Genomic DNA, 109,712 nt, shown 5'->3' with positions numbered 1-109,712 from the left:
GAAGAAGCGCGGCCGATGCGGGTCGTGGTGCATGTAGCCGATCGAATAGGCGTGCACGAGCGTCGACACCGTGTTGACGACGACGAACATGACGGCCGTCAGCGTATCGACGCGGAAGGCCCACTCGGCATCGAAGCTGCCGGACTGGATCCAGCGCATCAGCGAGACCTTGATCATCTCCTCGTGGCCGAGCGCCACGTTGAAGAAGACCAGCCAGGACAGCGCGCAGGCGATGATCATGAAGCCGGTGGTGACGTATTCGGACGCCTTGGCGCCAATCGCGTTACCGCCGAGGCCGGCGATCAAAAAGCCGATGAGCGGCAGGAAGACGATTGCCTTGATGATGGTATCCATGGCCGCTCAACCCTTCATCACGTTGACGTCTTCCACGGCGATGGAGCCGCGGTTGCGGTAGAAGACGACGAGAATTGCAAGACCGATCGCGGCTTCCGCGGCTGCGACCGTCAGGATGAACAGCGCGAAGACCTGGCCGACGATGTCGTTCAGGAAGGCCGAGAAGGCGACCATGTTGATGTTGACGGCAAGCAGGATCAACTCAATCGACATCAGGATGATGATGACGTTCTTCCTGTTGATGAAGATGCCGAAGACGCCGAGCGTGAAGAGGATGGCGCTGACCGTGAGATAGTGGGAAATACCGATTTCCATGATGCAAATTCCTTAAGTCCAGCGCGCCTCAGAGACCCTGCCCGGGCTTGACCTTGATGACCTCGACCGCGGTCTCCGGCGTGCGGGCGACCTGCACGGAGATGTCCTGCCGCTTGATGTGCTCGCGATGGCGCAGCGTCAGCACGATCGCGCCGATCATGGCGACCAGGAGCACCAGGCCGGCGATCTGGAAGAAGTAGACGTAGTTCGTGTAGAGCACGTCGCCCAGCGCAGCCGTGTTGGTCCGCTCCGCGATCGGCGGGATCGGGTGGGCCGCCTGGCTTGCGATCTCCGGCGACAGCGTCGAGCCGCCGATGACCACGATCAGCTCCACCGCCAGCACCAGGCCGACCAGCGCGCCGACCGGCGCGTGCTCGATGATGCCCGAACGAAGCGCGGCAAAGTCGATGTCCAGCATCATCACGACGAAGAGGAAGAGCACCGCGACCGCGCCGACATAGACGACCAGCAGGATCATCGCCAGGAACTCGGCGCCGGTCAGGAGGAACAGGCCCGCCGCATTGAAGAACGTGACGATGAGGAACAGCACGGAATAGACCGGGTTCTTCGCCGCGATCACCATGAAGGCGGACGCCACTGCCACGAAGGCGAACAGATAGAAAAAGAGAGCCTGGAGACCCATGTTGGTGCCTTTTTTCTTCCCCGGGAGAGACCGGCGTCTCAGCCTGCCTCTTCCGTCGAAGCCCGGCGGCCGCGCCACCGGGCAGATATTGAGCGTTCGATGTCCGCAGCCCTCACGGGCGGCAGTCCCCTGCCCTACCAGCTTACCGGTAGGGCGAATCCATTGCGATGTTGCGGGCGATTTCCCGCTCCCAGCGGTCGCCGTTGTCGAGCAGCCGCTGCTTGTCGAAGTAGAGTTCCTCACGGGTTTCCGTGGCGAACTCGAAGTTCGGCCCCTCGACGATGGCGTCGACCGGGCAGGCTTCCTGGCAGAAGCCGCAATAGATGCACTTCACCATGTCGATGTCGTAGCGCACCGTGCGGCGCGTTCCGTCGTTGCGGCGCGGGCCGGCCTCGATGGTGATGGCCTGGGCCGGACAGATGGCCTCGCACAGCTTGCAGGCGATGCAGCGTTCCTCGCCGTTCGGATAGCGGCGCAGCGCATGCTCGCCCCGGAAGCGCGGCGACACCGGGCCCTTCTCGAAGGGGTAGTTCAACGTCGCCTTCGGCCGGAAGAAATAGCGCATCGACAGGAAGAAGGCGCCGACGAATTCCTTCAGGAACAGCGAATTGACGGCTTGCGACAGACTGGCCATTACTTAGCTCCAATGCTGCTGAAACGCGGGGCCACCATCAGGCGGTCCACCCGGTGAGCTTCAGCACGAATGCGACGATCACGACCATGGCGAGCGAAATCGGCAGGAAGACCTTCCAGCCCAGCCGCATCAGCTGGTCGTAGCGGTAGCGCGGCACGAAGGCCTTCACCATCGCGAACATGAAGAAGACGAAGCCGGCCTTCAGCACGAACCAGACGATGCCCGGGACCCAGTTGAGGAACCAGACGTCCACCGGAGGCAGCCAGCCGCCGAGGAACAGGATCGTCGTCAGCGCGCACATCAGGCAGATGGCGGCGTATTCGCCGAGCATGAACATCATGTACGGCGTCGAGCCATATTCCACCATGAAGCCGGCGACGAGCTCGGATTCGGCTTCCGGCAGGTCGAAGGGCGGGCGGTTCGTCTCGGCCAGCGCCGAGATGAAGAAGATCACGAACATCGGGAACAGCGCCAGCCAGTGCCAGTCGAGGAACGAACCCGGCAGGCCGATCATGGTGCCGATGCCGTCGCGCTGCGAATTGACGATGTCCGTCAGGTTCAGCGAGCCGACGCAGAGAAGGACGGTGACAATGACGAAGCCGATGGAAACTTCGTAGGACACCATCTGTGCGGCCGAGCGCAGCGCGCCGAGGAACGGGTACTTCGAGTTCGAAGCCCAGCCGCCCATGATGATGCCGTAGACCTCGAGCGAGGAGATGGCGAAGACGTAGAGGATGCCGACGTTGATGTTGGCGATCACCCAGTTCTCGTTCAGCGGGATCACCGCCCAGGTGGCGAGCGCCAGCGTCACCGAGACGAGCGGCGCCAGCAGGAAGATCGCCTTGTTGGCGGTGGCCGGGATGACCGGCTCCTTGAAGACGAACTTCAGGAGGTCGGCGAACGACTGGAACAGGCCCCAGGGGCCGACCACGTTCGGGCCGCGCCGCAGCTGGACGGCCGCCCAGATCTTGCGGTCGGCCAGCAGGATATAGGCGATGAAGAGAAGCAGCGCGACCAGCAGCAGCAGCGACTGACCGATCATGATGACCGCGGGCCAAACATAGCTCGAAATGAAAGCGTCCATAATGCCTATTCCCTCGCGCTCATTCCGCCGCGGCTTTGAAGTTGTTGCGGGCCAGTGCCGAGCATTCGGCCATGACCGCGGAGGCGCGCGCTATCGGGTTCGTCAAATAGAAGTCTTTGACGGGAGACGCAAACCCGGATTTGGTCATCTTCCCGCCTTTTTTCGAAAGCGCGGCGAGTTGGCCGCTGTCGCCTTCGGCAATCTCGTTGACGCCGGCGAAATGCGGATGCGCCGCATAGAGCCTGGCGCGCAGCTGCGCCAGCGAATCGAAGGGCAGCTTCTTGCCGAGCACGTCGGAGAGCGCGCGCAGGATCGCCCAGTCCTCGCGGGCCTCGCCCGGCGCGAAGCCGGCGCGGTTGCCCATCTGGACGCGGCCTTCGGTGTTGACCCAGGTGCCCGACTTCTCGGTATAGGCCGCACCCGGCAGGATCACGTCGGCGACATGCGCGGCGTTGTCGCCGTGCGAGCCGATATAGACCGTGAACGCGGTCTTCTTCGAGAAGTCCATCTCGTCGGCGCCGAGCAGGAACAGCACGTCGGTCTCAGTCAGCATCTCGGATGCCTTCCTGCCGCCCTCGCCCGGCACGAAGCCGAGGTCGAGGCCGCCGACGCGGGCGGCTGCGGTGTGCAGGATGCCGAGACCGTTCCAGTCGGCGGTGACCGCGCCGACGGCATCGGCCAACTTGAGGACATTGGCAAGCACCGCTAGGCCGTCGGTGCGCGACAGCGCGCCCTGGCCGACGATGATCATCGGGTTCTTGGCCTTTTTCAGCGTCTCGGCGAAGGCACCGTTGCCGGCGACCAGTTCGGACAGGGTCTCCGGGCCGGCGCCGAGATATTCATAGCCGTAGCGCAGTTCGGCCTGTTCGCCGATGACGGCGATCGGGAAGCCGTCCATGCGCCAGCGCTTGCGGATGCGGGCGTTCAGCACGGCCGCCTCGACGCGCGGATTGGCGCCGACGATGAGGAGCGCGTCGGCCTGCTCGATGCCCGATATCGTCGGGTTGAACAGGTAGCTGGCACGGCCGAAGGCCGGGTGCAGCGCCGTGCCGTCCTGGCGGCAATCGAGGTTGGCCGAACCGAGCGAGGCCATCAGCTCGCGCAGAGCGTACATCTCCTCGACCGAGGCGAGGTCGCCTGCGATCGCGCCGATCCGGTCGCCCGGCTTGCCGGCCACCGCCGCCTTGATCGCGTCGAAGGCCTCGGCCCAGCTTGCGGGCTGCAGGCGTCCGTCCTTGCGGACATAGGGTCGGTCGAGACGCTGGGTCTTCAGTCCGTCCCAGATGTAGCGGGTCTTGTCGGAGATCCACTCCTCATTGATGTCCTCGTTGACGCGGGGCAGCACGCGCATGACTTCGCGGCCGCGGGTGTCGACGCGGATCGCCGAGCCGACGGCGTCCATGACGTCGATCGATTCGGTCTTGTTCAGCTCCCACGGGCGGGCCGTGAAGGCGAAGGGCTTGGAGGTCAGCGCGCCGACCGGGCAGAGATCGACGACGTTGCCCTGCAGTTCGGACGTCATCGCCTGCTCGAGATAGGTGGTGATCTCGGCATCCTCGCCGCGACCGATGAGGCCGAGCTCGCTGATACCGGCGACTTCCGTGGTGAAGCGGACGCAGCGCGTGCAGTGGATGCAGCGGTTCATGATCGTCTTGACGAGCGGGCCGATATACTTGTCCTCGACGGCGCGCTTGTTTTCAGCATAGCGCGAACTGTCGATGCCGAAGGCCATCGCCTGGTCCTGCAGGTCGCATTCGCCGCCCTGGTCGCAGATCGGGCAGTCGAGCGGATGGTTGATCAGCAGGAATTCCATCACGCCTTCGCGGGCCTTCTTGACCATCGGCGTGGTGGTGAAGACTTCCGGGGCTTCGCCGTTCGGACCGGGACGCAGGTCGCGCACGCTCATGGCGCAGGAGGCAGCCGGCTTCGGCGGGCCGCCCTTGACCTCGACAAGGCACATGCGGCAGTTGCCGGCAACCGACAGCCGCTCGTGGAAACAGAAGCGCGGAACCTCGGCGCCGGCCTCCTCGCACGCCTGCAACAGCGTGAAATGATCCGGAACCTCGATCTCTTTTCCGTCGACTTTCAGAATTGCCATATCCGTCTTCCCGCTTCCGATGCACCGCTTTCGCCGTGCCAGCGCCATTTCCGTTGCAGGCGCCTGCGCCCATCGCGCCTGCCGCCCGCCTCAGTTTTCGCCTGCCGTCGCCTCCGGGCCTTCAGCCCTTCGCCTTCGCCAGCGTCTTTGCCTGCTCCACCCAGCCGTCGCGGGCGATCCGCCCGTCGAGGCCGAGTTCGGCTTCGATCTTCTCCACCTCCGAACCGGTCCAACGCGCGATATCGGCAAAGCGGAAAATCCCCTTGCCGTTCAGCGCCTGTTCCAGCTTCGGCCCGATCCCTGAAATCACCTTCAGGTCATCGGTCTTTCCGGCCCCGGATCCGGAACTCTTCCGGACCGATACCGGCCTCTTTACCTTCGTCACGGCCGGGCGGCCATCCCCCTCGGCCGCCTTCTTCGCTTCGGCCGCCGGCGCCCTGCGCGCGGTCGCCCTCCCGGCTTTCATTGCCGGCACCGGGGCCGCGCGTTTTGCAGCCTTCCCGTCGACCACGCTGCCGACACCGGCCCCGGCTGCGGCATCCTGCCGCCCCGCCCGAACCGGCTCGCCCGTCGCGCGGCCATCGGCCTTCGCGGCGTCGTCCAGCACCGCCTTCATCCGCTCGGCGCTTCCCTGCATCGCGCCGATGACGGCGCCCGCGATCTGGCTGGTCAGGCCGAAGCCGATCGCCGTCACGGCCGCCATCGCGGCCACCGGGTGCGCCATCAGCGGCGGGATCGCCACCTGCGGCATCTCCTTCAGCCATGGCGACAGTCCGAAAAGATCGTCGGCCGCAGCTGCCGCCGGCGGGACCCGGGTTGCCTGAGCTTCCTGTCCTGCCGGCTTCGTCATCGCCTTACTCCGCCGGTTCCAGCACGGCGCCGTGCGCCATGGCGTTGTGGGTGTACTGGTCGATCCGCTTCTCGATCTCGGGGCGGAAATTGCGGATCAGGCCCTGAACCGGCCAGGCCGCGGCATCGCCGAGCGCACAGATCGTGTGACCCTCGATCTGCTTGCTGACGTCGAACAGCATGTCGATCTCGCGCTTCTGCGCGTTGCCCCTGGCCATGCGCTCCAGCACGCGCCACATCCAGCCGGTGCCTTCGCGGCAGGGCGTGCACTGGCCGCAGCTCTCATGCTTGAAGAAGGCCGAGATGCGGGCAATCGCCTTGATGATGTCGGTCGAGCGGTCCATGACGATCGCGGCCGCCGTACCGAAGGACGACTTCACTTCGCGCAGGCCGTCGAAATCCATCGGGCAGTCGATGATGTCCTCGGCCTTGACGACCGGGCACGAGGCGCCGCCGGGAATGACCGCCAGAAGGTTGTCCCAGCCGCCGCGGATGCCGCCGGCATGGGTCTCGATCAGCTCACGGAAGGTGATGCCCATCGATTCCTCGACCGTGCAGGGACGGTTGACGTGGCCGGAGATCATGAACAGCTTGGTGCCGACGTTGTTCGGACGGCCGATCGCCGAGAACCAGGTGGCGCCACGCCGCAGGATGGTCGGTGCGACGGCGATCGATTCGACGTTGTTGACCGTCGTCGGGCAGCCGTAGAGGCCCATGTTGGCCGGGAACGGCGGCTTCAGGCGCGGCTGGCCCTTCTTGCCCTCGAGGCTTTCCAGCAGCGCAGTTTCCTCGCCGCAGATATAGGCGCCCGCGCCGTGGTGGACATAGATGTCCATGTCCCAGCCGTGGACGTTGTTCTTGCCGAGCAGACGGGCGTCATAGCACTCGTCGATCGCCGCCTGCAGCGCCTCGCGCTCGCGCATGTACTCGCCGCGGACGTAGATGTAGGCGGTGTGCGCGCCCATGGCGAAGCTCGCGATCAGGCAGCCCTCGATCAGCGTGTGCGGATCGTGGCGCATGATGTCGCGGTCCTTGCAGGTACCGGGCTCGGATTCGTCGGCGTTGACGACGAGATAGTGCGGGCGGCCGTCGCTTTCCTTCGGCATGAAGGACCACTTCAGCCCGGTCGGGAAGCCGGCGCCGCCGCGGCCGCGCAGGCCGGAAGCCTTCATCTCGTTGATGATCCAGTCACGGCCCTTTTCGAGGATCCCCTTGGTGCCGTCCCAGTGGCCGCGGCTCATCGCGCCCTTCAGGGACTTGTCCTTGAGGCCGTAGATATTGGTGAAGATGCGATCCTGATCCTTAAGCATGTTTCACCTTTCAACGCGGCTTCTTGCCGAAGACGCGGATGTATTCCGCTTCGCCGCCCTTGGCGAGCGCCTTGGCCTGCTTGACCCAGTCGTCCCGCTCGATGCGGCCCTTGAAGTTGAGGTATCCGTCGACCCATTCGCGCTCGGCCTTCTTCCAGCCCGCGACCTGCGCAAAGGTGAAGATGCCGAGTTCGTGCAGTATGCCCTCGATCTTCGGACCGACGCCGGAGATCAGCTTGAGGTCGTCGGGGGTTGCCGGGCGTTCGATGCCGGACGGACGGTTCTTGTCTTCCAGCGACGGCTTGCCACCTTCGGCGCGCGTCTCGCCCTTCACCTTGGCGTTTGCCGCGGCCTCCGCCTTGGCGGTCGCCGGCGTCTTCAGCACCGGATTGGTCTCTTCGGCCGCGGTCTTGGCCCGCGCAGCGTTCGAGGGCGGCGTGGAGGCAGCTTCGGCGGCAGGCTTGGCGGCCCGCTTCGCCGCGGGCTTTGCCGGTGCCGCGTCGGGCGTGGTCAGCGACGTCAGGCCACCGATCGGGGCGGAATAGATGCGGTCGATCTGCGGCCCGGGCTTGACGCCCGCGCCCTCGCCCGCCTCGAAGCGATCGATGATCTCCTCGAGTTGCGCCGGGGTCAGGTCCTCGAAACTGTCCTTGAAGATCATCACCATCGGCGCATTGACGCAGGCGCCCTGGCACTCGACCTCTTCCCACGACAGCGTGCCGTCGGCATTGCGCTCGAAGGGCTCGGCGTGGATCTTGCTCTTGCAGACCCGGATCAGGTCTTCCGCACCGCGCAGCATGCAGGGCGTGGTGCCACAGACCTGGACGTGAGCCCGCGTGCCGACCGGCTTCAGCTGGAACTGGGTGTAGAAGGTCGCCACCTCGAGAACGCGGATATAGGCCATGCCGAGCATCTCGGCGACCTTCTCGATCGCGGCCTTGGTGACCCAGCCATCCTGCTCCTGCGCCCGCATGAGAAGCGGGATCACCGCGGACTGCTCGCGGCCCTTCGGGTACTTGTTGATCGTTGCCTTCGCCCAGGCCGCATTCTCACTGGAAAATGCGAAGCTTGCGGGCTGCACGGCCTCATCGGCCAATCGACGAACGGACATTCTTTGGCGCCTTATTCAGTGATCAGCCCGCAGCGCGTCGTCGTCACGGTGACGAACTGACAGGCGTAGGCCGTCTTCTCTTTCTGCATGAACACGATGTAGCGGCTGCTGGCCTGGGCCGTGCCCTTGATCTCGTAGCCATCGGCAAGGAGCCTGGCCATCGTCGACTGCGTCGCGCCCGCTCCTGCGGTCACATCCGAGGTCTGGGCGTGGACGATCGCCGTCGATGCGGCGAGGGCTGCAAGGGCAAGGCTCAGTCGAAGCATCATCAGCGGTCCACCTCGCCGAAAACGATGTCGAGCGAACCGAGCACGGCGGAAACGTCGGCAAGCTGGTGGCCGCGACACAGGAAATCCATGGCCTGCAGGTGGGCATAGCCCGGGGCACGGATCTTGCAGCGGTAGGGCTTGTTGGAACCGTCGGCGACCAGATAGACGCCGAACTCGCCCTTCGGCGCCTCGACCGCGGCGTAAACCTCGCCGGCCGGCACGTGATAGCCCTCGGTATAGAGCTTGAAGTGATGGATCAGCGCTTCCATCGAGCGCTTCATCTGGCCGCGCTTCGGCGGCACGATCTTGCCGTCCAGCGAGGAGACCGGACCGACCCGGGCGTCGCCGAGAAGGCGGTCGACGCACTGGCGCATGATCTTCGCCGACTGGCGCATCTCGATCATGCGGATCAGGTAGCGGTCGTAGCAGTCGCCGTTCTTGCCGATCGGGATATCGAATTCGAGGTCGGAATAGCACTCGTAGGGCTGCGAACGACGCAGGTCCCAGGCGGCACCCGAACCGCGCACCATCACGCCCGAGAAGCCCCAGGCCCAGGCGTCTTCAAGGCTGACGACGCCGATGTCGACGTTACGCTGCTTGAAGATGCGGTTGCCGGTCAGAAGCTCGTCGATGTCGTCGACGGTCTTGAGGAACGGATCGATCCACTTGCCGATGTCCTCGACCAGCTGGTCGGGCAGGTCCTGGTGGACGCCGCCGGGACGGATATAGGCGGCGTGCATGCGCGAGCCGCAGGCCCGCTCGTAGAACACCATCAGCTTCTCGCGCTCCTCGAAGCCCCAGAGCGGAGGCGTCAGCGCGCCGACGTCCATGGCCTGCGTGGTGACGTTGAGAAGATGCGACAGGATGCGGCCGATCTCCGAATAGAGCACGCGGATCAGCTGACCGCGGATCGGCACCTCGGTTTCGAGCAGCTTCTCGACGGCCAGCGCATAGGCATGCTCCTGGTTCATCGGCGCCACGTAGTCGAGGCGGTCGAAATAGGGCACGGCCTGCAGGTAGGTCTTCGTCTCGATCAGCTTCTCGGTGCCGCGATGCAGCAGCCCGATATGCGGATCGACCCGCTCGACGATCTCGCCGTCCAACTCGAGCACGAGGCGCAAAACGCCATGTGCCGCCGGATGTTGCGGACCAAAGTTGATGTTAAAGTTGCGGACGTTATGTTCCGTCATGCCGCTTGCTCCAATGGGCGCCGCATCGAAAGGACGCGCGCCCGAAAATCAGTTCGTCTTCGCCTTCTCGTCGCCCGGCAGCACGTAGTCCGTGCCCTCCCAGGGGGAGAGGAAGTCGAAGTTGCGGAATTCCTGCCTCAGTTGCACCGGTTCATAGACGACGCGCTTGACCTCGTCGTCGTAGCGAACCTCGACGAAGCCGGTGGTCGGGAAGTCCTTGCGCAGCGGATGGCCCTCGAAGCCGTAGTCCGTCAGGATGCGGCGGAGGTCCGGATGGCCGGTGAACAGGATGCCGTACATGTCGTAGGCCTCGCGTTCGAACCAGTCGGCACCCGGGTAGACGCCGAAGGCGGACGGCACCGGCTCGAACTCGGAGGTTTCGACCTTGACCCGGACGCGGACGTTCTGCTGCGGCGACAGCAGGTGATAGACCACGTCGAAGCGCGCTTCGCGCGCCGGCCAGTCGACGCCGCAGACGTCGATCAGGTTGACGAAGCGGCACTGCACGTCGTCACGCAGGAAGGTCAAAAGCGCAATGACCTTGTCGGCCGTGGTCGAAAGCGTCAGTTCGCCATAGGCGAGCTTAGTCTCGGAAATCAGGTTTCCGCGCACCTCGCCGAGATAGGAGGCAAGCTCCTGGAGGGCCTCGCTCATGATGTCAGTCCCCTGCCCTTAGCGCTCGATCGTGCCGGTACGGCGGATCTTCTTCTGCAGCAGGAGCACGCCGTAGAGCAGCGCTTCTGCCGTGGGAGGACAGCCCGGCACATAGATGTCGACCGGCACCACGCGGTCGCAGCCGCGCACCACCGAATAGGAATAGTGATAGTAGCCGCCGCCATTGGCGCAGGAGCCCATCGAGATGACGTAGCGCGGCTCGGGCATCTGGTCGTAGACCTTGCGCAGCGCCGGCGCCATCTTGTTGGTGAGCGTGCCCGCGACGATCATCACGTCGGACTGGCGCGGAGAGGCGCGCGGCGCAAAGCCGAAGCGCTCGACGTCGTAGCGCGGCATGGAGAGCTGCATCATCTCGACCGCGCAGCAGGCGAGACCGAAGGTCATCCACATCAGCGAGCCGGTGCGCGCCCAGGTGATCAGTTCGTCGGTGGAGGTGACGAGAAAGCCCTTGTCGGCCAGTTCGTTGTTGATCTCGCCAAAGAAGGCGTCGTCGCTGCCGACCGGCTTGCCGGTGGCGGGATCGATGATCCCCTTGGCCCGGGGGGCCACGAGCGTGGTACCGGAGGTCAGTTCCATTCCAGCGCTCCCTTCTTCCATTCGTAGATGAAGCCGATGGTGAGCACGAACAGGAACACCATCATCGACCAGAAGCCGAACCAGCCCAGATCGTGGAACGACACCGCCCAGGGAAACAGGAAGGCCACTTCGAGGTCGAAGATGATGAAGAGGATCGACACCAGATAGAAGCGGATGTCGAACTTCATGCGCGCATCATCGAACGCGTTGAAGCCGCATTCATAGGCAGAGAGCTTTTCCGAGTCGGGCGCCTTGTAGGCGACGGCGAAGGGGGCGACCAGCAAGGCGATGCCGATCACGAGCGCGATGCCGATGAAGATGGCGATCGGAATATAGGATCCGAGAAGTTCAGTCATTTTCGTCCGTCCTGCCTGCATCGGGCGTCGGAGAAACGCCGCCGGGTCGAAAGACCTGCAAGCCGAGAAAGTATGTTGCAACGCCCACGTCGTTAGCGCAGTGAGCGCCCCTGTGCAAGGCTTAGGTCGGGCATTCGCCCAAAGAGTGCGCACATTTCCATGGCGCCGGCCGATGGTGACAAAAGGGGAACCTTCGGCGACACCTCGGCCGGCGGGCACCGCGCCATTCGAAAGGCCGGTGCCGCACCCGGCGAAACCCCGGTCGGCATCGCGCCCGCACGCCACCCGGCCCCCGCAGGCGTTCAGTATCCCGTCAGCTATACGCGCCAGACTGGCCGACGTTCGCGAATCGACGGGAACATCAACAGGAGGCGTCGACAGGCACCCCGATGGGAACGAAGAGATTGAACCTGGGCATCGTGCTCGTCGCCGGCCTTGTCGCCGCGGTCTGCGTCATTCCGCTCGTGCCGCACAGGATGCAGGCATCGATTTCGCCCCCGCTCCTGCAGTCCTGGAACGCTGACGGGAACTGAGGTGGGGTCGGGCGCGCCGCCGAGGCAAATTGCCGCGGCACCGGACAGGGGCGTTCTAAACGGAATCAGGATATGGAAGAGAGAAAGTGGCGCGAGTGACGGGGCTCGAACCCGCGACCTCCGGCGTGACAGGCCGGCACTCTAACCGACTGAGCTACACCCGCGCATTTGGTCTTCCGACCGCAACACCCGCAAGATCCGGACCCTGGAAATGGCGCGAGTGACGGGGCTCGAACCCGCGACCTCCGGCGTGACAGGCCGGCACTCTAACCGACTGAGCTACACCCGCATTCTGACCAAGTCCGGATGCCCGCAGGCATCCTTCGAAGCGGCCGGGGCCGTTCGATGAGCGGCTAACTAAGGGGTTCGCTTATGGGTGTCAAGCAGGATTGAAGACAAAACGGTGACGGCGCGCGAATTGTTGAAAACCGCCCCGCCAAACGTCCGTTTCCCCTCCCGATCCCCAGCTTTCCCCTCCCGATCCCCAGCTAGAGGGTGGACAGATTCGTCAGTGGGCGCCTGAGGGTCTCCCGAGCCGGGACGGTAGAAACCGGCCCCTCTCCCTTGGCGCACACCCCGGATTTTCCGCCAGTGTCGCAAACCAGGTCAGGCACGTCGTGCGGACCATGCCCTCACTCCCCGCCCCCACCACGCCTGCCCGCCTCGCCGGCCGTGCGCAAAATTTTGCGAAAAAGATCATCAGGGCTCTTGCGGTTTCATCCGGTTCCGCATAGATCACGGCCACCAACGCGGCGGGCGATTAGCTCAGTTGGTAGAGCGCCTCGTTTACACCGAGGATGTCGGGAGTTCGAGTCTCTCATCGCCCACCATTTTTCCTTCCCTGAAATACGTCATTCCAACCCCGCGGACACGGGATTCTGTGCGCCTTGGAAGAACGGATAGCTTTCATTCCCCGTTGTTGCGGTCAGCGGCCTCTCCCGATAGCACGCAGCGCGGTCGAATCGTCGACGATCAGGAGATCGAGAGTCCCGAAAGCTGTTCGCGGTCGAATTGCTCTGACGATGTCGAGCAATGTTACGTGTGCGGGATATCTGCGAGTTCCCGGCTGTATATCCGGACCACGTCATTGAGCAGTTCCTTCGTCAGGCGCTCATTGTCCTGAAGCCCGAACCCCGCCTCGTAGAGCGGGCGGCTGTTGAAGGCGACCATGCTGTAGACAGCCGGATCCATCTCACTCAACATCGATGCGCCCCACATGCCCATGCGGTGCTCCCAGTAGAACAGGTCCCAAGCCTTGTATCCGAACCGATCGATGCCGTCGTAGTTCGCCCTTCCCCAGAAACCTTCGAAAGCTTCATGACAGAAAGCCAGATAATCCTTGCCCTTCTCGGTCCCTCGCATGCTTGTGCTGTAGGTGTAGGTCATGGCGGTATGGCTGAAAACATTATTTCGCCTCTGGTAGATGGGAAATCCTCTCAGGATCTCGCCACCATATCCGCGGATGAATACGCCGTTGGCGTCGCCATACTCCTTTGCCATGGCCTCGACATAGGCGCGACGGCCACGCATTCCGCCACCCGCCTGCCCCGCCGCACTCGATATCTCGCCTAAACGGTGCTGGGCCGGATCGATCCAGACGTGCTTTACCTCGAGCTTCGACACGATCTCGGAGACGATCGGCCGTTCCTCGTCCTTCAGGGGGCGCACCCATGTCATCCCGAGAAAATCACCGGCGAACGGAGCAAAACCTGCCCTGCTGTCTATGCCGCCCGTGATGCCGAACACCGGCTTGTAGCGCGACCGGATGAAGGGATGGAACGCGTCAAAATATGCCTTTGAAGCAGAAAGGAAATCCTTCTTGCTGGTCGAAGCCATCGGTCCCCTTGGCCAGTAGCGGTGCGTCCCCCGCCCGTCCCAATAATTGTTTGGGACCAGCGCGAACACATTGCTGAAAATCGTCAGATCCCCGGGCAGGTAGCCCACGGTCCTGGATTTGTACTCCGCGGAGGCCATGAAGGCGGCAACCCGCTCCGATTTCTCGGTGCCCAGCGCAGCAGCCAAGAGCGCGGCATGCGAGGCGATGGCCGTCCGGTCAGGCGTGTAGAACACCATCCTCGATCCGAACGGGTCGTTTGCCACGCGGATGCTTGGCCCGGAGAGGAACAGGATCGCGAACCGCCCGCCGAGGTCATCGATACCTGGCCACGGATCGCTCCAATCAAGTCCCGCCAGTCGTGACTTCAGGTCCATGCCGGAATGACAATAGGCATCGCCGAGGACAACGATGTCACCTCCCGCATGGGCCACGACTTCGACACGGGCTTCAGGATGGAGCCAGATGACGAAATCCTGTACGTCCTGGCGAACGAACGAGTCCGATAATTCCGGCCATGTTCCAGCCATCGCCTCGGCCTTGTGATGGCAAAGGAACCCGTAGCGATACTGCAGCATGAGCGTCCCCAACAAAACTTCGGTCGGGGTTCTAGATGGAGGTTCACCTGACGGCAAGCAGCATCTGTCCTGGAGGAAAAGTGATATCTATCGCCCAGGTGATTCCGCGCCGATTCCCTTGACTTCCCAGGGTGCCGGCCCCCACCGTATAGCCGACATCGCCGCCAATGCGGTCAAGGCCAAACGCCTCGGTATCGAGACAGGTCGCGTCGCGGATAGGCGACACCGCACAGGTCGAATCCCTGCCTGCCCTACCGCGTCGCCTTGCGCCAGCCGGCGGCTTGGGCTTCGCTTTCGCTGCAGAACCAGCGTTCGCCGTATTCCGGGCTGATGCGGACCACCTCGTAATAATCCTGGCCGGGGACGCTGTAGATGCGTTCACCGGTCTGGGCGCTGATGTTGCCCTTGATGGCGCAGCCGCGGGCGCGGGCGGTGGCGGAGGCGATGAGGTCGCCGGCGCTGACATAGGTCAGGCCGACCGCGGTCACCGCGGCAAGCGCGATCTTCGCCGCCTCGCGGGAGCGCGGCCATCTGCCGGGGTCCGATTGGCATGGGTGAAACCGCATAGGAATTCCTCCTCCATGACCGTCCCAACGCGACAATGCGGGTATAATGGGGCAGTTGGAGAGAAACCCGGCACCGCTCCACACAGGGGCGGCGGTGGCCGTTGCATATTTGCGCCACCCGTTTCGGGCTGCCCGCGCCCCGATCCCTCGCCCTGCCCTCGGTGCATGAGCGCTCGGTCCGGACCGGCCGGGGCGATCTGCCTTACCGGCGCGGCCGTCTGCCATGCGCAAGAAAAAGGGCGCGGCCGGCGGCCACGCCCTTTTTTGATTCGCGCGCGCGCGAAGCGTCGTCAGCCGGCGATCTTGGCAGCCAGTTTCGCGACGTGTGCGCCCTGGAAGCGGGCAGCGTCGAGTTCGACCTTCGAGGGCTGGCGGGAGCCGTCGCCGTCGGTGATCGTGGAGGCGCCGTAGGGCGAGCCGCCCTTGATCTCGTCGACGCCCATCTGGCCCTGGAAGGCGTAGGGAAGGCCGACGACGGCCATGCCGTGGTGCAGCAGGGTGGGGATAAAGCCGAGGATGGTCGATTCCTGGCCGCCGTGCTGGGTGGCCGACGAGGTGAAGACCGAGCCGACCTTGCCGACGAGCTTGCCGTTGAACCAGAGACCGCCGGTCTGGTCCCAGAAGTTGCGCATCTGCGAGGCGACCGTGCCGAAGCGCGTGCCGGCGCCGACGATGATGGCGTCGTATTCCTCCAGTTCGTCGACGGTCGCGACCGGGGCTGCCTGGTCGAGCTTGAAGTGCGAGGCCGTGGCGACCTCCTCCGGAACGAGTTCCGGCACGCGCTTGACCACCACTTCGGCGCCGGCGGACTTCGCACCTTCCGCCACTGCATTCGCCATGGCCTCGATATGCCCGTAAGCCGAGTAGTAGAGGACCAGTACCCTTGCCATTCGCTTCTCCTGTCGTGTCTGAAACACAAGTCTTTCCGCTTGATTGCGGCTGGCACGAAGATGTAGCAGAGGACACGGTTGCGCCAGAACCCGGCCGGGCAACAGACTGTTCACCACAGATTGACAGTCCTGCCCGGGTGTGAACGATCGGCGCCGGATCAGGAGCGTTTCCATGGGTTCAAGCAAGATCATCACCGCCGGCATGCTCGCAATCGGCGACGAACTCCTCTCCGGACGCACCAAGGACAAGAATATCGGTCACCTCGCCGACATGCTCCACCTCGCCGGCATCGACCTGAAGGAGGTGCGCATCGTCGGCGACGAGGAGGAGATGATCGTCGAGGCGCTGGACGCGCTGCGGGGGCGCTACGACTACGTCTTCACCTCCGGCGGCATCGGCCCGACGCATGACGACATCACCGCGGACGCGGTGGCAAAGGCCTTCGGCGTCGCTTGCACCCACGATCCGGCCGCGATGGAACTGATGGCGGCGATGTATGCGCGGCGCGACATGGAATTCAACGAGGCGCGGCAGCGGATGGCGCGCATGCCGGTGGGCGCCAGCCACATTCCCAACAGCGTCTCCACCGCGCCGGGCTTCAGCATCGGCAACGTCCACGTGATGGCCGGCGTTCCGCAGGTCTTCGTCGCCATGCTCGAGGCGCTGCTGCCGACGCTCCGGACCGGTGCGCCCGTCCTGTCGCGCAGCGTCGTCTCGCCCTTCGGCGAAGGCGATATCGGCACCCAGCTTTCGGCCATCCAGAAGGCGCATCCCGACACCTCGATCGGCTCCTATCCGCGCTTCGACGGAAACCGGTTCTCGACCGAGATCGTCATCCGCAGCCGGGACGAGGCACCGGCGGAGGCGGCCGAAAAGGCGATCCTCGCCGTGATCGCCGAGATCGCCGCGGCCAAGGCTGCGGATTGACCGGCGTTAAGGACGGCGGCCCGGGGAAGCACCACAGTGACGTCGTCGCCGGCAATTCGCACGCATTTGCGGCCCCCATGCGATGAGAGGTCGCAACCCCCTTGAACTGCGGGCGATTTGGGGAAAGGATCAATCGGGATTTCAACGCGTTACCGCTCCGCGGCGTGAGTTGCTGCTGGCGGCGCAACGGCCCGAACACAACGGAGAGCGCCATGGCATACAGGACCATCACCGCCGTACTCAGCACCGCCGAGGACGCAGAAAAGGTCACCCGGCACGCGATAGCACTGGCCGAACGGCACGGCGCGCATCTCGTCGGCGTGCATGCGGAAACGCCGATCGTCGTCACCATCGCCGCCCCGATGGAGTTTCCCGACCCCAACGCCATCATGGAACAGCAGGCCCAGGCCCGCGAGGTGTCGCAAGCGATCGAGCGGACGTTCCGCACGCTGGCGCAGCGCTCGGGCGTGTCGCACGAGTGGCGCCTCTTCACCGGCAGCGCCGGCTACAGCGCCAGCGGCGTGATCGACAGCGCACGCGGCAGCGACCTCGTCGTCGCCGTCCAACTCGATCCCTACGGCGACGGCCCTTCGCGCGCCGATATCGAGGACCTGCTCTACGAGAGCGGCCGGCCGCTCTGCCTGATCTCGGATGCGGTGGCCGGGCCGGAGGTGCCGGACCGCGTCCTGATCGCCTGGAACGGCACACGCGAATCGGCACGCGCCGTCTTCGATGCGCTGCCGCTCCTGAAGGAGGCGAAGGAGATCGAGATCTTCTCGGTCAATCCGCCGGACGATGCCCTGCAGAGCGCGGGGCTTTCCGGCAGCGAGATCGCCGGCGCCCTGACGCGGCACGGGCTGAATGTAAGCCTCAACACGGCGAAATCCGGCGGCGACAGCGTGGCCCACGTGATCAACCGCCGCGTCACCGAGACCGGGGCGAACCTGCTCGTGATGGGCGCCTTCAGCCACTCCTGGCTGCGCCACCGCCTGTTCGGCGGCGTCACCAGCGCGATGATGAAAGAATTGCGGGTCCCGGCGATCATGTCGCGCTAGCGCCGGTCGGGCGTCCTGACTGGACGTTGGCTGGGCATCATGGCTGTGGATCGGGGCGGCGCCCCGCGGAGGCAGTGATTCCCTTTTTCGCCCTTCTGCTCTAGAAGGGCGAAACCAGCCGCAATCTGCCGGACGCCCGGCGAAAGGAGCCCGCCATGTCGCTTCCCGACAAAGCCTTTCCCGTTTCCTGGGACCAGTTTCATCGCGACGCCCGCGCGCTCGCCTGGCGACTCGCCGACGGCGACCGGGAATGGAAGGCGATCGTCTGCATCACCCGCGGCGGCCTCGTCCCGGCGGCGATCATCTCGCGCGAACTGAACATCCGCCTGATCGAGACCGTCTGCGTCGCCTCCTACCACGACTACCTGTCGCAAGGCGAAATGCACGTGCTCAAGGGGATTGCGCCGGAGCTGCAGCAGAACGGCGGCGAAAGCATCCTCATCGTCGACGACCTGACGGACACGGGAAAGACGGCCGCGCAGGTGCGCGCGATGCTGCCGAAGGCGCATTTCGCCGCGGTCTACGCCAAGCCCAAGGGGCGGCCGCAGGTCGATACCTTCGTCACCGAGGTCAGCCAGGACACCTGGATCTACTTCCCCTGGGACATGGGCTTCACCTACCAGGAGCCGATCGCCAAGGGCCCGCGCGGCTAGGACCGCCCCCTCACGCATCGCATGCTGCACAGGCGCGGAGCCGGGTCTCTCCGCGCCACGGCGCCGCATGGCCTTCGAACCATTGCCGGCCACGGCTCGGCCCGAGCGGGCTTCCCGGGCCCCTGCCCCACGCTTCGCCAGGCGAAAGAATCCGGCATCGGAGGGCGGCCTGCCGGGCCCTTTTCCCGGCCCATCCTTGTGCGTCCTGATTCGGTTTTCACATCCGTTGTGGCATGGCAATCGGCTGTCGCCAATATGCCGCAATCCACCCCGAATTTTGCCCTATTATTTATTGGGCTATCCACAGCCGGAGCGCGCCCCGCGCCGTGACCACGGCTGAACCGGCTGATTTTCCGGCATTTGCGCCATGTCCCCGCTTTCCACAGGCAACACACACAACATCTAGCGTCCACAAATCCGTCATAAACCACCCCTTGACGGAATCGGGTGCCTTGGCGTTAATGGTTTCCACGCTGCAACTGCGGCTGGGCCGACGAGTTTAAAGTCCGGTTCCGACAATCAAAAAATACAGAACGATGACCATGCGTCGAGGTGGATGAGCCGCCAGCCGCAGGGGAGGTTTTTGCGCACGATTTTGTCGCGGTGACGCCGCGAAAAGACTGGCATAAAGAAGTTGTTAACACTATATTTAGTGTTTGCAGCCACGCTCAGCACAAGATACAGGGTGCCGCGAAAACGGGTTTCCCGCATAGACATGACGATTGAGCTGGCTGCGCAAGGTCGCGGCCGGTCGGGGATAATTGCGCCTAGAGGCTGGCCACAGCGGGCGCGCGACAACCAAAGGACAAGGGACCATGCGCATAGAACGTCGCTTCACCAAGCAGGGCCAAACGGCCTATGCAGAGATCGAATTCCGCAAGGCCACATCCGAGATCAAGAACCCGGACGGCTCGATCGTTTTCCGGCTCGCCGACATCGACGTTCCCGCGCAGTTCAGCCAGGTCGCAGCCGACATCCTGGCGCAGAAGTATTTCCGCAAGGCCGGCGTGCCGGCGAAGCTGAAGAAGGTCGAGGAGAACGACGTCCCCTCCTTCCTGTGGCGCTCCGTTGCCGATACCGAGGCCCTGAAGGCGCTCCCCGAGGGTGAGCGCTACGGCTCGGAGACCGATGCCCGCCAGGTGTTCGACCGTCTCGCCGGCACCTGGACCTACTGGGGCTGGAAGGGCGGTTACTTCGCCTCGGAAGAAGATGCCTCCGCCTTCAAGGACGAGCTCGCCTACATGCTCGCCACCCAGCGCGTCGCCCCGAACTCGCCGCAGTGGTTCAACACCGGCCTGCACTGGGCCTACGGCATCGACGGTCCCGGCCAGGGCCACTTCTACGTCGATCCCTTCACCGGCAAGCTGACCAAGTCCAAGTCGGCCTACGAGCATCCGCAGCCGCATGCCTGCTTCATCCAATCGGTCGAGGACGATCTCGTCAACGAGAACGGCATCATGGACCTGTGGGTGCGCGAGGCGCGCCTGTTCAAGTACGGCTCCGGCACCGGCTCGAACTTCTCGCACCTGCGCGGCGAAGGCGAGCGGCTTTCCGGCGGCGGCCGTTCCTCCGGCCTGATGAGCTTCCTCAAGATCGGCGACCGCGCGGCGGGCGCGATCAAGTCGGGCGGCACGACGCGGCGCGCGGCCAAGATGGTCGTGGTCGACATCGACCATCCTGATATCGAGGCCTACATCAACTGGAAGGTCAAGGAAGAGCAGAAGGTGGCGGCCCTCGTCACCGGTTCCAAGATCGTCGCCTCCCACCTGAAGGCGATCATGAAGGCCTGCATCAACTGCGCGGCCGACAACGACGCCTGCTTCGACCCCAACGAGAACCCGGCCCTGAAGCGCGAGATCCGTGCGGCCAAGAAGAACCAGGTTCCGGAAAACTACATCAAGCGCGTCATCCAGTTCGCCAAGCAGGGCTACAAGGACATCGAGTTCAAGACCTACGACACGGACTGGGATTCGGAAGCCTATCTCACGGTATCGGGCCAGAACTCCAACAACTCCGTCTCGATCAAGGACGACTTCCTGCGGGCGGTGGAGAATGACGGCGACTGGAACCTGACCGCCCGCAAGGACGGCAAGGTGATGAAGACGCTGAAGGCGCGCGACCTGTGGGAATCGATCTCGTATGCCGCCTGGGCTTCGGCCGATCCGGGCCTGCACTTCAACACGACGATGAACGACTGGCACACCTGCCCGGCGGCCGGCCCGATCCGCGCCTCCAACCCGTGCTCGGAATACATGTTCCTCGACGACACGGCCTGCAACCTCGCCTCGCTGAACCTTTTGCAGTTCAAGGACGCGGCGACGAAGAACATCAACATCGCCGACTACGAGCATGCCGTCCGCCTGTGGACGATCGTGCTGGAAATTTCGGTGATGATGGCGCAGTTCCCGAGCCGGCAGATCGCCGAGCTCTCCTACGAGTACCGCACGCTCGGCCTCGGCTATGCCAATATCGGCGGCCTGCTGATGTCGTCGGGCATCCCCTATGATTCGACCGAGGGCCGCGCCATCGGCGGCGCGCTGACGGCGATCATGACCGGCATCGCCTATGCGACGTCGGCCGAAATGGCCGGCGAGCTCGGCACCTTCCCGGGCTTTGCGCCGAACCGCGACAACATGCTGCGCGTCATGCGCAACCACCGCCGCGCGGCCTACGGCGAGACGGTCGGCTACGAGAAGCTGTCGGTCGACCCGGTCGCCCTCGTCCACAGCGATTGCCCGGACCAGGACCTGATCGTCCACGCCAAGCTCGCCTGGGACAAGGCGGTGGAACTCGGCGAGAAGCACGGCTACCGCAACGCCCAGACGACCGTGATCGCGCCGACCGGCACGATCGGCCTCGTCATGGATTGCGACACGACCGGCATCGAGCCCGACTTCGCGCTGGTGAAGTTCAAGAAGCTTGCCGGCGGCGGCTACTTCAAGATCATCAACCGCGCCGTTCCGGAAGCCCTGCGCACTCTGGGCTATTCGGAGGCGCAGATCGCCGAGATCGAGGCCTATGCCGTCGGCCACGGCAACCTGAACCAGGCGCCCGGCGTCAACCCCGGCTCGCTGAAGGCCAAGGGCTTCACGGATGAGAAGATTGCCGCCGTCAACGGCGCGCTGAAGAGCGCCTTCGACATCAAGTTCGTGTTCAACCAGTGGACGCTCGGCGCCGACTTCCTGAAGGAAACGCTGAAGGTTTCCGACGAGCAGCTCGCCGACATGAGCTTCAACCTGCTCGAGCACATGGGCTTTGCGAAGAAGGACATCGAGGCCGCCAACATCCACGTTTGCGGCGCGATGACGCTGGAGGGCGCGCCGTTCCTGAAGCACGAGCATCTCGCCGTCTTCGATTGCGCCAACCCCTGCGGCAAGATCGGCAAGCGCTACCTCTCGGTCGAGAGCCACATCCGCATGATGGCGGCCGCCCAGCCGTTCATCTCCGGCGCCATCTCCAAGACGATCAACATGCCGAACGAGGCGACCGTCGAGGACTGCAAGAACGCCTACATGCTGTCCTGGAAGCTGGCGCTGAAGGCGAACGCCCTCTACCGCGACGGCTCGAAGCTGTCGCAGCCGTTGAATGCCGCGCTGATCGAGGACGAGGACGACGAGGATGCGGTCGAGGAACTGGTCGCAGCCCCCGCTGCCGCCCAGGCGGTCGCCGTCACCGAAAAGATCGTCGAGCGGATCATCGAACGCGTCACCCGCGAGCGCGAGAAGCTGCCGAACCGGCGCCAGGGCTATACCCAGAAGGCCGTCATCGGCGGGCACAAGGTGTATCTGCGCACCGGCGAGTTCGGCGACGGCCGCCTCGGCGAGATCTTCATCGACATGCACAAGGAAGGTGCGGCCTTCCGCGCGATGATGAACAACTTCGCCATCGCCATCTCGCTCGGCCTGCAATACGGCGTGCCGCTCGAGGAATATGTGGAGGCCTTCACCTTCACCAAGTTCGAGCCGGCCGGCATGGTCATCGGCAACGACGCGATCAAAAACGCCACCTCGATCCTCGACTACGTGTTCCGCGAACTGGCCGTCTCCTACCTCAGCCGTAACGACCTCGCCCATGTCGACACTTCCGACTTCGGCAACACGGCCCTCGGCAAGGGCATCCAGGAAGGCAAGACCAACCTGATCTCCACCGGCTGGACCCGCGGCTACAAGCCGACGCTGGTTTCCGGCACCGGCGGCGAGCGCCCGCTTTCCGAGCCGAAGGGGGCTGCGACGGCGGCACCGGCCAAGGCCGCCTCGTCCGGCAACATCACCGCCTTCGCCGGCGGTGCGGCGCGCAAGCTCGAGCCGACCGTCGCAATCTCGACCTCGGAGATCGTCGCCTTCAAGCGCGATTACGAGGAGCGGGCGGCGGAACTGGCCGAGGAGATCGCCGAGGAAGCCCCCGAGGAGGTCGCCACCGAAAGCCAGCAGGCCGTGACTGCCCTCTTCTCCGACAAGGCCGCCGCCGACGCGGCCGCCGCCAAGGCGGAGGCCAAGAAGGTGGAGAACGAACGCCGCATGCGCTCGATCGCGCAGGGGTATACAGGCAACATGTGCTCGGAGTGCCAGAACTTCACGATGGTGCGCAACGGGACGTGCGAGAAGTGCGACACGTGTGGTGCTACGAGCGGGTGCAGCTGAGCGGCCAATATCCGCGAAAGAAAGTAAGAAGCTAAGAACCAAAGGCGGATGATTTATATTGGCCCGGGCAATCAATGCCCGGGCGGCTGTATATATGCCTACGCCGATGCGCTCGTTGCCGAATCGGCACGCCAAAAACTTTGCTTCTGAGGCGATGTGAAGATGAATGATATGGCGCAAAGATTGTGGAAAACTACGTTCTCCACAAAATTCTAAAATTAATGCTTTGCAGGGATTTATCCACAAGATATAGTGCGAGACAGAATAGTCAGCACACAATGTAGATTACAAGCCCATTAATGTCGCGATTCTCTGATGGGGTCAAGCATGTATGTGGACAACGTGGATAACTTGGACGCTGGACATTCTAACGCAGGCATTGAAGCATAACAAAAAAGGCGACGTGACTCCTACATCACGTCGCCTTCGGAACAGTCAGGGAGGTCCTGCCGCCCTGTGTCCAGGTGCTTTGGATAAAGCTTGGGTATGCTGTTCCTCCGATCAACAGATGTCAAGTGCGCGCAAGCCTACTTGGCAACGCAATGATGCAGGAGAAAGGAAGAACAACATGGCAACCGGACGCACCGCCCGTACAGGCGAAACGTGCCCCGAGAGCGGTGTCTGGAAGGTAGTTGGTACGCCTTCGACAACGGCACCGATTGCGAAGGGCAACCGCATGCCGCCTTACGGCGGCAACGCGGTAACTTGGCAACTCATTCAACTTGCGTAGTTGCGAGCATCAGTAGAGGCCAGCCCATAGCTGGCCTCTATTTTCGTGCATTGCGATTTTCTTGTCGACATCTCATGCTGCCCATTACTACTGGAAATCCGTAGTCGCCCATGCTAGATTTCGAATGGGATGAACAGAAGGCTGCGGCCAACCTCGCCAAGCACGGCGTCAGCTTTTCTGATGCCTCCGCCATATTCAACGATCCCTTCGCCCTCGACATTGAGGAATGGTCGATGAACTACGGTGAAGTTCGGCGGCGCATCATCGGCCTTGGAAACGGTCGCCATCTGACAGTCATATACACGGAGCGTGGTGACACAATTCGTCTCATCTCGGCCCGAAAGGCGACACGTATAGAACGACGGGAGTACGAAGATGCCAAGTGGTAAAACGCAGCAATCCGACTGGCCCCGTCTCGACGCAATGACTAACGAGGAAGCGGAAGCCAATGCGCGTTCGGATCCGGATAACCCTCCGCTGACACAGGAACAACTGCGCTCCGCGCCCCGTATGCCGCAGGTCAAGGTCATCCGTCGTGCGCTTGGGCTGACGCAGGAAGAGTTCTCCGCCCGTTACCGCATCCCGCTCGGCACCTTGCGCGATTGGGAACAAGGGCGCACCGAGCCGGATCAGCCGGCGCGGGCCTATCTCAAGGTCATTGCGGTCGATCCGGAGGGCACGGCCAGCGCGCTGGCCATGGGTGCGGCTTAGGCAGACCCGTAGTCAAATCCTGGCAAGCCTCCCTGCCCCGCCCCATTTGTCGCAAAACCGAAACACGCCGTCTCTAAGGGCTAGAACGACTCTAAACCGGGAGTCCATTCGAACGCGGAGACAGCCTGATGACCGAACAATTCTCTCAAAAGATTTTTCCGACGACCCAGCTCGAAGATGCCGACGGCGACGGGCATAACCCGACCGCCAACCCGACCATGGGCGAGATCATCGGCAAGCGTTTCTCGCGCCGCGGCTTTCTGCAGGGTTCGCTCGCTGTCTCGGCGATCGCCGCAACCGTCTGTCCCGCCGCGCTTCTGAGCGCTCCCAATGCAGCCCGCGCGGCCGGCGGTTCGGCCTTTTCGTTTGCCGAGGTCGAGGCCGGCGTCGACGCCAACCACCATGTCGCCGAGGGCTATGACGCCGACGTGCTGCTGCGCTGGGGCGACGCGCTATTTGCCGATTCGCCCGCCTTCGACCCGACGAAGCAGACGGCGGCCGCGCAGGAGCGCCAGTTCGGCTACAACAACGACTATGTCGGCTTCATCCCGCTGGAAGGCTCCTCCGAGCATGGCCTGCTCATGGTCAATCACGAATATACCAACCCGCACCTGATGTTCCCCGGCCTTGTCAAGATCGTCGACGGCAAGGTCGAGCAGGGGCCGCTGTCGAAGGAGCAGGTGGACGTCGAGATCGCCGCCCATGGCGGCACGATCGTCGAGATCCGCAAGGTCGACGGCAAGTGGCAGGTGGTGCCGGACGGCAAGCTGAACCGCCGCGTCACCGCCAGCACCGAGATGCAGCTTTCCGGTCCCGTCGCCGGCCACGACCGCGTCAAGACCCATACGGACGCCAGCGGCACGAAGGTTCTGGGCACGCTCAACAACTGCGCCGGCGGGGTGACCCCGTGGGGCACCTACATCATGGCGGAAGAGAACTTCCACGGCTATTTCTCCGGCGAACTGCCGGCCGGCCATGCCGAAGCAGGCAACTACGAGCGCTACGGTGTGCCGGAGGGCGGCTATGAATGGGCCAACTTCTACGACCGCTTCGACCTTGCCAAGGAGCCGAACGAACCGAACCGCTTCGGCTGGATCGTCGAGGTCGACGTGATGGATCCGACCTCGGTGCCGAAGAAGCGCACCGCTCTCGGCCGCACCAAGCACGAGGGCGCCGAATCGATCGTGGCCCAAAACGGCAAGGTCGTCTTCTACCTCGGCGACGACGAGCGCTTCGACTATGTCTACAAGTTTGTCACCGACGGCACCTACAATCCGGACGACCGCGCCGCCAACATGGACCTGCTCGACTCGGGCACGCTCTACGTCGCGAAGTTCAACGAGGACGGCACCATGGCCTGGCTGCCGGTCGTGCACGGCGAAGGCCCGCTGACGGCCGAGAACGGCTTTGCCAGCCAGGCGGACGTGCTGATCGAGACCCGCCGCGCCGGCGACCTTCTCGGCGCCACCAAGATGGACCGTCCCGAGGACGTGCAGCCGAACGGCGTCAACGGCAAGGTCTACGTCATGCTGACCAACAACACAAAGCGCAAGGCCGACCAGGTCGATGCCGCCAACCCGCGCGCGGAGAACGCCTTCGGCCACATCATCGAGATCGAGGAAGATAGCGGCGACTTCACCGCGACCTCAGGCAAGTGGGAAGTGCTTCTGAAGTGCGGCGACCCGGCCGTCGCCGACGTCGGCGCCACCTTCTCGACCGAAACGACGAAGAACGGCTGGTTCGGCATGCCCGACAACTGCGCCGTCGACGCCGCCGGCCGCCTGTGGGTCTCGACCGACGGCAACTCCAACAAGGCCACCGGCCGCACCGACGGCCTCTGGGCGGTGGACACCGAGGGCGACGCCCGCGCCACCTCCAAGCTGTTCTTCCGCGTACCGGTCGGCGCGGAGATGTGCGGCCCGCTGTTCACGCCTGACGACGAGACGGCCTTCGTCGCCGTCCAGCATCCGGGCGACGGCGGCGAGGACTGGGACGGCCACGGCCGCCCGTCCTACTACGAGGACCTCTCCACCCGCTGGCCGGACTTCAAGGACGACATGCCGGTACGCCCGGCCGTGGTCGCGATCACCAAGGTCGGCGGCGGCAAGATCGCCGTCTGATCCTGACAGGCCCATGGCTGCGGTCACCGGTGACCGCAGCCTGCCCAACGCGACATCACAAGGTCGGTTTCGCAAGGTCGATTTGGCAGGGACGACCTCGCAACGTCGACAAAGCCGGCCGCAGGCATGCGGCCGGCGACCGCCCTTCGCCCTGTCCCTTCCAGACGGTGGAATGGAGATGCGGCGAAGAACTCCGAGGCCTACTGCCAGCCGCCGTTCGGCAGGCGGCCGTGGTAGGGCGTATCGCGGCAATGGCCCCACGGGCCGATCCAGTAGCCCGGAGGGCAAGGGTTGCCGACGACGGGCGGGTAATAGGGGCGAGGCTCGTAGTAGCGCGGTTCGGCCGCGGCGGCGCCCAGGACGGCGCCGGTCGCAAGCCCGACCCCGTACCAGCCGGCATTGTTCCAGCCGCGCCAGTGATCGACGAACAGCGCCGCCGGCCCGCTTGCGCCGGCAAGGCTGCCTTCGAGCACCGTGACGTCGAATGTCAGCGTCGTGCCCTCCAGCGTCGGCGCCTTGAGCGTCACCACGGCATCGCTGACATCAGCGCCGCCGCCGAGGACCGAAATCGTCGCATTGGGCGGATCGCTTTCGAAATTATCCGGCCCCTGCCCCCATTGCCTGACGATCTCGTCGGTCGAGACATGGCCGGCGGCCCGCACAGGGCGGTCGGCGAACACGATCGCGCTCGCAGCCACGCCGGTCAGGACGAGCTTTTCGCCCTCCAGCGTCGCCCCGTCGGAATTGATCACCAGGAGCGAGGCGAGCGGGCCCTTCTGGGTGACCTGGCCGACCGTCTTCTCGAGCGGAACATGCGGCTTCTTCGCATTGTCCTGGCTCCAGGCGCTGCCGCCGTTCAGAACCGTCATGCTGCCTGCCAGAAGGAGGCAGAACGCTTGCTTGCGTGTCATATGCGCATCTCCGGAATGGGTTGATGTCGATTTGTCGGAATCAATTTTCTGTCATCCGCGTCGTCGTGGCGCGGGAAAGGACCGGGTCGGCACGATGGGCGCCCATCCGGCCTCAAGCGCTGCAACCATAGGCTTTCGCGGGATTTCCGGCCAGCGAAATCGACGGCCGCGGCGCCGCACGAAAGCCATGTCCCGAATGCGATTCCTGCAGCACCGGCCGGTTGCGGGCGTATCAATTTCGCACCGTAAAGATTGGATTCAGTCTTTCTTGGTAATTCTCCGTTAGCCTTTCCTCCCTGTGGTTCCTGGCGGCTCCGTTCGGGCCGTCTTCCTTGGTCTTGCGTAACGGGTTCCCATGCACCTTTCGGCCGCCCCTGCCCTCATCCTCCTCGGTCTCGCGCTGGCGGGCTGCTCGTCCAGTTCCGGTCCGGAGGCGCTTCAGGCGGGGCTCACCTCCCGCGAGACGACGAGTTCCATCGTGCGGCCGGCGGCACCGGTGCCGGTCGCCGACGTCGGCGATGTGGCCGGCGGGGAGACGAGCGACGACAATCCGCCGCCGCACGAACTCGCCTGGGCCGGGCCGGTTCCCGACCAGCAGCAATTCGAGGCGGTGACGCGCGATGCCGGCATGGCGGTGCCCTCGCAGCGCCCGCTCCAGGCAATCGCTCCCGAACAGCCGGCCACGGGCCTAAAGAGCGGCAAGCGCTCGCGCATCTACAGCCAGCGCTTCGGCGACGCCAAGCCGATCAACTTCGGCAAGGTCAGCCCGCGCCACCACGCCGTCCACGGCGTCGACGTCTCGCGCTGGCAGGGCGAAATCGACTGGATGACGCTCAGGACGCAGGGCGCGAACTTCGCCTTCATCAAAGCCACCGACGGCGGCGACCATCTCGACCCGATGTTCCAGAAGAACTGGCGCCGGGCCAAGGAAGCCGGGATCAAGCGCGGCGCCTACCACTTCTTCTACTGGTGCCGCACCGCCGGCGAGCAGGCCGACTGGTTCATCCGCAACGTGCCGAAGGAAGCCGGCGCGCTGCCGCCGGTGATCGACGTCGAATACAATGCCGAATCGAGCTGCAAGCGCCGTCTGTCGCGCGCCGTCGTGCTGGAAAAGATGCAGGTCTTCATGGACAAGCTCGAGCGCCACTACGGCCAGCGCCCGATCATCTACACCGCACCGGACTTCTATGCCGACAACCTTTCCGGCGAGTTCCCGAACCATCCGTTCTGGCTGCGCTCGGTCGCAGCCCACCCGTCCAAGCGCTATCCCAACCGCAAATGGGTGTTCTGGCAGTATTCCGGCTCGGGCCTGTCCCAGGGCGTGAACGGCAAGATCGATCTCAACGTCTTCCGCGGCAGCGAACGCGACTGGCACAACTGGCTGGCCGGCCAGTCGAGCTGACCGGCCGTACGTCGGCGCAGATTGTGATGAAACGCGCCGGCGCACCATCAGGCACGCCGGCGCCGCCCCGGCTCACAGGATGAAGTCGGAAGCCTTCAGGTTGTAGGTGCCGTCCAGAAGGATTGCGAGATCGGCCTTTCCGTTGCCGTTGGTGTCGGCTGACACGAGCGTGTCGCCGTTCTTGTGCTGGTAGCGCAGTTCGCCGGCCTTCTTGTGGAAGGCGTCGTCGCCGATGAAGACGAAAGCATTGTTGCCGCCGACGCCGGTCTTCGCATCGATCGCGGACAGGCTGATCTTGTCGCCGCTGCCGTGGCTGAAGTCGTCGATCCTGTCCCGTCCGGAAGAAGCCACCGTGGAATGGCCGGCCAGCCGGAAGACGAAGGTGTCGGCGCCCGACCCGCCCTCCAGCCGGTCCGCACCGGCGCCGCCCTCGAGCGTATCCTTGCCGGTGTTGCCTTTCAGCGTGTCGTTGCTGCTGTCGCCATAGAGGCGGTCATTGCCCGAGCCGCCGTCCAACCGGTCCCTGCCGCTGCCGCCGTAGAGCCTGTCGTTTCCGGCCGCGCCCAGGAGCTTGTCGTGGCCGGCGCTACCTTCCAGCCTGTCGTGACCGTTGCCGCCATCGAGCGTGTCGTTGCCGCTGCCGCCGACGAGGGTGTCGCTGCCGCCATAGCCGAAGACGCGATCGTTGCCGGCAGCGCCGTAAAGACGGTCTGCATTGTCCGTGCCCCGGATCACCTCGTGAATGTCGTCGTCGTTCGCGATCGTCGCCACGCCGGCCGTGATCACGTTCTTCACGATGCCGCCCACCGGCGGGGTCAGGACCAGCGAGAAGGTCTCATCGCCCTCGAAGCGTTCGTCCGCGCGCAGATCGACCGCCACGGCTGCAACCGTCTGGCCGGCCAGGAAGGTCACCGAGCCGGTCTTTCCGACATAGTCGCTGCTGCTCGAGGCGGTTCCATTCTGTGTCTTGAACTTGAATGTGAGGTTTTGATCATAAACTTCTGAAAGATGTATCTGGAATACCGCCTGCCGCACCCCCGAATTGCCCTCAACCACCGTGGGGCTCGACACGAAGGCGGAGCGGTTGCTGCCGGTGCCGTCGTCGTCGTTGACGATGCCCAGGACGCGCTCGGTCTTCTGGTCTCCGGCAAAGCGCGCGTTCTGCGGGACGGAGAGTTCCAGCCACAGCGATTCGTCGACCTCGTCGAGGTAGTCCGGATTGGCGCGGACCTCGATGAAACCGACCCTGTCGCCGGCCTCGATCACCAGTGTCCCCGTCTGGGGAGCGTAGTCGCGGTTGTTGAGGGGCGCATCGGTCGCCGAGCCCAGGACCGTGCGGAAGTCGATGCGCACCTCGTCGTCGGTCGCCTTGGACAGGACGACGCGGAAGCGCATCCCGCCTCCCTCGGTCTGGCTGGCCCGTTCGGCGAAGATGATCGGGATCGCGCCGTTGCCCGTGTCGTCGTCGAGGATGGTGGCGATCCCGGCACTGCCCTCGTGACCGTTCCTGATCGCGTCCGGCGGGTCGAAGACGAGCGAGAAATACTCGTTGAGCTCGATCGAATTGTCCTCCACGAGATCGATTGCGACCGTCGCGGTGGTCTGCCCGGCCGAGATCGTCACGGAACCGGTCTTGGCGACGTAGTCCTTGCCGGCCAGCGCCGATCCGTCGGCCGTGCGGTAGTTCAGCGTCAGATCGCTGGCGAGCGCCTCGGAGAGGTGCACCTCGAACACCGCCCGCCGCGTGCCGCTGTCGCCCTCCACGACGATCGGGCTCGAGACGAACATGGCAAGGTCGGATCCGGTGCCGTCGTCGTCATGGACGACGCCCAGGACCCGGACGACCGCAGGATTGCCGACGAAGACGGCGCCCTTGGGGTTGAACAGTTCCAGCCAGAAGGATTCGTCGACCTCGTCGAGGTAGTCGGGCCGCGCACGAACCACGATCTCCGCCTCCGTCTGCCCGGCGGGGATGACGAGCGTAGCGACCCGGTTGACGCCGGTATAATCCTGCTGGTTCAGCGGCGCATCCTTGGCGGTGCCCTCAAAGCCGCGGTAGTCGATCCTGACCTCGTCCGTCGTCGGCGCGCTCAGGGTCACCTTGTAGCGAAGATAGCCACCCTCAAGAGCCTCTACACGCGTAATGCTGATGGTCGGAACCGCCATATCGCTCTCCCGTTGAAGACTGTCTCAAGCATTTCGAACCGCAGACACACGGGGTCGTGCCCCCGTCCGGCCGTGGAGACGGGAGTCCGGTGCCCAAATTTTGTATATTAGAAATTGCTTTATCACGAGATTGCGAGCCAGGGGATAGCTCATCCTATCTATTGTGAGCGCTTTTCCGCGCTCTCCCGGCCTCTCGCGACGATTTGTTTGCGAAAAACTCTCGATTTCGACTAGATTTCCAACGACGATAGGCACGGATCGCCATCAGCCCGGTACAGGGCCAGATATGAGGCAGGTCACGCATGCACGTCTCCGTCAGGTTTCTTCTGTCCTTCGTGTCCGCGCTCGTTGCGGCCGCGCCGGCGGCTGCGGACGAGAAGGCGTTCCTGCGGTCGCTCTCCGGCGACTGGACGGGCAACGGCACCGTGATCATGCGGATCGGCAGGCCGGCGGTCAGCGTCGATTGCAGGCTTCGCTCCGACGCCGGCGCCGCATCAATCTCGATGAAAGGAAACTGCAGCGCGCTCGCCTTCTTCCGCCGGGCGATCTCCGCCGAACTCAACGCCCGGGGCGCCCGCTACAGCGGCGTCTATATCGGCCCCTCCGGACAGCCCTCGGCGCTTTCCGGACGCCGGATGGGCGGGACCATCAACCTCGCGGTTCGCTGGAACAGGGTCGTCAACGGCGACCGCAAGGCGGAGATGACGATCCAGAAGCTCGGCGACAACGGCCTGCGGCTGCGCACGGTCGACCACAATCCGTCCAACGGCAAGGCGGTGGTGACGAGCGATATCCGCCTCGTCCGCAACTGACCGCCCCGTCATTTCCAGGGCCGCCCGCAGCCTGCGACAGAATTCGCCGGCGCCTCTCCCTGTTCATTTCGCCGGCCTGCCCTATGGTTGAGATAGGAGCGGAGGCGTGCGACGTTTCGCCAGCGCGAGCGTTCCGCCTCGCCTGGCCACGGTTCGAAGGAACAGAGAATGAGCGGCAGTCCCTACGAGGTCCTCGGTGTCAGCAAGAGCGCGACGCAGAAGGATATCCAGAGCGCCTATCGGAAGCTCGCCAAGAAGCTGCACCCCGACCTCAATCCCGGCGACAAGGCCGCCGAAGACCGGTTCAAGTCCGTGTCGGCGGCCTATGCGCTGCTCGGCGACGAGGAGAAGCGGGGAAAATACGACCGCGGCGAGATCGACGAGACCGGCGCCGAGACGCCGCCGCGGCAGTATTATCGCGACTATGCCTCGGCCGGCCAGACCGGCGGGCACTACCAGGGCAACCAGAGCTATTCCGATTTCGGCGACGTGGACGACATCTTCTCCGGCTTCTTCTCGCAGCGCGGACGCGGGCAGCAGGGCGGCAAGGGGCGCGATGCCTATTTCACCATGGAACTCGACTTCCTCGAGGCGGCGAACGGCACGAAGAAGCAGATCAGCCTGCCTGACGGCCCGCCGATCGACCTGACCGTCCCGCCCGGTACCCGCGACGGCCAGACGCTGAGGCTGCGCGGCAAGGGAGAGCCGGGCCACAACGGCGCGGCTGCGGGCGATGCCCGCATCGAGATCCGTGTGCGGCCGCATCCCTTCTACAGGCAGGACGGCGACGACGTCCGCTACGAGATCCCGATCTCGCTCACCGAGGCCGTGCTCGGCGGCAAGATCCGCGTGCCGACGCTCGACGGCGCCGTGAACGTGACGATCCCGCCGCATTCGAACACCGGCAAGACCCTGCGCCTGAAGGGCAAGGGCCTGCACAGGCAGGGCGGCGGCCATGGCGACGCCTATGTGACGCTGCAGGTCGTGCTGCCGCAGACGCCCGACCACGAACTCACCGCGTTTGCGGAGCGCTGGGAAGCCGGAAAGGCGCAGGCACCGCGCCGACACATGGGAGGCTGAGATGAAAGACACCGACCTCTGCCGCAACCTCGAGATCGAGATCACCCTTCTCGACAGCTGGATCGCGCATCGCTGGCTGGTGCCCGAGGAGCGCGACGGGATGCGCCTGTTCCACGACGCCGACCTCGCCCGCGCGCGCCTCATCCAGGACCTGATCGGCCCGATGGGGGTCAACGAGGACGGCGTCGACGTCGCCATGCAACTGCTCGACCAGATCCACGGCCTGCGTGGTAGACTGGGCCTGCTGATGCAGGCGATCCGCAGGCAGGACGAAGAGATCCAGCGGCGCATCCTCGCGCTCATCGACGAGGAATAGCGCGCCGCGCACGGGACCATCATCACGACGGGAGATTTCCATGCCCACCGACAAGTCCGAAAAGTCGAAGACCAGGAACACGCCCCCGAAGGACACGCCGCAGAAGGAAAAGGAGAAGCGCAAGAAGGAAGACGAATATCTGGACGAGGCGCTGGAAGAGACGTTTCCGGCAAGCGATCCGATCGCCCCTCCCAGGTTCGACGACGCCAAGAACTGACCAGCGCGTGCGCAAGGTCTCCCGATGGTCTTGCGCCTAGGAAGGCCGCTCGCGCCATGGCCGCGCATCCGCAGCGCGGCCTGCTGCCATCCGCAGAACCTTGGCTGCGGCTGCCGGCGGCGCCATAGGCCTTTATGAATTTCTTACGCCCGGCGTCGGCTTTCCCAATCGAAATCATACCCATGACCATCCTAGATTCCGGACATCGTCAACTGGATACGATGTCATGGCCTCCGATCATGCACCGACGCCGCTGAGCACGCGGACCGTTTTTGCCAAAGCCGTCATGGATGCTGCAGAAAAGGCGCGGCGGCGACGCGCCCGCCGATCCGTAGCGCATTCATTCCGGAATCCCGGCCGCGCCGGCACACGGTTGCGGCTCGGCATCGCCCTGGCGCTGATCGCCGCCGGCATCGGTTGGCTCATCCTGTTCGGCTAAGCGCGGGTCGCGACCATGCCCATGCACACTTCGACAGACGTTCCCTCTCATCCGACGCAGCCCCAGCCGCTCGACGACGCCGATCCGGTGCCGGCGCTGCGCCTTCGGATCGCGGCCGCCCGCGTCCTGCGCGAACATCTCGTCTGGGAGGCGCTGCGCGTGCTGCCGGCGCTAGCCAACGTCCGTGAGACGCACGATGCCTTCGCCCGCTTCCGTCAGTTGATGGAACAGGACGATCTCGACAGCGCCGTCCTGCTGCTGGCCGCATCGGCCGCCCCACCACGCGCACTGCTCGACCAGGCGCTCGTAGACGGAATCTGGACCTGCCGGCTCACAACGGAGACAGCCCCGCGGTGCCGGCGCATCCATGCCGCCCACCACCCGGACCGTCCCGCATCGTTGCTCGCGGCCCTTGTCGCCTCCGACGACATCAATGCCTGAGATACCCATGGAGATTCTCATGTCCCCCTTCCACGCCTTTCTCCCCCGCGGCGCGGTCTGCGACCTCGTCACACCCTTTCGCGGCGGCACGCTCGACAGGATCGGCCTTCTGACCCTCGTCGAATGGCAGATCAGGAGCGGTATTTCCGGACTGCTCGTCTGCGGCGAAGCCGGAGAGGCGCCGACGCTGACCATGGACGAGCGCTACAGCATCGTCCGGACCGCGGTGGAGGTCGCCGAACGCACCGTCCCCGTCCTGGTCGGCTGTGGTACCAACTGCACGGAATCCACCATTGCGCTGACCGCTCAGGCCAAGGCGCTCGGCGCCGATGCGGCGCTGCTGACGGTGCCCTACTACAGCAGGCCCTCGCAGGAGGGTATCTTCCGCCACTTCGAGACGGTCGCCGCGGCCGTCGATATCCCCCTCATCATCTACAACGCGCCCGCGCGCACTGCCGTCGACCTCTCCCCGCGCACCATCGAACGGCTGGCAACGATCGCATCCGTCGCAGCCCTCGTCGACTGCACGGGCGACGTCTCGCGTTTCGCGCAGACCGTACCTGATCTGCGGGCCCGACTGCTCCACTACTGCGGTCACGAGCCGGCAGCCTGCCCATTCAGCCTTTGCGGTGGTGGCGGCGCCTTCTCGATTGCGGCAAATGTCGCACCTCGCCTGACTTCGGCGCTTCACAATGCGCTGCGCACCGGCAACATCGACGTCGCCTACGCGCTGCAGGAACGCCTGATGCCGCTGCAGACGGCGCTGGAGGCGGAAAACACCGTCGCCTGCGCCAAGGATGCGCTATCGCTGGTGCTCGGACTTTCGGCAGAGGTCCGGCTGCCGCTGACACCGCCGTCGCTCGAAGTACAGAAGCTGCTGCGCAGCGCGATCGCCGGCCTGCCGGAACGCGCCGAACTCCTGAGCCGGACGGCATAACGCCATGAACCGCCACAAGATCAATCCGTCCGGCGGCCAGACGCCGCTCTCCCCTTCCCCTTCACCGGAGCGCGCGACCGATCGCCGGCCTGCCGATACGGCAAGCCCGGGTCCCGGCATGCTGGCGTTGCGCCACATCGGATTGCGGCTCGGCATCACAGTCCTGATCGCCGGCGCCATCCAGATGATCAGCAACTGGTCGGCCGGCTGACATCATCATCGTCAACAAAGGAAACCTGCATCATGCAACGTCGAACGCATCGCCTTTCCGTCGGTACCCGGCCCGCCCGTTTCACGGTCGGGCGTGACCATCACGGCTGGTGGGTCGTGCAGGACGGGCTCGGCAAGGTTGGTGGCCTTTTCGCCAGCGAAGACGCAGCGCTTCATTTCGCCAGAGAGGAGAGCGACCGCAATCCGGCCGCGGTCTGCCGGGCGCCCGAGGGCGTTGCGGTCGAACTCGATGCCCTACCCCGGCGCCTTCAGCGCCCTCGCCAGGGCAAAGTTCGCGGGCCAACTGCATGGAACCGCAAATCGAGCTGACCGGGATGGGTTCTCAAACGCACCACGCGCCACTGCCGATCATCCTTTGCGCCGTGGTTTTTCGCGGCTCCGGCGCCAACCGATCCTTAACCGCTGCCATGCATGGTGGCGGCGCACTAAGGCAGCAAGGACGGCAATGGCGCAGACCTCCCTCCCCTATACCCACTACGACCTGCAGGACATCCGCGAAGGCGTGGTGATCGAGATCACGTTGTCGGCCGTTGCCAATGTCCGGCTGATGACGCATGCCGATTTCGACCTGTTCAGGAACGCGCGCCAGCACAAGTTCCTGGGCGGCGTCGCCAGGCAGACGCCCATCCGGCTGACCATCCCCAAGAGCGCCCACTGGCATGTGGTCATCGACACCGAGGGGCACTCCGGCAAGGTCGAATCCTCGATCCGGGTCGTGCAGAAGCCGAAGGCGAAATCCGGCCCGCGCATTTCCCCGCCCTCGCGGCAATCCGCCCAGCGCTGACGACAGGCTGCTGTGCCGGTCAGCCGTTGCGCTCGCGCCTGAGCTTCGCCCACCAGTCGAGCCGCTTGCGGATATCGCGCTCGAAGCCGCGCTCCGGCGGGTCGTAGAAGGTCTGCCGGCCCATCCGTTCCGGGAAGTAGTCCTGCCCCGAAAACGCATCCGGCTCGTCGTGGTCGTAGCGATAGCCGTCGTTGTAGCCCTCGCTCTTCATCAGCTTCGTCGGTGCGTTCAGGATGTGCTTCGGCGGCAGCAGCGAGCCGTTTTCCTTCGCCGCGCGCGTCGCCGCCTTGAAGGCGGTATAGACCGCGTTCGATTTCGGCGCGGTGGCGAGATAGACGCAGGCTTGAGCGAGCGCCAGTTCGCCCTCCGGCGAGCCCAGGAAGTCATAGGCATCCTTGGCCGCGTTGCACACGACCAGCGCCTGCGGATCGGCGAGCCCGATGTCCTCGACCGCCATGCGCACCAGCCGGCGGCCGAGAAACAGGGGATCCTCGCCGGCATCGAGCATCCGGCAGAGATAATAGAGGGCCGCATCCGGATCGGAACCGCGGACGGACTTGTGCAGGGCGGAGATCAGGTTGTAGTGGCCGTCCTGGGCCTTGTCGTAGACCGGGGCGCGGCGCTGGACGATGCGGAACAGGTCTTCCTGCGCGAAGACCTCGCCGGGCCGCGCCGCCCGCCAGACTTCCTCCGCCAGCGTCAGCACTGCGCGGCCGTCGCCGTCGGCCATGCGCAGGAGTGCGGCGCGGGCGCCGTCGTCGAGCGGCAGCGGTTTGTCCTCGGTCGCCTCCGCCCGCTTGAGGAGCTCGCCGAGGCTGTCCTCGTCATGTGGCTTGAAGGTGAGCACCCGGGCGCGCGACAGGAGTGCGGCGTTGAGTTCGAAGGACGGGTTCTCGGTGGTGGCGCCGACGAGCACGATCGTGCCGTCCTCCATCACCGGCAGGAAGCTGTCCTGCTGGGCGCGGTTGAAGCGGTGGATCTCGTCGACGAAGAGCAGGGTCTGGCGTCCGCCCATGCGGCGCTGGCGGGCGGCGTCGAAGACCTTCTTCAGGTCGGCCACGCCGGAGAAGATCGCCGAGATCTGCTCGAAGGCCAGTTCCGCCTCGCCGGAGAGAAGCCGGGCGACGGTGGTCTTGCCGGTTCCGGGCGGCCCCCAGAAGATCATCGAGCCCAGCGAGCCGGACGCGATCATCCGCGTCAGCACGCCGTCCTCACCGGTCAGGTGCTCCTGTCCCGCCACCTCCTGAAGCGACTGCGGCCGCAGGCGATCGGCCAGCGGCCGTTTCGCCGCCATGCCTGCCGGTTCGGAGGTGGCGAAGAGGTCGCTCATCGGAAGAACTGCCGGATGCGCTGGCCGTCGCGCTCGATCTCGACGCGCCAGACGGAGGGGTCGTCGCCCACCAGTTCCTCCAGCACCTCGGTGGAGGCAACCTCGGTGCCGTTCAGTTCGACGATGATGTCGCGCGGCTTGAGCCCGATGCGGGCCGCGGGCGAGCCGCGGTTGACGTCGGTGACGACGACGCCCTCGGTGCCGGCCGGCATGCGCAGTTCGTCGGCGACGCGCGGCGAGAGATTGGCGACGACGGCACCCGAGAAGGGATTGCGCCCCTCGATCAGCCGTTCGTCGCGCGGGGTCGTCTCCGGCGGGCGGTCGAGCGCGATCGTCAGTTCCTCCTGCTTGCCGCCGTCGCTGACGCTGAGCTTCGCCGTGCCGCCGATGCCGACCGTCGCCAGCCGGTAGCCGAGCGCGTCGGGATGTTCCACCTCGATGCCGTTGACGGCGGTGACCACGTCGCCGGGCTTCAGGCCCGCCCGTTCCGCCGGGCTGCCGGGCAGGACCTTGGACACGAGCGCGCCGCGGGCCTTGGTCAGGCCGAGCGCCTCGGCGACGTCGGAGGTCACCGCATCGAAAGTCGCGCCGACGAAGGGCCGGTCGAAATTGGTGCTGCCGCCGACCGCGCTTGCGATGAACACCTTCACCAGATTGGCGGGGATGGCGAAGCCGACGCCGTTGGAGCCGCCGCCGCGCGAGAAGATGGCCGTGTTGATGCCAATCAGCTCGCCCTTCATGTTGATCAGCCCGCCGCCGGAATTGCCGGGATTGATCGAGGCGTCGGTCTGGATGAAGAAGCCGAAGTCGCCAGCCCTGACCTGGTTTCGCGCCAGCGCCGAGACGATGCCGCTCGTCACCGTCTGGCCGACGCCGAAGGGATTGCCGATCGCCAGCACGAGGTCGCCGACCTCGACGGCGTCGCTGTCGCCGAGCGGCAGCATGTCGAACGTCTCCTTCGCCTCGATCTTCAGCACCGCGAGATCGACGCGGTCATCCTTCAGCAATACCTTGCAGGGATACTCGCGGCCATCGGCAAGCGCGACCTTGATGTCGTCGGCGCCCTGGATGACGTGATTGTTCGTCACCACGATGCCGTCCTTGCCGACGATGACGCCGGACCCGAGCGAGGACTGCTTCTGCGTCCGGTTCGGCATGCGCTGGCCGAAGAATTCCTCGAAGAACGGATCGTTGAACACTGAGCGCTGCTCGACCATCCGCTCGGCATAGACGTTGACGGTCGCGTTCGCGGTCTTCTTGACCAGCGGCGCGAAGGACAGCTGCATCTCCGTCTGCGAGCCGGGAACAGCCTTTTCCTGCGCGATCGCCGGGGCGGAGACCGTGAGCAGGAGCAGGGTTGCGGTAGCGAGGCCGTGGCCGAATTTCATTTCAGATTCTCCCTTACGATGCCGCCACGTTCAGATAAGATCTGGCACGAAAAAAGGCAAACGCGCCAAGGCGATCTACGCCCGGGAACCGCGCCGGCCCGCGCACGAAATCGTGCGCGACGCGCCTCTATCGAAATGGCTGAAACTTTGCTGTCATGCCTGCCGTAAAGTCCTGCGAGAGGCCCCTTGTTCCGCAGAGGAAAACGATATGACTGCTTACCGTCCCCCCAGGATCGCGACAACGGAGATCACCCCGGAACCGATCTTCCTCAACAGGCGCAGCTTCATCGGCGCCACGGCGGGAGGGCTGCTTGCGGCCGGCGCGTCCGGTTCGCATGCGGCAGAGCTGAAGGCCGCCGCCTCCGCCTTCGGGACCGACGAGGCAACGACGCCCGAGAAGGACGTCACCAACTACAACAATTTCTACGAGTTCGGCATGGGCAAGGGCGATCCGGCCGCCAACAGCGCCGACTTCAAGCCGAACCCGTGGACGATCAAGGTCGGCGGCATGGTCGCCAAGCCGCGGGAATTCGGCCTGGAGGAACTCCTGGCGATGCCGCTGGAGGAGCGGACCTACCGCATGCGCTGCGTCGAGGCCTGGTCGATGGTCATCCCCTGGATCGGCTTTCCGCTGGCGGGCCTGCTCGACAAGGTCGAGCCGCTCGGGAGCGCCAAATACGTCGCCTTCGAGACGGTCGTACGACCGGAACAGATGCCGGGCCAGTCCGGCTATTTCCAGCCGCTGCCCTGGCCCTATGTCGAGGGGCTCAGGCTCGACGAGGCGCGCCATCCGCTGACGATCCTGTCGGTCGGCCTCTACGGCAAGACGCTGCCGAACCAGAACGGCGCCCCGGTCCGCCTCGTCGTGCCGTGGAAATACGGCTTCAAGGGCATCAAGTCGATCGTGAAAATCACGCTGACCGACCAGCAGCCGCCGACCACCTGGAACCTCTCCGCCCCGAGCGAGTACGGCTTCTACGCCAATGTGAACCCGGTCGTCGACCATCCGCGCTGGAGCCAGGCGACGGAAAACCGGATCGGCGAAGGCGGCTTCTTCGGCGGCAGCCGCCGCGACACGCTGGCCTTCAACGGCTATGGCGAGGAGGTCGCTGGCCTCTATGCCGGCATGGACCTGGCGGCAAACTACTGACCATGGCCTCGATCCCCGCCCTGCCCCGCAAATATCACGGCGCCTCGGTCTGGGCGCTCTATGCGCTCGGCTTCATCCCGGCCGTCTTCGGCTTCTATCTCGGCGCAACCGGACAGTTGCCGGGGAACGCGATCAAGGAGTTCGAGCACCTGCTCGGCATCTGGGCCCTGCGCTTCCTGATCGCCACGCTCTGCATCAGCCCGATCCGCGACCTGTTCGGCATCAACTGGATCCGCTACCGCCGCGCGCTCGGGCTTCTGGCGTTCTGGTACGTGGTCATGCATTTCTCGACCTACATGATCCTCGACAAGTACCTGGATTTCCCGCAGATCGTCGCTGACATCGCCAAGCGCCCCTTCATCACCATCGGCATGGCGGGTTTCGTCATGCTGATCCCGCTGGCGCTGACATCGAACAACTGGTCGATCCGCAGGCTCGGGCCGCGGTGGAACCGGCTGCACAGGCTCGTCTACGTCATCGCGGCCGCTGGTGCGCTGCATTTCGCGATGTCGGTGAAGGTCGTGGGGCCGGAGCAGATGATCTATATCGCGCTCGTCACGGCACTCCTCGTCTGGCGGCTGTTTCGCCCGCGCTTCAACCAGTGGCGGCGCGGAACGGCGGGACGGCCGGGCATGGGGCGGGCGTAGCGGCCCGCAATGCCTTAAACCGCCCCTCATCCGCCTGCCGGCACCTTCTCCCCGCGAGCGGGGAGAAGGACGGATGCCGCGGGGCGCCGCATCCCACAGGGCCTGTTTCTGACAAGGTCCGTGGCCTGCAGGTCATCTCTCGCCCGATGCACACTCGTCCCCTCTCCCCGCTTGCGGGGAGAGGGTTAGGGTGAGGGGCAGGTGCATGCCATGTTCTGCACACATCGAGGTGATCTGGAATCCACTAGACGCAAAAAGGCCGGGCGCTTTCGCACCCGGCCTTTTCATTTCATTCCGTTGCCTGAAATCAAGCGGCTTCGGCAGCAGCCTCGGCTTCAACGCGGGCCTTGTCGGCTGCGCCCTTGGCGGAGACGTCGCGATCGACGAACTCGATGACGGCGAGCGCTGCGTTGTCACCCGTACGGAAGCCGGCCTTCATGATGCGAAGGTAGCCGCCGTTGCGGGTGGCGTAACGGGTCGCAATCGCGTCGAACAGCTTCGAGACGGCGGCGGCGTCGCGGATCTGCGAGATCGCCTGACGGCGGGCATGCAGGTCGCCGCGCTTGCCGAGGGTCACGAGCTTTTCGACGATCGGACGGATTTCCTTCGCCTTCGGAAGGGTGGTCACGATCTGCTCATGGGTGATGAGCGAGGCAGCCATGTTTGCGAACATCGCCTTGCGGTGGCTGGCGGTACGGTTCAGCTTGCGGCCGGCTTTCTGGTGGCGCATTGCTATTCTCCTTTGATGCAGGTCTCCCGATATCGCATCGGTCCTGCCGTTTCCTGGCACATACAGGCGACTTGCCTGCTGTCTGACGGGGAAAGGCAGCGAAAAAACCTGCCTTCTATTTCACTTCAATCGGCGCGGCATGCGAGCGGCTGACCACCCGCATGCCGTTTTGTGCCGCTCAATACTGGTCTTCGTAGCGCTTGGCCAGATCTTCGATGTTCTCGGGCGGCCATGCCGGCACTTCCATGCCGAGGTGCAGGCCCATGGAAGCGAGAACTTCCTTGATCTCGTTCAGCGACTTGCGACCGAAGTTCGGCGTGCGCAGCATCTCTGCTTCGGTCTTCTGGATCAGGTCGCCGATGTAGACGATGTTGTCGTTCTTCAGGCAGTTCGCCGAGCGGACCGAAAGCTCCAGCTCGTCGACCTTCTTCAGAAGCGCCGGGTTGAACGCCAGTTCGGTGACCGATTCCTCTTCGGCTTCCTTCTGCGGCTCGTCGAAGTTGACGAACACGGCAAGCTGGTCCTGCAGGATACGGGCCGCGAACGCGATCGCATCTTCGCCGGTGACGGAGCCATCGGTCTCGATGGACATCGTCAGCTTGTCGTAGTCGAGAACCTGGCCCTCACGGGTGTTCTCGACCTTGTAGGAGACCTTCTTGACCGGCGAGTAGAGGCTGTCGACCGGGATGAGACCGATCGGAGCGTCTTCAGCGCGGTTGCGCTCGGCCGGAACGTAACCCTTGCCGTTGTTGACCGTGAACTCCATGCGGATCTCGGCGCCCTCGTCGAGGGTGCAGATCACGTGGTTCGGGTTGAGAATCTCGATGTCGCCAACCGTCTGGATGTCACCGGCGGTCACGACGCCCGGGCCCTGCTTGCGCACGACCATGCGCTTCGAGTCATCGCCATCCATCTTGATGGCGATTTCCTTGATGTTGAGCACGATGTCGGTCACGTCTTCCCGTACACCCGGGATCGACGAGAATTCGTGCAGCACGCCGTCGATCTGCACTGCGGTGACGGCAGCACCGCGCAGCGACGACAGAAGTACGCGGCGAAGCGCGTTGCCGAGGGTGAGACCGAAGCCGCGCTCGAGCGGTTCTGCCACGAGCGAGGCCTTGGTGCGGCCCGACGAGGAGAACTCCACCTTGTTCGGCTTGATCAGTTCCTGCCAGTTTTTCTGGATCATGTCTTTTGCCTTCCGTTCGCCACCACCATCCAATCGTGGCGGCCGAGCCTTGAAGAGCCGGCGGCGCGAGAGACGCGCCGGCCGGCATCACGAATGCGAATGATCAGACGCGGCGCTTCTTGCGCGGACGGCAGCCATTGTGCGGGATCGGCGTGACGTCGCGGATCGAGGTGATCATGAAGCCGGCAGCCTGCAGCGCGCGCAGTGCCGATTCACGGCCCGAACCCGGACCGCAGACTTCGACCTCGAGCGACTTCATGCCGTGCTCCTGGGCCTTCTTGGCGCAGTCTTCGGCGGCGATCTGGGCGGCAAACGGGGTCGACTTGCGCGAACCCTTGAAGCCCTTGGCCCCGGCGGACGACCAGGCAATGGCGTTGCCCTGTGCGTCGGTAATGGTGATCATCGTGTTGTTGAACGAAGAATTGACGTGAGCAACACCGGAGGTGATGTTCTTGCGTTCGCGACGGCGGACGCGTGCGGCTTCCTTGGCCATGGGTATTCCTTTCGTTGATCTCGACACCGCCGTAGTTCCAGCGGCTCCACCGGGTTAGGAGCACTTCCGCCCCTGCCCTGAATTGTCATGTGCACGTCGCCATGATCGGCTAGCGTGCGGCGATATCGTCACTGCCGTAGTGCCAGCAGCTCCACCGACCGGGACAACCTCAAAAGACGGTCGCCGCAAATTGCGGCCGAGGCCCCGCTCGAAACTCAAAAGAGGCCGGCGCAAACGCCAGCCTCCCCATTCCCCATTTCGGGAAATTACTTCTTCTTGCCTGCGATGGCCTTTGCCGGGCCCTTGCGGGTGCGGGCATTGGTGTGCGTGCGCTGGCCGCGGACCGGCAGGCCGCGACGGTGACGCAGGCCGCGGTAGCAGCCGAGGTCCATCAGGCGCTTGATGTTCATCGAGGTCTCGCGACGCAGGTCGCCTTCGACCTGGTAGTCGCGGTCGATCGCTTCGCGGATCGCCAGAACCTCGGCGTCGGTCAGCTGATGGACGCGACGGTCGGCGGGGATGCCGACCTTCTCGGTGATTTCCTGTGCAAACTTCGGACCGATCCCGTGAATGTAGGTCAGCGCGATGACAACGCGCTTTGCAGTCGGGATGTTGACGCCAGCGATACGAGCCACGCCTGTTCTCCTTGCTTCCAGTTGCCATCCGGCAAGTGGTTTTTTCTTCGTCATGCGACCGCGAGGCCGCGCGTTCAATTTCGAGCTTCGGGACATGTCAAAAGCGACCGCACCCGGATCTCGTTCTTTCGAGAAATCCGCGCCGATCGCTAGCTTGTCGCGAGTTGGCGCTCTCTTAAGAGGAATCGGCCGGGAAAGTCAACCCCGCCCGGCCCATTTGGCAGATCGATGGCCTAAGCCAGGATCCTGCCGATCTCTGCGGTCACCGCCTGGACGTCCGCCATGCCGTCGACCGTCTTCAGCTTGCCGGTGGAGGCGTAGTATTCCGACAGCGGCGCGGTCTTCTCGCGATATTCCGCCAGGCGACGCTCAAGAACTTCCGGCTTGTCGTCCTGCCGAACGGTTCCGCCCGCCGCGATGGTTTCCGCGACGCGGCTCTCCATCCGCTTGAGGAGCGCCTTCTCGTCCACCTTCAGTTCGATGACGGCGTCGAGCCCGAGGCCCTTGCCGGCCAGGATCTCGTCGAGCGCCTGCGCCTGCGGGACGGTGCGCGGGTAACCGTCGAGGATGAAGCCTTTCGAGCAGTCAGCCGAATCGATCCGGTCGGAAACGATCTCGTTGACGATCGCATCGGAGACGAGCTGACCGGCATCCATCACCGCCTTCGCCCGCTTGCCGACCTCCGTCTGCGCAGCAACGGCGGCGCGCAGCATGTCACCGGTGGAAAGCTGGGGAATGCCGTGCTTCTCCGTCAGGAGCTTCGCCTGCGTGCCCTTGCCGGCACCCGGCGGCCCCAAAAATATCAGTCTCATCGTCCCCTCTTTCCTCCACGCAGCTTTGACTTCTTGATCAGCCCTTCATATTGCTGGGCAATCAGGTGACCCTGAATCTGTGCTACAGTATCAAGGGTGACGCTGACAACAATCAAAAGCGACGTACCACCAAGGTAGAAGGGCACGCCGGTCTGCGCGATCAGGATTTCCGGAAGGATGCACACAAAGACCAGGTAGATGGCGCCGAGGACCGTGATGCGGGTCAGCACGTAATCGATATATTCCGCGGTCCGCTCGCCCGGGCGGATGCCCGGGATGAAGCCGCCGTGCTTCTTCAGATTGTCGGCCGTGTCCTTCGGATTGAAGACAATGGCCGTGTAGAAGAAGGCGAAGAAGGCGATCATGGCGGCGTAGAGCACCATGTAGAGCGGCTGGCCGTGGCCGAGGGCGGCGACGATCGTGGTCGCCCAGCCCGGCAGTTCGGCGGTGTTGCTGAAGCCCGCCAGCGTCGCCGGCAGGAGCAGCAGCGAGGAAGCGAAGATCGCCGGGATGACGCCCGCGGTGTTGAGCTTCAGCGGCAGGTGCGAGGTGTCGCCCTGGAACATGCGGTTGCCGACCTGTCGCTTTGGATACTGGATCAGCAGCCGGCGCTGGGCGCGCTCGACGAAGACGATCAGGGCGATGACGGCAACGGCCATGACGACGACCGCGGCAATGACGCCGAAGGAGAGCGCGCCGGTGCGGCCGAGTTCCAGCGTGCCGGCCATGGCGGTCGGCAGATGGGCGACGATGCCGGCGAAGATGATCAACGAGATACCGTTGCCGATGCCGCGCGAGGTGATCTGTTCGCCGAGCCACATCAGGAACATCGTGCCGCCGAGCAGCGAAATCACGGTGGAAATGCGGAAGAACCAGCCCGGATCAAGCACGAGCCCCTCCCCGCCCTCAAGGCCGACGGCGATGCCATAGGCCTGCAGCGTGCCGAGAAGCACGGTGCCGTAGCGGGTGTACTGGTTGATGATCTTGCGGCCCTGCTCGCCTTCCTTCTTCAGTTGCTCCAGCGAGGGAACGACCGAGGTCATCAGCTGAACGATGATCGAGGCGGAGATATAGGGCATGATGCCGAGCGCGAAGATCGCCATGCGCTCCACCGCGCCGCCCGAAAACATGTTGAACAGGCCAAGGATGCCGCCGGACTGCCCCTGGAAGGCACGGGCGAAGGCATCGGCGTTCAGGCCGGGCAGCGGAATATAGGTACCGAGGCGATAGACCAGCAGCGCGCCCAGGGTAAACCAGAGCCGCTTCTTGAGGTCCTCTGCCTTGGCAAAGGTGGAAAAGTTGAGATTGGAGGCGAGTTGTTCCGCTGCCGATGCCATGCGTTTCTCCGCGTCACCATGTCCGGGAGACGGCCTGGCAGGCCCGGCCCGGACAACGGCTGAACCGTTGCAGCGCGCGCTGTCCGGAAGGAATTCCCGGCCTGATGCGACACGCTCGAATTTCTGTCGCCAAGCCTCGCGATGACGCGAAGCAGGCGGCACGGAGGGTAAACCGGGCGGAGCGCGGATTGTCAAGCAATCCCGACCCTCCCCCTGGCCGATACTCCCTGGAAACAGGCGGAGCCATCCCGCCCGATCCTGCCAAATGCCTGAGATCGCCCTCGATATCAGGAATTGGGCAGCTCAACCGTCGTCGCTGCAGCGACGTCTTGTCCCCTGGCTCCTGGCTGCAAGCTGCGGCGCGAGGCCCTCATATGGGAACGCGAACGCCCGGAGTGAAGCACCCCGGGCGTTCAAATAATCGGCCGATTATTCAGCGGCAGCCGAGAGCAGCTTGATGCTGCCGCCAGCCTTCTCGATCTTCTCGATCGCGGCCTTGGAGGCGCCGGCGACTTCGATCGTCAGCTTTGCCTTCAGTTCGCCGTCGGAGAGGATGCGGACGCCGTCCTTGGCGCGACGGATAACGCCGGCAGCCTTCAGGGCATCGGCATCGACAGTCGCCTTCGGGTCGAGCTTCTTGGCATCGATCGCAGTCTGGAGGCGCGCCAGCGATACCGTGACGAACTCGGATGCGAAGATGTTGTTGAAGCCGCGCTTCGGCAGGCGACGATAGATCGGCATCTGGCCGCCTTCGAAGCCGTTGATGGCGACGCCCGAACGGGCCTTCTGACCCTTGACGCCGCGGCCGCCGGTCTTGCCGGAGCCCGAACCGATACCGCGACCGACGCGCTTGCGGCTCTGGGTTGCGCCTTCGTTGTCCTTGATTTCGTTCAGTTTCATGAGCTTATCTCCCTCACTTCTCGTCGACGACGCGAACGAGGTGCTGGACGGCACGGATCATGCCACGCACGGACGGCGTGTCTTCCAGCGTGCGAACCCGGTGCATCTTGTTGAGACCGAGGCCGATCAGCGTCTGGCGCTGAATGGCCGGGCGGCGGATCGGCGAGCCGATCTGTTCGACGGTGACCGTCTTTGCAGCTTCTTTCTTAGCCATGGGTCAAGCTCCCTTATTCTTCGGAAGCAACGCCGGCGGAAGCACGGCGGGCCTGCAGCGTTGCGTACTTGATGCCGCGCTGTGCCGCGATGTCCTTCGGGTGCATCTGGCTCTTGAGCGCGTCGAAGGTCGCACGGATCATGTTGTAGGGGTTCGACGAACCGGTCGACTTGGCGACGACGTCCTGCATGCCGAGCGTCTCGAAGACGGCGCGCATCGGACCACCGGCGATGATACCGGTACCGGCCTTGGCCGAACGCAGCAGCACCTTGCCGGCGCCATGGCGGCCGTGCACGTCGTGGTGCAGCGTGCGGCCCGAACGCAGCGGTACGAAAATCAGTTCGCGCTTGGCAGCTTCGGTCGCCTTGCGGATCGCTTCCGGAACTTCACGAGCCTTGCCGTGGCCGAAACCGACACGGCCCTTCTGGTCGCCGACGACGACGAGCGCTGCGAAACCGAAACGACGGCCGCCCTTGACGACCTTCGCGACGCGATTGATCGCGACGAGCTTGTCGACAAACTCGCTGTCGCGCTCTTCGCGGTTCTGGCGGTCTTCACGACCGCGTCTTTCCTGTGCCATTGTCCTTTTCCTTTTTCTTTTCCGGGTGCAATCGGCAGATTGACAAAGTCGCCTCCCCTCGTTCGGGCAGGCGACCGGTACCCACTGATCGTCACATGGCGGGCACGAGGCCCGCCAGGATCGATCAGAAGCTCAAGCCACCTTCACGGGCAGCTTCGGCGAGAGCCTTGATGCGACCGTGATAGATGAAGGCGCCGCGGTCGAAGACCACTTCCTTGACGCCGGCCTTGGTGGCGCGCTCGGCGATGAGCTTGCCGACGGCAGCGGCTGCTGCCGTGTCGGCGCCCGTCTTCAGAGACGAGCGCAGATCGGTGTCGAGCGTGGAGGCGGACGCAAGCGTCTTGCCGGCCACGTCATCGATGACCTGTACGTAGATGTTCTTCGACGAGCGATGAACCGACAGGCGCGGACGGCCGTTGGCGACCGCCTTGATTTGACGGCGCACGCGGTTGGCGCGACGTGCAAGTTGTTCTTTCCTGCTAGCCATTTCGCGTGTTCCTTACTTCTTCTTGCCTTCTTTGCGGACAATCCGCTCTTCGGCATACTTGACGCCCTTGCCCTTGTAGGGCTCGGGGCCACGGTATTCGCGGATCTCCGCGGCAACCTGGCCGACCTGCTGCTTGCTGATGCCGGACACGATGATTTCGGTCGGCTTCGGAACAGCGATCGTGATGCCTTCCGGGGCTTCATAGACAACGTCGTGGCTGAAGCCGAGTGCCAGCTGCAGGTTCTTGCCCTGCAGGGACGCGCGGTAGCCGACGCCGTTGATCTCGAGCTTGCGCTCGTAACCGTCCTTGACGCCCTTGAAGATGCCTTCGATCATCGTGCGGGACATGCCCCACTTCGACCGTGCATCCTTGGAATCGTTGACCGGCTGCACAACAACCGAGTTGTCTTCCAACTTCACCGTCACTTCGTCATTGGCGACGAAGAACAGCTCGCCCTTGGGGCCCTTTGCGGTGACCTTCTGACCATCGACGGTCGCAGTTACACCAGCGGGAACCGGAACGGGCCTTTTACCGATACGAGACATTTTTTCTACCTGTCTGTTCGCTATGGAGATTCCTTGCACGTCTTAGAAGACGGAGCAAAGAACCTCGCCACCAACGTTCTGTTCGCGTGCCTGGTGATCGGCCATCACGCCCTTCGGGGTCGAAAGGATGGTGATGCCGAGACCGTTCGCGACCTGCGGAATGGACTTGACCGAGACATAAACCCGGCGGCCCGGCTTGGAGACGCGGTCGATCTTGCGGATCACGGACGCGCCTTCGTAGTACTTGAGTTCGATGCTCAGTTCAGCCTTGCCGTTGTCGAATTCGACTTCGGAATAGCCGCGGATGTAGCCTTCGGCCTGCAGGACATCGAGAACGCGGGCGCGCAGCTTCGAAGCCGGCGTGGAAACGCTCGACTTGCGGCGTGCGGCGCCGTTGCGGATACGGGTGAGCATATCGCCCAGCGGATCAGTCATTGCCATGTACCCGTCTCCTTACCAGCTCGACTTGACGACGCCCGGCACCTTGCCGAGGTTGCCCAGTTCGCGCAGTGCGATACGCGACATCTTGAGTTTGCGATAGAATGCACGCGGGCGGCCCGTCACTTCGCAGCGGTTGCGGATGCGGGTCTTGGAGCCGTTGCGCGGCAGGGAGGCAAGCTTCAGGGTAGCCTTGAACCGATCTTCGATCGGAAGAGCCTGGTTCTGGATGATCGCCTTCAGAGCTGCACGCTTTGCAGCCTGGTTGGCAACCAGTTTGCGGCGGCGCTTGTTCTTTTCGACTGCGCTCGTTTTCGCCATAACAGTTATCCTTCTTTACGCTTGTCGTTACGGATTACTGGCGGAACGGGAAGTTGAACTCTTTCAGAAGAGCCCGGGCTTCGTCGTCGTTGGTAGCCGTCGTGCAAACGATGATGTCCATGCCCCACATCTGATCAACCTTGTCGTAGTTGATTTCAGGGAACACAATGTGCTCCTTGATACCCATGGCGAAGTTGCCACGGCCATCGAAGGACTTCGGGTTCAGACCACGGAAGTCGCGCACGCGGGGGAGCGCGATGTTCACGAGGCGATCCAGAAATTCGTACATGCGGGCGCCGCGAAGGGTGACCTTTGCGCCGATCGGCATGCCTTCGCGGAGCTTGAAGCCCGCGATGGAGTTGCGGGCACGGGTGATGACCGGCTTCTGACCGGCGATCGCAGCCAGGTCGGCTGCGGCAACCGTGGGCTTCTTGGAGTCGCCCGTCGATTCACCGACGCCCATGTTGATGACGATCTTCTCCAGGCGCGGGATCTGCATCTCGTTGGCGAACGAGAACTGTTCCTGCAGCGCCTTGCGGATCCGCTCGACATATTCCTTCTTGAGCCGCGGCTCGTACTTAGCTTCAGCCATCGATCGAAACTCCCGAACGCTTAGCCACACGGACCTTCTTGTCGCCGTCGATCTTGAAACCGACGCGGGTCGGCTTGCCGTCCTTGGGGTCGGCGATCGCGATGTTGGACAGGTGGATCGGGGCTTCCTTGCTGATGATGCCGGCTTCCTGCGACTGGGTCTGGCGCTGGTGGCGCTTGACCACGTTGACGCCACGCACGATCGCGCGATCTTCCTTCGGCATGACCTGAACGACCTCGCCGGTGCGGCCCTTGTCCTTACCGGTGAGTACGACGACCTTGTCGCCCTTGCGAATCTTCTGCATTGCCATCGCTCCTTAGAGTACTTCCGGAGCCAGCGAGATGATCTTCATGTGGTTCTTGGCGCGCAGCTCGCGCGGAACCGGTCCGAAGATACGGGTGCCGATGGGCTCTTTCTTGTTGTCGATCAGGACGGCGGCGTTGTTGTCAAAACGAATGACGCTACCGTCGGCGCGGCGGATGTCCTTGGCGGTGCGAACGACCACCGCCTTCATCACGTCGCCCTTCTTGACGCGGCCGCGCGGGATCGCTTCCTTGATCGAGACGACGATGATGTCGCCGACCGAAGCGTACTTGCGCTTGGAGCCGCCCAGCACCTTGATGCACATGACACGACGTGCGCCGGAATTATCCGCGACGTCGAGGTTAGTCTGCATCTGAATCATGTCAGGTCGCCTTCTTGTTGTAACCGGACCGGTTGGGCACGGATGCCCCCTGTTCCAGCTTATGAGAATCTATGTTTTTCGCGCGGGATGGGTCTTGCCAAGGTGGTTTCCTCGAGGAAATCGCCAGCGATTCCCGGGACCTTCCCTGCGCTCAAAGCAAAAGAACGCCCGATTCCGAGCGTCCTTGCGCTGCTTCATACAGGTTTTCGCGCAAAGGGCAACCCCTTGCGCGAAAAGTGATGAATTAAGCCTGGGCGGAAACGACCGTCCAGCGCTTGTCCTTCGAGATCGGTGCGCATTCCTCGATGGAAACCACATCACCAACCTTGTACTGGTTGCTCTCGTCATGCGCCTTGTACTTCTTCGAACGGCGGACCGTCTTCTGAAGCAGCGGATGCGCGAACCGGCGCTCTACCCGGACAACAACGGTCTTCTCGTTCTTGTCGGAAACGACGACGCCCTGCAGAATGCGTTTCGGCATATTATTCTTCCTTAGGCCTTGGCTTCTGCCGCCTTCTGGCGGGCAATGGTTTTCACGCGGGCGATGTCCTTGCGGACCTCGTTGATGCGCGAGGACTTCTCGAGCTGGCCGGTCGCCTTCTGGAAGCGCAGGTTGAACTGCTCCTTCTTCAGCTTTGCGAGCTCGTCATTAAGCTGGTCGGCGCTCAGTGCGCGAACGTCTGCGGCTTTCATGGCTCAATCCTTACTCTGCAATGCGCTGTACGAAGCGCGTCTTGACCGAGAGCTTGGCCGAACCCAGGCGAAGAGCTTCGCGAGCGATCTCTTCGCTGACGCCGTCGATCTCGAACATCATACGGCCGGGCTTGACCTTGCATGCCCAGTATTCGACCGAACCCTTGCCCTTACCCATGCGGACTTCGGTCGGCTTCGCGGTGACCGGAACGTCCGGGAACACGCGGATCCAGACACGGCCGGCACGCTTCATGTAACGGGTGATCGCGCGGCGGGCCGCCTCGATCTCGCGTGCGTTGACGCGGTTGGGTTCCTGAGCCTTCAAGCCGAACTCGCCGAAGGCGAGGTCCGAGCCGCCCTTGGCGACGCCCTTGATGCGGCCCTTGAACTGCTTGCGGTACTTAGTACGCTTTGGCTGCAACATTTTTCTATTCTCCGATCTGCTCGCCTAAAGCGAATTAAGCGTTTTCACGGCGGCGGCGTTCGCCCTGGCTTGCGCCCTGGGCATCGCCTTCGGTCGCGCGGCGCTCGGAGGCCATCGGATCGTGCTCAAGGATTTCGCCCTTGAAGATCCAGACCTTGATGCCGCAGATGCCGAAAGCGGTTTCCGCTTCTGCCGTACCATAGTCGATGTCCGCACGCAGCGTGTGCAGCGGAACGCGGCCTTCGCGGTACCATTCGGTACGTGCGATTTCCGCGCCACCCAGACGGCCGGCGCAGGTGATCTTGATGCCTTCGGCGCCAAGACGCATGGCCGACTGAACAGCGCGCTTCATCGCACGGCGGAAAGCCACGCGGCGCTCGAGCTGCTGGGCGATCGACTGGGCAACCAGCGTCGCGTCGGTTTCGGGCTTGCGCACTTCGACGATGTTGAGGTGCGTTTCCGAATTGGTCATCTCGGAAAGCTTCTTGCGGAGCTTCTCGATGTCCGCACCCTTCTTGCCAATGATCAGACCCGGGCGAGCCGAGTGGATCGTGACGCGGCACTTCTTGTGCGGACGCTCGATGACGACCTTCGAGATACCGGCCTGCTTCAGTTCGTCCATCAGATACTTGCGGATCTTCAGGTCTTCGTGAAGGAGCTGGCCGTATTCGGCGTTGTCGGCGAACCAGCGGCTATCCCAGGTACGGTTGATGCCGAGGCGGAAGCCGATCGGATTGATTTTCTGACCCATTATGCGGCCTCCCCTTTGGCTTCGACTTCACGGACGACGATCGTCAGGTGCGAGAAGGGCTTCTCGACGCGCGATGCACGGCCGCGACCGCGGGCGTGGAAGCGCTTCATGACGATCGACTTTCCGACGAAAGCCTCAGCGACGACGAGCGAGTCGACGTCGAGATCGTGGTTGTTTTCAGCGTTCGCGATCGCCGATTCCAGCGTCTTCTTGACGGTGCCGGCGATGCGCTTGCGAGAGAACTCGAGTTCGGCCAGAGCGCGGTCGACCTTCTTGCCGCGGATCATCGCGGCAACCAGGTTGAGCTTCTGGGGGCTGACGCGGATCGTGCGCGCAACTGCTTGCGCCTCGTTATCCTTCAGCCGACGTTCGGCTTTTGCCTTGCCCATCGTTACTTCCTCTTCGCCTTCTTGTCCGCACCGTGACCGTAATAGGTCCGGGTCGGAGAGAATTCACCGAACTTGTGGCCGACCATGTCTTCGTTGACGCTGACCGGGACGTGCTTGCTGCCGTTGTAGACACCGAAGGTGAGACCGACGAACTGCGGCAGGATCGTGGAGCGACGGCTCCAGATCTTGATCACTTCATTGCGGCCGCCCTCGCGCACCTTCTCAGCCTTCTTGAGAAGATAGCCGTCAACAAACGGGCCTTTCCATACTGAACGAGCCATTTCTGACTAACCTCTCTTACTTCTTCTTCAGGTGGCGCGAGCGCATGATGAACTTGTCGGTCGACTTGTTCGAACGGGTGCGCTTGCCCTTGGTCGGCTTGCCCCACGGGGATACCGGGTGACGACCACCGGACGTGCGGCCTTCACCACCACCGTGCGGGTGGTCGACCGGGTTCATGACGACACCGCGGTTATGCGGGGTCTTGCCGCGCCAACGCGTACGACCGGCCTTGCCGTCGTTGATGTTGCCGTGATCCGGGTTCGAAACCGCGCCGATCGAAGCAAGGCACGAGCCCGGTACGAGGCGCTGTTCGCCGGAGTTCAGGCGAAGGATAGCCATGCCCTGGTCACGGCCGACGAGCTGGACAAAGGTACCAGCCGAACGGGCGATCTGACCGCCCTTGCCTGGCTTCATCTCGACGTTGTGAACGATCGAACCGACCGGGATGTACTGCAGCGGCATGGTGTTGCCGGGCTTTACGTCGACGGCCTTGTCGGAAGCGATGACCTTGTCACCGGCAGCAAGACGCTGCGGAGCCAGGATATAGGCCTGCTCGCCATCAGCATAGGATACCAGAGCGATGAACGCCGTGCGGTTCGGGTCGTACTCCAGACGCTCGACCGTGCCTTCGACGTCGAACTTGCGACGCTTGAAGTCGATCAGGCGGTAGGTGCGCTTGTGACCGCCGCCGATGAAGCGGGCGGTGATGCGACCGTGGTTGTTACGGCCACCGCTCTTGGAGAGACCTTCGGTCAGAGCCTTGACCGGCTTGCCCTTGTACAGGCCCGAACGGTCGACAATGACGAGCTGACGCTGGCTCGGAGTGGTCGGATTGAAACTTTTCAATGCCATTTTCTTTTGTCCTCTTTAGCCGACTGCTCGATCAGAGCCCGGTGGAGACGTCGATGGACTGACCGTCAGCAAGCGTGACGATCGCCTTCTTGACATCTCCCTGCCGGCCGGAGAAGCCGCGGAAACGCTTTACCTTGCCCTTGCGGACGAGCGTGTTCACAGCCGTGACCTTGACACCGAAGAGCGCTTCGACGGCAGCCTTGATCTCAGGCTTGGAAGCGGTCTTGGCGACGTTGAATACGACCTGGTTCTGTTCGGAGACCAGCGTCGACTTTTCGGTGATCGAAGGAGATACGATCACATCGTAGTGGCGAAGATCCGTCATTTGAACCGCTCCTCGAGGGCTTCGACTGCAGCCTTGGAAAGCACGAGCTTGCCGCGGCGCAGGATGTCGTACACGTTGATGCCCTGGATCGGCAGAACGTCCACGTTCGGGATGTTCTGGGCTGCGAGCTTGAAGTTGCTGTCGAGCTCTGCGCCGCCGATGATGAGGGCGTTGGTCAGGCCGAGGCTGGCGAACGAGCCGGCCAGTGCCTTGGTCTTGGCTTCCTTGGCGACGAGGTCATCGACGATGATGACGTTCTCAGCCTTCAGCTTTGCCGAAAGGGCGTGACGCAGGCCGAGCGCGCGGACCTTCTTGGGAAGGTCGTGCTCGTGGCTGCGGACGACCGGGCCGTGGGCCTTGCCGCCGCCGCGGAACTGCGGAGCGCGTGCGGAATGGTGACGAGCGCGGCCCGTACCCTTCTGCTTGTACATCTTGGCGCCGGTGCGGGAAACTTCCGCGCGGCCCTTGGTCTTGTGCGTGCCCTGCTGCTTCTTGGCGAGCTGCCAGCGAACGACGCGGGCGATGATGTCCTCGCGCGGCTCGAGGCCGAAGATCGCGTCGGAGAGGGAAACCTTGCCGGCGTCCTTCCCGTCGAGGGTCGTGACTTTGAGATCCATAACCAGGCTCCCTTACTTAGCTGCGGCGCGGACAGCGGCCGGACGCGGAGCGTCGGCCGGGATGCCGGACTTGATGGCGTCGCGGACGACGATCCAGGCACCCTTGGAACCCGGGACGGCACCCTTGACCAGGATGAGACCACGGTCCTCGTCGGTCGAGACGACTTCGAGGTTCTGGGTGGTGACGCGCGTCTGGCCCATGTGACCAGCCATGCGCTTGCCCTTCCAGACGCGGCCCGGATCCTGGTTGGAGCCGGTCGAACCATGCGAACGGTGCGAGACGGAGACGCCGTGCGTGGCGCGCAGACCGCCGAAGTTGTGGCGCTTGATCGCGCCGGCGAAGCCCTTACCGATCGTCGTGCCGGTCACGTCGACCAGCTGGCCGGCGATGAAGTGGCTGGCGGAGAGCTCCGCACCGACCTCGATGAGGTTGTCGGCGGAAACGCGAAACTCGACGAGCTTGGCCTTCGGCTCGACGCTGGCTGCGGAAAACTGGCCGCGGAGCGCCTTCGACGTGTTCTTGACCTTGGAGCGGCCGGCACCGAGCTGGACTGCGGTGTAGCCGTTCTTGTCTTCCGTGCGATGGGCAACGACCTGGCAGCCGTCCAATCGCAAAACTGTTACAGGGACATGCTCTCCTGCGTCATTGTAGACGCGAGTCATTCCCACCTTCTGTGCAATCACACCTGAACGCATGGTTCATTCCTCTTAAAAGTCCTGTGGGGGCGAGGCCCCTACACGCCTTTTGTTTAAGGATTCCACGGAGGCCGTCCGACCTTCGGGTTTCCCGTTCCTAGAAGCCGTTGGCGTTACCGCCACGTACCTTCCTTGTTATTCGGCTTGCGCCGGACTTGCTCAAAGCCTGATCAGAGCTTGATCTCAACGTCGACGCCGGCGGCGAGGTCGAGCTTCATCAGGGCGTCGACCGTCTGAGGGGTCGGGTCGACGATGTCGAGAAGGCGCTTGTGGGTGCGCATCTCGAACTGTTCGCGGCTCTTCTTGTCGATGTGAGGCGACCGGTTGACCGTGAATTTCTCAATACGTGTCGGGAGCGGCACGGGACCGCGGACACTGGCACCGGTACGCTTGGCCGTCGACACGATTTCACGCGTGGAGGCATCGAGGATCCGGTGATCAAACGCCTTGAGGCGAATGCGGATGTTCTGGCCGTTCATACGACTTGTCCTTGTTCTTGTTTATCGCGGGAACCCCTTGGGGAACACGCATTGAACTTCGATAAATGTCCGGCCAGTCCGCTAGTTTTTCAAAGATCGGAGGGACAAGGTTTCCCCTGCCCCTTCCTATTTGAGCGGCCGTGGCCGGCCTTGTCCTTTGGCGATCGCACCATGACGAAGCAGGTGCAAATCACGCGTGCGCGCCATTTGCACTATTTTGCTCTCGTCGGCAAGCGGTGCGGCCGACTAAATCTATCGTGGCGGCTATGCCCGGGCCGCATAGCACTGCGGCCCGGGAATTCCGCCGTTGCCCGCCGACTGCTCGACGGACACTGCGTCGAGATTACTCGACGATGGAAGCGACGATGCCGGCGCCGACGGTGCGGCCGCCTTCGCGGATCGCGAAGCGCAGCTTTTCTTCCATCGCGATCGGAACGATCAGCTCGACGTCAACCGTGACGTTGTCGCCCGGCATCACCATTTCCGTGCCTTCCGGAAGCGTGACGATGCCCGTCACGTCGGTGGTGCGGAAGTAGAACTGCGGACGGTAGTTGGTGAAGAACGGCGTATGACGGCCGCCTTCTTCCTTCGTCAGGATGTAGGCTTCGGCCTTGAACTTCTTGTGCGGCTTGACCGAACCCGGCTTGCACAGGATCTGGCCACGCTCGACGCCGTTGCGGTCGACGCCGCGCAGCAGCGCGCCGATGTTGTCGCCGGCCTGGCCCTGGTCGAGCAGCTTGCGGAACATCTCGACGCCGGTGCAGGTCGTCTTCGTCGTCGGACGGATGCCGACGATCTCGATTTCCTCGCCGACCTTGACGATGCCGCGCTCGACGCGACCGGTCACGACCGTACCGCGGCCCGAGATCGAGAACACGTCTTCGATCGGCATCAGGAACGGCTGGTCGATCGGACGCTCAGGCGTCGGGATGTAGGCGTCGACGGCGGCCATCAGTTCGCGGATCGCGTCTTCGCCGATCTTCTTGTCCGAATCTTCCAGAGCGGCCAGAGCCGAGCCCTTGACGATCGGAATGTCGTCGCCCGGGAAGTCGTAGGACGACAGCAGCTCGCGAACTTCCAGCTCGACGAGCTCGAGCAGTTCGGCGTCGTCAACCTGGTCGACCTTGTTCAGGAACACCACGATCGCGGGAACGCCGACCTGGCGGGCCAGCAGGATGTGCTCGCGGGTCTGCGGCATCGGACCGTCGGCGGCCGAGCAGACGAGGATCGCGCCGTCCATCTGGGCAGCACCGGTGATCATGTTCTTGACGTAGTCGGCGTGGCCGGGGCAGTCGACGTGTGCGTAGTGACGGTTCGGCGTCTCGTATTCGACGTGCGCCGTCGAGATGGTGATGCCGCGCGCCTTTTCTTCCGGAGCAGCGTCGATCTGGTCGTACGCCTTGAACTCGCCGAAGTACTTCGTGATCGCCGCCGTCAGCGACGTCTTGCCATGGTCAACGTGGCCGATCGTGCCGATGTTTACGTGAGGCTTGTTGCGCTCAAACTTACCTTTTGCCATTTCCGGCTCTCCATTTTCTGTCCCCTAGACGGGGAATGGTTCAATTCGTTTCGGGTGGCGTATTCCGGTCACTTCTGACCGGAATACTTTGCCTGGATTTCCTGCGCCACGTTCGACGGAACCGGTGCGTAGTGATCGAACGTCATCGTGTACTGCGCGCGGCCCTGCGACATGGAGCGCAGGTTGTCGACGTACTTGAACATGTTCGCCAGCGGCACGTTCGCCGCGATCACGACGGCCACGCCGCGCGATTCCTGGCCCTGGATCTGGCCACGGCGGGAGTTCAGGTCACCGATCACGTCGCCGACATAGTCTTCCGGCGTCACGACCTCGACCTTCATCATCGGCTCGAGAAGCTGGGCACCAGCCTTCTTGGCCGCTTCACGGAAGCAGGCACGCGATGCGATTTCGAACGCCAGGACCGACGAGTCGACGTCGTGGAACGCACCGTCGATGAGCGTCGCCTTGACGCCGAGCATCGGGAAGCCAGCGAGCGGACCGGAGGACAGAACGCTCTCGATGCCCTTCTGGACACCGGGGATGTATTCCTTCGGAACGGCGCCGCCGACGATCTTGGACTCGAACTTGAAGTCTTCGCCTTCCGGGTTCGGTTCGAAGATGATCTTGACGCGCGCGAACTGGCCGGTACCACCGGTCTGCTTCTTGTGCGTGTAGTCTTCTTCGCAGAGCCTCGTGATCGTCTCGCGGTAGGCCACCTGCGGAGCACCGACGTTGGCTTCGACCTTGAACTCGCGACGCATGCGGTCGACGAGGATGTCGAGGTGAAGCTCGCCCATGCCGGCGATGATGGTCTGGCCGGATTCCTCATCGGTCTTGACGCGGAAGGACGGATCCTCGGCTGCCAGGCGGTTGAGCGCGAGGCCCATCTTTTCCTGGTCGCCCTTGGACTTCGGCTCGATCGCGATCTGGATGACCGGCTCGGGGAATTCCATGCGCTCGAGGATGACCGGCTTCAGCGGATCGCAGAGCGTGTCGCCCGTGGTCGTTTCCTTCAGGCCCGCCAGCGCAACGATGTCGCCTGCGAAGGCTTCTTCGATGTCTTCACGCGAGTTGGAGTGCATCTGCAGCATGCGGCCGACGCGCTCGCGCTTTTCCTTGACCGTGTTCATGACCGACGTGCCCTTCTCGAGCTTGCCGGAATAGATGCGGGCGAAGGTGAGCGAACCGACGAAGGGGTCGTTCATGATCTTGAAGGCCAGCATCGAAAGCGGCTCTTCGTCGGACGCATGACGCTCGATCTCGGCGTCCGTCTTGACGTCGATGCCCTTGATGGCCGGAATGTCGACCGGCGACGGCAGGTAGTCGACGACGGCGTCGAGCAGCGGCTGTACGCCCTTGTTCTTGAACGCGGTACCGCAGAACATCGGGTGGAACTTCACGTCGATCGTGCCGCGGCGAACGAGTTCGCGGATCTTGTCGTTGTCCGGGTAGTTACCTTCGAGGTAGGCTTCCATCGCGGCTTCGTCGATCTCGACGACGGTCTCGATCAGCTTCTCGCGATATTCCTCGGCCTGGGCCTTCATGTCTTCCGGGATCTCGACGACGTCCCACTGGGCGCCGAGCGATTCGTCGCGCCAGACGAGCGCATTCATCTCGACCAGGTCGATGACGCCCTTGAACTCGCTTTCAGCGCCGATCGGCAGCTGCATGACGACTGCGGTCGCACCGAGGCGCGACTTGATCATGGACACCGAGCGGTAGAAATCCGCACCGGTCTTGTCCATCTTGTTGCAGAAGATCATCCGCGGAACGTTGTACTTCTCGGCCTGGCGCCAGACGGTTTCCGTCTGCGGCTCGACGCCGGCATTGGCATCGAGCAGCGCGATGGCGCCGTCGAGAACGCGCAGCGAACGCTCGACTTCGATGGTGAAGTCGACGTGGCCGGGGGTGTCGATGATGTTGAAGCGGCGCATCTTGCCGTCACGGCCCTTCCAGAAGGTCGTGGTGGCAGCGGACGTGATGGTGATGCCGCGTTCCTGCTCCTGCTCCATCCAGTCCATCGTGGCGGCGCCGTCGTGGACTTCGCCGATCTTGTGGGACTTGCCGGTGTAGTAGAGGATACGCTCGGTCGTCGTCGTCTTGCCGGCGTCGATGTGCGCCATGATACCGAAGTTACGGTAGTCTTCGATCTTGTATTCGCGTGCCATAATGGACTGCCTTTTCGAGATTACCAGCGGTAGTGCGAGAACGCACGGTTGGCGTCAGCCATCTTGTGCGTGTCTTCGCGCTTCTTGACGGCACTGCCACGGTTGTTTGCGGCATCCATGAGTTCGCCCGAGAGGCGCTCGACCATGGTGGTTTCGTTCCGCTTGCGTGCCGCTGCGATGAGCCAACGGATAGCGAGAGCCTGACGGCGCTCCGGGCGAACGTCGACCGGGACCTGGTAGGTTGCACCACCGACGCGGCGCGAACGAACTTCAACGTGCGGCGCAACGTTGTCGAGGGCCGAATGGAACACGCCGAGCGGGTCCTGCTTGGACTTGCCCTGAACGCTGTCAAATGCGCCGTAAACGATGGTTTCGGCGACGGACTTCTTGCCGTCGAGCATGATGGCGTTCATGAACTTCGTGACCACGAGATCGCCGAACTTCGGGTCCGGGTTGATCTCGCGCTTCTCTGCTTTATGACGTCGGGACATACGTTTCGTCTCTCAACTAAATTGGGTTCCAGCGAAATGGCGCCGGTGACTGGTTACTTTGGACGCTTCGCGCCGTACTTGGAGCGGCGCTGCTTGCGGTTCTTGACACCCTGGGTATCGAGAACACCGCGGATGATGTGGTAGCGCACACCCGGAAGGTCCTTCACGCGGCCGCCGCGGATCATGACCACGGAGTGCTCCTGAAGGTTGTGACCTTCGCCCGGGATGTAACCAATGACTTCGAAGCCGTTGGTCAGGCGGATCTTGGCGACCTTACGCAGAGCCGAGTTCGGCTTCTTCGGCGTGGTCGTGTACACGCGGGTGCATACGCCGCGCTTCTGCGGGTTCTCCTGGAGAGCGGGAACCTTATTGCGCTTTACCTGTGCCTGACGCGGCTTACGGATCAGCTGGTTTACGGTAGGCATTCAACCATCCCTTGATCTTGTCTCGTTACCCTTGCGGGCGGATTTTGCCGTTGCCGGCGGCTGCCACACGCTTCTTTTCATGCGCAAAACAGGACCGATCCGCCTTTTGCGAATGGCCCTCTAAGGCAGAGGACGCAGCCAGGCCGCGTCATGCGTGCAGCATTCATGTCTTCAACGTGCGTTGAAGCCTTGTTTGAGGCGAACTTCAGAACGAGTCGTACTGAACCAGCCAGCCTCACATAGGCTCCGATGGGCGTGGCTCTACTGGCTTACGCCCTGCACGTCAAGGGGACTGGCGAAATATTCTTGCTTCGCCCTTCATGAACGCCCTGAATTTCGAGGCGTTCGCGCGCTGGCGTGCAATCTAAACCGGAGCCGGAACGGCCGGCACTCCGAAATGCTTCGGCCCGACGATTCTTAAGGAATCGCAAAGGAAGAATCAATGCCGTCGTTGCAGCCGCGCGCCTCGCCCGCAGCCGCCTCGCCTCCCCTCGCCCGCGCTTTCCATTTCGGCCCGATCGGCGTAAGGACGTTGCCAGATCGCGAACCTGAAGGAAGCGCCATGTCCATCTCTCCCGACAACGACAACAACAATGAAGACGCCATGGTCTTCATCATCATCGGCAAGGCCTATGAGCGCGACGGCGACGACGAAGGCATCGACATCCACGTCATGCTGCGGGCGCCCGACGACGACAGCGCCGTGCGCGAGGCGCTGAACGCGCTGGCGGAAGAAGGCTTCCTGGAGGCCGATCTCGACCAGATCGGCACGCTGACCGATGCGCCGATCGACGAGCCGCACGCCTCCGCCTACCAGGGCGCGCTCGAAGGCGAGGTCGCGATCATCCGCTTCGCCTGACCGGGACCGGCAGCTCTCGGCCCATAAGAGCCGCCCGACGGTTCGGGCGGTTCCATTTCGGCGGCGGCAGGCCGCCTCAGTCGCGGATTTCGGCGGTCGGCTTCGGGGTCGACCGCGTCTCCGCCGGCAGGATCGGATAGACGACGTCCGGCACGGTTCCCGTTAGCGCATGCAGGAAGGCGACGATCAGGTCGGCATCCTCGCTCGCCAGTTCCTCGCCGAGCTGCGTTTCCCCCATCAGCGTCACCGCCTCCTTCAGATCCCACACCTTGCCGGAATGGAAATAGGGCGCAGTGTGCTCGACGTTGCGCAGGGGCGCTGCGCGGAAGACATAGGTGTCATCCACCGTGTTGGTCACGGCGAAGCGCCCCCTGTCGCCTTCCGGCAGGACGTCGGCGCCGGGACGTTCGACGAGGCCGAAGGGATAGTACCCCTCCCCGCCGACATTGATCCCGCCGTGGCAGGAGGCACATCCCTTGTCGATGAAGAGCTGCAGCCCCTGCTTCGCCTCGACGCTCATCGCCTCGTCGTCACCGTTCAGATAGGCGTCGAAGGGGGCGGGCGTGATCAGCGTCGCCTCGAAGGCCTCGATCGCCTTGGCGAAGTTGTCGAAGGTGACGGGGTCGCTCTCGCCGGGGAACGCGGCCTTGAACCACGCGACATATTGCGGCATCGAATTCAGCGTCGCGACCACCTGCAACGGCGTGTTCGCCATCTCGACGCCGGCCTGCACCGGTCCCTTGGCCTGCGCCTTCAGGTCCTCGGCGCGGCCGTCCCAGAACTGGGCGACGTTGAACACCGAGTTCAGCACCGTCGGCGCATTGCGCGGCCCCTTCTGCCAGCCATGGCCGATCGAGGTCTCGAGGTTGTCGTCACCACCGGTGCCGAGATTGTGGCAGGAATTGCAGGAGAACACGCCCGACGCCGACATGCGCGGATCGAAGAACAGCGCCTTGCCGAGCGCGATCTTCTCCGGCGTGATGCGGTTGTCCCTCACCGCCGGGACGGTCGAGGGGAGCGGGCGGAAGATTTCCAGCGCCGTCTGGCGCAGATCGGCGGGTGCAGGGTCTGACGCGACGGCCGCATTGGCCGACAGGACGCACAGCGCAACGGAACAACTCAACAACAGCTTTTTCATCAATTGCCTCCTTTCGCTGCCGCGCACCCGTGGGAGCCGGGCCGCTCGCAGCTTCAAATTCCAAGGCCTGGCCCGCTCTGCTGCAGGCTGCCTCGGGCTACGGAGGAATTAGAACCGTTAAAAGGTTCCGTGCCGTTGAGCAGGGTCAACGCACGCTCTGGCAAAACGCAAGAAACGCCCGGATTGCTCCGGGCGTTTCGCATTGGTCAGGTAGGCCGGTGCGACAGATCGCCCCGGCGGCAGCAGGCTTATTCGCCGGCCGGCACGGTCTCGCCTTCGGCGAGGTCCGCAAGCATCGGCGTGGCAACGCCGGCGCCCGTCGACTTGCGGCGCTCGTCGAGGATCATCTCGTCGCGGGCCGTCGCAATGCGGCGGATCTGCGTCATCGTTCCGCCGGTACCTGCCGGGATGAGGCGGCCCACGATGACGTTCTCCTTCAGGCCCTGCAGGCCGTCGGTCTTGCCGGCGATCGCAGCTTCCGTCAGCACCTTCGTCGTCTCCTGGAAGGAGGCGGCGGAGATGAAGGACGGCGTCTGCAGCGACGCCTTGGTGATGCCGAGCAGGACCGGCTCGCCAAAGGCCGGCTTCTTGCCTTCCTCGATCAGGCGGTCGTTGACGTCTTCCAGTTCGATCCGGTCGACATTGTCGCCGACGATGTAGGTCGAGTCACCCGCATCGGTGATCTCGACCTTCTGCAGCATCTGGCGAACGATCACCTCGATGTGCTTGTCGTTGATCACCACGCCCTGCAACCGGTAGACCTCCTGGATCTCGTTGACGAGGTAGGAAGCCAGAGCCTCCACGCCCTTGATCGCCAGGATGTCGTGCGGCGCCGGGTTGCCGTCGAGGATGTAGTCGCCCTTCTCGATGTAGTCGCCGTCCTGAAGATGGAAGGGCTTGCCCTTCGGGATCAGGTACTCGACCGGCTCGACACCATCTTCCGCCGGCTCGATCGTGATGCGGCGCTTGTTCTTGTAGTCGCGACCGAAGCGGACCGTACCATCGATCTCCGCGATGATGGCGTGGTCCTTCGGACGACGAGCCTCGAACAGTTCGGCAACGCGCGGCAGACCGCCGGTGATGTCCTTGGTCTTGGCGCTTTCCAGCGGCGAGCGGGCAAGAACGTCACCCTGGGAGACCTTCTGACCCGGCTCGACGGAGAGGATCGCGTCGACCGAGAGCATGAAGCGGGCTTCGCCACCGCGGGACAGCTTGGCGACGGCGCCGTTCTTGTCCTTGATGACGATCGCCGGCTTCAGGTCGGAGCCGCGCGGGGTCGAACGCCAGTCGACGATCTGGCGCTTGGTGATGCCGGTGACTTCGTCGGTCTCTTCCTTCACGGAGATGCCGTTGACGATGTCCTCGAATTCGACGACGCCGTCGATTTCCGTCATCATCGGACGGGTGTAGGGGTCCCACTCGGCCAGACGCTGGCCGCGCTTCACCTTGTCGCCGTCGTCGACGAAGATCTTCGAACCGTAGGCAACGCGCTGCGAGGAGCGCTCGACGCCACGTTCGTCCAGGATCTGCACCGCCATGTTGCGGCCCATGGCAATCAGGTTGCCATCGGAGTTGCGCAGCATGTTGCGGTTCTTGATCTGGATCGTGCCTTCGTAGGACGCTTCCAGGAACGACTGGTCGACCACGTTCGCCGTGCCACCGAGGTGGAACGTACGCATGGTGAGCTGGGTGCCCGGCTCGCCGATCGACTGCGCCGCGATGACGCCGACAGCCTCGCCCATGTTGACCGGCGTACCACGCGCCAGGTCGCGGCCGTAGCAGACCGAGCAGACGCCCGTCTGGACTTCGCAGGTCAGTGCCGAACGAATGCGGATCGACTGGATACCGGCCTTCTCGATCTCGATCACATCCGGCTCGAGGATCATCTTGCCGGCATCGACCAGCCGCTCGCCCGTGACCGGGTGATCGACGTTGTCGAGCGCCGTACGGCCAAGGATGCGCGCGCCGAGCGATGCCACGACCTGGCCGGCATCGACGATCGCCGTCATCGTGAGACCGTTCGAGGTCCCGCAATCGACGAGATTGACGATGCAGTCCTGCGCGACGTCGACGAGACGACGGGTCAGGTAGCCCGAGTTCGCGGTCTTCAGGGCGGTGTCTGCCAGACCCTTGCGGGCGCCGTGGGTCGAGTTGAAGTACTCGTTCACGGTCAGGCCTTCCTTGAAGTTCGAGATGATCGGCGTCTCGATGATCTCGCCCGAGGGCTTGGCCATCAGGCCGCGCATGCCGCCCAGCTGGCGCATCTGGTTCGGAGAACCGCGGGCACCCGAGTGCGACATCATGTAGATCGAGTTCATCGGCTTCTGGCGACCGGTCGCCTCGTCGAACTCGACGGCCTTGATGCGGGCCATCATCTCTTCGGCGACCTTCTCGGTGGCCTTGCCCCAGGCGTCAACGACCTTGTTGTACTTCTCACCCTGGGTAATCAGGCCGTCGTTGTACTGCTGCTCGTATTCCTTCACCAGCGCTTCGGTATCGCCGACGATCTTCGCCTTGGTGTCCGGGATCACCATGTCGTCCTTGCCGAACGAGATGCCGGCGCGGCAGGCGTGCGCAAAGCCGAGCTGCATGATCCGGTCGCAGAAGATCACCGTGTCCTTCTGGCCGCAGTGACGGTAGACCGTGTCGATCATCTTGGAGATGTTCTTCTTGGTCATTTCCTGGTTGCAGGTCTCGAAGGGAACGTTGACGTTCTTCGGCAGCAGTTCGCCGATCAGGAGGCGACCGGGGGTCGTCTCGTAGATCTTGGAAACCGGCTTGCCGTCGGCGTCGACGGTCTTGAAGCGACCCTTGATCTTGGCGTGCAGGGTCACCGCCTTGGTCTCAAGCGCGTGCTGCAGTTCGCCGAGATCGGAGAAGGCCATGCCTTCGCCCGGCTCGTTCTGGTTCATGATCGACAGGTAATAGAGGCCGAGAACCATGTCCTGCGAGGGAACGATGATCGGCGCGCCGTTGGCCGGGTGCAGGATGTTGTTGGTCGACATCATCAGCACGCGGGCTTCGAGCTGGGCTTCCAGCGACAACGGCACGTGAACGGCCATCTGGTCACCGTCGAAGTCGGCGTTGAAGGCCGTGCAGACGAGCGGGTGCAGCTGGATCGCCTTGCCTTCGACCAGGATCGGTTCGAAGGCCTGGATGCCCAGGCGGTGCAGCGTCGGTGCGCGGTTCAGGAGAACCGGATGCTCGCGGATGACCTCGTCGAGGATATCCCAGACTTCCGGCTTTTCCTTTTCGACCAGCTTCTTGGCCTGCTTGACGGTGGACGAGAAGCCCTTGGCGTCAAGACGGGCGTAGATGAACGGCTTGAACAGCTCGAGCGCCATCTTCTTCGGCAGGCCGCACTGGTGCAGCTTCAGTTCCGGACCGGTCACGATGACCGAACGGCCGGAATAGTCGACGCGCTTGCCGAGCAGGTTCTGGCGGAAGCGGCCCTGCTTGCCCTTGAGCATGTCGGACAGCGACTTCAGCGGACGCTTGTTGGCGCCGGTGATGACGCGGCCACGACGGCCGTTGTCGAACAGCGCGTCTACAGATTCCTGCAGCATGCGCTTTTCGTTGCGGATGATGATGCCCGGAGCGCGCAGTTCGATCAGGCGCTTCAGACGGTTGTTACGGTTGATGACGCGGCGGTACAGATCGTTCAGGTCGGACGTCGCGAAACGGCCGCCATCAAGCGGAACCAGCGGGCGCAGGTCCGGCGGGATGACCGGGACGACCTTCATGATCATCCACTCCGGACGGTTGCCTGACTCCATGAAGTTCTCGACGATCTTCAGGCGCTTCATCAGCTTCTTCTGCTTGAGATCCGACGTGGTGTCGGCAAGCTCGGAACGCAGGTCGCCAGCGATCTTCTCGAGGTTCATCGAGGCGAGCATCTCGTAGATGGCCTCGGCGCCGATCATGGCGGTGAACTGGTCTTCACCATATTCATCGACCGCGATCATGTACTCCTCTTCGGAGAGGAGCTGGTTTTCCTTCAGCGCCGTCAGGCCCGGCTCGGTGACGATGTAGTTCTCGAAATAGAGAACGCGCTCGACATCCTTCAGCGTCATGTCGAGCAGGGTCGAGATGCGCGAAGGCAGCGACTTCAGGAACCAGATGTGGGCAACCGGGGCTGCGAGCTCGATATGGCCCATGCGCTCGCGGCGAACGCGCGACAGGGTGACTTCCACGCCGCACTTTTCGCAGATGATGCCCTTGTACTTCATGCGCTTGTACTTGCCGCACAGGCACTCGTAGTCCTTGATCGGCCCGAAGATGCGCGCGCAGAAGAGACCGTCGCGTTCCGGCTTGAACGTACGGTAGTTGATCGTCTCCGGCTTCTTGATCTCGCCATAAGACCAGGAAAGAATCTTCTCCGGCGACGCAATCGAGATCCGGATGGAATCGAAGGTCTGTGCAGGCACCTGCGGATTGAAAAGATTCATGACCTCTTGGTTCATGCCTGTCTCCTTTGTGGGCCTAAGCCCTCAGCTTAGCGGGCGAATGCGGCGGTAATACCCGGGCGCCGCAATGGCCGCTTGAAACGGAATGCCGCCCCGCTACGAGGCGACGAAGCACCTCCCCGCCATTCTAAAGCGGAGAGGCAGCGGTGCGCGCCGGACGGGCGCGCACCTTTCAGACCTTATTCGGCTGCGTCGGGAAGCTGTGCTTCGGCGGTCGCGTCGACCTTCGAATTCTCCAGCTCGACCGACAGGCCCAGCGAACGCATTTCCTTGACGAGAACGTTGAAGCTCTCCGGAATGCCCGCCTCGAAGGTGTCGTCGCCGCGGACGATTGCCTCGTACACCTTGGTACGGCCGGCCACGTCGTCCGACTTCACCGTCAGCATCTCCTGCAGGGTGTAGGCGGCGCCGTAGGCTTCGAGCGCCCAGACCTCCATTTCCCCGAAGCGCTGACCGCCGAACTGCGCCTTGCCGCCCAGCGGCTGCTGGGTGACGAGCGAGTACGGACCGATCGAACGGGCGTGGATCTTGTCGTCCACGAGGTGGTTCAGCTTCAGCATGTAGATGTAGCCGACGGTCACCTGGCGGTCGAACTGGTCGCCGGTACGGCCGTCGAAGAGCGTCGACTGGCCGGTGACCTTGAGGCCGGCCTGTTCGAGCATCTCGTTGACGTCCTTCTCGACGGCGCCGTCGAAGACGGGGGTCGCGATCGACACGCCGCGGCGGGTCTGTTCGGCCAGCCGCACGATGGAATCGTCATCGTACTGCTTGATCGGCTCGCCCTTCGGGCCGGAACCGATGACGCTATCGATCGTGTCGCGCAGCGGCTGGATGTCGGCGCCTGCCTTGTAGGCGTCCAGCATCTCGCCGATCTGCCTGCCCATGCCGGCGCAGGCCCAGCCGAGGTGCGTCTCCAGGATCTGACCGACGTTCATGCGCGAAGGCACGCCCAGCGGGTTCAGCACGATGTCGACATGCGTGCCGTCCTCGAGGAACGGCATGTCCTCGACCGGAACGATGCGCGAGACGACGCCCTTGTTGCCGTGACGGCCGGCCATCTTGTCGCCCGGCTGGATCTTGCGCTTCACGGCGACGAAGACCTTGACCATCTTCATGACGCCCGGAGGCATCTCGTCGCCGCGCTGGACCTTCTCGACCTTGTCCATGAAGCGCTGTTCAAGGCGCGACTTGGATTCGTCGTACTGGCCGCGAAGCGCCTCGATCTCGCCCTGTGCCTTCTCGTCCTCGACGGCGAACATCCACCACTGCGAGCGGGGATATTCCGAGATGACGGCGTTGGAGAGCTCGGTGCCCTTCTTGAAGCCCTTCGGGCCGGCGACGGCCACATGGCCACGCAGCATGTCGATCAGGCGGCCGTAGACGTTGCGGTCCAGGATCGCCTGCTCGTCGTCGCGGTCCTTGGCGAGGCGCTCGATCTCCTCGCGCTCGATCGCCATCGCGCGCTCGTCCTTCTCAACGCCGTGGCGATTGAATACGCGAACTTCGACGACGGTACCGAAGGTGCCCGGCGGCATGCGCATGGAGGTGTCGCGGACATCGGAGGCCTTCTCGCCGAAGATGGCGCGCAGAAGCTTTTCTTCCGGCGTCATCGGGCTTTCGCCCTTCGGCGTGATCTTGCCGACGAGGATGTCGCCCGGCTGGACTTCCGCACCGATGTAGACGATGCCGGCTTCGTCCAGGTTCTTCAGCGCTTCTTCCGAGACGTTCGGAATGTCGCGCGTGATTTCTTCCGGACCGAGCTTGGTGTCACGCGCCATCACTTCGAATTCCTCGATGTGGATGGAGGTGAACACGTCGTCGCGCACGATCCGCTCAGAGAGCAGGATCGAGTCCTCGTAGTTGTAGCCGTTCCAGGGCATGAACGCGACGAGCGCGTTGCGGCCGAGCGCCAGATCGCCCAGGTCCGTGGACGGACCGTCGGCGATGATGTCGCCCTTGTTCAGAACGTCGCCGACGGTGACCAGCGGACGCTGGTTGACGCAGGTGTTCTGGTTCGAGCGCTGGAACTTCTGCAGCCGGTAGATGTCGACGCCGGACTTGCCCGGATCGAGATCTTCGGTGGCGCGGATAACGATACGGGTCGCGTCGACCTGGTCGACGACGCCGCCGCGGCGGGCCGCGATCGCAGCACCGCTATCACGCGCAACCACCGGCTCCATGCCGGTGCCGACGAACGGCGCTTCCGCCCGCAGGAGCGGAACGGCCTGACGCTGCATGTTCGAGCCCATCAGCGCGCGGTTCGCATCGTCGTTCTCGAGGAACGGGATGAGTGCGGCCGCGACCGAGACGAGCTGCTTCGGCGAAACGTCCATCAGGTCGATCTGGTCGCGCGGGGCGAGCATGACTTCGCCGGAGTGACGGCAAACGACGAATTCTTCCTCGAATTCGCCTTCGGCATTCAGCACCGAGTTCGCCTGGGCGACGTGGTACTTGGCCTCTTCCATTGCCGACAGGTAGACGACATCAGTCGTCACCTTGCCGTCCACGATCTTGCGGTACGGGCTTTCGATGAAGCCGTACTTGTTGACGCGGGCGAAGGTGGCGAGCGAGTTGATCAGACCGATGTTCGGGCCTTCCGGCGTCTCGATCGGGCAGATACGGCCATAGTGGGTCGGGTGAACGTCGCGGACTTCGAAGCCTGCGCGCTCGCGGGTCAGACCACCCGGGCCAAGAGCCGAAAGACGGCGCTTGTGAGTGATTTCCGAAAGCGGGTTCACCTGGTCCATGAACTGCGACAGCTGCGAGGAGCCGAAGAATTCACGCACGGCGGCAGCGGCCGGCTTGGCGTTGATCAGGTCCTGCGGCATGACGGTGTCGATCTCGATCGACGACATGCGCTCCTTGATGGCGCGCTCCATGCGCAGCAGACCGAGGCGATACTGGTTTTCCATCAGCTCGCCGACCGAACGGACACGGCGGTTGCCGAGGTTGTCGATATCGTCGATCTCGCCCTTGCCGTCACGCAACTCGACCAGCATCTTGACGACCGCCAGGATGTCCTCCTTGCGCAGCACGCGCACGGTGTCCGGGCAGTCGAGGTCGAGACGCATGTTCATCTTGACGCGGCCGACGGCGGAGAGGTCGTAGCGCTCGGCGTCGAAGAACAGCGACTGGAACATCGCCTCGCCCGATTCCATCGTCGGCGGCTCGCCCGGACGCATGACGCGGTAGATGTCGAACAGCGCGTCCTGACGGTTCTCGTTCTTGTCGGCGGAAAGCGTGTTGCGGATGTAGGCGCCGACATTGATGTGGTCGATGTCGAGAACCGGGATCTCGTCGAAGCCAGCCGACAGGATGACCGGCAGGGTCTTCTCGTCGATCTCGTCGCCGGCTTCGAGGTAGATCTCGCCGGTCGACACGTTGACGACGTCTTCCGCCAGGTAGTTGCCGTAGAGGTCGTCGTCGGTCGCCTTGAGCGCCTTCAGGCCCTTTTCGGTCAGCTGCTTGAGGACGCGCGGGGTCAGCTTCTTGCCGGCCTCGACCACGACCTCGCCGCTGTCGGCGTCGATCATGTCGGAGACGGCCTTTTGGCCCTTCAGCGCGTCGGGATGGAACGGCACGCGCCAGCCTTCGCCGTCGCGCTGGTAGAGCGACTTAGTGTAGAAGGTGTCGAGGATTTCCTCGCCGTCCATGCCGAGCGCCATCAGCAGCGACGTCACCGGGATCTTGCGGCGGCGGTCGATGCGGGCATGCACGATGTCCTTGGCGTCGAACTCGATGTCGAGCCAGGAGCCGCGATAGGGGATGACGCGGGCAGCGAACAGCAGCTTGCCGGAAGAATGGCTCTTGCCCTTGTCATGGTCGAAGAAGACGCCCGGCGAACGGTGCATCTGGGAGACGATGACGCGCTCGGTGCCGTTGACGATGAAGGTGCCGTTGTCGGTCATGAGCGGCATGTCGCCCATGTAGACGTTCTGTTCCTTGATGTCCTTGATCGACTTCGCGCCGGTATCCTCGTCGATATCGAACACGATCAGGCGCAGCGTCACCTTGAGCGGCGCCGCATAGGTCAGGTCGCGCTGGCGGCACTCCTCGACGTCGAACTTCGGCTGCTCGAACTCATAGGAAACAAATTCCAGCATGGAGGCGCCGGAGAAGTCGGTGATCGGGAAAACCGACTTGAAAACGGCCTGCAGCCCCTCATCCGGGCGGCCGCCCTGGGGCTCGTCGACCATCAAAAACTGGTCGTAGGACGCCTTCTGAACCTCGATGAGGTTCGGCATCTCTGCGACTTCGGGAATTTTACCAAAAAACTTGCGTACGCGCCTGCGACCGTTAAACGAAAGGGTCTGAGCCATCGTCGCTCCTTCAAACTAGTGCATCCGGGCCTGCAACGGACGGGGTTCGCTGGCCAGTCGATCCCGTCGAACATGGGTAGTCTCAATCTCGTCCCGTCTCCCGAGCCCGCCGGCCGGATTGCCTGAAAGCGGTTCGGTTCGGGACCATCCTCTTGAGAACCCATTACCCAAGAGCCGTTTTCGACGGCTCTTGGGTAATCAGTTCAGAAGAAATGACCGGGAGAGGGAGAACCCTCCCCCGGCACATTCCGATATTACTTGACGTCGACCTTGGCGCCGGCATCCTCAAGCTTCTTCTTGAGGTCAGCGGCTTCAGCCTTGGAAACGCCTTCCTTGACAGCCTTCGGAGCGCCTTCGACGAGGTCCTTGGCTTCCTTGAGGCCCAGGCCGGTGATGGCGCGGACTTCCTTGATGACGTTGATCTTGTTCGCGCCGGCATCAGCGAGGATGACGTCGAACTCGGTCTTTTCTTCTTCAGCAGCAGCAGCAACAGCGCCGCCGCCAGCAGCAGCAACAGCTACCGGAGCTGCAGCCGAAACGCCCCACTTCTCTTCGAGAAGCTTGGAAAGCTCCGCGGCTTCCAGGACGGTCAGCGAGGAGAGGTCTTCAACGATCTTTGCGAGATCAGCCATTTTGATAGTTCCTTTTGTTCGGTTCGAACCGGGTTGTTTGATTTACAGCGAAAAACCGCCTCAAGCGGCTTCGTCCTTCTTGGCGTAGGCTGCGAACACGCGGGCAAGCTGGCTTGCCGGTGCTGCGACGACCGTTGCGACGCGGGTAGCCGGGGCATTCAGCAGGCCCAGCAGCTTTGCGCGCAGCTCGTCCAGCGAAGGCAGGGTCGCAAGCGACTTGACTGCTTCGGCGTCGAGCGTGGTCGCACCCATGGCACCACCGAGAACAACGAGCTTGTCGTTGGTCTTGGCGAAGTCCATGGCAACCTTCGGAGCGATCATCGGATCATTTGCGTATGCAATGAGCGTCTGACCCTGGAAGAGATCTGTCATCCCTTCCGACTCCGTACCCTGAAGGGCGATCTTGGCCAGGCGGTTCTTCGCGACTTTGACGGTTCCGCCGGCAGCACGCATCTTCGTACGAAGATCGTTCATCTGCGCAACGGTGATACCGGCATAGCGGGCCACGACAACCGAACCGGAAGCCTTGAAGACTTCGTTCAGCTCTGTGACGAATTCGCGTTTTTCCGCTCTTTCCACTGCCTATCTCCAGTTGACGGGGCTACGGACGTCCGCAGTCCCCATCGGGTTTGCCTTTGCCGCCAGGGATCGTCTTGTCGAAGATCCCGAGCGACGCTCGAGGATCCTGTCCCCTCGCGCTCGGCCTTTCGGCCGGGGCACAAGGCAAGGTAGGTTCGAACCGAATTCTCCCGCGCATCGCTGCGGGGTGAAATCCAGGTCTTACCCGTCTCATGCAGGCAAAGTGATTAAGGGATAACCACCTGCAATCTCGGACAGGAGTTCCGGGTTGCCCCGGAAATTCCCGGCCAGACATGACCGGAAATTCTTGGTCGGGTCCGGCGCGCGGCCGGACCGAAAAATCAGGCGCCCAAACTCAGGCGACGGTCGCCGGGTCGATCTTGACGCCCGGGCCCATCGTCGAAGAGATCGCCACGCGCTTGACGTAGTTGCCCTTGGCCCCGGTCGGCTTCGCCTTGATGACGGCGTCGGCGAAGGCCTTGATGTTCTCTTCGAGCGCCTTGGCGTCGAAGGAAGCCTTGCCGATACCGGCATGGACGATACCAGCCTTCTCGACGCGGAACTCGACGGCGCCGCCCTTGGATGCCTTGACGGCACCGGCGACGTCCATGGTGACGGTTCCGACCTTCGGGTTCGGCATCATGCCGCGCGGGCCGAGGACCTTACCGAGGCGGCCGACGAGCGGCATCATGTCCGGGGTGGCGATGCAGCGATCGAAATCGATCTTGCCGCCCTGGACGATCTCGACCAGGTCTTCGGCGCCGACGACGTCTGCGCCGGCAGCCTTGGCTTCGTCGGCCTTGGCGCCGCGGGCGAAGACGGCGACGCGAACGTCACGGCCCGTGCCGTTCGGCAGGTTGACCACGCCGCGGACCATCTGGTCTGCGTGGCGCGGGTCGACGCCGAGGTTCATGGCGACTTCGACCGTCTCGTCGAACTTGGCGACAGCCCGCTCCTTGACCATGCCGATGGCGAGGTCGAGAGCATAGAGCTTGGTGGGATCAACGCCTTCGTTGATCTTCTTGGTACGCTTGCCAGCCATCGTCTTAACCTACCACTTCCAGGCCCATGGAACGGGCCGAACCCGCAACCATCGCCATTGCGCCTTCAACGTCGGCGGCATTCAGGTCCTTCATCTTGGCTTCCGCGATCTTGCGGACCTGCGCCTCGGTGATCGAGCCTGCCTTGGCCTTGCCGGGGGTCTTGGAACCCGACTTCAGGCCAGCTTCCTTCTTGAGGAAGTAGCTGACCGGCGGCTGCTTCATGATGAAGGTGAAGGACTTGTCCTGGTAGTAGGTGATGACGACCGGGATCGGCATACCCTTTTCCATTTCCTGCGTGGCGGCATTGAACGCCTTGCAGAATTCCATGATGTTAATGCCACGCTGACCGAGCGCAGGTCCGATTGGCGGGGACGGGTTCGCCGATCCTGCCGGAACCTGCAGCTTGAGCTGGCCTGCAACTTTCTTAGCCATTTCTCTCTGCCTCTACTTTGGTGAGACCGGTTTCCCGGTCATCCTTGCCAGCATCCCCGAGAGGACCCTGGCGGCTGCGGTTGCGTGGTGCGGTCGTTGGCGCCCGGCTTTGGTAGACGCCTGCCCTTCCACGCGATTTGCGGGTCACCCCGCGGCCGGCACCGTCAGGCGCCGGAATTCGACGGGCGCCGCGGAACGATGTCCTGCGGCGCCGATGATCAGATTTTCTCGACCTGAGCGTATTCCAGCTCGACCGGGGTGGCGCGACCGAAGATCGACACTTCCACCTTGAGGCGCGAACGCTCCTCGTCGACGTCCTGAACCGTTCCGTTGAACGAGGCGAACGGACCGTCCGAAACCCGGACCTGCTCGCCGATCTCGAAGGAAATCGAGGGCTTCGGCCGATCGACGCCGTCCTGAACCTGACCGAGGATACGCTCGGCCTCGTGATCGGGAATCGGCACCGGCTTGTTGTCGGAGCCGAGGAAGCCCGTGACCTTCGGCGTATTCTTGATCAGGTGATAGGCCTCGTCCGTCAGGTTCGCACGAACCAGAACGTAGCCGGGGAAGAACTTGCGCTCGGCATCGACCTTGCGGCCGCGACGCACTTCCACCACCTTCTCGGTCGGCACCAGGATCTTCTCGAACAGATGCTCAAGCCCCTTCTGGCGAGCCTTCTCCTCGATCGATTCGGCAACCTTCTTCTCGAAATTCGAATAGGCGTGAACGATATACCAACGCGAAGCCATGCTGATCTCCACCCGATTACGCGCCGACGTTCAGGATCAGGCCGATCAGCCATCCCATGAGCTGATCCGCCGCAAAGAAGAAAATCGCAGCGAGGAATACCATGACGAAAACCATGACGGTCGAGATCGTCGTCTCGCGCCGCGACGGCCAAGTCACTTTGGACGCTTCAGAGCGGACTTGCTGCAGAAACGCTATCGGGTTCGTCTTGGATGCCATTGAATGCTCACGCCATTACGGCGCGTAAAGCCGAATGATCAGCCCCACGCACCGCGTGTCTGTTTGACCCTACATAAAGCGCGATTCTTCTTTTCACAAGAGGCAAACGCGCTTTTCATGAAATTGGACCGGAAACCGGTCCGTCGCCATCCTGCCGCCGCCGCAAGAGCCTGCGCAGGCTGGCGAATGGCAGGGGCAGAGGGGCTCGAACCCCCGACCTGCGGTTTTGGAGACCGCCGCTCTACCAACTGAGCTATACCCCTTTATCTCCGCTGCGGCGCCTGCAAATGCGGCAATCGCGTCGGGACAGCGGCTTATTATTCAACTTGCCCGGCGATGACAAGCGCCTTTCAGAGAAAAGCGAAATTTCTGCGTGGAAAGCCCGCACGCGGGCCCGCGACAGGTCAGGCCCCGCCCCTCCACAGCCCTCACCGTTTCCAGGGGCCAGGAATAAAAAGAGGAAGGCCCCGCGGTCACCCACGAGGCCTCCCCATTATCATCTTTCAGGCGACGATTCGCCCCGCCGAGATTACTCGACGATCGAGGCGACGATGCCGGCGCCGCGGGCAAATCGCGCTTGCGCGCCATTTGCCCCACTTCTTCGCCGTCGGCAGCTTTCGCCCTCGTCGCCCCGTCGAGATTACTCGACGATGGAAGCGACGATGCCGGCGCCGACGGTGCGGCCGCCTTCGCGGATCGCGAAGCGCAGCTTTTCTTCCATCGCGATCGGAACGATCAGCTCGACGTCAACCGTGACGTTGTCGCCCGGCATCACCATTTCCGTGCCTTCCGGAAGCGTGACGATGCCCGTCACGTCGGTGGTGCGGAAGTAGAACTGCGGACGGTAGTTGGTGAAGAACGGCGTGTGACGGCCGCCTTCTTCCTTCGTCAGGATGTAGGCTTCGGCCTTGAACTTCTTGTGCGGCTTGACCGAACCCGGCTTGCACAGGATCTGGCCACGCTCGACACCATTGCGGTCGACGCCGCGCAGCAGCGCGCCGATGTTGTCGCCGGCCTGGCCCTGGTCGAGCAGCTTGCGGAACATCTCGACGCCGGTGCAGGTCGTCTTCGTCGTCGGACGGATGCCGACGATCTCGATTTCCTCGCCGACCTTGACGATGCCGCGCTCGACGCGACCGGTCACGACCGTACCGCGGCCCGAGATCGAGAACACGTCTTCGATCGGCATCAGGAACGGCTGGTCGATCGGACGCTCAGGCGTCGGGATGTAGGCGTCGACCGCTGCCATCAGCTCGCGGATCGCGTCTTCACCGATCTTCTTGTCCGAATCTTCCAGAGCGGCCAGAGCCGAACCCTTGACGATCGGAATGTCGTCGCCCGGGAAGTCGTAGGACGACAGCAGTTCGCGAACTTCCAGCTCGACGAGCTCGAGCAGTTCGGCGTCGTCGACCTGGTCGACCTTGTTCAGGAACACCACGATCGCGGGAACGCCGACCTGGCGGGCCAGCAGGATGTGCTCGCGGGTCTGCGGCATCGGGCCGTCGGCGGCCGAGCAGACGAGGATCGCGCCGTCCATCTGGGCAGCACCGGTGATCATGTTCTTGACGTAGTCGGCGTGGCCGGGGCAGTCGACGTGCGCATAGTGACGGTTCGGCGTCTCGTATTCGACGTGGGCCGTCGAGATGGTGATGCCGCGCGCCTTTTCTTCCGGAGCCGCGTCGATCTGGTCGTACGCCTTGAACTCGCCGAAGTACTTCGTGATCGCCGCCGTCAGCGACGTCTTGCCATGGTCAACGTGGCCGATCGTGCCGATGTTTACGTGAGGCTTGTTGCGCTCAAACTTACCTTTTGCCATGTCTATTCTTCCTGTGAACGAACTTTGGGCTTAACCGGCCCTTCCCGGTTTGGCAGCCGTTTAAGGCTTTCGCAAGGAATGCGCAAGCGCTAAATCCATCGGCAACCGGCAGCCGTCGACCGCCACAGCCGGACACCTCCTGGCGTTCATCCAGCCAGCCTTCCGAGCACCGCTTTGCCCCGCATTTCCGCATAGAACGCGCTCAGTTGCCGCCGCTTGTTCATCCTGGCTCTCAAAAACAGGTTCATGGCCATCCGGCCGTACCGCTCCGGACCGCAGCGGTCGCCTGACGGCTAAATCGCCGGTTGCGGCCATCAGGCTCCCATGGGACACTTCCACCCATGGATTCTGCAGATACGAGATCTCGCGTGATTCCGCCTTCACCGGCCGGGTCCGGGGGCGAGCATCGGGCGACCGGGTCGGCTCGTCCGGCCGCGGCCGGGTCAGCGCCCTCGACCCGCCACCTCCGTCCCGGGCTCATGGCGCAGGCGCTCGACCATCTCTTCCTGCCGTCGGTCGCCGCCTGGTTCGCCTTTCCGCAGCGGTTCGACCGGGCCGTCGCGCAACTGGCGCAGCGCGGCGGGCGGGCGGTATCGCCACGGCAGGCGGCAGCACATTTCGGCGGCAGCCTGTTTCTTCAGATCGATCCGCGGATCCTGACCCACCGGCTCGACGAAAAATATGTCGATGCCGACGGATGGCACTGGATCGGCGAGAGCTTCCTCGACGCCGGGGACTGGCAGGAGCGGCTGTCGCCGCTGCGGCGCTCGCCGGCGCATCGCGAGATCGTCGAGATCTGCCGGACGCGGGACAATTTCCGCGACGGCAAGCGCTACCGGACCTACCTGCGCCAGATCGCCGAGGGCCAGCCGCCACGGCGCAACGGCCGGCCGATCGACACCGTGGGCAAGCTCGACGCCTATTTCCGCTACTATGCCGACCTGATCGACAACATCGATCGCACCGGCATCCTACCGCGTAACCGCTTCCAGCGCGCGGCGAGCAGCGGCCAGCAGCCGCGTCGGGCGCGCTCGTTCTGGCTGGACTTCGTGGAGCGCGACATCGGCGTGGCGATCGACAAGGACGGGCGGCTCGTCCGCCACACCTCGGGCAAGCACCGCCTGGCCGCCGCCATCGGGCTGGGCCTCGAGAAGGTGCCGGTGGAGATCCGCATGGTGCATTTCGGCTGGCTCCAGGCGGAAATGCAGACGCGGCAACTGCCGGCGGCGAAAGCGCTGGCCGCCGCCCTGCGCGAAATGGACTCGGCCTGAGAAGAACGCGACGCCGCCAAGGCGGATGCGTCTCGCCAGGGAGCGCATCTGGAACGACGTGCAGCGTGCTGACGAGATCGTGACACGCGGTATAGCTATGCGATTGAAAAGACTGGAGCGGGTAGCGGGAATCGAACCCGCGTATTCAGCTTGGAAGGCTGCTGCTCTACCATTGAGCTATACCCGCGGCGTTCGATCCGTACCAACAGAATGGTGGAGGGAGTTGGATTTGAACCAACGTAGGCTGAGCCAACGGATTTACAGTCCGTCCCCTTTAACCACTCGGGCATCCCTCCATTTTTCTGTCGGGATCAAGCGACCAAGCATTTCAGAACGAAGCGCGTTTTCTGCCGAAGCGAGGCGCCCTTTCGGTCTGCGCCGGGTATATGACCGGCCCGTTTCTTCCTGTCAACACGGCCCTTTGGAAAAAGTTGGGAAAAATACGACGGCTCCGGCGCGACCGCCGCGATCATTGGATTTGCGGATTTCGCGCCGGGGGCTATAAGGCGGCATGAGCAAGGACGATGCAGGCGGCAAGAACGCCAAGGATACCCATTACGCCAAGCTGCGCCGGGCGCACCGCGACCAGCGGCGCGAGCGCGGCGAAATTCCGACGCCGAAGGCCGACCGCCGCCACAGGCAGGCGGAGGACTGGAAGGCGCCGTCGCTCGTCCCCGACCAGGTGCTGCTCTACGGGCTGCATACGGTGCGCGCGGCGCTGGACAATCCCGAGCGGCAGGTCATCAGGCTGTCGGTCACCAAAAACGCCGCGCAGCGACTGGACCTGCCCGATCCGTCCACCCTGCCCTACCCGGTCGACACCGTGCTGCCGTCCGATATCGACAGGGTGCTCGGGCCGGATGCGATCCACCAGGGCGTGATGCTGGAGACGCGGCCGCTGCCCGTGCGCAGGCTCGGAGCCCTGAAGGAAAGCCCGCTGATCCTGGTGCTGGACCAAGTCACGGACCCGCACAATGTCGGGGCGATCCTGCGTACCGCCGTCGCCTTCGGCGCCGGCGCCGTGATCACCACCATGCGGCATTCGCCGACCGAATCGGGCGTGCTGGCGAAATCCGCCTCCGGCGCGCTCGAGCTCATCCCCTATATCCAGATCACCAACCTCGCCGACGCACTCGAGGAACTGCATTCGCACGGCTTCTATTCGGTCGGGCTCGATTCGGAGGGCCCGGAGCCCTTCGAGGCGACGCTGGCGGGCGAGAAGGTGGCGCTGGTGCTGGGATCGGAGGGCAAGGGCCTGCGGCAGAAGACCCGGGCAACCTGCAAGGCGCTCGCCCGCCTCGACATGCCCGGCGCGATCAAGTCTCTGAACGTCTCCAATGCGGCGGCCGTCGCGCTCTATGCCGCGCGCCAGTACCTGGCCCGGTAGAAGCGAGCGGGGCACAAGCGGAACACTCTCCGGAAAGGTCCCGCGAGCCGAAGCGACTGAGGTAGAGGCTGCGGCAGAGGCTCTTCGGTCATTGTACGTCGTAGGGCATCGAAGGAAGCGGACCGACCCTTGCCGCCACCGGGCAGCCGTCCTGCACCTTCTGCCAGCTGGTGACGTTCAGCACCATCTCGCATCGGGCGAGATACTTGCGCCCGTCGACGCTGAGACAGACGACTGCGCCGAGCGCATGCCTGATTCCGTCGCGATTGCGGCAGGTGCAACGGGCATCGGGCGGCCCGGCCGCAGCCCATGCCGGCACGATCAGGACAGCCGCACCGAGCAGCATGCAAGACAAGAGGCGCATCGGCGATCTCCCCTGTTCCCTGGCCTGCTTCCTGGCATGTCGGTGGAGTCTAGACCGATATTTCCGCCTGTCGAGCACCGATCGCGATGCCGGCCGGATCGCGATTCGGCAGCTAGCACGATCCGGCCCTGGCGCGTGTGCCGACAAACGAAGCCCGCCGGGGGAGATCCCGACGGGCTTTCGGTTGTTCAGGGACGGCGGTTTAGCTTGCGAGCTGCAGCTTGCCGAGACCGGTGATGTTGCGCTCGGCCTCGGAGATCGCCGACGCCTTGGAGACGTCGCCGAGGTTCAGGCCTTCGGCGCGGACGAACTCGACGTCGGTGATGCCGAGGAAGCCGAAGACGGCGGTCAGGTAGCTCTCCTGATGATCCATGATCGCTGCCGGGCCGGAGCTGTAGTGGCCGCCGCGCGTGGAGACGACGATCACCTTCTTGCCCTTGGCGAGGCCTTCGGCACCGTTCTCACCGTAGCGGAAGGTCTTGCCGGCGACCGCGATGCGGTCGATCCAGGCCTTCAACTGGCTCGGCAGCGAGAAATTGTACATCGGCGCGCCGACGATGACGGTATCGGCGGCCAGGAACTCCTCGAGCACGGCTGCGCTGGTGGCGACGTCGTCGGCAACCTTGCTGTCGAGTTCTTCCGGCTTGGCATTGGCAGCCATCAGGTGGGCGCCGGTCAGGTGCGGAAGTGCGTCGGCGACGAGGTCGCGGTAGGTGATCGTGGCATCGGGCTGATCGGCCCTGACCTGGGCTGCGATCGCTGCGGTCAGGCGGCGGGAGACGGAGTGGTCGCCGAGGATGCCGGAGTCGATGTGGAGGACGTTCATGGTGTGGTACCTCTGAAAATGCGTTTCGTTGGAAACTATATGTCCTGAAAACAATCGAAGGATTAGCCGGCCAATTTTCAATTGACTGTTTCCTGAGGGAAACAATAAGAGGAAATCGAAGGCGCCCTGGAGTTTGGCCATGCAAGACCTCAACGATCTCGCCCTGTTCGCCGCGGTGGTGAAGAACAAGGGTTTCACCGCCGCCGCCACCGCGCTCGGCGTGCCGAAATCGAAGATCTCCAAGCGCGTCGCGCAGCTGGAAGACCGGCTCGGCGTGCGCCTGCTGGAACGCTCCACCCGCAAGCTCAGGGTCACCGACATCGGCCAGACCTTCTACGAGCGCTGCGAGACGATCCTTGCCGGCGTCGACGAAGCGGAAACGATCGTCGCCGCCGCCAAGTCGGAACCGGCGGGGCCGATCCGCCTGTCGATGCCGCCGGGCTTCGCCCCGATGATGGCCCACATCCTGCCGACCTTCCTGAAGCGCTATCCGCAAGTCCGGCTCGCCGTCGTGATGACCAACCGGCCGGTCGACCTGATCGAGGAGCGGATCGACGTCGCCCTCAGGGTGCGGGAGAGCTATGACGGCGACCAGTCGGTCGTCGTCCGCAAGTTCACCAGCACGCGCCAGTTCCTGGCGGCGAGCCCTTCCTTCGTTGCCGCGCACGGGCCGATCGTGCTGGAAGACCTCCCGAAACTGCCGACGCTCGCCATACAGGAGCATACCGGCCGGGCTGTCTGGTCGCTCATGAACGCGGCCGGCGAGGTCTGCGACATCGCCCATATCCCCACCCTCTCCTCCGTGGAGTTCGGCATGCTGGAGCGTGCCGCGATCGAGGGGGTAGGCATCGGTCTTCTGCCCGACAACATCGTCGAACGCGGTTTTCGGGCGGGCTTGCTCGTGCCGGTGCTGCCCGAGTGGAGTTCGCCCGAACAGAGCATGCACGCCGCCTTCACCTCGCGCCACGGCATGCTGCCCGCCGTCCGCGCGCTCATCGACTACCTCGCCGAGGTTCTGCCCCGCACCGTCGAGCTCTGCAAGGAAGCAATCCCGCAATCGCCGTCCATGACCGATTGGAGCACCTGAGGGCCGCTTTTTCGCTTTACAGCCCGCCGGAATGTGCTAACTCCGTGCCGAGTGCCCTTATAGCTCAGTTGGTAGAGCACCTGATTTGTAATCAGGGGGTCCCGGGTTCGAGTCCTGGTGGGGGCACCACTCCGATTTTCCAGCATTGATCTTGCTGAATTTTTTCGCTCTTTTTACCCCACTTTTTCCAACCCTGCTCGATGCGGGACACTGTTTGTCGTCCGATCGTTCCAGCCCTTGAGGGAGGTCCCGGAATCGGCGCCCATCCGGTCGTGCGCGGCTCAGGCCAGGCCGCCCTCGATCGTCAGGAAGTCGACGATCCGCTCGATCCCCTCGCCGCGCTTCATGTCGGTGAAGACGAACGGCCTGGCGTCGCGCATGCGGGTGGCGTCGCGGTCCATCACGTCGAGATCGGCGCCGACATGGGGGGCGAGGTCCTTCTTGTTGATCACCAGAAGATCGGAGCGGGTGATGCCCGGGCCGCCCTTGCGCGGGATCTCCTCGCCCTGGCAGGTGGAAATGACATAGATGGTGATGTCGGCGAGGTCGGGCGAGAACGTCGCCGCCAGGTTGTCACCGCCCGATTCGATGAAGACGACGTCGAGATCGGGGAATTTCCGGTTGAGGTCGGCGATCGCCTGCAGGTTGATCGTCGCGTCCTCGCGGATCGCCGTGTGCGGGCAGCCGCCGGTCTCCACGCCGATGATGCGGTCCGACGACAGCGCCTGCATGCGCACGAGCGCCTCGGCATCCTCGCGGGTATAGATGTCGTTGGTGACGACGGCGACCGAATAACGCTCGCGCATCGCCTTGCAGAGCTTCTCCGTCAACGCCGTCTTGCCCGAGCCGACGGGGCCGCCGATGCCGACGCGCAAGGGGCCGTTTGCCGATTTCATTTGCTGTTCCTTTCCATGGTCGATGCGCCGCTTGGACCCGCCTTCAGGAGCGGAAAAGCCGCGAATTCTGTGTTTCGTGTTTGAGCGAGGCGATCTCCGCGTGGATCGCCGCACCGCCGAGATCGTCGAGCGTGGACCGCCCGGCGCGTTGCGCCGTCCCGGCCAGTGCGTACTCGAGGGCGGCGAGGATGGCCACCCCCTCCGCCTGCCCGCAGACGCCGAGCCGGATTCCGGCCGAGACGGACTGCGAGATCGCGGCGTGCAGGTAGGCGGCGAGCGCATCGTCGACGGGTACGCCATGTGCGGCTGCCACGGCCCCCACGGCGACGGGGAAATTCACCGCCTCCGGCAGGCGATCGAACACCGGATCCGGCCAGGCCGACGCCGCCGCAACGAAGGCCGTGCCGAGCGAGAGGGTTTCGGCGTGCCGCTCCCCCGAGCCGGCCAGGGCCAGCCCCAGTTCCGCGACCTCCCGCAAGGCCTCGCCGCTTTCAAACATCCGCCAGGCTTCGGCGAACAGCACCGCATCGTTCCAGAGCGAACCATGCCGCAGGAGTGTCGACAGCCAGCCCGACAGGCCAGCCGCATCTTCGACCTGCCCGTCGTGCACGGCCCGCTCCAGCCCGCCGGACCAGGCAAAGCCGCCGATCGGGAAGGCCGGCGACAGCCACGCCATCAGCCGCAGCAGCGCGCGGGTATCGAATTCCCCGCTCATCGAGGATCAGTCATGGGCGTGATGATGGCCGTGCCCGTGATCGTGACTGTGGCCGTGATCGTGACTGCCATACGCGTGATAGGCCCCGCGCGCCGGATGGAACGGCTCCTCGACCTCCTCCACCGTCGCCCCCAGCCCCTCCAGCATGCCGCGGATGACGTGGTCGCGCGGCACGAGGATGCGCGTCTCCTCGATCTGCGCCGAAAGGTGGCGGTTTCCGAGATGCCAGGCGAGTTCGATCAGATGCAGCGTGCCGAGGCCCTTGATCGCGAAGAGCTTCTCGGGGGCTGCGTGGATTTCGACCGTGTCGCCGTTGTCGAGCACCAGCCGGTCGCCGTGGTGGAACAGCACCGCTTCCTTGAGGTCGAGCATCACCATGTCGCCATTGGACAGGTGCAGGACCTTGCGGCGCAGGTGGCGCAGGTGCGAGGGCAAGGTGACGGTGTCCATCGGCGGATCGGACACCTCGCCGGCCGGGCGATAGGAATGGACGTGCTGCATGGGAATCTCCGGTCGAATGACATGGGTCGGGGATAAGGTTACGCGCCCGCGGATGCAGTTTCCAGAGGCTGGCGACCGTACACGCCGTCGCCCGCAGGCGACAACGAACGCAAGCCGCCTCAGAACAGGAAATAGCGCTGCGCCATCGGCAGTACCGTCGCCGGCTCGCAGGTGAGCAGTTCGCCGTCCGCCCGCACCTCGTAGGTCTCCGGATCGACCTCGACATGCGGGGTCGCGGAATTGTGGATCATCGAGGCCTTGGAAATGCCGCCGCGGACGTTCCTTACCGCCACCAGCTTCTTGTCGACGCCGAGGCGGCGCGCCAGCCCCCCGTCGAGCGAGGCCTGGGAGACGAAGGTGACCGACGAACTGGTGCGCAGCTTGCCGTGGGCGGCGAACATCGGCCGGTAGTGCATCGGCTGCGGCGTCGGGATCGAGGCGTTCGGGTCGCCCATGGGGGCTGCCGCAATCGAGCCGCCGAGCAGCACCATTTCCGGTTTTACGCCGAAGAAGGCCGGGTTCCAGAGCACCAGGTCGGCGCGCTTGCCGACCTCGACCGAGCCGATCTCGTGGGAAACGCCGTGGGCGATCGCCGGGTTGATCGTGTACTTGGCGATGTAGCGGCGGACGCGGAAATTGTCGTTGTCTCCGGTCTCTTCCTTCAGCTTGCCGCGCTGGCGCTTCATCTTGTCGGCCGTCTGCCAGGTGCGGATCGCCACCTCGCCGACGCGTCCCATCGCCTGGCTGTCGGAGGAGATGATCGAAAACGCGCCGATATCGTGCAGGATGTCTTCGGCCGCAATCGTCTCCTTGCGGATGCGGCTTTCGGCAAAGGCGATGTCCTCGGGGATCGACGGCGACAGGTGATGGCAGACCATCAGCATGTCGAGGTGCTCGGCCAGCGTGTTGACCGTGTAGGGTCGCGTCGGGTTGGTCGAGGACGGGATGACGTTCGGATGACCGCAGACCTTGATGATGTCGGGCGCATGGCCGCCGCCCGCCCCTTCGGTGTGGAAGGCATGGATGGTGCGCCCCCTGATGGCGGCGACCGTGTCCTCGACGAAGCCGCTCTCGTTCAGCGTATCGGTGTGGATCATCACCTGCACGTCGAAGGCATCGGCCACCGTCAGGCAGTTGTCGATCGCGGCCGGCGTCGTTCCCCAGTCCTCGTGCAGCTTCAGCGACGAGGCGCCGGCGAGGATCATCTCCTCCAGCGGTGCCGGCAGCGAGGCGTTGCCCTTGCCGGCGAGTGCGAGGTTCATCGGGAAGGCTTCGAAGCTCTCGATCATCCGCTCGATGTGCCAGGCGCCGGTGCAGGTGGTGGCGAGCGTGCCGTGCGCCGGGCCGGAGCCGCCGCCGAGCATGGTGGTGACGCCGCTCATCAGCGCCTCCTCGATCTGCTGGGGGCAGATGAAGTGGATGTGCGCGTCCATGCCGCCGGCCGTCAGGATCCTGCCCTCGCCGGCAATGGCTTCCGTGGACGGACCGACGATGATGGTGACGCCCGGCTGGGTATCGGGATTGCCCGCCTTGCCGATCGCGTGGATGCGGCCGTCCTTGAGGCCGACGTCGGCCTTGTAGATGCCGCTATGGTCGACGATCAGCGCGTTGGTGATGACGGTGTCGACCGCGCCCTCGCCGCGCGTCGCCTGGCTCTGGCCCATGCCGTCACGGATGACCTTGCCGCCGCCGAACTTCACCTCGTCGCCATAGGTGGTGAAGTCCTTCTCCACCTCGATGAAGAGCTCGGTATCGGCAAGCCGCACCCTGTCGCCGGTGGTCGGGCCGAACATGGAGGCGTAAGAGGCGCGGGACATCCTGTAGGACATGGATCAGGCTCCTTGGGAGGGAGAGAGCGAAGGCGAAGAGGTGGCCAGGAGGCGCAGGCGCCCCTCGGCGGCGAGGCCGGCGACGAGGCGGCGCTCGGCGGCGAAGGGATGACCGTCCCAGCCCTCGTGGCCGAAACCGGCGAGCACGACCTCCGAGCCGGAAAATTCGGTTGCGGAGAGGACATGAAACAGCGTGACGAGGCCGCTGCTCGGCACCACGTAGGCGCCGGGCGAATGTGCCGCCAGCGCGGCATCGGCCGCCTCGTGCGCGGCTGCGGGAACGATCCGGTGCCGCTTGCCGCTTGCGGCCGCGAACCGGGCAAAATCATCGGTGCGGTCGTCGCAGAAGTCGTCGAGTTCGGGATGGGTCACGGCCAGTTGCGGACGCAGGCGCGCGAACTTCTCCGGGTCCCGCACCGACCAGATCTCGCGGCTGGCCAGGACCGGGGCGCTCTCGCGCCATTCGGGACCATCCAGCATCTCGTTTGCCGGACGCCCGGTGTTGCAGACGGCGACCGCATCGGTGCGCGTGCCCGACTGCCCGGTATTGCGGCTCAGGTTGAAACGGACGACGAAATCGGCAGCGTCGATCACTGCGTCCGCGCCCTCCGCCACCTGTCCGTTTCCCACGATCACGATGCGCCGCCCCATCCCGTCCCGCCCGTCAGTTCCCGAAGCTGTCCGCAAGCGTCGCGAGTTCCTCGGTCCGCTTGCGGGTCAGGTCCGCCAGGCAGGCGGAGACGACCATCGGCTGCATCGATCCGCCCCCGACCGTGAAGCCCTCCGCCGCGCACTGGCTGTCGCGATAGGCGAGCCAGGCGCGCTGGGCCTTCAGCAGGTGGTCCTCGGCGCCGCGCGGCTGCTCTTCAGACCTGGCGCGACGGTCCCATGCGGCCGCGGCCTTTTTCGTCGCCAGCCACCGCGCGTTCAGGGCCTTGTCCGCCTTCTCGTAGTCGGCGGCCGCGCAGGCGTTCATGTCCATCTGCGTCATGGCGTCATTGCAGTCGGCCGGCAGTGCGTCCCCGCCCGAGGCCGGGGCGTCCATCAAAAGGACGCAGCCGCACAGCATCGTCAGAATTCCGGCCTTCGTCATCGCCTTCCTCCCTTCATGCGACGCTCACGCCGATGCGCCGTCATGGGCGTGGGAGGCAAGCGCGCGGGGGTTCACGCCTTCCAGGCAATTGACGTTGATCGCGACCATGGACGCGCCGTCCGGCTTGTCGCCATAGGCGAAGCCCTGGATGCCGCAGGTCTTGCAGAAGAGGTGATGCACCGTCCTGTTGTTGAAGAGATACTCCGACAGGTTCTCCTCGCCCGACTTCAGCGTGAACGCCTCGCGCGCCGTGAACGCAAGCACGGAGCCGAGCCGCTTGCAGCGCGAGCAGTTGCAGACGATCGTCCTGTCGAGATCGACATCGGCCTCGAAAGAGACAGCGCCGCACTGGCAACTGCCGCGGTAGTGCGCCATTCCCATATCACAATCCTCCCATGACCTGTTGGCGGAAACCGTAGATCTCGCGCTTGCCGGCAAAGGGGACCAGCCGCACCGTGCGGGTCTGGCCCGGCTCGAAGCGCACCGCCGTCCCGGCCGGAATGTCGAGCCGCAGGCCCCGGGCCCTGTCGCGGTCGAAGGCGAGGCCGGCGTTGGTCTCGTAGAAATGATAGTGGCTGCCGACCTGGATCGGCCGGTCGCCGGTATTGGAGACGTCCAGTTCCGTGACCGGCAGGCCGGCATTGAGTTCGATATCGCCGCTTGCGGCGATGACTTCACCGGGGATCATCGTTTTCCTCCTCCGTGCCTGTCAGCGGATCGGTTCGTGGACGGTCACGAGCTTGGTGCCGTCCGGAAAGGTCGCCTCGACCTGGATGTCGTGGATCATCTCGGCGATGCCTTCCATCACCTGGTCGCGGCCGACGACATGGGCGCCGGCCTCCATCAGGTCTGCGACCGAGCGGCCGTCGCGCGCGCCTTCCACCACGAAATCGGTGATCAGCGCGATCGCCTCGGGATGGTTGAGCTTCACGCCGCGCTCCAGGCGCCGGCGGGCGACGATGGCCGCCATCGAGATCAGCAGCTTGTCTTTTTCGCGGGGGGTCAGGTTCATGGAGGGCTCGTCCGTTTCATCCTACAGAGTCCAGACTTTCGGCAGGCCGGCGCCGTTGCGCAAGTGCGAAATGACCGGGATGAGGGTTTTTCGCATGGCGAAGCCGTCAGCCGCGGTCATGCGCACTACCAGCTTGTCCTGCCAATGGCTTGCGCCGGCGAACGCCTCGCCGAGCAGCGCGCGGGTTCCGGCGAGCATCGCCTCCGCCCGCACGCCGCAATAGAGGAGCGTGGCAAAGGCCCCTGCCCCGGCAAGGACCGCTGGCTGCAAGGCCTGCTCCGCAATGGCGCCGGACAGGAGCGCCTCCTCGGCATGGATCAGCCGGCCGGCGCGGCGGATCCGCCAGCGGTCGCGGAAGAGGCCGTTCGCCACCGTCTCCCCCATCGCCCTGCGGCCGAGCAGCACCGCCTCGACCGCGACGAATTCGGCATCCGGCGCGAGATCGACCGTCAGCGTCCGGGAAAGCGCGGCGCGGTCGAACAGGATCGTCTCCTGCGGCAGCCAGTCCACCCGCGCGCCGGCGCCGACGACAATGCGCGTGCCGACCGAAGCGGTGCCCGCGGCGGCCTTGTAGATCTTCTCGCAGGCCTGCGTGGTCAGCGTCAGTTGCGTCGCCTCGCCCGCTTCGAAGGACCAGTCGACGGCGTCCCCGCCCGTAAGCCCGCCGGAGGTGTTGATCAGCACCGCCTCCATCCCCGCATCGAAGGTTTCGGGCAGCCGGATCTTGGCGCAGCCTTCCTGGTAGAACGTCTGGAGGCGTGTGCGCCCGTCGCGGGCCCGGGTCGAAAGACGTCCCGATCCGCGGGCGCGCTGGGGAGCGATCGTCGCTTGCATCGTCACGTCGGTTCTCCGGCTGCAGCCTCCGGCCTCTGCGATGGTGGCTGTTCCGTCGACCATGTCGATACGCAAGCCGTCAGGCCGTCAGGTGCCGCCGTGCCTCGGGCGTATCCAGCGTCTCGGCCGGCCCCTCGTGCACGATCTCGCCACGATCCATGATGTAGACGTGATCCGCAAGCTCACGGCAGAAATCAAGGTATTGCTCCACAAGCAGGATCGCCATGCCGGTGGAATCGCGCAGGTACTTGATCGCCCGGCCGATGTCCTTGATGATCGACGGCTGGATGCCCTCGGTCGGCTCGTCGAGTACCAGGATCTTCGGCCGCGTCACCAGCGCCCGGCCGATCGCAAGCTGCTGCTGCTGGCCGCCGGAGAGATCGCCGCCGCGGCGGCCGAGCATGGTCTGCAGCACCGGGAACAGGCTGAAGATATCGTCGGGGATCGAGCGGTCGGCCCGCCTCAGCGGCGCATAGCCGCTCTCCAGATTGTCCTTGACCGTCAGCAGCGGAAAGATCTCGCGCCCCTGCGGCACATAGCCGATGCCCTGCTTGGCGCGATTGTAGGGCGCCATTCCGTTCAGCGCCACGCCGTTGAAGCTGACGCTGCCCGACGATAGCGGGTGCTGGCCGGTGACGGCGCGCAAGAGGCTCGACTTGCCGACACCGTTGCGGCCGAGCACGCAGGTGATCCTGCCCATCTCGGCCGAAAGCGAGATGCCGCGCAGCGCCTGGGCGGCGCCGTAGTGGAGACTGGCGTTTTCGACTGTCAGCATGGCACTTCTCTTCTCATCGTTCGTTTGCCCCTCATCCGGCTGCCGCCACCTTCTCCCCGCAAGCGGGGAGAAGGACATAGGCCGCCCCGCCCCACCCGGATCGTGAAGGCGGGACTGCGTCCCCTCTCCCCGCTTGCGGGGAGAGGGCTGGGGTGAGGGGCAAGTTCCGCCGGCCGAACCCTCACCGCCCCAGATAGTTCTCGATCACCTTCTGATCGGCGCTGACGAAGTCGATCGAGCCTTCCGCCAGGACCGAGCCTTCCGCCAGGCACGTCACCTTGACGCCGAGTTCGCGGATGAAGCCAATGTCGTGCTCGACGACGACGACCGAGCGCGTCTTCGCGATCTCCTTCAACAGCACCGCCGTCTCCGCCGTCTCGGCATCGGTCATCCCGGCCACCGGCTCGTCGACCAGCAGGAGTTCCGGCTCCTGCGCGAGCAGCATGCCGATCTCCAGCCACTGCTTCTGGCCATGGCTCAGGCTCGCGGCGAGGTCGTTCTTGCGGTTCGACAGGCGCACCGTCGACAGGATCTCCTCGATGCGGGCGTTGTCCTCCGCCGTCATCCGGTAGAAAAGGGTAGCGAAGACGCCGCGTTTGCGGTTCAGGGACAACTCCAGATTGTCCCACACGGTGTGGCTCTCGAACACCGTCGGCTTCTGGAACTTGCGGCCGATGCCGAGCTGGGCGATCTCCGCCTCGTCGCGCCGGGTCAGGTCGATATCGCCCTTGAAGAACACTTCGCCGCTGTCCGGCCGGGTCTTGCCGGTGATGATGTCCATCATCGTCGTCTTGCCGGCGCCGTTCGGGCCGATGATGGCGCGCAGTTCGCCCGGCTCGATGACGAAGGACAGCGAATTCAGCGCCTTGAAGCCGTCGAAGGAGACGGAGACGCCGTCGAGATAGAGCAGGCTGGTGGGTTTCTTCTCGTTCATGTCGCTTACTCCGCCGCCACAGGTTTGGCCACGCTCTGGCCCCTTGCCGCCTCGTCGGCTGCCGCCTTGCGATAGTCCTTCCGCTTTGCCCGCCACGCCTGCACCGTGCCGACGATGCCCTTCGGCAGGAACAGGGTGACGAGGACGAACAGGCCGCCGAGCGCGAACAGCCAGAACTCGGGAAACGCCGCGGTGAAGACGCTCTTTCCGCCGTTGACGAGGACGGCGCCGATGATCGGGCCGATCAGCGTGCCGCGGCCGCCGACCGCGGTCCAGATGACGACCTCGATGGAATTGGCCGGATCGAACTCGCCGGGATTGATGATGCCGACCTGCGGCACGTAGAGCGCGCCGGCGACCCCCGCCATCATCGCCGAGACGGTGAAGGCGAAGAGCTTGAAGTGCTCGACGCGGTAACCGAGGAAGCGGGTGCGGCTCTCGGCGTCGCGCACGCCGACGAGGATCTTGCCGTATTTCGAGCGGACCATGCCCGAGGTGAGGATCAGGGAGGCGGCGAGCGCCACTGCCGATGCAGCGAACAGGGCGGCGCGGGTGCCGTCGGCCTGGATGTTGAAGCCGAGGATGTCCTTGAAGTCGGTCAGGCCGTTGTTGCCGCCGAAGCCCATGTCGTTGCGGAAGAAGGCGAGCAGGAGCGCGAACGTCATCGCCTGGGTGATGATCGACAGATAGACGCCGTTGACGCGCGAGCGGAAGGCGAACCAGCCGAAGACGAAGGCGAGCAGGCCCGGCACCAGCACCACCATCAGGGCGGCGAACCAGAACATGTCGAAGCCGTACCAGAACCAGGGCAGTTCCTTCCAGTTGAGGAAGACCATGAAGTCCGGCAGCAGCGGATTGCCGTAGGAGCCGCGGGCGCCGATCTGGCGCATCAGGTACATGCCCATGGCATAGCCGCCGAGCGCGAAGAAGGCGGCATGGCCGAGCGAGAGGATGCCGCAGAAGCCCCAGACGAGGTCGAGTGCGAGCGCCAGCAGCGCATAGGTCAGGTACTTGCCGAACAGCGACACCAGATAGGTCGGCACATGCAGCGGATGCTCCGGCGACGTCAGCAGGTTCAGCGCCGGCACGATCAAGGCGAGCCCGAGGATGATCGCGACGGCGATGACGATCGTGCGGTCGAAGGACTTGAGCAGAAACGAGGTGATCATGCTTCGACCGCCCTTCCCTTGAGTGCGAACAGCCCGCGCGGCCGCTTCTGGATGAACAGGATGATCAGCACCAGCACGAGAATCTTGCCGAGCACCGCGCCCGCATAGGGCTCGAGGAACTTGTTGAGGATACCGAGCGCGAACGCACCGACCAGCGTGCCCCAGAGATTGCCGACGCCGCCGAAGACCACGACCATGAAGCTGTCGATGATGTAGCCCTGGCCGAGGTTCGGCGAGACGTTGTCGATCTGCGAGAGCGCGACGCCGGCGATGCCGGCAATGCCGGAGCCGAGCGCGAAGGTCAGCGCATCGACCCAGGGGGTGCGGATGCCCATGGAAGACGCCATGCGGCGGTTCTGCGTGACCGCCCGCATCTGCAGGCCCATCGGCGTCTTCTTGAGGAGGAACAGGAGGGCCGTGAACACGGCGAGAGAGAAGACGATGATCCAGAGGCGGTTCCAGGTGATCGTCAGCCCGCCGAGTTCGAAGGCGCCGGACATCCAGGAGGGATTGCCGACCTCCCGGTTGGTCGGACCGAAGATGGTGCGCACCGCCTGCTGCAGGATCAGCGAGATGCCCCAGGTGGCGAGCAGGGTCTCGAGCGGCCGGCCGTAGAGGAAGCGGATGACGCCGCGCTCGATCGCAAGCCCGACCACGCCGGTGACGAGGAAGGCGAGCGGCAGGGCGATCGCGAGCGACCAGTCGAACAGGCCGGGAAAGGAGGTGCGGATCACCTCCTGCACGACAAAGGTGGTGTAGGCGCCGAGCATCACCATCTCGCCATGGGCCATGTTGATGATGCCCATGACGCCGAAGGTGATGGCAAGGCCGATCGCAGCCAGCAGCAGCACCGAGCCGAGCGACAGGCCGTACCAGACGTTCTGGCCGGCCGACCACAGCGCCTGCCGCTCCTTGATGCTCGATATCGCGGCCTCGAGTTCCGGGCGGAGATTGTCGTCGGCGGAAGAAAGGGCTGCCGACAAGAGCGACAGGGCATCCTGTCCGCCTGCATCGGCGATAACGGCCACGGCCGCCTTCTTCTCGTCGTCCGGCCGGTCGGAGACGAGCAGGGCCGCGGCGCGGGCGCGCTCCAGCACCGGCTTGACCCTGGCATCGGTTTCGGCGGCGAGCGCCGCCTCGACCTGTTCGAGCGCGTCTGCGGACGGCGTGCGCAGCATGGTCTGCGCCGCCTGCAGGCGGACGCCGGCGTCGGGGCTCATCAGCGTCAGGCCGCCGAGGGCGGAGCGCACCGCGCGACGAAGGCTGTTGTTGACGCGAATCTTCGTGAGTGCGCCTGCGGATTCGGTGCCGGCCTCGGCGCCGGTGAGCGGATCGACGAGGGTCAGGCTGCCGCCGGCCGGCTTCGTCAGGAACACCTGCCTGTCGGACTTGCGCAGGTAGAGGTCGCCCGCAGCCAGCGCCTCCAGCGCGGGGACGATCTTCGGATCGCCGGTCCTCGCCAGCGCCTCCACCTGCTCGATGGTCTTTGCAAAACTGCCTTCGCCGAGCGCGTCGATCATCGTGCGGAGGTCTTCCTGCGCCCGCAGATCGGTCGCAAACACGGTGATCAGAAGGCAGAGGGTCACCAGCAGGGACTGGAGCGATCGATAGGCTAGCCGCGTCAACATGAGATCATCCTTGCCAGCCGGGCCTTGCCGTTTCCGGGGGCCGGCATGTGCAGTCAGGGCCGCGCCGCGAACATGGCCGCGGCGAGGACGGGCGGCCGATGGCCGGCCCGGCAGTTCGGATCCGCTGCGACCCTCCGCCCAAGGGACGGGACAAGGGAAGCAGCCTCAAGCCCGGATGCATCCCGCCACCGGAGATGACGGGACGCATCCGGCCGGCCGCGCAGGACATCCCGCGCGGCCGACCGACCCATCAGGCAGATCAGGAGCCCTTGCCGCCGCACTTGCCGGTGGCGACGTTGAAGTTGCCGCACGACATCGGCGAGCGCCAATCGGAGATCAGGTCCTTGGAGTCCGGCAGGTAGTCCGACCATTCGTCGCCGACCACGAGGCCGGGGGTCTCCCAGACGGTCTCGAACTGGCCGTCGGCCTGGATCTCGCCGATCAGCACCGGCTTGGTGATGTGGTGGTTCGGCATCATCGTCGAATAGCCGCCTGAAAGGTTCGGGACCGAGACGCCGATCATCGCGTCGAGGACGGCGTCGGTGTCTGTCGTGCCGGCCTTCTCGACCGCCTTCAGCCACATGTTGAAGCCGATGTAATGCGCTTCCATCGGGTCGTTGGTCACGCGCTTGTCGTTCTTAGTGTAGGCCTTCCAGGTCTTGATGAACTCGGCATTGGCCGGGTTGTCGACGGACTGGAAATAGTTCCAGGCGGCGAGATGGCCGACGAGCGGCGCAGTGTCGAGACCGGCGAGTTCCTCTTCACCGACCGAGAAGGCCACGACCGGGATGTCTTCGGCCTTGACGCCCTGGTTGCCCAGTTCCTTGTAGAAGGGAACGTTGGCGTCGCCGTTGATGGTGGAGACGACAGCCGTCTTCTTGCCGGCCGAGCCGAAGCCCTTGATGTCGGAGACGATCGTCTGCCAGTCCGAATGGCCGAACGGGGTGTAGTTGATCATGATGTCCTCGGGCGCGACACCCTTGGAGATCAGATAGGCCTCGAGGATCTTGTTGGTCGTGCGCGGATAGACGTAGTCGGTGCCGGCGAGCACCCAGCGCTCGACGCCCTCGTTCTCCATCAGGTAGTCCACGGCCGGGATCGCCTGCTGGTTGGGGGCGGCACCGGTATAGAAGACGTTGCGCTGGCTCTCCTCGCCCTCGTACTGGACGGGGTAGAACAGGATCGAGTTCAGCTCCTCGAAGACCGGGAGCACGGACTTGCGCGACACCGAGGTCCAGCAGCCGAAGACGGCCGAGACCTTGTCGACGGAGACGAGCTCGCGCGCCTTTTCGGCAAACAGCGGCCAGTCGGAGGCCGGGTCGACGACGACGGCCTCGAGCTGCTTGCCGAGCAGGCCGCCCTTCTTGTTCTGCTCCTCGATGAGCATCAGCATGGCGTCCTTCAGCGTCGTTTCCGAGATCGCCATGGTGCCGGACAGCGAATGCAGGATGCCGACCTTGATCGTGTCATCGGCCGCAAAAGCGCCGTTGAGCGCCGTGGTGGAGAGAACGGCGGCGACAAATGCGCCGGTCAGGCGTGCCTTGATAGTCATTGTTGTGAACCCCTCTAGCTCTGACGGACAACGGACGGTCTGGCCGCTTAGCCGTTGCTCAAGGGATCATCGGACGATCGCGTTGCAGTGCACATACGTCATTCTACGTAGACGCCGGGGTAAAGAACGGCACCTCTGCCGCAGCGCACCAATTCTCGCCGCCGCCGCGATGTGCTAGGACCGGCTCACGGGCAGGGTCTGCCCGCCCGCTCGAAGGAAGCCCATGGCCGCACGCCAGCGCATCATACCGGTCCGGCGCCAGTACAACCGTTGGGTCGCCGACCAGACGCTGGAGGACTATGCGCTGCGGTTCACCGCCAAGAGCGCGCGGCGATTCTCCTCGGAGCGGATCTCGCAGACGGCGATCGGGGCGATCTCGTTTCTGGCGCTGGAGGCGATCGGCGGCACGATCACCATGTCCTACGGCACGACGAATGCGATCGCCGCGATCCTCGTCGCCAGCCTGATGATCCTGCTCGTCGGCCTGCCGATCAGCCGCTACGCGATCCGCCACGGCGTCGACATCGACCTCCTCACCCGGGGTGCGAGCTTCGGCTATATCGGCTCGACCATCACCTCGCTCGTCTATGCGAGCTTCACCTTCATCCTGTTCGCCATCGAGGCCTCGATCATGTCGGGGGCGCTGGAGCTGGCGCTCGGCATCCCCCTGTGGATCGGCTACATCATCAGCTCGGTCGCCGTCATCCCGCTCGTCACCTACGGCGTGCGGCTGATCTCGAAGTTCCAGCTGGTCACCCAGCCGTTCTGGATCGTGCTCAACATCCTGCCCTTCGTGTTCATCGCCTTCGCCGACTGGAACGCCTTCGGCGAGTGGCTCGCCTATTCCGGTATCCACCATGCTTCCGGGCCATCAGGCACCATCGCGCCGTTCCACCTGGTCGAGTTCGGGGCGGCGTCGGCCGTCATATTCGCGCTGATGGCGCAGATCGGCGAGCAGGTCGATTTTCTGCGCTTCCTGCCGCCGGACGGGCAGCGCAAGCTCAGCCACCGCATCGCCGTCTTCCTCGCCGGTTCGGGCTGGGTCGTGGTGGGCGCGCCGAAGCTTCTGGCCGGCTCCTTCCTCGTCGTGCTGGTGCTGAATTCGGGCGTGCCCTCGACCCGGGCGGCCGACCCGGCGCAGATGTACTACACCGCCTTCGGCTACATGATCCCATGGGAGACGGCGACGCTACTTTTGATGGTCGCCTTCGTCGTCGTCTCGCAGCTGAAGATCAACGTGATGAACGCCTATGCGGGCTCGCTCGCCTGGTCGAACTTCTTCTCGCGGCTGACCCACAGCCATCCCGGCCGCGTCATCTGGCTCGTCTTCAACGTGGCGATCGCGCTGCTGCTGATGGAGCTCGGCATCTACCGGCTGCTGGAGGAGACACTCGGCATCTTCTCGATCATCGCCATGGCCTGGCTGTGCACGATCTCGGCCGATCTCTTCATCAACAAGCCGCTCGGGCTGTCGCCGCCCGGCATCGAGTTCAAGCGCGCCCATCTCTACGACATCAATCCCGTCGGCCTCGGTGCGATGTTCTTCTCCGCGAGCCTGGCGCTGATCGCCCATTTCGGCGCCTTCGGCGACATCGCCGCCTCGCTCGCGCCCTACATCGCCGCCGGCGCCGCCTTCGTCGCCTCGCCGCTGATCGCCTGGAAGACGGGGGGCAAATACTATCTCGCCCGCAAGCCGCGGCGGAACTGGCACCTGGAAAACACCATCACCTGCTCGATCTGCGAGCATCCCTTCGAGCCCGAAGACATGGCCTGGTGCCCGGCCTATGCCGCGCCGATCTGCTCGCTCTGCTGTTCGCTCGACAGCCGCTGCCACGACATGTGCAAGCCGAAGGCGCGCTTCCATGCGCAGGCCGCCCATGTCGCCCGCGCCGTGCTTCCCGAGCCCGTGGTCGACAAGCTGAAGACCCGGCTCGGCCGCTACGCGCTTTCCGCAGCGCTGTCGATCGCCGGCATCGGCGTCATCCTCGCGATGATCGCCCACCAGGCCGGCGGCGCCTCGCCGGAAACGGCGGCCGTGGTCGAGGGCACGGTCGCGATCGTGTTCTTCGTCTTTGCGGTCGCAGCCGGCGTCGTCTGCTGGTTCTATGTGCTCGCCCATGACAGCCGGGTGGTGGCGGAGGAAGAATCGTCCCGCCAGAACACGCTGCTCCTGAAGGAAATCGCGGCGCACAAGAAGACGGACGCGGCTCTGCAGGAGGCGAAGGAGGCGGCCGAGGCCGCCAACCGCGCCAAGAGCCGCTACGTCGTAGGCCTCAGCCACGAACTGCGCACGCCGCTGAACGCCGTGCTCGGCTATGCACAGCTCCTTGAACGCGACGAGACGATCCCTGCCCCGCGCCAGCCGGCTGTGAAGGTGATCCGCCGCAGTGCCGAGCATCTGTCCGGCCTGATCGACGGGCTGCTGGATATTTCCAAGATCGAGGCCGGCAAGCTGCAGGTCTATTCCAACGAGATCAACATCCACGATTTCCTCGATCAGATCGTCGACATGTTCAAGCCGCAGGCGCAGGCGAAGGGCGTTGCCTTCGAGCATGTCCGCAGCCCTTCCCTGCCCCAGATCGTGCGCACCGACGAGAAACGGCTGCGCCAGATCCTCGTCAACCTCGTCTCCAATGCGCTGAAATTCACCGACAGCGGCCATATCCGCCTCGACGTCGGCTACCGCAGCCAGGTTGCGACCTTCACCGTGGAGGACAGCGGCCGCGGGATCGCGGAGAAGGACCTGCCGCGCATCTTCGATCCCTTCCAGCGCGGCGCGGCGGAACATCAAAGCCGCATGCCCGGCCTCGGCCTCGGGCTCACCATCACCCGGCTTCTGACCCAGACGCTCGGCGGCGAGATATCGGTGACGAGCGCCAAGGATCGCGGCACCGCCTTCCGCGTCCGGCTGATGCTGTCAGCCGTCGACCGCCCGCAAACCCTGCTGGAGCCGGCCAGCCGCATCCGCGGCTATGGTGGGCGGCGGCGCAGCATCCTCGTCGTCGACGACAACGAGGACCATCGCAACCTGATGGGCGAGACGCTCGCCCCGCTCGGCTTCAACGTCCTGACCGCCGGCGACGGCGGCGAATGCCTGGCGCTGACTGAGGCGCTGCGGCCGGACCTGTTCCTGATCGACATCCAGATGCCGGGCATGAGCGGCTGGGACCTCGTGGACCGGTTGCGCGACGCCGGGCAGACCGCGCCGATCATCATGCTGTCGGCGAATATCGGCGACGGCTCGACACAGGGCGGCAGCGGCGGCCACGACGACGCGATCGCCAAGCCGTTCGACCTCGGCCAGCTCTGCGACAAGCTGGCACTGCACCTGAAGCTCGACTGGATCACCTCCGACGCGCAGGCGGGCCAGCCCGTTCCGGCAACGCTGCGGCGGATCGTCGACCCCGGCCCCGCCCACGTCGCCGAACTGATCCGGCTCGGCGAGATCGGCTATGTCCGCGGCATCGAGGCCAAGCTCGCCGAGATCGCCCGGGCGCCCGAACACAAGCCGTTCGCCGATGCGCTCAGGGACTATGTCCAGGCCTTCGACCTTTCGGGCTACGATGCCTTCCTGAAGAACATTTCCGCAGAAAGGACCGAACCGCGTGACTGAGATAGCCGGCCCGCGCGACATCGTACTCCTCGTGGACGACAGCCCCGAGGCGCTCGGTTTTCTGACCGAGGCGCTGGAGCAATCGGGATTTTCGGTGCTGATCGCCACCTCGGGCACCTCCGCGCTCGGGATCGTCGAGCGGATCACCCCCGACATCATCCTGCTCGACGCCGTCATGCCGGGCCTCGACGGATTTGAAACCTGCGAGCGCCTCAAGGCGAACCCGGCCGTCAGCCAGACGCCGGTGGTGTTCATGACCGGGCTGACGGAGACGGAGCACGTCGTGCGCGCGCTGGAATCAGGCGGCGTCGACTATCTGACCAAGCCGATCAACATCGACGAGTTGCGGGCGCGCATCCGCGTGCACCTGACCAATGCCCGCTCGGCCCAGAGCGCGCGGGTGGCGCTCGACGCCGCCGGCCGCCACCTGCTCGCCGTGCGCGGCGACGGGCGGGTGCGCTGGTCGACGCCGCAGGCGACGCGGCTGATCAACGCCGCCACCGGCTCCGACGACGGGCTGGAAACGCTGACCGCCCATGTCGGCCGCTGGATGAAGGAGAGCGAGACGACGGGCAAGGACGGCAGCTTCACCATCCGCCAGAACGGCCAGGCGACGCTGCAGCTCTCCTATCTCGGCGCGATCGGGGCGGACGAGTACCTGTTTCGCCTCAGCGCCGAGAACAGGCTCAGCGACGACGAGATCCTGCGCCAGCATTTCCAGCTGACGCAGCGCGAATCCGAGGTGCTTCTGTGGATCGCCAAGGGCAAGGCCAACCGCGACATCGGCGAGATCCTCGGCCTCAGCGCCCGAACCGTCACCAAGCACCTGGAGCAGATCTACGTGAAGCTCGGCGTCGAGAACCGCGCTTCGGCGGCAGTGAAGGCGGCGCACGTCCTGCACGCGGTCTGAGACGCGGCAGAAACCATAGACTTCGAACCGGTTTCCGACTTCCGCCCACCCATGCTATCCTTCTTGCGGGGAGGAGCTGTGATGGAAAACTTTTTTGCATTGTCTGCCATAGTCCTTGGAACCGCCGTGCTGGGCTTCGTGCTCGCACAGGCGATGCGCCGCCAGCGCGAGCACCAGCGGCCGCACCATCATGACGAGATCACGCCGCCGTTCTGACGGCCGTTCTCCATGCCGAAGACCGCCGGCCGTTGCGACGGGCCTTGCCAACGGCAGGCTTTCGGGACCAACATGCGCGCAGCGGGCCGGCCAATATGAGTGACACATGACCCGGCTACGCTAACGGGCAACCGTTCGAGACCGGGAGACGGCATGGATACGAGCGAAGACCACAAGGGCGAACCGGAAGTGGGCGTCCTATTCCGCAACGGCAACCTCACCGTGTTCGGGATCGTCCTCTCCTTCTCGCTCGGTTTCCTGAACACCTGGGCCAGCAATCCGAACGAGTGGCAGCTGACCGACCTGCCGACGCTCATCCTGATCTCCACCGGCATCGTCTTCCAGGCGCGTGCGCTCTGGCGGTTGCTGCGCCCCAATTCGCTGCAGAAGTCAGTCTTCGAGGCCGGTAACCGGCTGTTCGCCGTCGGCCTGCTTTTGACGGCGGTCGGCGTCATCATGTCGATTGCGATCGACCTGGCGCGGATGGCGGTCGACTGACGACTGGAACCAAAGGCTTACGGCGGCGTTGCCCGTCCGATGCCCGCGCCAAGAGCGCTCGACAGTCCACCCACGCTATGAGAAACTCCGGCCATGATCGAAAGCAGCGATATCGAAGTCGAGGACGAGCGCCTCAAGCTGATTGCCGAACTGGCGCAGGCGAGAGGTACCTCATCGGCCGAACTGCTGACGCGCAGCGCCGCGGGCACGCGATCCTGTCACGAGGCGACGCACACGGCGTCCATCGTCCTCGACCTGGTCGACCAGCACCTTTTGCACCATCCGGCGATCGCCGCCAATCCGGAATGGTTCCGCTATGTCTCGAAGGCGAGCGAGGCGCTGTTCAACCTCTACCAGTCCATGGGCGAGGCGCAGCTGGAGCATCACGGCGACGGGCTGCGGCCCGAGGAACTGAACGCCAGCAACGACGACTGAACGGGCGCGGAACCGCTTGGCCGCGGCCCTTCGTCGACAGGCCGCCTTCTCACGATGTCGATGCGCGCCGGCGTTCGTTCAGCGCTTCCACCACCCGGTCGCGGCCGACGCGGATGACGTTTTCCATGGCGCGGCGCGCGCCTTCCTCGTCCCGCTTGCGGATCTCCTCGACGATACGGATATGCGTTGCCGCCACGTCATCGATCTTGCCGCGGTCGCGGGCCGGCGAACTGAGGCGGAAGACGCCCACGAGCGCTGCCTCGATCAAACTGCCGATGGTGCGGAAGAAGGGATTGCGCGAGGCGTCGAGCACGCTGAGGTGAAACCGGAGGTCGGCCAGCGCCAGCGTCTCGGCGGTGTGTTCCGGGTCGCCCATCGCCACTGCCAGCCGCATCATGTGGCTGATGTCGGCGTCCGTGGCGAAGCGGGCCGCAAGCACGGCGGCGTGTGGCTCGAAGGCCAGCCGGACTTCGCTGAGGTCGAGCAGGAAGACCTCGTCCACGCCCTTGGCCAGCTGCCAGGTGAGAATGTCGCTGTCGAACAGGTTCCATTGCGAGCGCGGGGTGACGCGGGTGCCGATCCGCGCTCTCGGAACGATCAGCCCCTTGGCCGCGAGCGTCTTCATCGATTCCCGGAGCACCGTCCGCGAGACCTTGAAGCGCGCCGCCAGTTCGGCATCGCCCGGAAGGGTCGCGCCGACGGGGAACTCACCGGCGACGATCGCGCGTCCGAGCTCGTTGACCACCTGGGCATGACTGGTGCGCGTGTTGGCGCCCGTGATGACGGTTTCGAGAAGTCCTTTGCGCAATCGACCCGTTCCTCCCCCATCCGGCCACTCCCGGCCGGTTGCATTCCATCTCGTCACGCCAGCCGCCTGCCACCCTTCGACAGATAGAGAAATCCCTTCTGCATCAGGATGAATCCGAACAGAAGTAGCCCAATCAGGATCTTCGTCCACCAACTTGAGAGCGAACCGTCGAAGGTGATGTAGGTCTGGATCAGCCCCATGATGAGGATGCCGATCAGCGTGCCGCCGACGAAGCCGGAACCGCCGGTCAAAAGCGTGCCGCCGATGACCACGGCCGCGATCGCATCCAGTTCGACACCGACGGCGGCCAGCGAATAGCCTGCCGAGGTATAGAGGGAGAAGACGATGCCCGAAAGGCCGGCCAGGAGCCCGGAAAACGCGTAGATCGCGATCGTCGTGCGCGCGACCGGAACGCCCATCAGCCGTGCGGTCTGCACGCCGCCGCCGAGCGCGTAGACATTGGCGCCGAAGCGGGTGCGGTGGGCGATCAGGATGCCGGCGGCGAAGACCAGCAGCATCAGCCCGCCGATCAGCGTGATCCGCCCTCCTCCCGGCAACCGGTAGTAGAACGCCTTCATCGTCGCATAGAACGGATGCTTCACCGGCACCGAATCGATCGACAGGACGAAGGCCATGCCGCGGGCGAGGAACATGCCGGCGAGCGTGACGATGAAGGGCGGCATCTCCAGATGGTGGATGATCGCGCCCATCAGCGCGCCGAACAGCGTGGCGATCCCGAGCGCCAGGACGAAGACGACGAGCGGATGCAGGCCGGTGCTCTCCAGCACCACGGCGATGAAGACGCCGGTAAAGGCGATCACCGCGCCGATCGACAGATCGATGCCGCCGGAGAGGATGACGAAGGTCATGCCGACGGCGGCGATGCCGAGGAAGGCGTTGTCGGTCAGGAGGTTGCCGATCACCCGCGTCGACAGCATGTTCGGGTACTGCAGGATGCAGAGCGCATAGGCTGCGAGGAAGATCGCGACCGTGGCGGCGAGCGGTACGTAGCGCGGGTTCATTTCGCCTCCTGCTTGACGGATGCCTCGGCGCTGTCGGCCCGGCCGAACAGGGTGGCGAGATCGCGGATCCGCGGCGACTGGATGACGAGGATCAGGACGATGATCGCCGCCTTGATGATGAGGTTGAACTCGGGCGGGAAGCCCGACAGCAGGATGCCGGTGTTGATCGACTGGATGATCAGGGCGCCGAGCAGCGAGGCTGCGATGCTGAAGCGGCCGCCGAGCAGCGAGTTGCCGCCGACCACGACGGCCAGGATCGCGTCGAGCTCCAGCCAGAGCCCCGCATTGTTGGCGTCCGCGCCCCTGATGTCGGCAGCGGCGATGATGCCGGCGATCGCCGCGCACAGGCCGCTCAGCACGTAGGCCGCGATCAGCAGAACGCCGGTCGATACGCCCGAAAGCGTGCTGGCGCGGCGGTTGATGCCGAGTGCCTCGACCAGCATGCCGAGCGCCGTGCGCCGGACCAGCAGCGTGACCGCGATGCCGAAGACCAGCCAGATGACCACCGGCATCGGCAGGCCGAGGAACGAACCGCTGCCGATGAAGATCAGGCCGGGATCGTTGAAGGTCAGGATCGCGCCCTCGGTGATCAGCTGCGCGATGCCGCGGCCGGCGACCATCAGGACGAGGGTTGCGATGATCGGCTGGATGTCGAGGACGGCGACGAGGATGCCGTTCCACAGGCCGCAGAGCATTCCGACGGAAAGTGCCAGCGCCAGCGTATAGACGAGCGAGTGGCCCGACGTGATCGAGGCGGCCGCGACCGCGCCGCAGATCGCCATGACCGCACCGACGGAGAGGTCGATGCCGCGGGTGGCGATCACGATCGTCATGCCGATCGCCAGCAGCGCCACCGGCGCGCCGCGGTTCAGGACGTCGATAAGGCTACCGTAGACACGGCCGTTCTGGATCTGCAGCTTGAGGAAATCGGGGAAGGCCAGCGAGATCAGGGCCACGACGGCGATGAGGACGGCGAACTGCGGCAAGAGCCGGATCAGATGGGGCTTCAGCGCGTTCATCAGGCGGCCCCCTGCTTTTCGCCGGCGGCGATCGCCTCGACGATGTGAGCGGTCGTCACCGCATCGCCGACCAGCTCGGAGACATGGGCGCGGTCGCGCAGGACGATGACGCGGCGGCTGTAGGCGACGAGCTCGTCGAGCTCGGAAGAAATGACGATCAACGACATGCCCTGTTCGCAAAGGTTCTCGATGAGGCGGATGATTTCCGCGTGCGCGCCGACGTCGATGCCGCGCGTCGGCTCGTCGAGGATGAGAAATTCCGGATTGGTGGCCAACCAGCGGGCGAGGATCGCCTTTTGCTGGTTACCGCCGGAGAGAAGCCGGATCGGCTTTTCCCGGTCGGTGGTGCGGATGTCCAGCGCCTTGATGTACTGGTCGGCCAGCCGGTCCTGCTCGGCACGCGGGATCGGGCGCGCCCAGCCGCGCCGGGCCTGCAGCGCCAGCGCGATGTTCTCGCGCACCGACAGATCGCCGACGATGCCATCGACCTTGCGGTCCTCGGGGCAGAAGCCGAAGCGGTGGCGGATGGCGGCGCGCGGCGAGGTGAGCTCGGCCGGCTTGCCGTCGATCTCGGCCGTGCCGCTGTCGGCCTTCTCGGCGCCGAAGAGGATTTCGGCGGTCTCGGTCCGCCCGGAACCGAGCAGGCCGGCAATCCCGACCACCTCGCCCTTCCTGACCTCCAGGTCGAACGGCTCGATATGCCCCTTGCGGCCATAGCCCGCAAAGCGGTAGCGCACGGGACCCTCGGCGGCGTCGGCACGGGCGACGGCCTTGATCTCGTCGCCGAGCTCGCGGCCGAGCATCATGGCGATCAGCTCGCGTCGCGGCAGCGCGGCCGCCTCGCGGGTGCCGACGAGCTGGCCGTTGCGCAGCACGGTGATGCGGTCGCAGATCGCGTAGACCTGCTCGAGGAAATGGGTGATGAAGACGATGCCAAGGCCCTGCGCCTTCAGACGGCGGACGATGGAGAACAGCATCTCCACCTCGTGGGCGTCGAGGCTGGCGGTCGGCTCGTCGAGGATCAGCACCTTGCCGGAGAGATCGACGGCGCGGGCGATCGCCACGACCTGCTGCACGGCGACGGAGCAGCTGGAAAGCTCAGCCCTGACGTCGACGTCGAGGTCGTATCCGGCAAGAAGCGTTTCGGCACGCCGGTTCATTTCGCGCGCATCGACGAGGCCGAAGCGCTTCGGCTGGCGGCCGAGGAAGAGGTTTTCGGCGACCGTCAGGTTCGGCAGGAGGTTCACCTCCTGGTAGACCGTGCCGATGCCGAGGCGCTGCGCCTCGAAGGTGTCACGCGGATCGATGTCGGCGCCGTCGAGGACGAGGCGGCCGCCGTCGCGGCGATAGGCGCCGGTGATGCACTTGACGAGCGTCGACTTGCCGGCGCCGTTCTCGCCGAGCAGCGCATGCACCTCGCCGCGGGCGAGCTGGAAATTGACCTTGTTCAGGGCCTTGGCGCCGGGAAAGACCTTGTCGATCCCCGTGGCGGAGAGAATGATGTCGTCGCTGCCGAATGTGTTTCCTGGCATTGTCCCTGCCCGAATTGGATGCCGCTCCGTGGCGGCGCGAGGTGCAAGGCCCCTCACCCGCCTGCCGGCACCTTCTCCCCGCAGCGGGGAGAAGGATAAGCGCGAAAAAGCCCCGCATCCGCATTGGCGCGGATGCGGGGCCGGGAGAGATCAGTAGCCGAGGCCCTTCTTTTCCTCGTAGACCTTCATCGGATCGTCGGCCTGGGTGTAGAGCTTCGATTCCGTCTGGATCCACTTCGGCGGCAGCGTGCCGTCCTTCTGGAAGGCGGCGAGCGCGTCGAAGGCGGGCCCTGCCATGTTCGGCGTCAGTTCCACCGTGGCGTTGGCTTCGCCGGCGGCCATGGCCTGGAAGATATCCGGAACGGCGTCGATCGAGACAACGAGGATATCGGTGCCGGGCTTCAGGCCGGCTTCCTTGATCGCCTGGATGGCGCCGACGGCCATGTCGTCGTTGTGGGCGTAGAGCGCGCAGATGTTCTTGCCGCCGTCTTCCGCCTTCAGGAAGCTCTCCATGACTTCCTTGCCCTTGGTGCGGGTGAAGTCGCCGGTCTGGCTGCGGATGATCTTCAGGTTGTCATTGCCGGCCAGAGCCTCTTCGAAGCCCTTCTTGCGGTCGATCGCCGGCGAGGAGCCGGTCGTGCCCTGGAGCTCGACGACGTTGCAGGGCTTGCCGGCAACCGTGTCCACCAGCCACTTGCCGGCGACGTTGCCCTCGTGGACCAGGTCCGAGGTGACGGCGGTCATGTAGAGGTCTTCGGACGAATCCACCGTGCGATCGAGGAGGATGACCGGGATCTCGGCGTCCTTGGCCTCGGTCAGGACGTCGTCCCAGCCGGTCGCCACGACCGGGGCGACGAGGATCGCGTCGACGCCCTGGGCGATGAAGGAGCGAAGCGCCTTGATCTGGTTTTCCTGCTTCTGCTGGGCGTCGGCGAATTTCAGGTCGATGCCGCGGCTTTCGGCCTGCTGCTTGGTCAGCGTCGTCTCAGCAGCGCGCCAGCCGGATTCCGAGCCGATCTGCGAGAACCCTACGGTCAGGTCGGCGGCGTGAGCCGAACCGAACATGCAGGCAGCCAGAATCGTGGCACTCGCGAGTGCGGTCTTCAAAGTCATGATATCCTCCCAAAGAAAGCTGCTCTTCAGCAGCCATGCAAGAAAAATCATATTGTATGACTATTGTAAACTCCAAATTCCGGGCGCGCACAAAATTCGCAAAGCACAAAAATTCACGCCATCATCTTGCGGTGCAACATCCGCCCCTCGCCAACAAAGCGCACGGACTGCCGGATCGTGCCCCACCCGTTCAAGGGATCTGGTGCCGGTGTTCGAAGTGTCAAGGATGGCTGACCTGAAACGCCCGCCGAGGTGGCCAGGTCGCCCGGACCGGCCCGAGGAACAGGGAGCAAGGGCCGGCCCCCTCATGCAAGCAGGCCCCGGAGCGTTTCCGCTGCCGGGGCCTCCGTTTGTCGCCTTTCAGCTCAACCGATCCTAGACGATCGGGCTTACTGTGGCAGCTTGTCGTCGACGCCGGCGATGTAGAAGTTCATGCCGAGCAGCACCTTGTCTTCCGGCTTCTCGCCGTCCGCCAGCCAGTCCGAGCCGTCCTGCTTCTTGATCGGGCCGGTGAAGGGGTGCAGTTCGCCGGAGCGGATCTTCGCCTCGGTATCCTCTGCCATCTTCTTCACGTCGTCGGGCATGTTGGTGTAGGGCGCCATCGTCAGGATGCCGTCCTTCAGTCCGTCCCAGACCTGTTCGGACTTCCACGTACCGTCGAGAAGTTGCTCGGTGCGCTTGATGTAGTACGCGCCCCAGGTGTCGACGATCGCCGTCAGCTGGGTTTCCGGGCCGGCCTTGATCATGTCGGAGGCCTGGCCGAAGGCCTTGATGCCGCGCTCGGCTGCAACCTGCATCGGCGCGGTCGTGTCGGTGTGCTGCGTCAGGATGTCGACGCCCTGGTCGATCAGCGCCTTGGCGGCATCGGCTTCCTTGCCCGGGTCGAACCAGGTGTTGGCCCAGATGACCTTGACCTTGAAGTCCGGGTTCACCGACTGGGCGCCATGGACGAAGGCGTTGATGCCCATCACGACTTCCGGAATCGGGAAGGAGGCGATGTAGCCGGCGACGCCCTTCTCGGACATCTTCGCGGCGATCTGGCCCTGGATATAGCGGCCCTCGTAGAAGCGCGAGTTGTAGGTTGCGACGTTGGCGGCCGACTTGAAGCCGGTGGCGTGCTCGAACTTCACGTCCGGGAACTTCTCGGCAACCTTGATCGTGGCGTCCATGAAGCCGAAGGAGGTGGTGAAGACCAGCGCGCAGCCGGAACGGGCCATGCGCTCGATCGCGCGTTCGGCATCGGGGCCTTCCGGCACGCTTTCGAGGAACGGCGTCTCGATCTTGTCGCCGAAATGGTCCTGCAGCGCCTGGCGGCCGATGTCGTGCGCCTGCGTCCAGCCGCCGTCGGTCTTGGAGCCGACATAGATGAAGCAGATCTTGGTCTTGTCCTGGGCGCTGGCGGAGGCTGCGAAGCCGAGCATCGCCGCCGAGGTTGCGAGTGCGAGAAGCAGTTTTTTCATTTTGACCCCTGTAGGTTTGAGACTTGGTTTTCCCGTCGCTTCTTCTTCATCGGTCGGGCACGAACGGCTTTCCGAGCGATGCGGGCGTGTTGATCAACGTCGTGCGCCGATTGTGCGATATCAGGACGAGGACGACAACCGTGGCCGCATAGGGAAGCGCCGACAGGAACTGGGAGGGGATGCCGAGGCCGAGCGCCTGGGCATGCAACTGGCTGATCGAGACAGCCCCGAAGAGATAGCCGCCGGCGAGCACCCGCCACGGGCGCCAGGAGGCGAAGACGACCAGCGCCAGCGCGATCCAGCCGCGGCCGGCCGACATGTTCTCCACCCATTGCGGTGTATAGACGAGCGACAGTTGCGCACCGGCGAGACCGGCGCAGGCGCCGCCGAACATCACGGCCAGATAGCGGATGCGGATGACGCCGATGCCGAGCGCATGCGCGGAGGCATGGTTGTCGCCGATGGCGCGGATCTTCAGCCCGGTGCGGCTTTTGAACAGGAACCAGTTCACCCCGATGACCAGCGCGATCGACAGGTAGAAGATCAGGTCCTGCCGGAACAGCAGCGGCCCGACAAAGGGAATGTCCGAGAGCAGCGGGATTGCGATCTGCGGCAGCTTGGTACCGGACATGCCGACATAGGCCTCGCCGATCTGGCCGGAAATGCCGAGGCCGAGGATGGTGAGCGCCAGGCCGGTCGCGACCTGGTTCGCCACCAGCGTCAGCGTCAGGAAGCCGAACAGGAGCGAGAACAGCGCACCGCCGCCGATGCCGGCGAGGATGCCGAGATAGGGCGAGCCGGTCGCGTGCGTGGCGGCAAAGGCCAGCACCGCGCCCATGATCATCATGCCCTCGACGCCGAGGTTGAGCACGCCGGCGCGCTCGGTGACGAGTTCGCCGAGCGCTGCCAGCACCAGCGGCGTCGCGGCGGTGATGACGGTCAGCAGGATCGCTTCGACGATACCCATCATTCGGCTCCCTGCTGCGCTGCCGGCACCGCCCGGCCCGGGAAGACGAGCCTGATCTTGTAGAGGATCAGCGTGTCGCAGGAGAGCACGAAGAAAAGCAGCAGCCCCTGGAAGACGCGCGTCACCTTGTCGGAGACGCTGAGCGTCAGTTGCACCGCCTCGCCGCCGACATAGGTCAGCGCCAGGAACAGGCCGGCGGCGATGATGCCGAGCGGGTTCAAGCGGCCAAGGAAGGCGACGATGATGGCGGTGAAGCCGTAGCCCGGCGAGATGACCGGCTGGAGCTTGTTGATGTTGCCGCTGACCTCGGCGATGCCGGCAAGCCCTGCGAGCGCGCCGGACAACAGCAGCGAGAACCAGATCATCCGGCGCGAGGAGAAGCCTGCGAAGCGCCCTGCCCGCTCCGACTGGCCGAGCACGCTGATCTCGAAGCCCTTCAGCGTATAGCGCATCATGAACCAGACCAGGACGGCAGCGACGATGGCAAAGACGAAGCCGAGATTGGTTCGGCCGGAAGTGAGGATCTCCGGCAGAATGGCCTCGGGGGCAAAATCGCGCGTGACGGGGAAATTGTAGGCTTCCGGGCTGCGCCACGGACCGCGCACCATCCAGTCGAGGAAGAGCTGGGCGATATAGACCAGCATCAGGCTCGACAGGATTTCGTTGGTGTTCATGTTGGCCTTGAGGAAGGCGGGGATCGCCGCATAGAGCGCGCCGCCGATCATGCCGAAGACCAGCATCAGCGGCAGCACCAGCGGCGAATGCCATTCGTGGAAGACGACCGGCACGATCGCACCCGCGATCGCGCCCATGATGAACTGGCCCTCGGCGCCGATGTTCCAGTTGTTGGAGCGGTAACAGACCGAAAGGCCGACGCCGATCAGGATCAGCGGGGCAGCCTTGATCGCGATCTCGTGCAGCGACCAGACGTCGAGCAGCGGCTCGACGAAGAAGCTGTAGAGGGCTGAGACCG

115 protein-coding genes, 7 tRNA genes and 2 pseudogenes (2 of these 124 running past the window's edge) are annotated in these 109,712 nt (G+C 64.3%); 32 read left to right on the top strand and 92 right to left on the bottom strand.

All coding sequences use genetic code 11. The features are described from left to right. From nuoL to LQK81_RS05380, 14 genes are all read right to left on the bottom strand, one after another. Window positions 1-354 carry the 5' portion of an NADH-quinone oxidoreductase subunit L gene (gene nuoL / locus LQK81_RS05445; protein ID WP_230804095.1) on the bottom strand. Its footprint begins 1,644 nt before the window's first position, so 354 of the gene's 1,998 nt are visible here — the first part of the coding sequence; it begins with the start codon at window positions 352-354; the stop codon falls past the left edge of the window. A 6-nt stretch (window positions 355-360) separates the two neighbouring features. Next, a complete protein-coding gene (nuoK, locus tag LQK81_RS05440; RefSeq protein ID WP_112599027.1) occupies window positions 361-669 on the bottom strand; it encodes an NADH-quinone oxidoreductase subunit NuoK in 309 nt (102 codons plus the stop codon). Window positions 670-697: 28 nt separating this feature from the next. Then, the gene (locus tag LQK81_RS05435; protein WP_230804093.1) at window positions 698-1,312 is read right to left on the bottom strand and encodes an NADH-quinone oxidoreductase subunit J; all 615 of its coding nucleotides are present in this window, start codon (window positions 1,310-1,312) and stop codon (window positions 698-700) included. 142 nt (window positions 1,313-1,454) lie between these two features. Next, the gene (nuoI, locus tag LQK81_RS05430) at window positions 1,455-1,946 is read right to left on the bottom strand and encodes an NADH-quinone oxidoreductase subunit NuoI (protein WP_230804086.1); all 492 of its coding nucleotides are present in this window, start codon (window positions 1,944-1,946) and stop codon (window positions 1,455-1,457) included. A gap of 37 nt (window positions 1,947-1,983) precedes the next feature. Further along, window positions 1,984-3,030, bottom strand: coding sequence for an NADH-quinone oxidoreductase subunit NuoH (gene nuoH / locus LQK81_RS05425; protein WP_230804084.1), 1,047 nt, complete (start codon window positions 3,028-3,030; stop codon window positions 1,984-1,986). Window positions 3,031-3,049: 19 nt separating this feature from the next. Further along, the gene (gene nuoG, locus LQK81_RS05420; RefSeq protein ID WP_230804083.1) at window positions 3,050-5,128 is read right to left on the bottom strand and encodes an NADH-quinone oxidoreductase subunit NuoG; all 2,079 of its coding nucleotides are present in this window, start codon (window positions 5,126-5,128) and stop codon (window positions 3,050-3,052) included. A 121-nt stretch (window positions 5,129-5,249) separates the two neighbouring features. After that, a complete protein-coding gene (locus LQK81_RS05415) occupies window positions 5,250-5,978 on the bottom strand; it encodes a hypothetical protein (protein WP_230804082.1) in 729 nt (242 codons plus the stop codon). Window positions 5,979-5,982: 4 nt separating this feature from the next. Next, entirely contained in the window at window positions 5,983-7,287 is a 1,305-nt protein-coding gene (gene nuoF / locus LQK81_RS05410) for an NADH-quinone oxidoreductase subunit NuoF (protein WP_230804081.1), read from the bottom strand. A 10-nt stretch (window positions 7,288-7,297) separates the two neighbouring features. Continuing rightward, window positions 7,298-8,398, bottom strand: coding sequence for an NADH-quinone oxidoreductase subunit E (locus tag LQK81_RS05405; RefSeq protein WP_230804080.1), 1,101 nt, complete (start codon window positions 8,396-8,398; stop codon window positions 7,298-7,300). An 11-nt stretch (window positions 8,399-8,409) separates the two neighbouring features. Further along, on the bottom strand, window positions 8,410-8,667 hold the full coding sequence (locus LQK81_RS05400; RefSeq protein ID WP_230804078.1) for a hypothetical protein: 258 nt from the start codon (window positions 8,665-8,667) through the stop codon (window positions 8,410-8,412). Further along, on the bottom strand, window positions 8,667-9,857 hold the full coding sequence (locus LQK81_RS05395) for an NADH-quinone oxidoreductase subunit D (RefSeq protein WP_230804077.1): 1,191 nt from the start codon (window positions 9,855-9,857) through the stop codon (window positions 8,667-8,669). Before LQK81_RS05395 ends, LQK81_RS05400 begins: the two co-directional genes overlap by 1 nt. Window positions 9,858-9,905: 48 nt before the next feature. Then, window positions 9,906-10,511, bottom strand: coding sequence for an NADH-quinone oxidoreductase subunit C (locus tag LQK81_RS05390; protein ID WP_230804076.1), 606 nt, complete (start codon window positions 10,509-10,511; stop codon window positions 9,906-9,908). Between the two features lie 18 nt (window positions 10,512-10,529). Next, entirely contained in the window at window positions 10,530-11,108 is a 579-nt protein-coding gene (locus LQK81_RS05385; RefSeq protein ID WP_230804075.1) for a NuoB/complex I 20 kDa subunit family protein, read from the bottom strand. Further along, on the bottom strand, window positions 11,099-11,464 hold the full coding sequence (locus LQK81_RS05380) for an NADH-quinone oxidoreductase subunit A (RefSeq protein WP_230804074.1): 366 nt from the start codon (window positions 11,462-11,464) through the stop codon (window positions 11,099-11,101). The genes LQK81_RS05385 and LQK81_RS05380 overlap by 10 nt, the downstream gene beginning before the upstream one ends. 389 nt (window positions 11,465-11,853) lie before the next feature. Between LQK81_RS05380 and LQK81_RS05375 the strand changes: the two genes are divergently transcribed. Then, window positions 11,854-11,997 (top strand): hypothetical protein, encoded by a 144-nt coding sequence (locus tag LQK81_RS05375; RefSeq protein ID WP_230804073.1) that lies wholly within the window; start codon window positions 11,854-11,856, stop codon window positions 11,995-11,997. Between the two features lie 87 nt (window positions 11,998-12,084). On the opposite strand, the gene LQK81_RS05370 is transcribed toward LQK81_RS05375, so the two are convergent. Both LQK81_RS05370 and LQK81_RS05365 read right to left on the bottom strand, forming a co-directional pair. Then, window positions 12,085-12,161 (bottom strand) — tRNA-Asp (locus LQK81_RS05370). A gap of 48 nt (window positions 12,162-12,209) precedes the next feature. Further along, a tRNA-Asp gene (locus LQK81_RS05365) sits at window positions 12,210-12,286 on the bottom strand. A gap of 465 nt (window positions 12,287-12,751) precedes the next feature. Here LQK81_RS05365 and LQK81_RS05360 point away from each other — a divergent pair. Then, window positions 12,752-12,827 (top strand) — tRNA-Val (locus LQK81_RS05360). Between the two features lie 205 nt (window positions 12,828-13,032). On the opposite strand, the gene LQK81_RS05355 is transcribed toward LQK81_RS05360, so the two are convergent. The 3 genes from LQK81_RS05355 to wrbA form a co-directional block, all read right to left on the bottom strand. Beyond that, a complete protein-coding gene (locus tag LQK81_RS05355) occupies window positions 13,033-14,409 on the bottom strand; it encodes a hypothetical protein (RefSeq protein WP_230804072.1) in 1,377 nt (458 codons plus the stop codon). Window positions 14,410-14,660: 251 nt separating this feature from the next. Beyond that, window positions 14,661-14,975: a sunset domain-containing protein gene (locus LQK81_RS05350; RefSeq protein ID WP_230804071.1), complete on the bottom strand. Its 315-nt coding sequence runs from the start codon at window positions 14,973-14,975 to the stop codon at window positions 14,661-14,663. A 290-nt stretch (window positions 14,976-15,265) separates the two neighbouring features. After that, window positions 15,266-15,865: an NAD(P)H:quinone oxidoreductase type IV gene (gene wrbA, locus LQK81_RS05345; RefSeq protein ID WP_230804070.1), complete on the bottom strand. Its 600-nt coding sequence runs from the start codon at window positions 15,863-15,865 to the stop codon at window positions 15,266-15,268. A 172-nt stretch (window positions 15,866-16,037) separates the two neighbouring features. Between wrbA and LQK81_RS05340 the strand changes: the two genes are divergently transcribed. The 7 genes from LQK81_RS05340 to LQK81_RS05310 all read left to right on the top strand — a co-directional run bounded on the left by LQK81_RS05340 (window position 16,038) and on the right by LQK81_RS05310 (window position 26,702). Beyond that, entirely contained in the window at window positions 16,038-16,793 is a 756-nt protein-coding gene (locus LQK81_RS05340; protein WP_230804069.1) for a competence/damage-inducible protein A, read from the top strand. A 212-nt stretch (window positions 16,794-17,005) separates the two neighbouring features. After that, window positions 17,006-17,848 (top strand): universal stress protein, encoded by an 843-nt coding sequence (locus tag LQK81_RS05335; protein WP_230804068.1) that lies wholly within the window; start codon window positions 17,006-17,008, stop codon window positions 17,846-17,848. A gap of 155 nt (window positions 17,849-18,003) precedes the next feature. Then, on the top strand, window positions 18,004-18,501 hold the full coding sequence (gene gpt / locus LQK81_RS05330; RefSeq protein ID WP_230804067.1) for a xanthine phosphoribosyltransferase: 498 nt from the start codon (window positions 18,004-18,006) through the stop codon (window positions 18,499-18,501). 815 nt (window positions 18,502-19,316) lie between these two features. Then, window positions 19,317-23,141 (top strand): vitamin B12-dependent ribonucleotide reductase, encoded by a 3,825-nt coding sequence (locus LQK81_RS05325; RefSeq protein WP_230804066.1) that lies wholly within the window; start codon window positions 19,317-19,319, stop codon window positions 23,139-23,141. Between the two features lie 840 nt (window positions 23,142-23,981). After that, window positions 23,982-24,260, top strand: a complete 279-nt coding sequence (locus LQK81_RS05320; protein WP_230804065.1) for a BrnT family toxin — start codon at window positions 23,982-23,984, stop codon at window positions 24,258-24,260. 34 nt (window positions 24,261-24,294) lie between these two features. Continuing rightward, window positions 24,295-24,582 carry a helix-turn-helix domain-containing protein gene (locus LQK81_RS05315; RefSeq protein WP_230804439.1) on the top strand — a complete coding sequence of 96 codons (288 nt, stop codon included), beginning with the start codon at window positions 24,295-24,297 and terminating at the stop codon, window positions 24,580-24,582. A 128-nt stretch (window positions 24,583-24,710) separates the two neighbouring features. Continuing rightward, window positions 24,711-26,702 (top strand): PhoX family protein, encoded by a 1,992-nt coding sequence (locus tag LQK81_RS05310; RefSeq protein WP_230804064.1) that lies wholly within the window; start codon window positions 24,711-24,713, stop codon window positions 26,700-26,702. 200 nt (window positions 26,703-26,902) lie between these two features. Here the strand turns inward: LQK81_RS05310 and LQK81_RS26420 are convergent, their stop codons facing one another. Next, window positions 26,903-27,271, bottom strand: coding sequence for a hypothetical protein (locus LQK81_RS26420; RefSeq protein ID WP_442967076.1), 369 nt, complete (start codon window positions 27,269-27,271; stop codon window positions 26,903-26,905). Between the two features lie 697 nt (window positions 27,272-27,968). On the opposite strand from LQK81_RS26420, the gene LQK81_RS05300 reads away from it, so the two are divergent. Continuing rightward, window positions 27,969-29,015, top strand: a complete 1,047-nt coding sequence (locus LQK81_RS05300) for a glycoside hydrolase family 25 protein (RefSeq protein ID WP_230804063.1) — start codon at window positions 27,969-27,971, stop codon at window positions 29,013-29,015. Between the two features lie 72 nt (window positions 29,016-29,087). Here LQK81_RS05300 and LQK81_RS05295 read toward each other — a convergent pair whose 3' ends face one another. After that, on the bottom strand, window positions 29,088-31,181 hold the full coding sequence (locus tag LQK81_RS05295; protein WP_230804062.1) for a Calx-beta domain-containing protein: 2,094 nt from the start codon (window positions 31,179-31,181) through the stop codon (window positions 29,088-29,090). A 302-nt stretch (window positions 31,182-31,483) separates the two neighbouring features. Between LQK81_RS05295 and LQK81_RS05290 the strand changes: the two genes are divergently transcribed. From LQK81_RS05290 to LQK81_RS05245, 10 genes are all read left to right on the top strand, one after another. Further along, window positions 31,484-31,993 carry a hypothetical protein gene (locus LQK81_RS05290; RefSeq protein ID WP_230804061.1) on the top strand — a complete coding sequence of 170 codons (510 nt, stop codon included), beginning with the start codon at window positions 31,484-31,486 and terminating at the stop codon, window positions 31,991-31,993. Window positions 31,994-32,161: 168 nt separating this feature from the next. Then, window positions 32,162-33,073 carry a DnaJ C-terminal domain-containing protein gene (locus LQK81_RS05285; protein ID WP_230804060.1) on the top strand — a complete coding sequence of 304 codons (912 nt, stop codon included), beginning with the start codon at window positions 32,162-32,164 and terminating at the stop codon, window positions 33,071-33,073. A 1-nt stretch (window position 33,074) separates the two neighbouring features. Further along, a complete protein-coding gene (locus tag LQK81_RS05280; RefSeq protein ID WP_230804058.1) occupies window positions 33,075-33,389 on the top strand; it encodes a chaperone modulator CbpM in 315 nt (104 codons plus the stop codon). Between the two features lie 40 nt (window positions 33,390-33,429). Then, window positions 33,430-33,606 (top strand): hypothetical protein, encoded by a 177-nt coding sequence (locus LQK81_RS05275; protein WP_230804056.1) that lies wholly within the window; start codon window positions 33,430-33,432, stop codon window positions 33,604-33,606. Between the two features lie 226 nt (window positions 33,607-33,832). Then, window positions 33,833-34,045 (top strand): hypothetical protein, encoded by a 213-nt coding sequence (locus LQK81_RS05270; RefSeq protein ID WP_230804054.1) that lies wholly within the window; start codon window positions 33,833-33,835, stop codon window positions 34,043-34,045. A gap of 21 nt (window positions 34,046-34,066) precedes the next feature. After that, window positions 34,067-34,486, top strand: a complete 420-nt coding sequence (locus tag LQK81_RS05265; protein ID WP_230804052.1) for a hypothetical protein — start codon at window positions 34,067-34,069, stop codon at window positions 34,484-34,486. Between the two features lie 19 nt (window positions 34,487-34,505). Then, a complete protein-coding gene (dapA, locus tag LQK81_RS05260; RefSeq protein WP_230804050.1) occupies window positions 34,506-35,423 on the top strand; it encodes a 4-hydroxy-tetrahydrodipicolinate synthase in 918 nt (305 codons plus the stop codon). 4 nt (window positions 35,424-35,427) lie between these two features. Beyond that, a complete protein-coding gene (locus LQK81_RS05255; RefSeq protein ID WP_230804048.1) occupies window positions 35,428-35,634 on the top strand; it encodes a hypothetical protein in 207 nt (68 codons plus the stop codon). Between the two features lie 32 nt (window positions 35,635-35,666). Next, entirely contained in the window at window positions 35,667-35,963 is a 297-nt protein-coding gene (locus tag LQK81_RS05250; RefSeq protein WP_230804047.1) for a hypothetical protein, read from the top strand. Between the two features lie 136 nt (window positions 35,964-36,099). Then, window positions 36,100-36,438 (top strand): DUF1883 domain-containing protein, encoded by a 339-nt coding sequence (locus LQK81_RS05245; RefSeq protein ID WP_230804046.1) that lies wholly within the window; start codon window positions 36,100-36,102, stop codon window positions 36,436-36,438. 19 nt (window positions 36,439-36,457) lie between these two features. On the opposite strand, the gene LQK81_RS05240 is transcribed toward LQK81_RS05245, so the two are convergent. Together LQK81_RS05240 and LQK81_RS05235 are read right to left on the bottom strand one after the other, a co-directional pair. After that, entirely contained in the window at window positions 36,458-37,768 is a 1,311-nt protein-coding gene (locus LQK81_RS05240) for a replication-associated recombination protein A (RefSeq protein ID WP_230804045.1), read from the bottom strand. Next, window positions 37,765-39,156 (bottom strand): DegQ family serine endoprotease, encoded by a 1,392-nt coding sequence (locus tag LQK81_RS05235; RefSeq protein WP_230804043.1) that lies wholly within the window; start codon window positions 39,154-39,156, stop codon window positions 37,765-37,767. Before LQK81_RS05235 ends, LQK81_RS05240 begins: the two co-directional genes overlap by 4 nt. A 208-nt stretch (window positions 39,157-39,364) precedes the next feature. Here LQK81_RS05235 and msrP point away from each other — a divergent pair, with 208 nt between their 5' ends. Further along, window positions 39,365-40,306 carry a protein-methionine-sulfoxide reductase catalytic subunit MsrP gene (gene msrP, locus LQK81_RS05230; protein WP_230804041.1) on the top strand — a complete coding sequence of 314 codons (942 nt, stop codon included), beginning with the start codon at window positions 39,365-39,367 and terminating at the stop codon, window positions 40,304-40,306. Between the two features lie 2 nt (window positions 40,307-40,308). Beyond that, window positions 40,309-40,953, top strand: a complete 645-nt coding sequence (gene msrQ, locus LQK81_RS05225) for a protein-methionine-sulfoxide reductase heme-binding subunit MsrQ (RefSeq protein ID WP_230804038.1) — start codon at window positions 40,309-40,311, stop codon at window positions 40,951-40,953. 307 nt (window positions 40,954-41,260) lie between these two features. Here msrQ and rplQ read toward each other — a convergent pair whose 3' ends face one another. The 31 genes from rplQ to rpsL form a co-directional block, all read right to left on the bottom strand. Then, complete coding sequence (gene rplQ / locus LQK81_RS05220; protein ID WP_230804035.1) at window positions 41,261-41,683, bottom strand: 50S ribosomal protein L17; 423 nt, start codon at window positions 41,681-41,683, stop codon at window positions 41,261-41,263. Window positions 41,684-41,861: 178 nt separating this feature from the next. Continuing rightward, a complete protein-coding gene (locus LQK81_RS05215; protein WP_112599102.1) occupies window positions 41,862-42,872 on the bottom strand; it encodes a DNA-directed RNA polymerase subunit alpha in 1,011 nt (336 codons plus the stop codon). 103 nt (window positions 42,873-42,975) lie between these two features. Beyond that, window positions 42,976-43,365, bottom strand: a complete 390-nt coding sequence (rpsK, locus tag LQK81_RS05210) for a 30S ribosomal protein S11 (RefSeq protein WP_023513823.1) — start codon at window positions 43,363-43,365, stop codon at window positions 42,976-42,978. 266 nt (window positions 43,366-43,631) lie between these two features. Continuing rightward, the gene (rpsM, locus tag LQK81_RS05205; protein WP_230804032.1) at window positions 43,632-44,000 is read right to left on the bottom strand and encodes a 30S ribosomal protein S13; all 369 of its coding nucleotides are present in this window, start codon (window positions 43,998-44,000) and stop codon (window positions 43,632-43,634) included. Window positions 44,001-44,233: 233 nt separating this feature from the next. Then, on the bottom strand, window positions 44,234-44,812 hold the full coding sequence (locus tag LQK81_RS05200) for an adenylate kinase (protein ID WP_230804029.1): 579 nt from the start codon (window positions 44,810-44,812) through the stop codon (window positions 44,234-44,236). Further along, window positions 44,809-46,149 carry a preprotein translocase subunit SecY gene (gene secY, locus LQK81_RS05195; RefSeq protein WP_230804027.1) on the bottom strand — a complete coding sequence of 447 codons (1,341 nt, stop codon included), beginning with the start codon at window positions 46,147-46,149 and terminating at the stop codon, window positions 44,809-44,811. The genes LQK81_RS05200 and secY overlap by 4 nt, the downstream gene beginning before the upstream one ends. Before the next feature lie 429 nt (window positions 46,150-46,578). Next, window positions 46,579-47,049 (bottom strand): 50S ribosomal protein L15, encoded by a 471-nt coding sequence (gene rplO / locus LQK81_RS05190; RefSeq protein WP_230804024.1) that lies wholly within the window; start codon window positions 47,047-47,049, stop codon window positions 46,579-46,581. 13 nt (window positions 47,050-47,062) lie between these two features. Then, window positions 47,063-47,263: a 50S ribosomal protein L30 gene (rpmD, locus tag LQK81_RS05185; protein ID WP_230804021.1), complete on the bottom strand. Its 201-nt coding sequence runs from the start codon at window positions 47,261-47,263 to the stop codon at window positions 47,063-47,065. Between the two features lie 13 nt (window positions 47,264-47,276). After that, window positions 47,277-47,843, bottom strand: coding sequence for a 30S ribosomal protein S5 (gene rpsE, locus LQK81_RS05180; RefSeq protein WP_230804019.1), 567 nt, complete (start codon window positions 47,841-47,843; stop codon window positions 47,277-47,279). A 124-nt stretch (window positions 47,844-47,967) separates the two neighbouring features. Then, window positions 47,968-48,330: a 50S ribosomal protein L18 gene (rplR, locus tag LQK81_RS05175; protein ID WP_230804017.1), complete on the bottom strand. Its 363-nt coding sequence runs from the start codon at window positions 48,328-48,330 to the stop codon at window positions 47,968-47,970. Window positions 48,331-48,342: 12 nt separating this feature from the next. After that, a complete protein-coding gene (gene rplF / locus LQK81_RS05170; protein ID WP_230804016.1) occupies window positions 48,343-48,876 on the bottom strand; it encodes a 50S ribosomal protein L6 in 534 nt (177 codons plus the stop codon). Window positions 48,877-48,918: 42 nt separating this feature from the next. Continuing rightward, the gene (rpsH, locus tag LQK81_RS05165; protein ID WP_230804014.1) at window positions 48,919-49,317 is read right to left on the bottom strand and encodes a 30S ribosomal protein S8; all 399 of its coding nucleotides are present in this window, start codon (window positions 49,315-49,317) and stop codon (window positions 48,919-48,921) included. A gap of 12 nt (window positions 49,318-49,329) precedes the next feature. Next, entirely contained in the window at window positions 49,330-49,635 is a 306-nt protein-coding gene (gene rpsN / locus LQK81_RS05160; protein WP_230804012.1) for a 30S ribosomal protein S14, read from the bottom strand. Between the two features lie 34 nt (window positions 49,636-49,669). Then, window positions 49,670-50,227 (bottom strand): 50S ribosomal protein L5, encoded by a 558-nt coding sequence (gene rplE, locus LQK81_RS05155; RefSeq protein WP_230804009.1) that lies wholly within the window; start codon window positions 50,225-50,227, stop codon window positions 49,670-49,672. Continuing rightward, window positions 50,220-50,531 (bottom strand): 50S ribosomal protein L24, encoded by a 312-nt coding sequence (gene rplX / locus LQK81_RS05150; RefSeq protein ID WP_230804006.1) that lies wholly within the window; start codon window positions 50,529-50,531, stop codon window positions 50,220-50,222. Before rplX ends, rplE begins: the two co-directional genes overlap by 8 nt. 12 nt (window positions 50,532-50,543) lie before the next feature. Next, window positions 50,544-50,912, bottom strand: coding sequence for a 50S ribosomal protein L14 (rplN, locus tag LQK81_RS05145; protein ID WP_003495199.1), 369 nt, complete (start codon window positions 50,910-50,912; stop codon window positions 50,544-50,546). 244 nt (window positions 50,913-51,156) lie between these two features. Further along, window positions 51,157-51,393 carry a 30S ribosomal protein S17 gene (rpsQ, locus tag LQK81_RS05140; protein WP_230804003.1) on the bottom strand — a complete coding sequence of 79 codons (237 nt, stop codon included), beginning with the start codon at window positions 51,391-51,393 and terminating at the stop codon, window positions 51,157-51,159. An 11-nt stretch (window positions 51,394-51,404) separates the two neighbouring features. Beyond that, complete coding sequence (gene rpmC / locus LQK81_RS05135) at window positions 51,405-51,605, bottom strand: 50S ribosomal protein L29 (RefSeq protein ID WP_112599126.1); 201 nt, start codon at window positions 51,603-51,605, stop codon at window positions 51,405-51,407. A gap of 10 nt (window positions 51,606-51,615) precedes the next feature. Next, window positions 51,616-52,029: a 50S ribosomal protein L16 gene (gene rplP / locus LQK81_RS05130; protein ID WP_003573792.1), complete on the bottom strand. Its 414-nt coding sequence runs from the start codon at window positions 52,027-52,029 to the stop codon at window positions 51,616-51,618. A gap of 34 nt (window positions 52,030-52,063) precedes the next feature. After that, window positions 52,064-52,780 (bottom strand): 30S ribosomal protein S3, encoded by a 717-nt coding sequence (gene rpsC, locus LQK81_RS05125; RefSeq protein WP_230804000.1) that lies wholly within the window; start codon window positions 52,778-52,780, stop codon window positions 52,064-52,066. Next, window positions 52,780-53,169, bottom strand: coding sequence for a 50S ribosomal protein L22 (gene rplV / locus LQK81_RS05120; RefSeq protein WP_112599130.1), 390 nt, complete (start codon window positions 53,167-53,169; stop codon window positions 52,780-52,782). Before rplV ends, rpsC begins: the two co-directional genes overlap by 1 nt. A gap of 2 nt (window positions 53,170-53,171) precedes the next feature. Then, entirely contained in the window at window positions 53,172-53,450 is a 279-nt protein-coding gene (gene rpsS / locus LQK81_RS05115) for a 30S ribosomal protein S19 (RefSeq protein ID WP_075627127.1), read from the bottom strand. 16 nt (window positions 53,451-53,466) lie between these two features. Beyond that, on the bottom strand, window positions 53,467-54,303 hold the full coding sequence (rplB, locus tag LQK81_RS05110) for a 50S ribosomal protein L2 (protein ID WP_230803998.1): 837 nt from the start codon (window positions 54,301-54,303) through the stop codon (window positions 53,467-53,469). Between the two features lie 31 nt (window positions 54,304-54,334). Next, complete coding sequence (locus LQK81_RS05105) at window positions 54,335-54,628, bottom strand: 50S ribosomal protein L23 (RefSeq protein ID WP_112599133.1); 294 nt, start codon at window positions 54,626-54,628, stop codon at window positions 54,335-54,337. Further along, window positions 54,625-55,245, bottom strand: coding sequence for a 50S ribosomal protein L4 (rplD, locus tag LQK81_RS05100; protein ID WP_230803997.1), 621 nt, complete (start codon window positions 55,243-55,245; stop codon window positions 54,625-54,627). Before rplD ends, LQK81_RS05105 begins: the two co-directional genes overlap by 4 nt. A 12-nt stretch (window positions 55,246-55,257) precedes the next feature. Continuing rightward, on the bottom strand, window positions 55,258-55,941 hold the full coding sequence (gene rplC / locus LQK81_RS05095; RefSeq protein ID WP_230803995.1) for a 50S ribosomal protein L3: 684 nt from the start codon (window positions 55,939-55,941) through the stop codon (window positions 55,258-55,260). A 170-nt stretch (window positions 55,942-56,111) separates the two neighbouring features. After that, window positions 56,112-56,420 carry a 30S ribosomal protein S10 gene (gene rpsJ / locus LQK81_RS05090; RefSeq protein ID WP_003547547.1) on the bottom strand — a complete coding sequence of 103 codons (309 nt, stop codon included), beginning with the start codon at window positions 56,418-56,420 and terminating at the stop codon, window positions 56,112-56,114. Window positions 56,421-56,763: 343 nt separating this feature from the next. Next, window positions 56,764-57,939, bottom strand: a complete 1,176-nt coding sequence (tuf, locus tag LQK81_RS05085) for an elongation factor Tu (RefSeq protein ID WP_230803975.1) — start codon at window positions 57,937-57,939, stop codon at window positions 56,764-56,766. 68 nt (window positions 57,940-58,007) lie between these two features. After that, entirely contained in the window at window positions 58,008-60,107 is a 2,100-nt protein-coding gene (gene fusA / locus LQK81_RS05080; RefSeq protein ID WP_230803994.1) for an elongation factor G, read from the bottom strand. 20 nt (window positions 60,108-60,127) lie between these two features. After that, complete coding sequence (gene rpsG / locus LQK81_RS05075; protein ID WP_230803992.1) at window positions 60,128-60,598, bottom strand: 30S ribosomal protein S7; 471 nt, start codon at window positions 60,596-60,598, stop codon at window positions 60,128-60,130. Window positions 60,599-60,651: 53 nt separating this feature from the next. After that, complete coding sequence (gene rpsL / locus LQK81_RS05070) at window positions 60,652-61,023, bottom strand: 30S ribosomal protein S12 (RefSeq protein WP_003507760.1); 372 nt, start codon at window positions 61,021-61,023, stop codon at window positions 60,652-60,654. A gap of 562 nt (window positions 61,024-61,585) precedes the next feature. On the opposite strand from rpsL, the gene LQK81_RS05065 reads away from it, so the two are divergent. Next, window positions 61,586-61,882 carry a transcriptional regulator gene (locus tag LQK81_RS05065; protein WP_230803991.1) on the top strand — a complete coding sequence of 99 codons (297 nt, stop codon included), beginning with the start codon at window positions 61,586-61,588 and terminating at the stop codon, window positions 61,880-61,882. A 76-nt stretch (window positions 61,883-61,958) separates the two neighbouring features. Here LQK81_RS05065 and LQK81_RS05060 read toward each other — a convergent pair whose 3' ends face one another. The 11 genes from LQK81_RS05060 to tuf (LQK81_RS05010) form a co-directional block, all read right to left on the bottom strand. Beyond that, window positions 61,959-63,020, bottom strand: a complete 1,062-nt coding sequence (locus LQK81_RS05060) for a cytochrome-c peroxidase (RefSeq protein ID WP_230803990.1) — start codon at window positions 63,018-63,020, stop codon at window positions 61,959-61,961. 248 nt (window positions 63,021-63,268) lie between these two features. Beyond that, window positions 63,269-67,483 carry a DNA-directed RNA polymerase subunit beta' gene (gene rpoC / locus LQK81_RS05055; protein ID WP_230803989.1) on the bottom strand — a complete coding sequence of 1,405 codons (4,215 nt, stop codon included), beginning with the start codon at window positions 67,481-67,483 and terminating at the stop codon, window positions 63,269-63,271. A 182-nt stretch (window positions 67,484-67,665) separates the two neighbouring features. After that, window positions 67,666-71,805 (bottom strand): DNA-directed RNA polymerase subunit beta, encoded by a 4,140-nt coding sequence (gene rpoB, locus LQK81_RS05050; protein ID WP_230803988.1) that lies wholly within the window; start codon window positions 71,803-71,805, stop codon window positions 67,666-67,668. Window positions 71,806-72,059: 254 nt separating this feature from the next. After that, window positions 72,060-72,437, bottom strand: a complete 378-nt coding sequence (gene rplL, locus LQK81_RS05045) for a 50S ribosomal protein L7/L12 (RefSeq protein ID WP_230803986.1) — start codon at window positions 72,435-72,437, stop codon at window positions 72,060-72,062. 60 nt (window positions 72,438-72,497) lie between these two features. Next, on the bottom strand, window positions 72,498-73,016 hold the full coding sequence (gene rplJ, locus LQK81_RS05040; RefSeq protein ID WP_230803983.1) for a 50S ribosomal protein L10: 519 nt from the start codon (window positions 73,014-73,016) through the stop codon (window positions 72,498-72,500). Window positions 73,017-73,371: 355 nt separating this feature from the next. Next, the gene (gene rplA / locus LQK81_RS05035) at window positions 73,372-74,058 is read right to left on the bottom strand and encodes a 50S ribosomal protein L1 (protein WP_230803980.1); all 687 of its coding nucleotides are present in this window, start codon (window positions 74,056-74,058) and stop codon (window positions 73,372-73,374) included. 4 nt (window positions 74,059-74,062) lie between these two features. Further along, window positions 74,063-74,491 (bottom strand): 50S ribosomal protein L11, encoded by a 429-nt coding sequence (gene rplK, locus LQK81_RS05030; RefSeq protein ID WP_230803978.1) that lies wholly within the window; start codon window positions 74,489-74,491, stop codon window positions 74,063-74,065. A 218-nt stretch (window positions 74,492-74,709) separates the two neighbouring features. Beyond that, entirely contained in the window at window positions 74,710-75,240 is a 531-nt protein-coding gene (gene nusG, locus LQK81_RS05025; protein ID WP_183806002.1) for a transcription termination/antitermination protein NusG, read from the bottom strand. Between the two features lie 16 nt (window positions 75,241-75,256). After that, the gene (gene secE / locus LQK81_RS05020) at window positions 75,257-75,457 is read right to left on the bottom strand and encodes a preprotein translocase subunit SecE (RefSeq protein ID WP_112600304.1); all 201 of its coding nucleotides are present in this window, start codon (window positions 75,455-75,457) and stop codon (window positions 75,257-75,259) included. A gap of 187 nt (window positions 75,458-75,644) precedes the next feature. Further along, window positions 75,645-75,720 (bottom strand) — tRNA-Trp (locus tag LQK81_RS05015). A 377-nt stretch (window positions 75,721-76,097) separates the two neighbouring features. Then, window positions 76,098-77,273: an elongation factor Tu gene (gene tuf / locus LQK81_RS05010; protein WP_230803975.1), complete on the bottom strand. Its 1,176-nt coding sequence runs from the start codon at window positions 77,271-77,273 to the stop codon at window positions 76,098-76,100. A gap of 479 nt (window positions 77,274-77,752) precedes the next feature. Between tuf (LQK81_RS05010) and LQK81_RS05005 the strand changes: the two genes are divergently transcribed. Next, window positions 77,753-78,544 carry a hypothetical protein gene (locus LQK81_RS05005; protein ID WP_230803973.1) on the top strand — a complete coding sequence of 264 codons (792 nt, stop codon included), beginning with the start codon at window positions 77,753-77,755 and terminating at the stop codon, window positions 78,542-78,544. Window positions 78,545-78,657: 113 nt separating this feature from the next. Here LQK81_RS05005 and LQK81_RS05000 read toward each other — a convergent pair. After that, window positions 78,658-78,731 (bottom strand) — tRNA-Gly (locus LQK81_RS05000). A 24-nt stretch (window positions 78,732-78,755) separates the two neighbouring features. Then, window positions 78,756-78,840 (bottom strand) — tRNA-Tyr (locus LQK81_RS04995). Window positions 78,841-79,055: 215 nt separating this feature from the next. Here LQK81_RS04995 and LQK81_RS04990 point away from each other — a divergent pair. Continuing rightward, complete coding sequence (locus tag LQK81_RS04990; protein WP_230803971.1) at window positions 79,056-79,931, top strand: TrmH family RNA methyltransferase; 876 nt, start codon at window positions 79,056-79,058, stop codon at window positions 79,929-79,931. An 88-nt stretch (window positions 79,932-80,019) separates the two neighbouring features. Here LQK81_RS04990 and LQK81_RS04985 read toward each other — a convergent pair whose 3' ends face one another. Both LQK81_RS04985 and LQK81_RS04980 read right to left on the bottom strand, forming a co-directional pair. Beyond that, window positions 80,020-80,295: a hypothetical protein gene (locus LQK81_RS04985; protein WP_230803969.1), complete on the bottom strand. Its 276-nt coding sequence runs from the start codon at window positions 80,293-80,295 to the stop codon at window positions 80,020-80,022. 202 nt (window positions 80,296-80,497) lie between these two features. After that, the gene (locus tag LQK81_RS04980) at window positions 80,498-81,121 is read right to left on the bottom strand and encodes an FMN-dependent NADH-azoreductase (RefSeq protein ID WP_230803967.1); all 624 of its coding nucleotides are present in this window, start codon (window positions 81,119-81,121) and stop codon (window positions 80,498-80,500) included. Window positions 81,122-81,260: 139 nt separating this feature from the next. Between LQK81_RS04980 and LQK81_RS04975 the strand changes: the two genes are divergently transcribed. After that, window positions 81,261-82,208: a LysR family transcriptional regulator gene (locus LQK81_RS04975; RefSeq protein ID WP_230803965.1), complete on the top strand. Its 948-nt coding sequence runs from the start codon at window positions 81,261-81,263 to the stop codon at window positions 82,206-82,208. Between the two features lie 53 nt (window positions 82,209-82,261). After that, window positions 82,262-82,337: transfer RNA gene (locus LQK81_RS04970), tRNA-Thr, on the top strand. Window positions 82,338-82,489: 152 nt separating this feature from the next. On the opposite strand, the gene ureG is transcribed toward LQK81_RS04970, so the two are convergent. From ureG to urtA, 15 genes are all read right to left on the bottom strand, one after another. Next, window positions 82,490-83,104 (bottom strand): urease accessory protein UreG, encoded by a 615-nt coding sequence (ureG, locus tag LQK81_RS04965; protein WP_230803962.1) that lies wholly within the window; start codon window positions 83,102-83,104, stop codon window positions 82,490-82,492. A gap of 43 nt (window positions 83,105-83,147) precedes the next feature. After that, window positions 83,148-83,819: an urease accessory protein UreF gene (locus LQK81_RS04960; protein WP_230803960.1), complete on the bottom strand. Its 672-nt coding sequence runs from the start codon at window positions 83,817-83,819 to the stop codon at window positions 83,148-83,150. Between the two features lie 6 nt (window positions 83,820-83,825). Then, window positions 83,826-84,320, bottom strand: coding sequence for an urease accessory protein UreE (gene ureE / locus LQK81_RS04955; RefSeq protein ID WP_230803957.1), 495 nt, complete (start codon window positions 84,318-84,320; stop codon window positions 83,826-83,828). 119 nt (window positions 84,321-84,439) lie between these two features. Continuing rightward, a complete protein-coding gene (gene ureC / locus LQK81_RS04950) occupies window positions 84,440-86,149 on the bottom strand; it encodes an urease subunit alpha (protein ID WP_230803955.1) in 1,710 nt (569 codons plus the stop codon). Window positions 86,150-86,152: 3 nt separating this feature from the next. After that, on the bottom strand, window positions 86,153-86,800 hold the full coding sequence (locus LQK81_RS04945) for a Urease operon accessory protein (RefSeq protein ID WP_230803953.1): 648 nt from the start codon (window positions 86,798-86,800) through the stop codon (window positions 86,153-86,155). 13 nt (window positions 86,801-86,813) lie between these two features. Then, a complete protein-coding gene (locus LQK81_RS04940) occupies window positions 86,814-87,242 on the bottom strand; it encodes a lysozyme inhibitor LprI family protein (protein WP_230803950.1) in 429 nt (142 codons plus the stop codon). 24 nt (window positions 87,243-87,266) lie between these two features. Continuing rightward, window positions 87,267-87,623 (bottom strand): GFA family protein, encoded by a 357-nt coding sequence (locus tag LQK81_RS04935; RefSeq protein WP_230803949.1) that lies wholly within the window; start codon window positions 87,621-87,623, stop codon window positions 87,267-87,269. Between the two features lies 1 nt (window position 87,624). Continuing rightward, on the bottom strand, window positions 87,625-87,930 hold the full coding sequence (locus tag LQK81_RS04930; RefSeq protein WP_230803948.1) for an urease subunit beta: 306 nt from the start codon (window positions 87,928-87,930) through the stop codon (window positions 87,625-87,627). Window positions 87,931-87,951: 21 nt separating this feature from the next. After that, the gene (locus tag LQK81_RS04925) at window positions 87,952-88,254 is read right to left on the bottom strand and encodes an urease subunit gamma (protein ID WP_230803947.1); all 303 of its coding nucleotides are present in this window, start codon (window positions 88,252-88,254) and stop codon (window positions 87,952-87,954) included. A gap of 21 nt (window positions 88,255-88,275) precedes the next feature. Further along, window positions 88,276-89,094 (bottom strand): urease accessory protein UreD, encoded by an 819-nt coding sequence (locus LQK81_RS04920; protein WP_230803944.1) that lies wholly within the window; start codon window positions 89,092-89,094, stop codon window positions 88,276-88,278. Between the two features lie 73 nt (window positions 89,095-89,167). Then, entirely contained in the window at window positions 89,168-89,863 is a 696-nt protein-coding gene (urtE, locus tag LQK81_RS04915) for an urea ABC transporter ATP-binding subunit UrtE (protein WP_230803943.1), read from the bottom strand. A 181-nt stretch (window positions 89,864-90,044) separates the two neighbouring features. Continuing rightward, window positions 90,045-90,797, bottom strand: coding sequence for an urea ABC transporter ATP-binding protein UrtD (gene urtD / locus LQK81_RS04910; RefSeq protein WP_230803941.1), 753 nt, complete (start codon window positions 90,795-90,797; stop codon window positions 90,045-90,047). Between the two features lie 5 nt (window positions 90,798-90,802). Further along, a complete protein-coding gene (urtC, locus tag LQK81_RS04905; protein ID WP_230803940.1) occupies window positions 90,803-91,966 on the bottom strand; it encodes an urea ABC transporter permease subunit UrtC in 1,164 nt (387 codons plus the stop codon). Further along, window positions 91,963-93,594 carry an urea ABC transporter permease subunit UrtB gene (gene urtB / locus LQK81_RS04900; protein ID WP_230803939.1) on the bottom strand — a complete coding sequence of 544 codons (1,632 nt, stop codon included), beginning with the start codon at window positions 93,592-93,594 and terminating at the stop codon, window positions 91,963-91,965. The genes urtC and urtB overlap by 4 nt, the downstream gene beginning before the upstream one ends. A gap of 259 nt (window positions 93,595-93,853) precedes the next feature. Continuing rightward, entirely contained in the window at window positions 93,854-95,146 is a 1,293-nt protein-coding gene (gene urtA / locus LQK81_RS04895; protein WP_230803938.1) for an urea ABC transporter substrate-binding protein, read from the bottom strand. A gap of 223 nt (window positions 95,147-95,369) precedes the next feature. On the opposite strand from urtA, the gene LQK81_RS04890 reads away from it, so the two are divergent. The 5 genes and pseudogenes from LQK81_RS04890 to LQK81_RS04875 all read left to right on the top strand — a co-directional run bounded on the left by LQK81_RS04890 (window position 95,370) and on the right by LQK81_RS04875 (window position 100,818). Continuing rightward, on the top strand, window positions 95,370-98,759 hold the full coding sequence (locus tag LQK81_RS04890) for a hybrid sensor histidine kinase/response regulator (RefSeq protein ID WP_230803937.1): 3,390 nt from the start codon (window positions 95,370-95,372) through the stop codon (window positions 98,757-98,759). Further along, a pseudogene (locus LQK81_RS26415) lies at window positions 98,752-99,283 on the top strand (response regulator); the annotation flags it as partial. The gene LQK81_RS04890 and the pseudogene LQK81_RS26415, both read left to right, overlap by 8 nt. 74 nt (window positions 99,284-99,357) lie before the next feature. Then, window positions 99,358-99,669, top strand: a pseudogene (locus tag LQK81_RS26410) (helix-turn-helix domain-containing protein); the annotation flags it as partial. A 369-nt stretch (window positions 99,670-100,038) separates the two neighbouring features. Further along, window positions 100,039-100,383: a hypothetical protein gene (locus LQK81_RS04880; protein WP_230803934.1), complete on the top strand. Its 345-nt coding sequence runs from the start codon at window positions 100,039-100,041 to the stop codon at window positions 100,381-100,383. Between the two features lie 93 nt (window positions 100,384-100,476). After that, complete coding sequence (locus LQK81_RS04875; RefSeq protein ID WP_230803932.1) at window positions 100,477-100,818, top strand: hypothetical protein; 342 nt, start codon at window positions 100,477-100,479, stop codon at window positions 100,816-100,818. Between the two features lie 49 nt (window positions 100,819-100,867). Here LQK81_RS04875 and LQK81_RS04870 read toward each other — a convergent pair whose 3' ends face one another. From LQK81_RS04870 to LQK81_RS04835, 8 genes are all read right to left on the bottom strand, one after another. Then, window positions 100,868-101,626: a FadR/GntR family transcriptional regulator gene (locus tag LQK81_RS04870; protein WP_230803931.1), complete on the bottom strand. Its 759-nt coding sequence runs from the start codon at window positions 101,624-101,626 to the stop codon at window positions 100,868-100,870. 53 nt (window positions 101,627-101,679) lie between these two features. Continuing rightward, window positions 101,680-102,648: a galactofuranose ABC transporter, permease protein YjfF gene (gene yjfF, locus LQK81_RS04865; protein ID WP_230803929.1), complete on the bottom strand. Its 969-nt coding sequence runs from the start codon at window positions 102,646-102,648 to the stop codon at window positions 101,680-101,682. Further along, on the bottom strand, window positions 102,645-103,667 hold the full coding sequence (locus tag LQK81_RS04860) for an ABC transporter permease (RefSeq protein ID WP_442967063.1): 1,023 nt from the start codon (window positions 103,665-103,667) through the stop codon (window positions 102,645-102,647). The genes yjfF and LQK81_RS04860 overlap by 4 nt, the downstream gene beginning before the upstream one ends. After that, window positions 103,667-105,199, bottom strand: a complete 1,533-nt coding sequence (ytfR, locus tag LQK81_RS04855; RefSeq protein WP_230803928.1) for a galactofuranose ABC transporter, ATP-binding protein YtfR — start codon at window positions 105,197-105,199, stop codon at window positions 103,667-103,669. The genes LQK81_RS04860 and ytfR overlap by 1 nt, the downstream gene beginning before the upstream one ends. A gap of 150 nt (window positions 105,200-105,349) precedes the next feature. Then, complete coding sequence (ytfQ, locus tag LQK81_RS04850; protein ID WP_230803925.1) at window positions 105,350-106,312, bottom strand: galactofuranose ABC transporter, galactofuranose-binding protein YtfQ; 963 nt, start codon at window positions 106,310-106,312, stop codon at window positions 105,350-105,352. A gap of 389 nt (window positions 106,313-106,701) precedes the next feature. Further along, window positions 106,702-107,772 (bottom strand): BMP family ABC transporter substrate-binding protein, encoded by a 1,071-nt coding sequence (locus tag LQK81_RS04845; RefSeq protein WP_230803924.1) that lies wholly within the window; start codon window positions 107,770-107,772, stop codon window positions 106,702-106,704. A 46-nt stretch (window positions 107,773-107,818) separates the two neighbouring features. Then, window positions 107,819-108,739 carry an ABC transporter permease gene (locus LQK81_RS04840; RefSeq protein ID WP_230803922.1) on the bottom strand — a complete coding sequence of 307 codons (921 nt, stop codon included), beginning with the start codon at window positions 108,737-108,739 and terminating at the stop codon, window positions 107,819-107,821. Then, window positions 108,739-109,712 carry the 3' portion of an ABC transporter permease gene (locus LQK81_RS04835; protein ID WP_230803920.1) on the bottom strand. The gene runs 124 nt beyond the window's last position, so the window shows 974 of its 1,098 coding nt (coding positions 125-1,098); its start codon lies beyond the right edge, outside the window; the stop codon is at window positions 108,739-108,741. Before LQK81_RS04835 ends, LQK81_RS04840 begins: the two co-directional genes overlap by 1 nt.

Source organism: Rhizobium sp. GN54, from assembly GCF_021026345.1.
In the GTDB taxonomy this organism is placed as follows: Bacteria; Pseudomonadota; Alphaproteobacteria; order Rhizobiales; family Rhizobiaceae; genus Mycoplana.
The sequence above is the reverse complement of the archived record's forward strand: the minus strand, read 5'-3'. Positions and strand labels throughout refer to the sequence as shown.

Excerpts from the sequence above, each read along its gene's own strand:
- LQK81_RS05300 (WP_230804063.1), top strand. The coding sequence starts at position 27,969 with ATGCACCTTTCGGCCGCCCCTGCCCTCATCCTCCTCGGTCTCGCGCTG.
- LQK81_RS05390 (WP_230804076.1), bottom strand. The coding sequence starts at position 10,511 with ATGAGCGAGGCCCTCCAGGAGCTTGCCTCCTATCTCGGCGAGGTGCGC.
- LQK81_RS05355 (WP_230804072.1), bottom strand. The coding sequence starts at position 14,409 with ATGCTGCAGTATCGCTACGGGTTCCTTTGCCATCACAAGGCCGAGGCG.
- LQK81_RS05310 (WP_230804064.1), top strand. The coding sequence starts at position 24,711 with ATGACCGAACAATTCTCTCAAAAGATTTTTCCGACGACCCAGCTCGAA.
- rplC (WP_230803995.1), bottom strand. The coding sequence starts at position 55,941 with ATGCGTTCAGGTGTGATTGCACAGAAGGTGGGAATGACTCGCGTCTAC.
- LQK81_RS05290 (WP_230804061.1), top strand. The coding sequence starts at position 31,484 with ATGCACGTCTCCGTCAGGTTTCTTCTGTCCTTCGTGTCCGCGCTCGTT.
- rplB (WP_230803998.1), bottom strand. The coding sequence starts at position 54,303 with ATGGCATTGAAAAGTTTCAATCCGACCACTCCGAGCCAGCGTCAGCTC.
- LQK81_RS04990 (WP_230803971.1), top strand. The coding sequence starts at position 79,056 with ATGAGCAAGGACGATGCAGGCGGCAAGAACGCCAAGGATACCCATTAC.
- LQK81_RS05215 (WP_112599102.1), bottom strand. The coding sequence starts at position 42,872 with ATGATCCAGAAAAACTGGCAGGAACTGATCAAGCCGAACAAGGTGGAG.
- LQK81_RS05405 (WP_230804080.1), bottom strand. The coding sequence starts at position 8,398 with ATGTCCGTTCGTCGATTGGCCGATGAGGCCGTGCAGCCCGCAAGCTTC.
- LQK81_RS05340 (WP_230804069.1), top strand. The coding sequence starts at position 16,038 with ATGGGTTCAAGCAAGATCATCACCGCCGGCATGCTCGCAATCGGCGAC.
- LQK81_RS05415 (WP_230804082.1), bottom strand. The coding sequence starts at position 5,978 with ATGACGAAGCCGGCAGGACAGGAAGCTCAGGCAACCCGGGTCCCGCCG.
- dapA (WP_230804050.1), top strand. The coding sequence starts at position 34,506 with ATGTCCCCCTTCCACGCCTTTCTCCCCCGCGGCGCGGTCTGCGACCTC.
- tuf (WP_230803975.1), bottom strand. The coding sequence starts at position 57,939 with ATGGCAAAAGGTAAGTTTGAGCGCAACAAGCCTCACGTAAACATCGGC.
- yjfF (WP_230803929.1), bottom strand. The coding sequence starts at position 102,648 with ATGAACCCGCGCTACGTACCGCTCGCCGCCACGGTCGCGATCTTCCTC.
- ureC (WP_230803955.1), bottom strand. The coding sequence starts at position 86,149 with ATGTCCTACAGGATGTCCCGCGCCTCTTACGCCTCCATGTTCGGCCCG.
- LQK81_RS04935 (WP_230803949.1), bottom strand. The coding sequence starts at position 87,623 with ATGGGAATGGCGCACTACCGCGGCAGTTGCCAGTGCGGCGCTGTCTCT.
- rpsH (WP_230804014.1), bottom strand. The coding sequence starts at position 49,317 with ATGGCAATGACTGATCCGCTGGGCGATATGCTCACCCGTATCCGCAAC.
- LQK81_RS05380 (WP_230804074.1), bottom strand. The coding sequence starts at position 11,464 with ATGACTGAACTTCTCGGATCCTATATTCCGATCGCCATCTTCATCGGC.
- rplK (WP_230803978.1), bottom strand. The coding sequence starts at position 74,491 with ATGGCTAAGAAAGTTGCAGGCCAGCTCAAGCTGCAGGTTCCGGCAGGA.
- nuoK (WP_112599027.1), bottom strand. The coding sequence starts at position 669 with ATGGAAATCGGTATTTCCCACTATCTCACGGTCAGCGCCATCCTCTTC.
- rpmC (WP_112599126.1), bottom strand. The coding sequence starts at position 51,605 with ATGAAAGCCGCAGACGTTCGCGCACTGAGCGCCGACCAGCTTAATGAC.
- LQK81_RS04890 (WP_230803937.1), top strand. The coding sequence starts at position 95,370 with ATGGCCGCACGCCAGCGCATCATACCGGTCCGGCGCCAGTACAACCGT.
- rplO (WP_230804024.1), bottom strand. The coding sequence starts at position 47,049 with ATGAAACTGAACGAAATCAAGGACAACGAAGGCGCAACCCAGAGCCGC.
- rpoC (WP_230803989.1), bottom strand. The coding sequence starts at position 67,483 with ATGAACCAAGAGGTCATGAATCTTTTCAATCCGCAGGTGCCTGCACAG.
- LQK81_RS04940 (WP_230803950.1), bottom strand. The coding sequence starts at position 87,242 with ATGACGAAGGCCGGAATTCTGACGATGCTGTGCGGCTGCGTCCTTTTG.
- LQK81_RS05065 (WP_230803991.1), top strand. The coding sequence starts at position 61,586 with ATGTCCATCTCTCCCGACAACGACAACAACAATGAAGACGCCATGGTC.
- nusG (WP_183806002.1), bottom strand. The coding sequence starts at position 75,240 with ATGGCTTCGCGTTGGTATATCGTTCACGCCTATTCGAATTTCGAGAAG.
- rpsS (WP_075627127.1), bottom strand. The coding sequence starts at position 53,450 with ATGGCTCGTTCAGTATGGAAAGGCCCGTTTGTTGACGGCTATCTTCTC.
- LQK81_RS05270 (WP_230804054.1), top strand. The coding sequence starts at position 33,833 with ATGGCCTCCGATCATGCACCGACGCCGCTGAGCACGCGGACCGTTTTT.
- secE (WP_112600304.1), bottom strand. The coding sequence starts at position 75,457 with ATGGCATCCAAGACGAACCCGATAGCGTTTCTGCAGCAAGTCCGCTCT.
- rplD (WP_230803997.1), bottom strand. The coding sequence starts at position 55,245 with ATGGATCTCAAAGTCACGACCCTCGACGGGAAGGACGCCGGCAAGGTT.
- LQK81_RS05255 (WP_230804048.1), top strand. The coding sequence starts at position 35,428 with ATGAACCGCCACAAGATCAATCCGTCCGGCGGCCAGACGCCGCTCTCC.
- LQK81_RS05235 (WP_230804043.1), bottom strand. The coding sequence starts at position 39,156 with ATGAAATTCGGCCACGGCCTCGCTACCGCAACCCTGCTCCTGCTCACG.
- wrbA (WP_230804070.1), bottom strand. The coding sequence starts at position 15,865 with ATGGCAAGGGTACTGGTCCTCTACTACTCGGCTTACGGGCATATCGAG.
- gpt (WP_230804067.1), top strand. The coding sequence starts at position 18,004 with ATGTCGCTTCCCGACAAAGCCTTTCCCGTTTCCTGGGACCAGTTTCAT.
- rpoB (WP_230803988.1), bottom strand. The coding sequence starts at position 71,805 with ATGGCTCAGACCCTTTCGTTTAACGGTCGCAGGCGCGTACGCAAGTTT.
- ureE (WP_230803957.1), bottom strand. The coding sequence starts at position 84,320 with ATGCAGCACGTCCATTCCTATCGCCCGGCCGGCGAGGTGTCCGATCCG.
- LQK81_RS05350 (WP_230804071.1), bottom strand. The coding sequence starts at position 14,975 with ATGCGGTTTCACCCATGCCAATCGGACCCCGGCAGATGGCCGCGCTCC.
- rpsC (WP_230804000.1), bottom strand. The coding sequence starts at position 52,780 with ATGGGTCAGAAAATCAATCCGATCGGCTTCCGCCTCGGCATCAACCGT.
- msrQ (WP_230804038.1), top strand. The coding sequence starts at position 40,309 with ATGGCCTCGATCCCCGCCCTGCCCCGCAAATATCACGGCGCCTCGGTC.
- urtC (WP_230803940.1), bottom strand. The coding sequence starts at position 91,966 with ATGATCACCTCGTTTCTGCTCAAGTCCTTCGACCGCACGATCGTCATC.
- LQK81_RS04860 (WP_442967063.1), bottom strand. The coding sequence starts at position 103,667 with ATGAACGCGCTGAAGCCCCATCTGATCCGGCTCTTGCCGCAGTTCGCC.
- ytfR (WP_230803928.1), bottom strand. The coding sequence starts at position 105,199 with ATGCCAGGAAACACATTCGGCAGCGACGACATCATTCTCTCCGCCACG.
- urtB (WP_230803939.1), bottom strand. The coding sequence starts at position 93,594 with ATGTTGACGCGGCTAGCCTATCGATCGCTCCAGTCCCTGCTGGTGACC.
- rplV (WP_112599130.1), bottom strand. The coding sequence starts at position 53,169 with ATGGGCAAGGCAAAAGCCGAACGTCGGCTGAAGGATAACGAGGCGCAA.
- fusA (WP_230803994.1), bottom strand. The coding sequence starts at position 60,107 with ATGGCACGCGAATACAAGATCGAAGACTACCGTAACTTCGGTATCATG.
- secY (WP_230804027.1), bottom strand. The coding sequence starts at position 46,149 with ATGGCATCGGCAGCGGAACAACTCGCCTCCAATCTCAACTTTTCCACC.
- LQK81_RS05285 (WP_230804060.1), top strand. The coding sequence starts at position 32,162 with ATGAGCGGCAGTCCCTACGAGGTCCTCGGTGTCAGCAAGAGCGCGACG.
- rplE (WP_230804009.1), bottom strand. The coding sequence starts at position 50,227 with ATGGCTGAAGCTAAGTACGAGCCGCGGCTCAAGAAGGAATATGTCGAG.
- LQK81_RS05105 (WP_112599133.1), bottom strand. The coding sequence starts at position 54,628 with ATGACGGATCTTCGCCACTACGATGTGATCGTATCTCCTTCGATCACC.
- rpsE (WP_230804019.1), bottom strand. The coding sequence starts at position 47,843 with ATGGCACAGGAAAGACGCGGTCGTGAAGACCGCCAGAACCGCGAAGAG.
- rplR (WP_230804017.1), bottom strand. The coding sequence starts at position 48,330 with ATGGCTAGCAGGAAAGAACAACTTGCACGTCGCGCCAACCGCGTGCGC.
- LQK81_RS05435 (WP_230804093.1), bottom strand. The coding sequence starts at position 1,312 with ATGGGTCTCCAGGCTCTCTTTTTCTATCTGTTCGCCTTCGTGGCAGTG.
- LQK81_RS04925 (WP_230803947.1), bottom strand. The coding sequence starts at position 88,254 with ATGAACCTGACCCCCCGCGAAAAAGACAAGCTGCTGATCTCGATGGCG.
- LQK81_RS04880 (WP_230803934.1), top strand. The coding sequence starts at position 100,039 with ATGGATACGAGCGAAGACCACAAGGGCGAACCGGAAGTGGGCGTCCTA.
- rplL (WP_230803986.1), bottom strand. The coding sequence starts at position 72,437 with ATGGCTGATCTCGCAAAGATCGTTGAAGACCTCTCCTCGCTGACCGTC.
- LQK81_RS05320 (WP_230804065.1), top strand. The coding sequence starts at position 23,982 with ATGCTAGATTTCGAATGGGATGAACAGAAGGCTGCGGCCAACCTCGCC.
- LQK81_RS05005 (WP_230803973.1), top strand. The coding sequence starts at position 77,753 with ATGGCGCAGGCGCTCGACCATCTCTTCCTGCCGTCGGTCGCCGCCTGG.
- LQK81_RS04845 (WP_230803924.1), bottom strand. The coding sequence starts at position 107,772 with ATGAAAAAACTGCTTCTCGCACTCGCAACCTCGGCGGCGATGCTCGGC.
- rplF (WP_230804016.1), bottom strand. The coding sequence starts at position 48,876 with ATGTCTCGTATCGGTAAAAGGCCCGTTCCGGTTCCCGCTGGTGTAACT.
- LQK81_RS05060 (WP_230803990.1), bottom strand. The coding sequence starts at position 63,020 with ATGAAAAAGCTGTTGTTGAGTTGTTCCGTTGCGCTGTGCGTCCTGTCG.
- rpsL (WP_003507760.1), bottom strand. The coding sequence starts at position 61,023 with ATGCCTACCGTAAACCAGCTGATCCGTAAGCCGCGTCAGGCACAGGTA.
- urtD (WP_230803941.1), bottom strand. The coding sequence starts at position 90,797 with ATGAACGAGAAGAAACCCACCAGCCTGCTCTATCTCGACGGCGTCTCC.
- LQK81_RS04985 (WP_230803969.1), bottom strand. The coding sequence starts at position 80,295 with ATGCGCCTCTTGTCTTGCATGCTGCTCGGTGCGGCTGTCCTGATCGTG.
- LQK81_RS05335 (WP_230804068.1), top strand. The coding sequence starts at position 17,006 with ATGGCATACAGGACCATCACCGCCGTACTCAGCACCGCCGAGGACGCA.
- LQK81_RS05280 (WP_230804058.1), top strand. The coding sequence starts at position 33,075 with ATGAAAGACACCGACCTCTGCCGCAACCTCGAGATCGAGATCACCCTT.
- rplX (WP_230804006.1), bottom strand. The coding sequence starts at position 50,531 with ATGCAGAAGATTCGCAAGGGCGACAAGGTCGTCGTACTCACCGGTAAG.
- rpsK (WP_023513823.1), bottom strand. The coding sequence starts at position 43,365 with ATGGCCAAGGAAGCCGCACGCGTCCGCCGTCGCGAACGCAAGAACATC.
- LQK81_RS05400 (WP_230804078.1), bottom strand. The coding sequence starts at position 8,667 with ATGATGCTTCGACTGAGCCTTGCCCTTGCAGCCCTCGCCGCATCGACG.
- LQK81_RS05325 (WP_230804066.1), top strand. The coding sequence starts at position 19,317 with ATGCGCATAGAACGTCGCTTCACCAAGCAGGGCCAAACGGCCTATGCA.
- LQK81_RS05200 (WP_230804029.1), bottom strand. The coding sequence starts at position 44,812 with ATGAGACTGATATTTTTGGGGCCGCCGGGTGCCGGCAAGGGCACGCAG.
- msrP (WP_230804041.1), top strand. The coding sequence starts at position 39,365 with ATGACTGCTTACCGTCCCCCCAGGATCGCGACAACGGAGATCACCCCG.
- nuoH (WP_230804084.1), bottom strand. The coding sequence starts at position 3,030 with ATGGACGCTTTCATTTCGAGCTATGTTTGGCCCGCGGTCATCATGATC.
- LQK81_RS04840 (WP_230803922.1), bottom strand. The coding sequence starts at position 108,739 with ATGGGTATCGTCGAAGCGATCCTGCTGACCGTCATCACCGCCGCGACG.
- rpmD (WP_230804021.1), bottom strand. The coding sequence starts at position 47,263 with ATGGCTAAGAAAGAAGCTGCAAAGACGGTCACCGTCGAACAGATCGGC.
- LQK81_RS05245 (WP_230804046.1), top strand. The coding sequence starts at position 36,100 with ATGGCGCAGACCTCCCTCCCCTATACCCACTACGACCTGCAGGACATC.
- tuf (WP_230803975.1), bottom strand. The coding sequence starts at position 77,273 with ATGGCAAAAGGTAAGTTTGAGCGCAACAAGCCTCACGTAAACATCGGC.
- rpsN (WP_230804012.1), bottom strand. The coding sequence starts at position 49,635 with ATGGCGAAAACGAGCGCAGTCGAAAAGAACAAGCGCCGCCGCAAACTG.
- LQK81_RS04975 (WP_230803965.1), top strand. The coding sequence starts at position 81,261 with ATGCAAGACCTCAACGATCTCGCCCTGTTCGCCGCGGTGGTGAAGAAC.
- urtE (WP_230803943.1), bottom strand. The coding sequence starts at position 89,863 with ATGCTGACAGTCGAAAACGCCAGTCTCCACTACGGCGCCGCCCAGGCG.
- LQK81_RS05240 (WP_230804045.1), bottom strand. The coding sequence starts at position 37,768 with ATGAGCGACCTCTTCGCCACCTCCGAACCGGCAGGCATGGCGGCGAAA.
- LQK81_RS05275 (WP_230804056.1), top strand. The coding sequence starts at position 33,430 with ATGCCCACCGACAAGTCCGAAAAGTCGAAGACCAGGAACACGCCCCCG.
- LQK81_RS05375 (WP_230804073.1), top strand. The coding sequence starts at position 11,854 with ATGGGAACGAAGAGATTGAACCTGGGCATCGTGCTCGTCGCCGGCCTT.
- rpsJ (WP_003547547.1), bottom strand. The coding sequence starts at position 56,420 with ATGAACGGCCAGAACATCCGCATTCGCCTCAAGGCGTTTGATCACCGG.
- rpsQ (WP_230804003.1), bottom strand. The coding sequence starts at position 51,393 with ATGCCGAAACGCATTCTGCAGGGCGTCGTCGTTTCCGACAAGAACGAG.
- rplA (WP_230803980.1), bottom strand. The coding sequence starts at position 74,058 with ATGGCTGGCAAGCGTACCAAGAAGATCAACGAAGGCGTTGATCCCACC.
- urtA (WP_230803938.1), bottom strand. The coding sequence starts at position 95,146 with ATGACTATCAAGGCACGCCTGACCGGCGCATTTGTCGCCGCCGTTCTC.
- ureG (WP_230803962.1), bottom strand. The coding sequence starts at position 83,104 with ATGAAATCGGCAAACGGCCCCTTGCGCGTCGGCATCGGCGGCCCCGTC.
- nuoG (WP_230804083.1), bottom strand. The coding sequence starts at position 5,128 with ATGGCAATTCTGAAAGTCGACGGAAAAGAGATCGAGGTTCCGGATCAT.
- LQK81_RS05250 (WP_230804047.1), top strand. The coding sequence starts at position 35,667 with ATGCAACGTCGAACGCATCGCCTTTCCGTCGGTACCCGGCCCGCCCGT.
- LQK81_RS05265 (WP_230804052.1), top strand. The coding sequence starts at position 34,067 with ATGCACACTTCGACAGACGTTCCCTCTCATCCGACGCAGCCCCAGCCG.
- nuoF (WP_230804081.1), bottom strand. The coding sequence starts at position 7,287 with ATGCTTAAGGATCAGGATCGCATCTTCACCAATATCTACGGCCTCAAG.
- LQK81_RS04980 (WP_230803967.1), bottom strand. The coding sequence starts at position 81,121 with ATGAACGTCCTCCACATCGACTCCGGCATCCTCGGCGACCACTCCGTC.
- LQK81_RS05295 (WP_230804062.1), bottom strand. The coding sequence starts at position 31,181 with ATGGCGGTTCCGACCATCAGCATTACGCGTGTAGAGGCTCTTGAGGGT.
- LQK81_RS05395 (WP_230804077.1), bottom strand. The coding sequence starts at position 9,857 with ATGACGGAACATAACGTCCGCAACTTTAACATCAACTTTGGTCCGCAA.
- rplQ (WP_230804035.1), bottom strand. The coding sequence starts at position 41,683 with ATGCGCCACCAGAAAGCCGGCCGCAAGCTGAACCGTACCGCCAGCCAC.
- rpsG (WP_230803992.1), bottom strand. The coding sequence starts at position 60,598 with ATGTCCCGACGTCATAAAGCAGAGAAGCGCGAGATCAACCCGGACCCG.
- LQK81_RS05315 (WP_230804439.1), top strand. The coding sequence starts at position 24,295 with ATGACTAACGAGGAAGCGGAAGCCAATGCGCGTTCGGATCCGGATAAC.
- ytfQ (WP_230803925.1), bottom strand. The coding sequence starts at position 106,312 with ATGACTTTGAAGACCGCACTCGCGAGTGCCACGATTCTGGCTGCCTGC.
- LQK81_RS05385 (WP_230804075.1), bottom strand. The coding sequence starts at position 11,108 with ATGGAACTGACCTCCGGTACCACGCTCGTGGCCCCCCGGGCCAAGGGG.
- rplN (WP_003495199.1), bottom strand. The coding sequence starts at position 50,912 with ATGATTCAGATGCAGACTAACCTCGACGTCGCGGATAATTCCGGCGCA.
- LQK81_RS04945 (WP_230803953.1), bottom strand. The coding sequence starts at position 86,800 with ATGGGGCGGCGCATCGTGATCGTGGGAAACGGACAGGTGGCGGAGGGC.
- LQK81_RS04930 (WP_230803948.1), bottom strand. The coding sequence starts at position 87,930 with ATGATCCCCGGTGAAGTCATCGCCGCAAGCGGCGATATCGAACTCAAT.
- nuoI (WP_230804086.1), bottom strand. The coding sequence starts at position 1,946 with ATGGCCAGTCTGTCGCAAGCCGTCAATTCGCTGTTCCTGAAGGAATTC.
- LQK81_RS04875 (WP_230803932.1), top strand. The coding sequence starts at position 100,477 with ATGATCGAAAGCAGCGATATCGAAGTCGAGGACGAGCGCCTCAAGCTG.
- rplP (WP_003573792.1), bottom strand. The coding sequence starts at position 52,029 with ATGTTGCAGCCAAAGCGTACTAAGTACCGCAAGCAGTTCAAGGGCCGC.
- LQK81_RS04960 (WP_230803960.1), bottom strand. The coding sequence starts at position 83,819 with ATGAGCGGGGAATTCGATACCCGCGCGCTGCTGCGGCTGATGGCGTGG.